General features: G+C 69.6%; 99 protein-coding genes and 1 riboswitch (1 of these 100 only partly in view). Of the genes, 60 read left to right on the top strand and 39 right to left on the bottom strand.

Going from position 1 to position 115,343, the window contains the following annotated elements; translation table 11 throughout:
- Window positions 1-749 carry the 3' portion of a dTDP-glucose 4,6-dehydratase gene (gene rfbB / locus ACFQW8_RS12610; protein ID WP_380087843.1) on the top strand. It extends 259 nt beyond the left edge of the window, so the window shows 749 of its 1,008 coding nt (coding positions 260-1,008); the start codon falls outside the window, past its left edge; it ends in the stop codon at window positions 747-749.
- Window positions 749-1,603, top strand: a complete 855-nt coding sequence (gene rfbD / locus ACFQW8_RS12605) for a dTDP-4-dehydrorhamnose reductase (RefSeq protein WP_380087841.1) — start codon at window positions 749-751, stop codon at window positions 1,601-1,603. The genes rfbB and rfbD overlap by 1 nt, the downstream gene beginning before the upstream one ends.
- A gap of 13 nt (window positions 1,604-1,616) precedes the next feature.
- Here the strand turns inward: rfbD and ACFQW8_RS12600 are convergent, their stop codons facing one another.
- The 5 genes from ACFQW8_RS12600 to trpS all read right to left on the bottom strand — a co-directional run bounded on the left by ACFQW8_RS12600 (window position 1,617) and on the right by trpS (window position 6,182).
- Window positions 1,617-2,423, bottom strand: a complete 807-nt coding sequence (locus ACFQW8_RS12600) for a hypothetical protein (RefSeq protein WP_380087839.1) — start codon at window positions 2,421-2,423, stop codon at window positions 1,617-1,619.
- 110 nt (window positions 2,424-2,533) lie between these two features.
- The gene (locus ACFQW8_RS12595; protein ID WP_380087837.1) at window positions 2,534-3,472 is read right to left on the bottom strand and encodes a D-glucuronyl C5-epimerase family protein; all 939 of its coding nucleotides are present in this window, start codon (window positions 3,470-3,472) and stop codon (window positions 2,534-2,536) included.
- 22 nt (window positions 3,473-3,494) lie between these two features.
- Window positions 3,495-4,625 (bottom strand): YihY/virulence factor BrkB family protein, encoded by a 1,131-nt coding sequence (locus tag ACFQW8_RS12590; protein WP_380087835.1) that lies wholly within the window; start codon window positions 4,623-4,625, stop codon window positions 3,495-3,497.
- 2 nt (window positions 4,626-4,627) lie between these two features.
- Entirely contained in the window at window positions 4,628-5,140 is a 513-nt protein-coding gene (locus ACFQW8_RS12585) for a 2'-5' RNA ligase family protein (protein WP_380087834.1), read from the bottom strand.
- Window positions 5,141-5,150: 10 nt separating this feature from the next.
- Window positions 5,151-6,182 (bottom strand): tryptophan--tRNA ligase, encoded by a 1,032-nt coding sequence (gene trpS / locus ACFQW8_RS12580; protein ID WP_380087832.1) that lies wholly within the window; start codon window positions 6,180-6,182, stop codon window positions 5,151-5,153.
- A 31-nt stretch (window positions 6,183-6,213) separates the two neighbouring features.
- Here trpS and galK point away from each other — a divergent pair, with 31 nt between their 5' ends.
- A complete protein-coding gene (gene galK, locus ACFQW8_RS12575; RefSeq protein WP_380087830.1) occupies window positions 6,214-7,368 on the top strand; it encodes a galactokinase in 1,155 nt (384 codons plus the stop codon).
- Between the two features lie 45 nt (window positions 7,369-7,413).
- Here galK and ACFQW8_RS12570 read toward each other — a convergent pair whose 3' ends face one another.
- The gene (locus tag ACFQW8_RS12570) at window positions 7,414-8,718 is read right to left on the bottom strand and encodes a nucleotide sugar dehydrogenase (RefSeq protein WP_380087828.1); all 1,305 of its coding nucleotides are present in this window, start codon (window positions 8,716-8,718) and stop codon (window positions 7,414-7,416) included.
- Between the two features lie 132 nt (window positions 8,719-8,850).
- Between ACFQW8_RS12570 and wecB the strand changes: the two genes are divergently transcribed.
- Window positions 8,851-9,921 (top strand): non-hydrolyzing UDP-N-acetylglucosamine 2-epimerase, encoded by a 1,071-nt coding sequence (wecB, locus tag ACFQW8_RS12565; RefSeq protein ID WP_380087826.1) that lies wholly within the window; start codon window positions 8,851-8,853, stop codon window positions 9,919-9,921.
- 25 nt (window positions 9,922-9,946) lie between these two features.
- Here wecB and ACFQW8_RS12560 read toward each other — a convergent pair whose 3' ends face one another.
- Genes ACFQW8_RS12560 through ACFQW8_RS12545 form a run of 4 tightly spaced genes read right to left on the bottom strand, consistent with a single transcriptional unit; the run spans window position 9,947 to window position 13,568 of the window.
- On the bottom strand, window positions 9,947-10,933 hold the full coding sequence (locus tag ACFQW8_RS12560) for a Gfo/Idh/MocA family protein (protein WP_380087825.1): 987 nt from the start codon (window positions 10,931-10,933) through the stop codon (window positions 9,947-9,949).
- Window positions 10,933-12,030: a DegT/DnrJ/EryC1/StrS family aminotransferase gene (locus ACFQW8_RS12555; RefSeq protein ID WP_380087824.1), complete on the bottom strand. Its 1,098-nt coding sequence runs from the start codon at window positions 12,028-12,030 to the stop codon at window positions 10,933-10,935. Before ACFQW8_RS12555 ends, ACFQW8_RS12560 begins: the two co-directional genes overlap by 1 nt.
- The gene (locus ACFQW8_RS12550) at window positions 12,027-12,620 is read right to left on the bottom strand and encodes an acyltransferase (RefSeq protein WP_380087822.1); all 594 of its coding nucleotides are present in this window, start codon (window positions 12,618-12,620) and stop codon (window positions 12,027-12,029) included. Before ACFQW8_RS12550 ends, ACFQW8_RS12555 begins: the two co-directional genes overlap by 4 nt.
- 60 nt (window positions 12,621-12,680) lie before the next feature.
- Window positions 12,681-13,568: an exodeoxyribonuclease III gene (locus ACFQW8_RS12545; RefSeq protein ID WP_380087821.1), complete on the bottom strand. Its 888-nt coding sequence runs from the start codon at window positions 13,566-13,568 to the stop codon at window positions 12,681-12,683.
- A gap of 38 nt (window positions 13,569-13,606) precedes the next feature.
- Here ACFQW8_RS12545 and ACFQW8_RS12540 point away from each other — a divergent pair, with 38 nt between their 5' ends.
- Entirely contained in the window at window positions 13,607-14,191 is a 585-nt protein-coding gene (locus ACFQW8_RS12540) for an arsenate-mycothiol transferase ArsC (protein ID WP_380087820.1), read from the top strand.
- Window position 14,192: 1 nt separating this feature from the next.
- On the opposite strand, the gene ACFQW8_RS12535 is transcribed toward ACFQW8_RS12540, so the two are convergent.
- Entirely contained in the window at window positions 14,193-15,626 is a 1,434-nt protein-coding gene (locus ACFQW8_RS12535; protein WP_380087819.1) for a polysaccharide biosynthesis tyrosine autokinase, read from the bottom strand.
- A gap of 163 nt (window positions 15,627-15,789) precedes the next feature.
- Here ACFQW8_RS12535 and ACFQW8_RS12530 point away from each other — a divergent pair, with 163 nt between their 5' ends.
- From ACFQW8_RS12530 to ACFQW8_RS12500, 7 genes are all read left to right on the top strand, one after another.
- Window positions 15,790-17,601: a polysaccharide biosynthesis protein gene (locus tag ACFQW8_RS12530; RefSeq protein ID WP_380087818.1), complete on the top strand. Its 1,812-nt coding sequence runs from the start codon at window positions 15,790-15,792 to the stop codon at window positions 17,599-17,601.
- Window positions 17,598-18,740 carry a DegT/DnrJ/EryC1/StrS family aminotransferase gene (locus ACFQW8_RS12525; RefSeq protein WP_380087817.1) on the top strand — a complete coding sequence of 381 codons (1,143 nt, stop codon included), beginning with the start codon at window positions 17,598-17,600 and terminating at the stop codon, window positions 18,738-18,740. Before ACFQW8_RS12530 ends, ACFQW8_RS12525 begins: the two co-directional genes overlap by 4 nt.
- Window positions 18,737-19,357 (top strand): sugar transferase, encoded by a 621-nt coding sequence (locus tag ACFQW8_RS12520; RefSeq protein WP_380087816.1) that lies wholly within the window; start codon window positions 18,737-18,739, stop codon window positions 19,355-19,357. Before ACFQW8_RS12525 ends, ACFQW8_RS12520 begins: the two co-directional genes overlap by 4 nt.
- Window positions 19,354-19,992 carry a NeuD/PglB/VioB family sugar acetyltransferase gene (locus ACFQW8_RS12515; RefSeq protein WP_380087815.1) on the top strand — a complete coding sequence of 213 codons (639 nt, stop codon included), beginning with the start codon at window positions 19,354-19,356 and terminating at the stop codon, window positions 19,990-19,992. Before ACFQW8_RS12520 ends, ACFQW8_RS12515 begins: the two co-directional genes overlap by 4 nt.
- Window positions 19,989-21,170: a glycosyltransferase family 4 protein gene (locus ACFQW8_RS12510; protein ID WP_380087814.1), complete on the top strand. Its 1,182-nt coding sequence runs from the start codon at window positions 19,989-19,991 to the stop codon at window positions 21,168-21,170. The genes ACFQW8_RS12515 and ACFQW8_RS12510 overlap by 4 nt, the downstream gene beginning before the upstream one ends.
- Window positions 21,167-22,279 (top strand): glycosyltransferase family 4 protein, encoded by a 1,113-nt coding sequence (locus ACFQW8_RS12505; protein WP_380087813.1) that lies wholly within the window; start codon window positions 21,167-21,169, stop codon window positions 22,277-22,279. Before ACFQW8_RS12510 ends, ACFQW8_RS12505 begins: the two co-directional genes overlap by 4 nt.
- Before the next feature lie 71 nt (window positions 22,280-22,350).
- Entirely contained in the window at window positions 22,351-23,637 is a 1,287-nt protein-coding gene (locus ACFQW8_RS12500; RefSeq protein ID WP_380087811.1) for a hypothetical protein, read from the top strand.
- Here the strand turns inward: ACFQW8_RS12500 and ACFQW8_RS12495 are convergent.
- Together ACFQW8_RS12495 and ACFQW8_RS12490 are read right to left on the bottom strand one after the other, a co-directional pair.
- Window positions 23,586-24,776 (bottom strand): oligosaccharide flippase family protein, encoded by a 1,191-nt coding sequence (locus tag ACFQW8_RS12495; RefSeq protein WP_380087809.1) that lies wholly within the window; start codon window positions 24,774-24,776, stop codon window positions 23,586-23,588. The two genes, ACFQW8_RS12500 and ACFQW8_RS12495, sit on opposite strands and share 52 nt — an antisense overlap.
- 25 nt (window positions 24,777-24,801) lie before the next feature.
- Window positions 24,802-25,968, bottom strand: coding sequence for a nucleotide sugar dehydrogenase (locus tag ACFQW8_RS12490; protein WP_380087807.1), 1,167 nt, complete (start codon window positions 25,966-25,968; stop codon window positions 24,802-24,804).
- Between the two features lie 61 nt (window positions 25,969-26,029).
- Here ACFQW8_RS12490 and aqpZ point away from each other — a divergent pair, with 61 nt between their 5' ends.
- Genes aqpZ through ACFQW8_RS12470 form a run of 4 tightly spaced genes read left to right on the top strand, consistent with a single transcriptional unit; the run spans window position 26,030 to window position 31,398 of the window.
- Entirely contained in the window at window positions 26,030-26,863 is an 834-nt protein-coding gene (gene aqpZ / locus ACFQW8_RS12485) for an aquaporin Z (protein WP_380087805.1), read from the top strand.
- A gap of 19 nt (window positions 26,864-26,882) precedes the next feature.
- A complete protein-coding gene (locus ACFQW8_RS12480; RefSeq protein WP_380087803.1) occupies window positions 26,883-29,093 on the top strand; it encodes an NADP-dependent isocitrate dehydrogenase in 2,211 nt (736 codons plus the stop codon).
- A gap of 48 nt (window positions 29,094-29,141) precedes the next feature.
- Complete coding sequence (locus ACFQW8_RS12475) at window positions 29,142-30,977, top strand: hypothetical protein (protein ID WP_380087802.1); 1,836 nt, start codon at window positions 29,142-29,144, stop codon at window positions 30,975-30,977.
- A gap of 10 nt (window positions 30,978-30,987) precedes the next feature.
- Complete coding sequence (locus ACFQW8_RS12470) at window positions 30,988-31,398, top strand: nitroreductase family deazaflavin-dependent oxidoreductase (RefSeq protein WP_380087800.1); 411 nt, start codon at window positions 30,988-30,990, stop codon at window positions 31,396-31,398.
- A gap of 19 nt (window positions 31,399-31,417) precedes the next feature.
- Here the strand turns inward: ACFQW8_RS12470 and ACFQW8_RS12465 are convergent, their stop codons facing one another.
- Both ACFQW8_RS12465 and galE read right to left on the bottom strand, forming a co-directional pair.
- A complete protein-coding gene (locus ACFQW8_RS12465; RefSeq protein WP_380087798.1) occupies window positions 31,418-31,897 on the bottom strand; it encodes a GNAT family N-acetyltransferase in 480 nt (159 codons plus the stop codon).
- Window positions 31,858-32,871 (bottom strand): UDP-glucose 4-epimerase GalE, encoded by a 1,014-nt coding sequence (gene galE, locus ACFQW8_RS12460; protein WP_380087797.1) that lies wholly within the window; start codon window positions 32,869-32,871, stop codon window positions 31,858-31,860. The genes ACFQW8_RS12465 and galE overlap by 40 nt, the downstream gene beginning before the upstream one ends.
- An 84-nt stretch (window positions 32,872-32,955) precedes the next feature.
- Between galE and ACFQW8_RS12455 the strand changes: the two genes are divergently transcribed.
- Window positions 32,956-33,945, top strand: a complete 990-nt coding sequence (locus ACFQW8_RS12455; RefSeq protein WP_380087796.1) for a malate dehydrogenase — start codon at window positions 32,956-32,958, stop codon at window positions 33,943-33,945.
- A 135-nt stretch (window positions 33,946-34,080) separates the two neighbouring features.
- On the opposite strand, the gene ACFQW8_RS12450 is transcribed toward ACFQW8_RS12455, so the two are convergent.
- The 5 genes from ACFQW8_RS12450 to ACFQW8_RS12430 form a co-directional block, all read right to left on the bottom strand.
- Window positions 34,081-35,208: a calcium:proton antiporter gene (locus ACFQW8_RS12450; protein ID WP_380087794.1), complete on the bottom strand. Its 1,128-nt coding sequence runs from the start codon at window positions 35,206-35,208 to the stop codon at window positions 34,081-34,083.
- Window positions 35,208-36,098 carry a bifunctional methylenetetrahydrofolate dehydrogenase/methenyltetrahydrofolate cyclohydrolase gene (locus ACFQW8_RS12445; RefSeq protein ID WP_380087792.1) on the bottom strand — a complete coding sequence of 297 codons (891 nt, stop codon included), beginning with the start codon at window positions 36,096-36,098 and terminating at the stop codon, window positions 35,208-35,210. Before ACFQW8_RS12445 ends, ACFQW8_RS12450 begins: the two co-directional genes overlap by 1 nt.
- A gap of 141 nt (window positions 36,099-36,239) precedes the next feature.
- Window positions 36,240-37,652, bottom strand: a complete 1,413-nt coding sequence (locus ACFQW8_RS12440; RefSeq protein ID WP_380087791.1) for a YlbE family protein — start codon at window positions 37,650-37,652, stop codon at window positions 36,240-36,242.
- The gene (locus ACFQW8_RS12435) at window positions 37,649-39,142 is read right to left on the bottom strand and encodes an FdrA family protein (RefSeq protein ID WP_380087789.1); all 1,494 of its coding nucleotides are present in this window, start codon (window positions 39,140-39,142) and stop codon (window positions 37,649-37,651) included. The genes ACFQW8_RS12440 and ACFQW8_RS12435 overlap by 4 nt, the downstream gene beginning before the upstream one ends.
- Window positions 39,139-39,846 (bottom strand): oxamate carbamoyltransferase subunit AllH family protein, encoded by a 708-nt coding sequence (locus ACFQW8_RS12430; protein ID WP_380087787.1) that lies wholly within the window; start codon window positions 39,844-39,846, stop codon window positions 39,139-39,141. Before ACFQW8_RS12430 ends, ACFQW8_RS12435 begins: the two co-directional genes overlap by 4 nt.
- 36 nt (window positions 39,847-39,882) lie before the next feature.
- Here ACFQW8_RS12430 and ACFQW8_RS12425 point away from each other — a divergent pair, with 36 nt between their 5' ends.
- The gene (locus ACFQW8_RS12425; protein WP_380087785.1) at window positions 39,883-41,229 is read left to right on the top strand and encodes a PucR family transcriptional regulator; all 1,347 of its coding nucleotides are present in this window, start codon (window positions 39,883-39,885) and stop codon (window positions 41,227-41,229) included.
- A 152-nt stretch (window positions 41,230-41,381) separates the two neighbouring features.
- Here ACFQW8_RS12425 and ACFQW8_RS12420 read toward each other — a convergent pair whose 3' ends face one another.
- Window positions 41,382-42,674: a DUF1479 domain-containing protein gene (locus ACFQW8_RS12420; RefSeq protein ID WP_380087783.1), complete on the bottom strand. Its 1,293-nt coding sequence runs from the start codon at window positions 42,672-42,674 to the stop codon at window positions 41,382-41,384.
- 101 nt (window positions 42,675-42,775) lie between these two features.
- Here ACFQW8_RS12420 and ACFQW8_RS12415 point away from each other — a divergent pair, with 101 nt between their 5' ends.
- From ACFQW8_RS12415 to ACFQW8_RS12385, 7 genes are all read left to right on the top strand, one after another.
- A complete protein-coding gene (locus ACFQW8_RS12415; RefSeq protein WP_380087781.1) occupies window positions 42,776-43,924 on the top strand; it encodes an ROK family protein in 1,149 nt (382 codons plus the stop codon).
- A gap of 160 nt (window positions 43,925-44,084) precedes the next feature.
- Entirely contained in the window at window positions 44,085-45,560 is a 1,476-nt protein-coding gene (locus ACFQW8_RS12410; protein ID WP_380087779.1) for a uracil-xanthine permease family protein, read from the top strand.
- A gap of 9 nt (window positions 45,561-45,569) precedes the next feature.
- On the top strand, window positions 45,570-46,430 hold the full coding sequence (locus ACFQW8_RS12405; protein WP_380087777.1) for an FAD binding domain-containing protein: 861 nt from the start codon (window positions 45,570-45,572) through the stop codon (window positions 46,428-46,430).
- Complete coding sequence (locus tag ACFQW8_RS12400; RefSeq protein ID WP_380087775.1) at window positions 46,427-46,942, top strand: (2Fe-2S)-binding protein; 516 nt, start codon at window positions 46,427-46,429, stop codon at window positions 46,940-46,942. Before ACFQW8_RS12405 ends, ACFQW8_RS12400 begins: the two co-directional genes overlap by 4 nt.
- The gene (cutA, locus tag ACFQW8_RS12395) at window positions 46,939-49,350 is read left to right on the top strand and encodes an aerobic carbon-monoxide dehydrogenase large subunit (RefSeq protein ID WP_380087774.1); all 2,412 of its coding nucleotides are present in this window, start codon (window positions 46,939-46,941) and stop codon (window positions 49,348-49,350) included. The genes ACFQW8_RS12400 and cutA overlap by 4 nt, the downstream gene beginning before the upstream one ends.
- Window positions 49,347-49,994 carry an SRPBCC family protein gene (locus ACFQW8_RS12390; RefSeq protein ID WP_380087772.1) on the top strand — a complete coding sequence of 216 codons (648 nt, stop codon included), beginning with the start codon at window positions 49,347-49,349 and terminating at the stop codon, window positions 49,992-49,994. The genes cutA and ACFQW8_RS12390 overlap by 4 nt, the downstream gene beginning before the upstream one ends.
- Window positions 49,994-50,926 (top strand): carbon-nitrogen hydrolase family protein, encoded by a 933-nt coding sequence (locus ACFQW8_RS12385; RefSeq protein WP_380087770.1) that lies wholly within the window; start codon window positions 49,994-49,996, stop codon window positions 50,924-50,926. Before ACFQW8_RS12390 ends, ACFQW8_RS12385 begins: the two co-directional genes overlap by 1 nt.
- Window positions 50,927-51,206: 280 nt before the next feature.
- Here the strand turns inward: ACFQW8_RS12385 and ACFQW8_RS12380 are convergent, their stop codons facing one another.
- Window positions 51,207-51,491: a hypothetical protein gene (locus ACFQW8_RS12380; protein WP_380087769.1), complete on the bottom strand. Its 285-nt coding sequence runs from the start codon at window positions 51,489-51,491 to the stop codon at window positions 51,207-51,209.
- A 568-nt stretch (window positions 51,492-52,059) separates the two neighbouring features.
- Between ACFQW8_RS12380 and ACFQW8_RS12375 the strand changes: the two genes are divergently transcribed.
- The 9 genes from ACFQW8_RS12375 to ACFQW8_RS12335 all read left to right on the top strand — a co-directional run bounded on the left by ACFQW8_RS12375 (window position 52,060) and on the right by ACFQW8_RS12335 (window position 64,067).
- Window positions 52,060-54,186 carry a hydantoinase/oxoprolinase family protein gene (locus tag ACFQW8_RS12375; RefSeq protein ID WP_380087767.1) on the top strand — a complete coding sequence of 709 codons (2,127 nt, stop codon included), beginning with the start codon at window positions 52,060-52,062 and terminating at the stop codon, window positions 54,184-54,186.
- Window positions 54,183-56,117, top strand: coding sequence for a hydantoinase B/oxoprolinase family protein (locus ACFQW8_RS12370; protein WP_380087765.1), 1,935 nt, complete (start codon window positions 54,183-54,185; stop codon window positions 56,115-56,117). Before ACFQW8_RS12375 ends, ACFQW8_RS12370 begins: the two co-directional genes overlap by 4 nt.
- Entirely contained in the window at window positions 56,114-56,941 is an 828-nt protein-coding gene (locus tag ACFQW8_RS12365; RefSeq protein WP_380087763.1) for an SDR family oxidoreductase, read from the top strand. The genes ACFQW8_RS12370 and ACFQW8_RS12365 overlap by 4 nt, the downstream gene beginning before the upstream one ends.
- Before the next feature lie 123 nt (window positions 56,942-57,064).
- A complete protein-coding gene (locus tag ACFQW8_RS12360; RefSeq protein ID WP_380087761.1) occupies window positions 57,065-58,240 on the top strand; it encodes a CaiB/BaiF CoA transferase family protein in 1,176 nt (391 codons plus the stop codon).
- Entirely contained in the window at window positions 58,237-59,766 is a 1,530-nt protein-coding gene (locus ACFQW8_RS12355) for a carboxyl transferase domain-containing protein (RefSeq protein ID WP_380087759.1), read from the top strand. Before ACFQW8_RS12360 ends, ACFQW8_RS12355 begins: the two co-directional genes overlap by 4 nt.
- The gene (locus ACFQW8_RS12350; RefSeq protein ID WP_380087757.1) at window positions 59,756-60,835 is read left to right on the top strand and encodes an alpha/beta fold hydrolase; all 1,080 of its coding nucleotides are present in this window, start codon (window positions 59,756-59,758) and stop codon (window positions 60,833-60,835) included. The genes ACFQW8_RS12355 and ACFQW8_RS12350 overlap by 11 nt, the downstream gene beginning before the upstream one ends.
- Window positions 60,836-60,974: 139 nt before the next feature.
- A complete protein-coding gene (locus ACFQW8_RS12345; protein ID WP_380087754.1) occupies window positions 60,975-61,823 on the top strand; it encodes a class I SAM-dependent methyltransferase in 849 nt (282 codons plus the stop codon).
- Between the two features lie 130 nt (window positions 61,824-61,953).
- Entirely contained in the window at window positions 61,954-62,895 is a 942-nt protein-coding gene (locus ACFQW8_RS12340; RefSeq protein ID WP_380087752.1) for a carbamate kinase, read from the top strand.
- Window positions 62,896-62,918: 23 nt separating this feature from the next.
- Complete coding sequence (locus ACFQW8_RS12335; protein WP_380087749.1) at window positions 62,919-64,067, top strand: barbiturase; 1,149 nt, start codon at window positions 62,919-62,921, stop codon at window positions 64,065-64,067.
- A 242-nt stretch (window positions 64,068-64,309) separates the two neighbouring features.
- On the opposite strand, the gene purH is transcribed toward ACFQW8_RS12335, so the two are convergent.
- From purH to sucC, 5 genes are all read right to left on the bottom strand, one after another.
- Window positions 64,310-65,947, bottom strand: coding sequence for a bifunctional phosphoribosylaminoimidazolecarboxamide formyltransferase/IMP cyclohydrolase (gene purH / locus ACFQW8_RS12330; protein ID WP_380087746.1), 1,638 nt, complete (start codon window positions 65,945-65,947; stop codon window positions 64,310-64,312).
- 60 nt (window positions 65,948-66,007) lie between these two features.
- A riboswitch (ZMP/ZTP riboswitch) is annotated at window positions 66,008-66,086 on the bottom strand.
- A gap of 1 nt (window position 66,087) precedes the next feature.
- Window positions 66,088-66,687, bottom strand: a complete 600-nt coding sequence (purN, locus tag ACFQW8_RS12325) for a phosphoribosylglycinamide formyltransferase (RefSeq protein WP_380087743.1) — start codon at window positions 66,685-66,687, stop codon at window positions 66,088-66,090.
- A 48-nt stretch (window positions 66,688-66,735) separates the two neighbouring features.
- A complete protein-coding gene (locus ACFQW8_RS12320) occupies window positions 66,736-68,049 on the bottom strand; it encodes a cell division protein PerM (RefSeq protein WP_380087742.1) in 1,314 nt (437 codons plus the stop codon).
- A 71-nt stretch (window positions 68,050-68,120) separates the two neighbouring features.
- Entirely contained in the window at window positions 68,121-69,002 is an 882-nt protein-coding gene (sucD, locus tag ACFQW8_RS12315; protein ID WP_380087741.1) for a succinate--CoA ligase subunit alpha, read from the bottom strand.
- 20 nt (window positions 69,003-69,022) lie between these two features.
- On the bottom strand, window positions 69,023-70,201 hold the full coding sequence (gene sucC / locus ACFQW8_RS12310) for an ADP-forming succinate--CoA ligase subunit beta (protein ID WP_380087739.1): 1,179 nt from the start codon (window positions 70,199-70,201) through the stop codon (window positions 69,023-69,025).
- A 242-nt stretch (window positions 70,202-70,443) separates the two neighbouring features.
- On the opposite strand from sucC, the gene ACFQW8_RS12305 reads away from it, so the two are divergent.
- Together ACFQW8_RS12305 and ACFQW8_RS12300 are read left to right on the top strand one after the other, a co-directional pair.
- Window positions 70,444-71,400: an esterase/lipase family protein gene (locus tag ACFQW8_RS12305; protein WP_380087737.1), complete on the top strand. Its 957-nt coding sequence runs from the start codon at window positions 70,444-70,446 to the stop codon at window positions 71,398-71,400.
- A 259-nt stretch (window positions 71,401-71,659) separates the two neighbouring features.
- The gene (locus ACFQW8_RS12300; RefSeq protein ID WP_380087735.1) at window positions 71,660-72,391 is read left to right on the top strand and encodes a M23 family metallopeptidase; all 732 of its coding nucleotides are present in this window, start codon (window positions 71,660-71,662) and stop codon (window positions 72,389-72,391) included.
- 157 nt (window positions 72,392-72,548) lie between these two features.
- Here the strand turns inward: ACFQW8_RS12300 and pcrA are convergent, their stop codons facing one another.
- Both pcrA and ACFQW8_RS12290 read right to left on the bottom strand, forming a co-directional pair.
- On the bottom strand, window positions 72,549-75,056 hold the full coding sequence (gene pcrA, locus ACFQW8_RS12295; protein ID WP_380087733.1) for a DNA helicase PcrA: 2,508 nt from the start codon (window positions 75,054-75,056) through the stop codon (window positions 72,549-72,551).
- Between the two features lie 13 nt (window positions 75,057-75,069).
- Window positions 75,070-76,671 (bottom strand): ABC-F family ATP-binding cassette domain-containing protein, encoded by a 1,602-nt coding sequence (locus ACFQW8_RS12290; RefSeq protein ID WP_380087731.1) that lies wholly within the window; start codon window positions 76,669-76,671, stop codon window positions 75,070-75,072.
- Between the two features lie 315 nt (window positions 76,672-76,986).
- Between ACFQW8_RS12290 and ACFQW8_RS12285 the strand changes: the two genes are divergently transcribed.
- From ACFQW8_RS12285 to ACFQW8_RS12245, 9 genes are all read left to right on the top strand, one after another.
- Complete coding sequence (locus ACFQW8_RS12285) at window positions 76,987-77,244, top strand: hypothetical protein (protein ID WP_380087729.1); 258 nt, start codon at window positions 76,987-76,989, stop codon at window positions 77,242-77,244.
- 36 nt (window positions 77,245-77,280) lie between these two features.
- The gene (gene ligD / locus ACFQW8_RS12280; protein ID WP_380087727.1) at window positions 77,281-78,270 is read left to right on the top strand and encodes a non-homologous end-joining DNA ligase; all 990 of its coding nucleotides are present in this window, start codon (window positions 77,281-77,283) and stop codon (window positions 78,268-78,270) included.
- Entirely contained in the window at window positions 78,267-79,124 is an 858-nt protein-coding gene (locus ACFQW8_RS12275) for a uracil-DNA glycosylase (protein ID WP_380087725.1), read from the top strand. The genes ligD and ACFQW8_RS12275 overlap by 4 nt, the downstream gene beginning before the upstream one ends.
- Before the next feature lie 43 nt (window positions 79,125-79,167).
- Window positions 79,168-79,560: a TOBE domain-containing protein gene (locus ACFQW8_RS12270; RefSeq protein WP_380087723.1), complete on the top strand. Its 393-nt coding sequence runs from the start codon at window positions 79,168-79,170 to the stop codon at window positions 79,558-79,560.
- The gene (gene modA / locus ACFQW8_RS12265) at window positions 79,557-80,387 is read left to right on the top strand and encodes a molybdate ABC transporter substrate-binding protein (protein WP_380087721.1); all 831 of its coding nucleotides are present in this window, start codon (window positions 79,557-79,559) and stop codon (window positions 80,385-80,387) included. The genes ACFQW8_RS12270 and modA overlap by 4 nt, the downstream gene beginning before the upstream one ends.
- Window positions 80,384-81,178, top strand: coding sequence for an ABC transporter permease (locus tag ACFQW8_RS12260; protein WP_380087719.1), 795 nt, complete (start codon window positions 80,384-80,386; stop codon window positions 81,176-81,178). The genes modA and ACFQW8_RS12260 overlap by 4 nt, the downstream gene beginning before the upstream one ends.
- Window positions 81,175-82,239, top strand: coding sequence for a sulfate/molybdate ABC transporter ATP-binding protein (locus ACFQW8_RS12255; protein ID WP_380087717.1), 1,065 nt, complete (start codon window positions 81,175-81,177; stop codon window positions 82,237-82,239). The genes ACFQW8_RS12260 and ACFQW8_RS12255 overlap by 4 nt, the downstream gene beginning before the upstream one ends.
- A 32-nt stretch (window positions 82,240-82,271) precedes the next feature.
- Window positions 82,272-83,273 carry a quinone oxidoreductase family protein gene (locus ACFQW8_RS12250; protein ID WP_380087715.1) on the top strand — a complete coding sequence of 334 codons (1,002 nt, stop codon included), beginning with the start codon at window positions 82,272-82,274 and terminating at the stop codon, window positions 83,271-83,273.
- A gap of 90 nt (window positions 83,274-83,363) precedes the next feature.
- A complete protein-coding gene (locus ACFQW8_RS12245; RefSeq protein WP_380087714.1) occupies window positions 83,364-85,481 on the top strand; it encodes a hypothetical protein in 2,118 nt (705 codons plus the stop codon).
- 9 nt (window positions 85,482-85,490) lie between these two features.
- Here the strand turns inward: ACFQW8_RS12245 and ACFQW8_RS12240 are convergent, their stop codons facing one another.
- Window positions 85,491-86,204, bottom strand: coding sequence for a LuxR C-terminal-related transcriptional regulator (locus ACFQW8_RS12240; protein WP_380087712.1), 714 nt, complete (start codon window positions 86,202-86,204; stop codon window positions 85,491-85,493).
- Complete coding sequence (locus ACFQW8_RS12235; protein ID WP_380087710.1) at window positions 86,201-87,454, bottom strand: ATP-binding protein; 1,254 nt, start codon at window positions 87,452-87,454, stop codon at window positions 86,201-86,203. Before ACFQW8_RS12235 ends, ACFQW8_RS12240 begins: the two co-directional genes overlap by 4 nt.
- 126 nt (window positions 87,455-87,580) lie before the next feature.
- Here ACFQW8_RS12235 and ACFQW8_RS12230 point away from each other — a divergent pair, with 126 nt between their 5' ends.
- Window positions 87,581-89,068 carry a PspC domain-containing protein gene (locus ACFQW8_RS12230; protein WP_380087708.1) on the top strand — a complete coding sequence of 496 codons (1,488 nt, stop codon included), beginning with the start codon at window positions 87,581-87,583 and terminating at the stop codon, window positions 89,066-89,068.
- A gap of 3 nt (window positions 89,069-89,071) precedes the next feature.
- A complete protein-coding gene (locus tag ACFQW8_RS12225; RefSeq protein WP_380087707.1) occupies window positions 89,072-89,461 on the top strand; it encodes a hypothetical protein in 390 nt (129 codons plus the stop codon).
- 61 nt (window positions 89,462-89,522) lie between these two features.
- Here ACFQW8_RS12225 and ACFQW8_RS12220 read toward each other — a convergent pair whose 3' ends face one another.
- Together ACFQW8_RS12220 and ACFQW8_RS12215 are read right to left on the bottom strand one after the other, a co-directional pair.
- Window positions 89,523-90,203: an NUDIX hydrolase gene (locus ACFQW8_RS12220; RefSeq protein WP_380087706.1), complete on the bottom strand. Its 681-nt coding sequence runs from the start codon at window positions 90,201-90,203 to the stop codon at window positions 89,523-89,525.
- Complete coding sequence (locus tag ACFQW8_RS12215) at window positions 90,200-91,330, bottom strand: glycosyltransferase family 4 protein (RefSeq protein ID WP_380087705.1); 1,131 nt, start codon at window positions 91,328-91,330, stop codon at window positions 90,200-90,202. Before ACFQW8_RS12215 ends, ACFQW8_RS12220 begins: the two co-directional genes overlap by 4 nt.
- A 26-nt stretch (window positions 91,331-91,356) precedes the next feature.
- Here ACFQW8_RS12215 and ACFQW8_RS12210 point away from each other — a divergent pair, with 26 nt between their 5' ends.
- Both ACFQW8_RS12210 and ACFQW8_RS12205 read left to right on the top strand, forming a co-directional pair.
- Window positions 91,357-92,220, top strand: coding sequence for a PIG-L deacetylase family protein (locus ACFQW8_RS12210; RefSeq protein WP_380087703.1), 864 nt, complete (start codon window positions 91,357-91,359; stop codon window positions 92,218-92,220).
- Window positions 92,217-93,257 (top strand): lysylphosphatidylglycerol synthase domain-containing protein, encoded by a 1,041-nt coding sequence (locus tag ACFQW8_RS12205; protein WP_380087701.1) that lies wholly within the window; start codon window positions 92,217-92,219, stop codon window positions 93,255-93,257. The genes ACFQW8_RS12210 and ACFQW8_RS12205 overlap by 4 nt, the downstream gene beginning before the upstream one ends.
- Here ACFQW8_RS12205 and asnB read toward each other — a convergent pair.
- From asnB to ACFQW8_RS12175, 6 genes are all read right to left on the bottom strand, one after another.
- Entirely contained in the window at window positions 93,254-95,917 is a 2,664-nt protein-coding gene (gene asnB, locus ACFQW8_RS12200; RefSeq protein WP_380087699.1) for an asparagine synthase (glutamine-hydrolyzing), read from the bottom strand. The genes ACFQW8_RS12205 and asnB overlap by 4 nt on opposite strands.
- 98 nt (window positions 95,918-96,015) lie before the next feature.
- On the bottom strand, window positions 96,016-100,320 hold the full coding sequence (locus tag ACFQW8_RS12195; RefSeq protein WP_380087698.1) for a hypothetical protein: 4,305 nt from the start codon (window positions 100,318-100,320) through the stop codon (window positions 96,016-96,018).
- A 145-nt stretch (window positions 100,321-100,465) separates the two neighbouring features.
- Entirely contained in the window at window positions 100,466-102,082 is a 1,617-nt protein-coding gene (guaA, locus tag ACFQW8_RS12190; protein ID WP_380087697.1) for a glutamine-hydrolyzing GMP synthase, read from the bottom strand.
- Between the two features lie 95 nt (window positions 102,083-102,177).
- A complete protein-coding gene (locus ACFQW8_RS12185; RefSeq protein ID WP_380087695.1) occupies window positions 102,178-102,819 on the bottom strand; it encodes a snapalysin family zinc-dependent metalloprotease in 642 nt (213 codons plus the stop codon).
- Between the two features lie 138 nt (window positions 102,820-102,957).
- Window positions 102,958-103,332 (bottom strand): DUF3817 domain-containing protein, encoded by a 375-nt coding sequence (locus ACFQW8_RS12180; protein ID WP_380087693.1) that lies wholly within the window; start codon window positions 103,330-103,332, stop codon window positions 102,958-102,960.
- Window positions 103,304-104,077: an SURF1 family protein gene (locus tag ACFQW8_RS12175; protein WP_380087692.1), complete on the bottom strand. Its 774-nt coding sequence runs from the start codon at window positions 104,075-104,077 to the stop codon at window positions 103,304-103,306. The genes ACFQW8_RS12180 and ACFQW8_RS12175 overlap by 29 nt, the downstream gene beginning before the upstream one ends.
- Window positions 104,078-104,559: 482 nt before the next feature.
- Between ACFQW8_RS12175 and ACFQW8_RS12170 the strand changes: the two genes are divergently transcribed.
- The 11 genes from ACFQW8_RS12170 to ACFQW8_RS12120 all read left to right on the top strand — a co-directional run.
- Window positions 104,560-105,669: a glycosyltransferase family 9 protein gene (locus ACFQW8_RS12170; protein WP_380087689.1), complete on the top strand. Its 1,110-nt coding sequence runs from the start codon at window positions 104,560-104,562 to the stop codon at window positions 105,667-105,669.
- 162 nt (window positions 105,670-105,831) lie between these two features.
- Window positions 105,832-105,966, top strand: coding sequence for a hypothetical protein (locus ACFQW8_RS12165; protein WP_380087687.1), 135 nt, complete (start codon window positions 105,832-105,834; stop codon window positions 105,964-105,966).
- A 331-nt stretch (window positions 105,967-106,297) separates the two neighbouring features.
- On the top strand, window positions 106,298-107,374 hold the full coding sequence (locus ACFQW8_RS12160; protein ID WP_380087685.1) for a YihY/virulence factor BrkB family protein: 1,077 nt from the start codon (window positions 106,298-106,300) through the stop codon (window positions 107,372-107,374).
- A gap of 100 nt (window positions 107,375-107,474) precedes the next feature.
- On the top strand, window positions 107,475-108,305 hold the full coding sequence (locus ACFQW8_RS12155; RefSeq protein WP_380087684.1) for a hypothetical protein: 831 nt from the start codon (window positions 107,475-107,477) through the stop codon (window positions 108,303-108,305).
- Complete coding sequence (locus tag ACFQW8_RS12150) at window positions 108,302-108,721, top strand: phage holin family protein (RefSeq protein WP_380087682.1); 420 nt, start codon at window positions 108,302-108,304, stop codon at window positions 108,719-108,721. The genes ACFQW8_RS12155 and ACFQW8_RS12150 overlap by 4 nt, the downstream gene beginning before the upstream one ends.
- A complete protein-coding gene (locus ACFQW8_RS12145; RefSeq protein WP_380087680.1) occupies window positions 108,718-109,287 on the top strand; it encodes a DUF3618 domain-containing protein in 570 nt (189 codons plus the stop codon). The genes ACFQW8_RS12150 and ACFQW8_RS12145 overlap by 4 nt, the downstream gene beginning before the upstream one ends.
- 309 nt (window positions 109,288-109,596) lie before the next feature.
- Window positions 109,597-110,394, top strand: a complete 798-nt coding sequence (locus ACFQW8_RS12140) for a sigma-70 family RNA polymerase sigma factor (RefSeq protein ID WP_380087678.1) — start codon at window positions 109,597-109,599, stop codon at window positions 110,392-110,394.
- Between the two features lie 236 nt (window positions 110,395-110,630).
- Window positions 110,631-111,251, top strand: a complete 621-nt coding sequence (locus ACFQW8_RS12135) for a flavodoxin family protein (protein ID WP_380087676.1) — start codon at window positions 110,631-110,633, stop codon at window positions 111,249-111,251.
- A gap of 55 nt (window positions 111,252-111,306) precedes the next feature.
- On the top strand, window positions 111,307-113,091 hold the full coding sequence (locus ACFQW8_RS12130) for an ABC transporter ATP-binding protein (RefSeq protein ID WP_380087675.1): 1,785 nt from the start codon (window positions 111,307-111,309) through the stop codon (window positions 113,089-113,091).
- Window positions 113,092-113,094: 3 nt separating this feature from the next.
- Window positions 113,095-114,879, top strand: coding sequence for an ABC transporter ATP-binding protein (locus ACFQW8_RS12125; protein ID WP_380087673.1), 1,785 nt, complete (start codon window positions 113,095-113,097; stop codon window positions 114,877-114,879).
- A gap of 180 nt (window positions 114,880-115,059) precedes the next feature.
- Window positions 115,060-115,343: hypothetical protein (locus tag ACFQW8_RS12120; protein WP_380087671.1), on the top strand; the 284-nt coding region annotated here is incomplete at its 3' end.

Raw genomic sequence — 115,343 nt, 5'->3', positions numbered from 1 at the left:
TGTCGGACCCGTGGCCGTTCGTCCACACCAACGTCATCGGCACCTACACGTTGCTCGAGGCCGTGCGACGCCACGGGGTGCGCTACCACCACGTCTCCACCGACGAGGTCTACGGCGACCTCGACCTCGACGACCCGGCTCGCTTCACGGAGGCCACGCCCTACAACCCGTCGAGCCCGTACTCGTCGACCAAGGGAGCGAGTGACCTGCTCGTGCGGGCCTGGGTGCGCTCCTTCGGTGTGCGGGCAACGATCTCGAACTGCTCCAACAACTACGGCCCGCGCCAGCACGTCGAGAAGTTCATCCCCCGGCAGATCACCAACCTCATCGACGACGTCCGGCCCAAGCTCTACGGCGACGGGCTCAACGTGCGGGACTGGATCCACGTCGACGACCACAACCGCGCCGTGTGGGCGATCATCGACCGTGGCGAGATCGGCGAGACCTACCTCATCGGGGCCGACGGCGAGGTCGACAACAAGACGGTCGTGCGCGACATCCTCGAGCTCATGGGCCGGGCTGCTGACGACTTCGACCACGTCACCGACCGTCCCGGTCACGACCGGCGCTACGCCATCGACTCCACCCGCCTGCGGACGGAGCTCGGGTGGGAGCCCGAGTACCCCAGCTTCCGCGAGGGGCTCGAGGCGACCATCGAGTGGTACCGGGACAACGAGGCGTGGTGGCGACCGATGAAGGACGCCACCGAGGCCCGGTACGCCGCCACGCAGAGCGTCATCCAGCACTGATGGCACGTTGGCTCGTGACCGGCGCGGGTGGGATGCTCGCGCACGACCTCATCCCCACCCTGACCCGTGCCGGTCACGAGGTGACGGCATGCAGTCGCACCGACCTCGATGTCACCGACCCGGTCGCGTGCACCGCCGCGGTCGAGGACCATGACGTCGTCGCGAACCTCGCGGCCTGGACGGCCGTCGACGACGCCGAGACCCAGGAGGCCCAGGCCTTCAGCGTCAACGCGGTCGGTGCTGCCAACCTGGCTCTCGCCTGCTCGGCCAGTGGGGCGCGCCTGGTCCACGTCTCCACGGACTACGTCTTCGCCGGCGACTCCACCTCCCCCTACGCCGTCGATGCACCCGTCGCCCCCCGTTCGGCCTACGGCCGGACCAAGGCGGCCGGCGAGTGGGCCGTCCGGACCCACTGCCCTTCGGCCCTGGTCGTGCGCACTGCCTGGCTCTACGGGGCGGGTGGGCCGAACTTCGCCGCCACCATGGCGCGGCTCGCCGGCGAGCGCGACACCCTCTCGGTCGTCGACGACCAGCGCGGTCAGCCCACCTGGACGGCCGACCTCGCCGCCGCGGTGGTCCGCCTCGTCGAGGCCGAGGCGCCCGGGGGGATCTGGCACGGCACCGGGGCCGGCGAGACGACGTGGTTCGGCTTCGCCCGGGCGATCTTCGAGGAGCTGGGGCTCGACCCCGAGCGGGTCAGCCCCACGACGACCGACGCGTTCCCCCGACCGGCGCCACGGCCGGCATACTCCGTCCTCGCTCACGACCGCTGGGCCACCGCGGGCATCGAGCCCCTGGGGCACTGGCGCGACGCCCTGCGCCGGGCAGCCCCGAGGGTGCTCGGCACGACCTGAGCCCGAACGCCCCTCAGCTGAAGAGCACCAACACCGACGAGTATCTTTGGCCCTCAACCAGGACTGGCCCCTGCGGCTGCAGTCGGAGCCCCACGCTGACCGTGATCTCCGGGCATCTTGATGCGTCGACCGGGTGCTCCGCAGTCCCGTGCCACTTCACGTGGTGCTGCACCGGCGTCGCTGACGCGGACGTCGACCACGACTCCGACTGGGTGCAGGGTGCTGCTGCTCCGGCGATCACGGTAACCACTTCACCACGGGCCGTCGGGGGAGTCCGGGGGTCCCCGTCACCGAAGGTGCTCACCTGCACGCCGCTCAGGACCTCGACGCGGGTACTGCCCGCCGGGACGGCAACCCTGGCGGACGTCAGCGACGTGCCGGTCCCGGGAGCCACCTCACGTTCGGACAGCGGCAGCTCGAGGGCCGAGCGCACCTGCCGTGAACTGAGCTGAGTGGTGGGCCGGCCGACGGTCAGGTTCTGGAGCGCAACGGCGGGAGGCAGGGCGGCGTGACCATAGAGACCACAGTCCAATGGTCTTGAACCTTCGGGAGCGAGCCATCTCACCCACAGGGAGGTGCGGCTCCCCGGGTCGCTGTTCGTCGTGGTGAAGGTCGACGCCAAGTCGTCACCACCCCGTTCGCGGCAGCGGATCTGCGCCCCGACGAGCGCACGCGGCGCTCGGCCCACCTCGAGTCGCCCCGTCAGGACGGTGCGAGAGTCTGCGGTGCGCTGCGCGACGTCGGTGGCGACGAGTCTGCGGACCTCGTCCGTGGGGATGAGGCCAGCAACGTCCCCCGGAGCTCCACTACGTGACGGCACCGGAGAGGGCGACGGTGTGGGCGTGGGCGGACTGCAGGCCGTGACTCCCGTCAACGGCAGAAGGAACGCTGCGACGAGGAACCAGCATGGGATCGACGCCTGGTTCTTCGTCACCAAGTACTGGGGTCCATTGCTGGGTAGGTCCGCCAAAGGTCGGCGTAGAACGTGATGACGGCGTTGGGGGCGACGCTCTGCAGGGCGTCGAGCAGGAGGACATGAATCCGGTGGTAGTGAGCGGCATGGTGAATCTTGCGCGCGGGCTTCGTGAGGTGTCCGAGGTGGTACGCGCTCGTGGTGATCGCGTCGTGGTGGGGCAGGGCGTAGATCATCGTGGCCAAGCACTCCTGGAAGAGCGCGCGGGCTCCCGAGTCACCCGCCGCGGCCAGGTCCCAGAGTCCGATCAGGGTGAATTGGAATCCGTTGAGCGCGAACGTCGGGGCCGTAAGGGTGGGGTACTCCTCCAGATAAGTGAGCCCGTGGAACTTTGCGGAGAGACCGCCTTGGCTCACCGGCTTCAGGAGTGGCTGCAGAGCGAGCCGCGCGCCCGTGACGTAGCCGGGCTTCGTCGGGTATGCCGAACCGATGCGCGTGAGCAGGGACATCGCCTGCCCCTGCGCCATGGCAGAGGCCCAACCGGCTGCCAGGGTCTCTGACATCCCGCCGACCCCGAAGGCGTAGTTGTACCTCCACAGGCCACTGGGCTTCTCCTGGTTAGCCAGGAGCCAGCCTGCCTGGACCACGGCCTTGTGGAGCGCCGCGGCACTCGCGTCCCGCCGGTAGTAGGAGAACTGCTGCAGCCCGTACTGGGAGATCGTCACCGGGTTGTACACCCAGGTGGCACCCCGCTGGACTTGGATGACGCCCTTGGCGTCGATCCGCACGTTGCTCCCCCCTGCGATGTTGCCCCGCGTGAGGTAGTCGAGATAGGGCCCGGTGCTCACATAGTCGGTGCCTGCGAGCTGGGCGGGAGCGGCCGATGCGCTGCTCGCCGCTGCCACGTTCGCCGCTGCTGCGCCTGACAACCCGGTGATCAGATCCCGTCGATTCATGTGTCTTCCTTCCTGGAAGAGCTCAGTGACGCCGCAGGAGTCGTCGCGCCAACCGTACGGCGATGCCGAGGCCCGTGGCGGCAGAGGCGCCGAGGGCGACGCCCAGAGCGAGGTTGACCCGGTCGTCGGCACGCCTTGACGCGGGAGCCGAGACCTTGTCGGTATGCCGTGTGGTCGGGTTCGACTGTGGCGGCACTCCCAGCCACACCGGTTCACGGGCGGTCGGGTCCAGTGCGGCGGAGACGGGAGGCTCTGGTCCCTCGAGCAGCTTGACGCGCTGCCCCTCGGTGAGGTCGTGCTTGTCCAGGTCGAGGGAGTTCGCGCTCCAGGCCGCCGCCAGCAGGATGACGCGGGACATGAGGTTGAGCCAGGCCAGGAGCCCGACCACCACGGCGATCGACGCGAAGAGGGGGTTGCTCGTCGTGCCGGCGATGAGGGTCGCACCCAGCACCTTGAGGAGCGTGAGACCGATGCCGCCCACCACCGCACCACCGATGAGGCCGCGTCGCGGAACGTCGACACCCGAGAGCAGCCGCAGCATGACGAGGACGACGAGCCCGTCGAGCACCGCTCCGACGGCGAACGCGATGAGGGACAGCAGCCACTCCTGCCCCCCGAGACCGACCTGCTCGGCGAGCCAGGAGGTGGTCGCGCCGGCGACACCGGTCACTGCCGCCGAGACGACGATCGCGAACCCGAGGATGACGAGGACGCCGAGGTCGCGCAGCTTGGCGGTGACGACGTTGCCCGGGGCACCCTCGGCGCCGAAGATGGCGCGGATGCCGTCCCGGAGGGCGCCGAGCCAGCCGAGACCAGCGAACAGCAGACCACCCAGACCGACGAGTCCGGTGACGGTCAGGGTGTTGCCGGTCGGAACTTCGAGCGGGATGAGCCCGTCGTTGTCACCCTGCTTGATGAAGCCCGGGAGCGTGCTGTCCAGGTAGCTGCGGATCTGGTCGAGCCACTGCTCGTTGTCCTGCAGCAGGACCCCGAAGATCGTGAAGGCCAGGGCCACCGCCGGGAAGATGGAGAAGAACGCGAAGTAGGTCACGCCACCGGCGAGGAGGTTGCCTCGGACGTCGCCGTAGCGCTTCCAGGCGTGCCAGATCCGAGTCCGTTGCAGGCGCGCCCAGAGCCTCTTGAGCCGATCCATGCTCAGCCGTCCAGGCTGAAGGATGACAGCGGGCGCCACACTCCGTCGTCGGTCTGGTGGAACAGCTCGAACGACGCGACGTCGAACGTGCACCGGAAGTCGACGAGATCGTCGAAGGCGTCGTCGAGCTGGTCCTCACCGAGGTTGTGGGCCACGGTGACGTGCGGGTGGTAGTTGAAGTCGAGGCGGCGCTCGACCGGCCCTTGCCGAACGGCCGTCTCGAGGAGCTCGCACTGCGAGATGCCCGACGACACCTGGACGAAGACGACCGGCGACAGTGGGCGGAACGTCCCTGTGCCCGACAGGGTCATCCGGAAGGCGGCGTGCGACCGCGCCACGACCGCGAGGTGCTCCTCGAAGGCGTCGAGGGACGTCGCGTCGATCTCCGTGGGGGGCAGCAGCGTCACGTGTGGCGGGATGAAGCGCGCCAGCGGATCGCCGAAGCGCTCGCGAGCCTGCTGGAGGACGGACCCGTGGGGTTCGGGCACCGTGATCGACACGCCGTGGGTGGGCATGCGCTCGACCCTATCGGCCGGCAGGGAGCAGGCCGACGCTCTCGCGCACCCGTGCCATCGTCGACTGCGCCACGGTCCGGGCCCGCTCGGCGCCGGACGCCAGGATGCGGTCGAGCTCGGCCGGGTCGTCGAGCAGCTGGCCCATCCGCGCCTGGAACGGCTCGATGGCGGCGACGACGACGTCGGCGACCTCCTTCTTGAGGTCACCGTAGCCACGCCCCGCGAACGACGTCTCGAGATCCTCCACCGAGGTGCCGGACAGGGTCGAGTGGATGACGAGCAGGTTGGACACCCCCGCCTTGTTCTCCACGTCGTAGCGGATCTCGGCCTCGGTGTCGGTGACGGCCGAGCGGATGTTCTTGGCGATCCTGGCTGGGTCCTGCATGAGGTCGATGAGGCCCTTGGGCGACGAGCCGGTCTTGCTCATCTTCGACGTCGGGTCCTGCAGGTCCATGATCTTCGCCGAACCCTTGACGATGTAGGGCTCGGGCACGACAAGAGTCTCACCGAAGCGGGTGTTGAAGCGCTCGGCGAGGTCGCGCGTGATCTCGAGGTGCTGGCGCTGGTCCTCACCGACGGGCACGACAGCGGTGTCGTAGAGCAGGATGTCCGCCGCCATGAGCATTGGGTAGGTGAACAGCCCGACCGTGGCGCTCTGCCCCTTGGCCGTCTTGTCCTTGAACTGGGTCATCCGGTTCGCCTCGCCGAAGGAGGTGAGGCAGTTCATGATCCAGGCCAGCTCCGCGTGCTCAGGCACGTGGCTCTGGCAGAACACCGCAGACCGTTCCGGGTCGACGCCGCCGGCGACGAACTGCGCGGCGGTCAGGCGGGTCCGGTTGCGCAGGACCGCGGGCTCGGTCTGCACGGTGAGCGCGTGCAGGTCGACGACCGGGTAGTACGCGTCGTACTCGTCCTGCAGCTTCACCCAGTTGACCAGTGCCCCGAGGTAGTTGCCGAGGTGGAGGGAGTCACTGGTGGGCTGCATCCCCGAGAGGATCCGGGGAGGCGCCGTAGGCGCGTCTGGTGCGGACATGCGCGTCATTGTGTCAGGTGGCCGCACCTAGACTCGCAGCGTGCCAAGCCTCACGGAGACGTTCAGCGCCCACTTCGGCCACGCCCCTGACGGCGTGTGGTCAGCTCCCGGTCGGGTCAACCTCATCGGCGAGCACACCGACTACAACGGCGGTCTGGCCCTCCCCATCGCCCTGCCCCAACGCACGAGGTGCGCCGCGTCTGCGCGCGAGGACGACGTGCTCAGCATCCACTCGCTCCAGGACGACTCCTCCGTCGAGGTGCGCATCGACGACGTGGCACCGGGGCACCCGGCCGGCTGGACGGCATACGTCGCAGGTGTCCTGTGGGCGCTGCGCGAGGCCGGGTATGCCGTCCGCGGACTGGAGGTCGTCGTCGACGGCCAGGTGCCCCTGGGGGCCGGACTGTCCAGCTCCGCAGCCCTCGAGTGCTCGGTGGCTGCAGCGGCGTCGGACCTCTTCGGGCTGGGGCTTCTCGAGTCGGCGGAAGGACGCTCGACGCTGGCCTCGGCCTGTCAGCGTGCCGAGAACGACATCGCCGGAGCGCCCACCGGTGGCATGGACCAGGCGGCCGCGATGCACTGCACCGAGCGTCATGCGTTGCGGTTGGACTGTCGTGACGGCTCGACGAGCCAGGTGCCGTTCGACCTGTCGGCCCACGACGTCGTCCTGCTGGTGACGGACACACGCGCGAGCCACGCCCTCGCCGATGGCCAGTACGGCGCCCGCCGCGACTCCTGCGAGAGGGCCGCCGACATCCTCGGCGTCGAGTTCCTGCGGGAGATCGACCCTGCGGCACTCGACGAGGCCCTGGCGCAGCTGCCGGACGACGTGCTCCGCCGCCGGACGCGGCACGTCGTCACCGAGATCGCCCGGGTCGACGAGGTCGTCGACGCACTGCGCCGCAACGACCTCGAGGAGGTCGGGCGGCTGTTCGTCGCCTCTCACGAGTCGTTGCGCGACGACTATGAGGTGTCGTGCACCGAGCTCGACCTCGTCGTCGACACCGCCGTCGACGAGGGTGCGCTCGGCGCGCGGATGACGGGCGGAGGGTTCGGCGGCTCGGCCATCGCGCTGGTCCCCGTCGCCGAGGTGGATCGCGTGTCCGCTGCCATCGCGACGGCCTTCGCCGACGCGAAGCTCACGGCGCCCGTGTCGTTCTCCGTCACCGCAGGCGGGCCTGCCAGCAAGGACTGAGGCCCGTACGGCGCCGGGCAGCCTGAGCCCAATACCCAACAAGGGTCAGAAGGCAGCCGTGGACACGCCGATCACTCGGTGAGGTATGCCCTCGAAGCGACCGGCGTCGGTGATCCTGCGGCCGTCGACGATCGCCTTGAGGCCAGGCAGGTCGGACGGTGAGAGGTCGGCATACTCGGCATGGTCGGCCTGGACCACCACAGCCCCGACCGGGTCACCGACGTGGTAGGGCTCCCAACCGAATCCCCGGATCTCGTCGTCGCTGTACATTGGGTCGTGGACCAGGACGTCTGCGCCCTTGGCCCGTAGCGCGTCGACCAGCGGGAACACTCCCGAGAACGCTGTCTCCTTCACCCCACCTCGGTAGGACGCCCCAAGCACGGCGACGCGGGCACCTCGAAGGTCACCGTGGGCGCCCTCGAGGAGGAGGGCCGCGTGCTGTGGCATGGCCATGTTCGCCTCGCGGGCGGCGCGCACGACGGAAGCCGTAGGGTCGTTGAACAGGTAGAGGCGGGGGTAGACGGGGATGCAGTGGCCACCGACGGCGACGCCGGGCCGGTGGATGTGGCTGTACGGCTGGGAGTTGCTGGCGTCGATGACCTGGTGGATGTCGATGCCGTTGCTTTCGGCGAACTTGGCGAACTGGTTGGCCAGGCCGATGTTGACGTCGCGGTAGGTCGTCTCGGCAAGCTTGGCGAGCTCGGATGCCTCGGCCGAGCCGAGATCCCATACTCCGTTGCCGCGTTCGAGATCCGGACGGTCATCGAAGTCCAGAACAGCCTCATAGAACTCGATGGCCCGTGCGGCGCCATCGACGCTGAGCCCGCCCACGAGCTTGGGGTACTTACGCAGGTCCGCGAACACTCGGCCGGTCAGGACGCGCTCAGGAGAGAAGACGAGATGGAAGTCCTTGCCCTCGACGAGGCCAGAGGCCCCCTCAAGCATCGGCTTCCAGCGAGTGCGTGTGGTGCCCACGGGGAGGGTGGTCTCGTAGGACACAAGGGTGCCGGCAGTCAGATGCTTCCCGATCGACGCGGTGGCGGAGTCCATCCAGCCGAAGTCGGGCTGCCATGTCTCGTCGTTGACGAAGAGAGGGACGACCACGACGACCGCATCGGCTTCCGGGATGGCCTGCGAGTAGTCCGTCGTCGCGACGAGCCGGCCCGCGGGGACAAGTCGTGAGAGACGCTCGTCGAGCTCCGCCTCACCGGGGAAGGGCTCACGCCCCTCGTTGATGACAGCCACGAGGGCTTCGTTGACGTCCACCCCGACCACCTCGTGCCCCTTGCTGGCGAACTGCACGGCGAGCGGAAGGCCGATCTTGCCGAGAGCGACGACGGCAATCTTCACGAATGACTCCTTGGATGGTGGATCGAGGTGGCGGGCAGGCGAAAGGCCATCGTACGAGGCTCGACCAGAACCACTGCGTCACCATCGACCCGCCACCGCTGCACAGGACGAGCGCCCTCTACATTGGCCCACGTGAAGGTACTCAGCGTCGTTGGCGCCCGCCCCCAGTTCGTGAAGCTCGCCCCGATCGCTCACGCCCTCAGGGCCCAGGGCCACGAGCACGTCATCGTCCACACCGGCCAGCACTACGACGCCAAGATGTCGGACGTGTTCTTCCAGGACCTCAGAATTCCTGCCCCTGACGTCCACCTCGGCGTGGGTTCGGGTTCGCACGGAGTCCAGACCGGTTCGATGTTGGCTCAGCTCGACGCCGTGCTCGAGGAACACGACCCTGACTGGGTCCTCGTCTACGGTGACACCAACAGCACGATCGCTGGCGCGCTCTCTGCGGTGAAGCTGCACTATCCCCTCGCCCACCTCGAGGCTGGGCTGCGCTCCTTCAACCGGCGCATGCCCGAGGAGCACAATCGCGTCCTGACCGACCATGCCGCTGACCTGTGCCTGGCCCCGACCGATGTCGCGCGCAGCCACCTCGAGTCCGAGGGCTTGGCCGAACGCACCGTCGTCACGGGCGATGTCATGACCGACGTCTGCCTGGCTACTGCCGAGCGGGTGCGCGGCACCCCGCCAACTTTGCCCGTTGGTGTCGAGGCCGGCGGCTATGTCCTGTCGACCATCCACCGTGCCGAGAACACCGACGACCCGGCCCGGCTGGCCGCCATCGTCGGCGGGCTCGCTGGACTGCCCTGCCCCGTCGTCCTCACTGCGCACCCACGTCTCGTGGCCAAGGCAGCCGAGCACCGCATCGACCTCAGCCAGGGCGCGCTGCGTACGATCGAGCCCCTCAACTATCCCGAGATGATCGGTGCCATCGCACATGCGCGCGCAGTGGTGACGGATTCAGGTGGCCTGCAGAAGGAGGCCTTCCTCTTGCGAACACCATGTACGACCGTGCGCACCGAGACTGAGTGGACCGAGACGATCGAACTGGGCTGGAACGTCCTCGCCCTCGACCTGGATGAGCTCAGCACACTCGTTGACCGGCCTGCGCCGGCGCCGACCGAGGCCACTCCCTACGGCGACGGCCACGCGGCGACCGCCACCGTGGAGACCCTCGCCGCCAGGGTCCGATCTCGACCCTGAGCGGCGAGTGTTCGTCCGCGAAACCTCAGAGCGTGACGGTCCGCCCCGTTGTTGCCGACTCGATGCAGGCCTCGGCGACCCGCACCGTCTGCAGACCCTGGGTCATCGTCACGATGTCGGCGTCCTTGCCGAGAACTGCGTCGCGGAACTGCTCATGCTCGACACGCAGCGGCTCCGGCTTGGAGATCGCGTAGCGGACGACGTCACCCTCGGAGACACCACGGAAGTTCGCGATGTCGTCCCAGGTCGTCTGCACCTCGCCGTTGGCGTAGAAGGTGAGGTCGGCGGTGAGCGTGTCGGCGACGAAGGCGCCCTTCTCACCGGTGATGATCGTGACGCGCTCCTTGAGCGGCGACAGCCAGTTGACGAGGTGGTTGGTCACCACTCCGTTGGACAGCTGACCAGTCACCGCGACGAGGTCCTCGAACTCGCGACCGCTCTTGTATGCCGTCCGCGCCGCCACTGAGGCGAACGTCTGCTGCGTGACCCACGCGGTGAGGTCGATGTCATGCGTCCCGAGGTCCTTGACGACGCCGACGTCGGCGATACGCGCCGGGAACGGGCCCTGGCGACGGGTGCTCACCTGGTAGACGTCACCGAGGTCACCGGCCTCGAGACGGCGACGCGCCTCCTGAAGAGCCGGGTTGTAGCGCTCGATGTGTCCAACCGCGCCAACGAGTCCCTTGGCCTCGAACGCCTGGGCGATCTTGGTGGCGGCCGGAGTGTCTTGAGCAAGCGGCTTTTCGATGATCGCGTGCACTCCGGCCTCGGCGAGCGCGAGGCCGACCTGCTCGTGGTAGATGGTCGGAACCGCGACCATGCAGTAGTCGATGCCCTGCTCGATGAGCCGCTCGATGCCGGCAAGCACAGGACGGCCGCCAGCGACGCCGTGGACGTCACCGCCCGGGTCGGCCACGGCGACGAGCTCGACTCCGGGCAGGCTCGCAAGGACCCGGCCGTGGTGACGGCCCATCATGCCGAGGCCGATGAGGCCGGCGCGCAGGTTTGTCATCAGGCACCGGCCCTTGCGAGCGTGTTGACGCCCTCGACGATGCGCTCGAGGTCGCCCTGGCTCAGGCTCGGGTGGACGGGGAGCGAGAGGCACTGGGCGGCTGCCTTCATCGTCTCAGGCAGGTCGGCCTCGTCCGTCGTGCCGGCGAACGGCGTCAGCTGGTGGTTGGGCACGGGGTAGAACATGCCGGAACCGACCTTGAACTGCTCCTTGAGCGCGGCGGCGAATCCGTCCCGGTCCTCAGCCACTCGCACCGTGTACTGGTGGTAGACGTGCACGGCGCCCTCGGCGACGGGCGGCGCGGTGACGCCCTGGAGGTTGGCGCTGAAGTAGGCGGCGTTGTCCTGTCGCGCCTTGGTCCAGGCATTGACCTTCTTGAGCTGCTCGCGCCCGATGGCAGCATGGATGTCCGTCATGCGCGCGTTGAAGCCGATGACCTCGTTGTGGTACTGCCTCTCCATGCCTTGGTTGCGGTAGAGACGCATGAGTCGCTCGATCTCGGGCTCCGCGATGGAGACCATTCCGCCCTCGCCGGATGTCATGTTTTTCGTCGGGTAGAGCGAGAACATCGCGAACGTCCCGAATGCGCCGACCGGCGTTCCGCCGAGGGAGGCGCCGTGGGCCTGCGCCGCGTCCTCGTAGACCTGGAGCCCGTGCTTGTCGGCGATCGCCATGATCTGGTCCATCTTGGCAGGGTGTCCGTAGAGGTGAACCGGCATGATTCCGACGGTCCTGTCGGTGATCTTGGCCTCAATGGCGGTCGGGCTGAGGCAGAAGTCGTCGGCGTCGATGTCGGCGAAGACTGGCGTGGCACCGGTCAGAGCCACGGAGTTGCAGGTCGCGGCAAAGGTGAACGACGGGACGATGACCTCGTCACCTGCTGTGACGCCACTGGAAAGAAGGCCCAGGTGCTGGCCGCTGGTGCCGGAGTTGACCGCAACGCAGGCTCGACCGAGATTGAAGTGGGCGGAGAACTCGTCCTCGAAAGCCTTGACCTCGGGACCCTGCGCCAGCATTCCGCTGCGAAGGACCCGGTCGACGGCGGCGCGCTCCTCATCGCCGATGAGGGGTTTCGCCGGGGGGATGAACTCGTTCACTGCGTGGCCTCCGTCAGGCTTTCGTTGTCTTCGATGTACATCTCCCCAGTCCTGGGGCAGACCCATGTATCCGGCTCAGGGCCGGCCTCGAGCGGAACGCCAGCGCGGCCGACCCACCGTATGCGCCGGGCGGGCACTCCAGCCACGAGCGCGAAATCAGGGACATCCTTGGTGACGACCGAACCAGCTGCGACAAGCGCCCAACGACCGATTGTCACTGGGGCGACACACACGGACCGCGCTCCGATCGAAGAACCCCGTCTGCACGTCACACCCACTGCTTCCCAGTCATCACCACGCTTGAGTGACCCGTCCGGGTCCACGGAGCGAGGGAAATCGTCGTTCGTGAAGACGACCGCGGGGCCCACGAACACGCCGTCCTCCAGGACGGCAGGCTCATAGACGAGCGCGTAGTTCTGAAGCTTGCAGTTGTCCCCCATGACGACGCCGGTGCCGACGTAGGCGCCTCGCCCCACGATGCAATCCTGCCCGACGACGGCCATTTCCCTGACCTGAGCTAAGTGCCAGATCGACGTACCGGAGCCGATGACCGCCTCGGGCGACACGTCCGCGCTCTGGCTGATCCGCACGCCTCGCCGAGACGACGACATCGACGGATCAGATCTGGCAGCGGGAGGGATCACAGTGCCTCACCCTAAAGGACTAGAAGATTCCGCCAGGACACACCACCGACCCGCAGGTTCGCCTGCGACCGGCGCCCCATCGCGACATGCGAGGGTGAGGTCGTAGTCGATCGTCAGCGGTGCGTGATCGCTCCAACGATCCGCGTATGCCGCCGCGCGGCCGACCTCCGCACGCGTCGCCATGTTGGCGAGCGGCGCGCTAGCGAAGTGGTAGTCGATCCGCCACCCGGCGTCGTTGTCGAAGGCCTTGCCCCGCCACGACCACCACGTGTACGGGCCGGGCCCCGGCCCGTGTAGGGCGCGGTGGACGTCGACGTAGCCGTGGGTGCCCACCCAGTCGTCCAGGTGGGCCTGCTCCGCGGGCAGGAAGCCGGACCTGCCCAGGTTGCCCTTCCAGTTCTTCAGGTCGTCCGCCGAGTGACAGATGTTGAGGTCACCGGTGAGGACGGCACAACCGCCGTCGTCGGCCAGCTGCGCGAGGCGGAAACCAACGGCATCGAGGAAGCGGTGCTTCTCGTCCTGCCTGGGGGTGCCCGCCTCACCGGTGTGGACGTAGGTGGAGATGACGGTGACCGGGCCCCCTGGCCCAAGCACGTCGACCTCGATCCATCGCCCGGAATCCGCGAACTCGACCGGGCCGAGGTGGCTGCTGAGCCGGGCAGGGGCCTGACGGGTGAGCACGGCCACGCCCGCGTGACCCTTCGCGCTTCCGGACGCGCAGCTGACGTGCCAGCGCGCCAACGGGCTGCCGTCCAGGACTTCGCGCAGCTGGTCGTCGGTGGCCCGGACCTCCTGCAGCGCAATGACGTCGGCGTGCTGCGCGGCCAGCCAGTCCAACCCTCCGCGACGTGCGGCCGCGCGAATTCCGTTGACATTCGCGGAAATGAGACGCACCAGACAAGCCTAGCCACACTGCGTATACGCTTTTGGTCATGGACCGGGGGGTGGATGCCAACGCCTCGTCCGGACACGTCCTGATCGTCTGCACGGGCAACATCTGTCGCTCTCCCTACATCGAGCGAGTCCTGGCCCAGGAGCTCGCCGGGACGGGGGTCACCGTCGCTAGCGCAGGCACGGGCGCCCTGGTCGGCGCGCCGATCGACCCTCAGTCCGCCAGCCGCCTGGAGTCCGTGGGTGCCGATGCCAAGGGCTTCGCCGCCCAACCGGTCACCCGCGAGCTCGTGGCCGGTGCCGACCTCGTCATCACGGCGACGCGCGACCACCTGTCTCAGGTCGTCCCGCTCCATCCGCGCGCTCTCCGCTACGGGTTCGCCCTCCATGACCTCGGAGACCTGCTCGCCGCGGTGACCCCAGCCGAGATCGACGCGGCGAAGGGCGACAATCATGTGGCCAGGGTGGCGGCCGCGGCCATCGCGAAGCGTGGCGTCGTCAATCCCCGGCTGCCGAAGGACTCCGGGGTCGTGGACCCCTACCGGCAGCCTCCGCAGGTCTTCGACCAGATGGTCGTCGAGATCTCCACGTCCCTGCCGGCCGTCGTGAAGGCCCTACGCGGCTGACTCAGCTGCCGACGAGGTCCTTGCGCGGACGCGTCGTGTCGTCCGTGGCCTTGCGACGACGGCGTGAGCCGCGCCCCTGGGGGTCGGGAAGCGAGTCCGGCCGGTACTCGTAGCGGTAGTCGTAGGCGCCCCGCGCCTGTCGCGGGATGCGGTTGAGGACAATTCCAAGGACGGTCCCGCTGACGGTCTCGAAGGTCTGCAGAGCGTGGCCGAACTGTTCCCTGCTGACGATGCCGCTGCCCGCCACGACGATGGCGCCGTCGGCAAGCCGGGTGAGCACCGTGGAGTCGGTGACCGGCAGGACCGGTGCCCCGTCGATGAGCACGTAGTCGAACCGGTTGCGCAGGTCGTCCAGGAGCGTGCGCATCGCAGTCGAACCGAGCAGCTCGCTGGGGTTCGGCGGTGTGGCCCCGGCCCCGAGGACGGTGAGCGAGTGAGCACCGAAAGGCTGCAGCACGTCGTCGAGGTCGTAGCGGCCGATAAGGACGTCCGTGAGCCCGACGGAGCCCTCGAGACCGAGGTAGGTAAGCAGACGGGGGCGACGCAGGTCTCCCTCGACGACGCACACGCTCGCGCCCGACTCGGCCATCGCCAGGGCCAGGTTCGCGGTCGTGCTCGACTTGCCCTCCCCCGCGATCGACGAGGTGATGACGATGACGCGCGGGTGGTTCGTGGCGTCGACGAACTGGAGGTTGGTCCGCAGGCTCCGGAACGCCTCGGCCCGACCTGCGAGCGGGTCAGCCTGGATGATCAGGGGGTGCTTTGCCGCGTCGGCGTCGAAGGGAATCCCCCCCAGGACGACCGTGTCAGTGAGGCCTTCGACGTCCTCCTTGGTACGGAGCTTGGTGTCGAGCAGCTGCTTGAGCACAGCTGCACCAAATCCGAGCAGAAGCCCGAGGACGCCGCCGAGTGCGAGGTTGCGCAACGGTCGGGGGCTGACCGGCGCGGTCGCCTCGGTGGGTTCACGCAGCAACGTCACCTTGACCGGGCTGACGGTGTCGGCGTTGACCCGCTCCAAATCGGAGACCACCGTCGGGAAGGTCTCGGCGATGGCCTGCGCGATGTCGCGGGCCTTGATCGGGTTCGCGTCCGTCACCGTGACGTCGATGAGGACCGTGTCGGGCGGGGTGGTCGCGGTGATCTTGCCTGCCAGCGCGCCGGACTTGTCGTCGATACCCGACCGGGCGATCACCGGGTCGAGGAGCTTGGGCGACTTGAGGAGCTCGCTGTAGGACTTCACCCGCTGCTGGGTGAACGTTCCCCCTTGAGCGAGTTGGCTGCTGTCCTGAGAACCGGCCGTCGACACGAAGAACTGAGTGCTCGATGTATAGAGCGGAGTCGCCATGAGGGTCAGCAGCGCGGACAGCCCGACGACGACAAGCGCGACTGCGGTCAGGGTGCGCCAGCGACGTCGCAGGATCTGCACATAGCTCATCAGGTCCAACGGACAATCCTCACGTGGGGTCGGCCCTCTCGGCCTCCGGTGTCGCATTCAACAGTACCGGTGACTGTCGACTAGTCTGGTTGTGCGCCGTCAATAGCAATTTTGCGTCCTGATGGGCACCACCACTTCACGAACCACGGAGCAAGCAGCCACTGTGTCCTCGCGTCTGGAACACCGCGACCTCGCCGTCCGCCTCGGTTGGACCCTCCTCGACGCGCTCATCGTGTCCCTGGCCGTTCTCGCTGCCGCGTGGATCCGGTTCGACATGGACGCACGCCTGGCTACGGACGCCGAAATCCTGGCCTATGCCAGCGCCGCCGGACTGCTGCAGCTCGTTACCGGCGTGACCCTTGGCATGGTGCACCACCCCCACCGACGCGGCTCCTTCGAGGAGACCGCTCAGGTGGCCCGGACCGCCCTCATCGTGGGCGTGGCGCTCATGGCGCTCCGGTTCCTCACCGACTGGTTCACTATCCCCCGCAGCCTGCCCTTCATCGTCCCCGTCATCGCCCTCGTGGGCATGTTCGCCCTCCGCTTCATCATCCGTTCCTATCGCTGGGGACGCCTCGACGTCGGGGACAACGACACGCCGGTCGTCGTCTACGGAGCCGGCGAGGGCGGGCGACAGCTGCTGCGGGCGCTCAGCCGGGACACGTCCACCGGCGGCAGGCTGGTGCCGGTGGCCGTCGTCGACGACGACCCGCGCAAGCGCCGCATGCCCATCGAGGGACACCGCGTCTCCGGCGGCGCCGACCGCCTGTCGGAGGTGATCGAGCGCACGGGGGCCACCACCCTCGCCGTGGCCATGCCATCGATCACCGCCGAACGACTGCGTGAGATCCGCACGCTGGCTAGAAACCATGCACTCGACCTGCTCGTGCTTCCGCCGGTGGGGCGCCTCCTCGGCCCAGCCAGTGGGGCGGACCTGCGTCAGCTCAACCTCGAGGACCTCTTGGGCCGCCAGCAGATCACCATGGACGCCGCGACGATCTCCGACACGATCACGGGCAAGCGCGTTCTCGTCACAGGGGCCGGCGGCTCGATCGGCTCCGAGCTGGTGCGTCAGATCGCCAAGTTCAGCCCGGCCAAGCTCGTCCTCCTCGATCGTGACGAGTCGGCCCTGCACGCGACGCAGATGAGCCTCACCGGTCGCGCACTCCTCGATGACGGGACGCTCGCCCTCTGCGACATCAGGGACCCGGCCGCCCTCCAGCGGGTCTTCGAGAACGAGCGACCCGAGGTCGTCTTCCACGCCGCAGCGCTCAAGCACCTCACCTTGTTGGAGCAGTTCCCCCTCGAGGCCTGGCAGACCAACGTGCTCGGCACCGCCAACGTCCTCACCGCGGCCGAGGCGGTCGACGTCGACACCTTCGTCAACATCTCCACCGACAAGGCCGCGAGCCCCACGTGCGTCCTGGGCTACAGCAAACGGCTGGCGGAGCGTCTCACCGCGGAGTTCGCCGAGCACCACCACGGCACCTACGTCAGTGTCCGCTTCGGCAACGTCCTCGGGTCGCGCGGTTCGGTCATCACGGCCTTCACCGCGCAGATCGAGCTCGGCGGGCCGGTCACCGTGACCCACCCCGAGGTCGAGCGCTACTTCATGCTCATCCCCGAGGCGAGCCAGCTCGTGCTGCAGGCCTCCGCCATCGGCGCCAACGGCGACGTGATGGTCCTCGACATGGGTCAGCCGGTCAAGATCCTCGACGTGGCGCACACGCTCATCGACCTGTCGGAGAAGCCCGGGATCGAGATCGTCTTCACGGGCATGCGCCCCGGCGAGAAGCTCTCGGAGGAGCTCTTCGCCTCCGGCGAGGACATCTCGTCAGCGGGTCACTCGCTCATCAACAAGGTCGCAGTGCCCGCGATCTCGCTCCACGAGATCGCCGGCTCCGGCGTCGACGAACCCGAATCCGCCCGGGAGTGGATGCTCGAGAAGTCGACGACGGGCAGAGTACTCACATGACCGAGCGCATCTTCCTCTCGCGGGCCCACGTCACGGACGTCGAGGAGAAGTACGTCCTCGAGGCCCTCCGCTCCGGCTGGGTCGCCCCGTTGGGGCCCATGGTCGACCGGTTCGAGCGGGAGATCGCTGACCGCTGCGGCGTGGAGGGGGCCCTCGCCCTCTCGTCCGGCACCGCCGCGCTGCACCTCGCGCTGCTCGACTCCGGCGCCGGCCCCGGCACCGTCGTCGTCCTGCCGTCGATGACGTTCGCCGCGTCCGCCAACGCCGTCGCCTACACCGGCGCCGAGCCCGTCTTCGTCGACTCCCTCGATGACGCCAACCTCGATGTCGACCTGCTCATCGACACGGTCGGGACGTTGCAGGCCGAGGGCCGGACCGTCGCTGCCGTGATGACGGTGGACCTCTTCGGACGCTGCTGCGACTACACGAGCCTGGGCGACCGGCTCGTCGCCCTGGGGGTGCCCCTCATCGAGGACGCGGCCGAGGCGCTCGGCGCGACCCATGCGGGACGCCCTGCGGGCTCGTTCGGTCGCGCCGCGGCACTGTCCTTCAACGGCAACAAGATCATGACGACGTCGGGCGGGGGCATGCTGGTCAGCAACGACGGCGACCTGCTCGAGCGGGCCCGCTACCTCTCCACGCAGGCCCGCCAGCCCGCGCCCTGGTACGAACACACAGAGGTCGGCTACAACTACCGCATGTCCAACATCCTGGCGGCGTTGGGGATCGGCCAGCTCGAGCGGCTCGACGAGATGATCGCCCGCCGTCGGGAGATCCGGGACCGGTATGCCGTGGCGCTCGACCACCTGGACGGTGTCACCTTCCTCGGTCGGGACCAGGGCGGCGACGCCGGGGACAACCACTGGCTCACCTGCATCACCCTCGACCCGGAGCGCATCGCTGCCGACCCGAGCACCGTCATGGCGGCGCTCGATGCGGCCGGCATCGAGGCCAGGCACCTGTGGAAGCCGATGCACCTGCAACCGCTCTACGCCACTGCCCGAGCGGTGACCACCGGCACCGCGGAGCGCCTGTTCGAGACCGGGGTGACCCTGCCTTCAGGCTCCGAGCTCACCGACGCGCAGATCGAGCGGGTCCTCTCCACCCTCGTGCCGCTGCTCGAGGGGCGCACCGGGTGACCGACGGCAAGCGGGTCCTCGACCTCGCCGTGTCGCTCCCGGTCTTCGTCCTCTCCCTTCCGGTGCAGGCCGTGGTGGCCGTGGCGGTCCGCAGGAAGCTCGGGTCCCCGGTCCTCTTCAGCCAGGAGCGCCCGGGACTCGGCGGACGGGTGTTCGTCATGCGCAAATTCCGCACGATGCTCGAGCCCGATCCCGCCAAGGGCCTCGTCACGGACGCCGACCGGCTCACCCCCTTCGGCACCTTCCTTCGCTCGACCAGCCTCGACGAGCTGCCGACGTTGTGGAACATCGTGCGCGGCGACATGTCCCTCGTCGGTCCGCGACCGCTGCTGGTGCGCTACCTGGACCGCTACTCCCCCGAGCAGGCGCGGCGCCACGAGGTCCGGCCGGGGCTCACCGGTCTCGCACAGGTGTCGGGGCGCAACACGGTGAGCTGGGAGCAACGGCTGGGACTCGACGTCGAGTACGTCGACAACCACAGCTTCCGAGGCGACCTCTCGATCATCGCGCGCACGGTCGCTGCAGTCCTGCGACGTGACGGAATCTCCGCCGAGGGCGATGTCACCATGCCCGAGTTCATGGGCAGCAACGACTCCGTGTCGGGGAGTGAGAAGTGAGACGTCTCGTCGTGTGTGGCTCCGGAGGCTTCGGGCGCGAGGTTCTGCAGATCGTGGCTGCCGTCAACGCCGTCACGCCAACTTGGGAACTCGTGGGGGTCCTCGATGACGCGCCGGCATCCTCTGCCTCCGCGCATCTCGAGGCACTGGGTGTCGCTCACCTCGGGGTTGTCGCCGATCTGGCCGCGATCACTGCGGGAGGGCCCGACACCGCAGCGGTCATCGCCATCGGCGACCCCGCGGTCAGGCACGCCGTTGCCAGCGCGAACGTCGAGGTGGAATGGGCGGTCCTCGTCCACCCGGACGCCACCGTGGGCCCCGACGTCACCCTCGCCCCCGGAACGATCGTCGCGGCAGGCGCACGGCTCAGCACCAACATCCGGCTGGGCCAGCACGTTCACGTCGACCACAACGTCACGGTCGGCCACGACGGCACCGTCGGCGCGTTCGCCAGACTCAACCCACAGGCCTGCATCTCCGGTGCAGTCACCATCGGAGAGCGGGCCCTCGTCGGCGCCAATGCCACCGTGCTGCAGGGACTCTCGGTCGGCGCAGGCGCCGTGGTCGGAGCCGGTGCAGTCGTCACTCGAGATGTCCAGGCCAACAACACCGTTCGAGGGGTCCCCGCCAGATGAAGCACGTGCTCGTCCTCAACCAGTTTGCGGTCCCGCGCAGCCAGAGCGGCGGAACCCGACACGTCGATCTCTTCTCAAGGGTCGACGGCTGGGCGCCGACGCTCGTCGCGGGGCACCGCAACTACGGGACCCAGGAGGCCTATGTCACCGAGGACCACCGATTTCGGCTCGTCCGCATCCCGGCATACACTTCCGCGGGACTGGTCCGTGTCGCTGGCTGGGCCCTGTTCGCCATCCAAGCCACCTGGGTCGGTGTCCGCCAGCGCCAGCTCGACGCGGTCTATGCCTCCACGCCGCACCTCCTCAGTCCGGTGGCCGGTTGGGCGGTGTCCAGGGTCCGCCGCGTGCCGCTCGTCGTCGAGGTCCGAGACCTGTGGCCCGAGTCGATCGTTGGCGCCGATGCGCTGAGGCGTGACTCCGGCCTCCACCGCGTCCTTGTCCGGCTGGAACGTTGGATCTATCAGAGTGCTGATCACATCGTCGCCGTGACAGAGGGATGGGAGAGCCACTTCGCCAGCCTCGGTGTCCCAGCCGACAAGGTCACGGTCATCTCCAACGGGACCGACATCGACGACTTCAGCGTCGATGACGACCGCACGACCCTGCGTGAGGACTTCGGTTTCCACCGCCTCACGGCTGTGTATGCCGGGACGCACGGCCCCTCGAACGCCCTCCACCTTCTGCTCGACGCAGCCCGTGAGAACCCGGATGTGGATGTGGTCCTCGTTGGCTCGGGTAGCGAGAAGGTCGGCCTGCAGAAGAAGGCCGAGAGCCTTCCCAACGTCTTCTTCCGGGACCCGGTGCCCAAGTCGGAGCTGGCGCGGCTTCTCGTGGCGGCAGATGTCGGCGTGCACTGTATCGAGCCTCTCCCCGTACTCAAGTCGGGCATGAGCCCAAACAAACTGTTCGACTACATGGCCGCGGGACTTCCAACCATCAGCAATGCGGGCGAGGGTCTGCGCGCCGTGGTCTCCGATGGAGAGGCTGGCCACACGGGTGGACCCGACGACCTGGGCGAGAACCTGCAGCGAGTCGCCGCTGCCTCCGAGGAGCGACGCCGCGCGTGGGGCCGGACGGGACGGAGCATCGTGAGCGAGCGCTTCTCGCGCGACGTGGCTGCCGACCGACTCGGACGCATCCTCGACCACGTCGTCACCCACATCAGGAGAGCTCCATGACGCACCTCACCGGACGCGTCGTGCACATCACAACAGTGCACCGGTCGACCGACAACCGGATCTTTCGCAAGGAGTGCCGCGCCCTCCACGAGGCCGGCATAGACGTCCACCTCGTCGCCTCGCACGATGGAGCCGACGTCGTCGACGGCATCCCCATCCACCGACTCCCCCGCCGCTCGAGCCGCCTAGCCCGCATGGCTGGGGGTCCGATCGCGACCTGGGGCCACCTGCGCAGGCTCCGTCCGGCGTTGGTCCACGCGCACGATCCCGAGCTCATCCCTTTGCTTCTGGCGTGGAAGCTTCGGCACCCGTCAACGACGGTCGTCTTCGACGCCCACGAGTCCCTCCCCAGCCAGGTGATGGGCAAGCCCTACATCCCGGTGCGGGCACGCCGCGGCGTCGCGGCTGCTACCCGTGCACTCGAGCGACTTGCCGGGATGGGCGTCGACCGTGTCGTCGTGGCGACACCGTCCATCCGGACCGAGTTCCCGTCCGCGAAGACCGTTCTCGTGCAGAACTATCCCTGGTTGTCCGACTTCCCGGAGGCGACCCCGGCGCCGCGGAGGCGCCGCCTGGTCTACGTCGGGGGCTCCAGCCACGAGCGCGGGCTACAGCAGATGCTCGACCTCGTTCTCGCACTCGACGGCACCGCAGTCCTTGTCCTGGCGGGTCCCGTCACAGCAGCCGGCCAAGGTCTGCTCGACGAGCACCCGGCGACCACGCGGGGCTTGGTCGAGAACCACGGAATGCGGCCGGCCGAGGACGTTCCAGGGCTTATCGCCGGGGGCGATGTCGGCATCGTGCTGTTCCACCCGTTGCCGAACCACTACGAATGCCAACCCACGAAGATGTTTGAGTACATGGCGGCGGGTCGCCCCTTCATCGCTTCGCATTTTCCTGCATGGCAGGAGATGTACGGCGAGGACGACTGCGCGCTGTTCGTTGACCCCCTCGACGATGCCGCCATCCTCGAGGCCGCCCGAACCCTCCTTGATGATCCGAACCGATGCGAACGACTCGGCAAGAACGGCCGAGCAGCCTTGGAGCGGCGCTTTACGTTCGACGGCGAGTCTGATCGTCTCGTCGGGATGGTCCGCGACAGCGTCTGATGGTCACTCGGCGCACGGCGAGCCCGGTCGAGAGGATGGACAACGGGGCAAACCGAACTCAGACGTTGGCCGTGACAGCCGTGGCGTATGCCGGTCTGCTCGCCTTCGTCACGGAGCGGTTCATCGCCGAACCGTTCGCCTACCTGGGGTTCGTCCATCGGCCGGTTGGCGCACTGGAGCTGGTGCTGTGGGTTGTCTCGTCAGGCGCACTCGGGGCGATGGCCTTTCGCCGCTGGGCGCTCCCCTCGCACTCCGCCTTCGCCTTCCTGCTGGCCACCGTGGCCCTCCCCGTCGTGACAGTGCCCACTTTTTGGGGGCAGCTCGAGTCCTGGGGGCTCTTCGTCCTCCAATTGACCACACTCGTCGCGTTCGCCCTCATGCGAGTGATTCTCCGGGGCGACCGGATCCCCTGGCGTGGCGTGGTGGTCCCACCACGACTGTTCTGGCTGGCTCTGGCCTCAGCCACTACCGGGGCCATGGGCTACCTGTTCCTCAGCACGGGCATCTCCCCCACCTTCCTGAATCTCTCAGACGTGTACAGCCAGCGCGAGGAGTTCTCAGGCAGCATCACGAGCGTCGGCGCCTACCTCGTGGGGTGGGTCGGTGCCGGGATCCTCCCCGGTGTCCTCGCCACCGGCCTTTACCGTCGCAACGCCACCATCACCGGCTCGGCGGTCGTCGCCATCGCCCTGCTCTACTCGATGACCGGCTACAAGTCCTATCTCGTGGGTGTAGCACTCACCATCGCTGCCTACGTGCTGACGGCAGTGCATCGCCGCGGAGGCCACTGGTGGATCACGACTTTTGGCGGCATCGTCGCAGTCGCTGCCCTGCTCGACTCTGTGCGAGGCGGTTTCACGTTCACGACGTTGCTCGTCCGTCGTGCGCTTGCGACCGCAGGCCTCAACACTGCGAGCTACGTCGACTTCTTCGACAGCAACGAACGCTACGGCCTGCGCCACAGCGTGCTGTCGTTCACGGGACAGCCACCGTATGATCTCAGTCCCGCCCGACTGATCGGTCTCGAGGCCTACGGCAACGCGACCGTCGCGGCCAACGTCAACTTCATCGGTGACGGCTACGCCAACTTCGGCATCACCGGCGTGCTCGTCATGGCCACGGTGCTGGCGATCTATCTGCGGTGCGTGGACAAGGCGACGATGCACCTTCCGTTGCAGGTGTCAGCCCCGGCCCTCACCCTCTTCCTCATCGCAGCGTCGAACACCGCAGCGCTCACGGTCCTCTCGACCCATGGGGGACTCGTCCTGCTCGCGCTCATGCTGACCATGCCGTCGTTCAAGGACCCTCAGGTCGAGACGCGCAAGGAGCGACGGACGATCACCACGAGGAGAACATAGAGCAGGACCTGTGACGCGGAGTAGGTACCGACGGCTACCGCGACGGACATGCCCATGACCAGCGGAATCCCGACGGCTGAAGCGACGAGCACAAGACGCAGCACGTCCCAACGAAGCAGCCAGTCGCTCCTGCCAGTGACGTTGAGCAGCTGACCCCAAGGGGATCCGACGAACTGAGCCAGCGCACCGGGTGCCAGCAGGGAGAGCAGCGATCCCGTCTGCGCCCACTCCTGACCCAGGACCACGGGAGCCAACAGCGGTCCCAGGACCGCGGCACCCACGCACGGCAGGAGTCCCACGACGAAGAGGTCGCGGATGGCCTTGTCCACGATCGGAAGCGAGGACCGTCGATCGCGGATTAGGCGCCCGACCTCACCGATGGCGGCTGCCGACGACCCCTGCGCGACGATGGCGAGCGGGCTCACCAGGAGCCGGATAGCCATCGCGAGAGCGCCGGCGACCGCGGCGCCCACAAAAAACGCAGGCAGGATGACGATCAGCTGACCAGCTACGGAGTTGATGCCCGCGCTGGTCCCGGCAGTCACGGCATACCGACGGTTCTCTCGCCACGTGACGCGCAGCGGCCGGGTCGCCTTCGACAGACCGAAGAGACCGCGCAACCAGATCAGCCGCGCCGCGAGGAACCCAGCGATGAGTGACCACACCTGTGGGGACACGGCCCCGGCCGCGACCTGCACGATGCCCGTGCCAGCTCCTTGCACGAAGTTGGCGAAGCCGAGGTGACGGTACTGCTGCTTCCGCACCCGAGTAGCGGCTCCGACGATCTGGACGGAGCCCGCCAGGACGATTGCCGGCGCGGCCAGCCACACGAGCGGAGCGCCGGCCACGACTGCGGTCGCGGCAGCCACACCGGACACGAGGGTGCTCGCGAGCGCCGCTGCCAGCGCAAGTCGGAAGAGCGACCACGTGTCACCGTCGTCACTCGTCGACTGTGCCCGAACCTCGAGACGCAGGGTCGAGATCCCCACGAAGGAGGTTGCAACGGCAATGACGGTCGAGAACAGACCGAAGACCTCGGGTGAGTAGAGGCGCGAGAGAACGGGCGTGAGCAGCAGGTTGATGCCGAAGCCGAAGGCGCTGCCCAGAATGACGACGGCACTGGCACGGCGCAGGCTCACGATTGAAGGCTTCGAGTGGACAGGATCAGTCACGCCCGAAGAGGTCACGGGTGTAGACCTTGTCGACCACGTCGTCGAGCAAGTCGCTCACCCTGTTGGCCACGATGACGTCGGACCGGCGCTTGAACTCGTCGAGGTCCCGGATGACCTCGGAGTGATAGAACCGGTCCTCGTCGAGCGCGGGCTCGTAGAGGACGACCTCGATGCCCTTGGCCTTGATCCGCTTCATGATCCCCTGGATGCTCGACACCCGGAAGTTGTCGGACCCGGCCTTCATGATGAGCCGGTACATCCCGACCACTCGGGGCTTACGGCGCAGGATGTCGGTGGCGATGAAGTCCTTGCGCGTCGTGTTGGAGTCGACGATGGCACGGATGAGGTTCTGCGGGACGTCGCTGTAGTTCGCGAGGAGCTGCTTGGTGTCCTTGGGCAGGCAGTAGCCGCCGTAGCCGAAAGACGGGTTGTTGTAGTGCGAGCCGATGCGAGGGTCCAACCCCACCCCGTCGATGATGGAACGGGTGTCGAGACCGTGCGACACGGCATACGTGTCCAGCTCGTTGAAGTAGGCGACGCGCATCGCGAGGAAGGTGTTGGCGAACAGCTTGATCGCCTCGGCCTCGGTCGGGTTCGTGTGCAGCAGGGGCACGTCGTCGTCCAGGGCCCCCTCGACGAGCAGCTCCCCGAAGCGGTGCGCCGCCTCGCTGTGCCCGCCGACGACGACCCGGCTCGGGTGCAGGTTGTCGTGCAGGGCCCGGCCCTCCCGCAGGAACTCCGGTGAGAAGACGACGTCGAGTCCCGGGTGTGCCGTTCGCATACGTTCGGTGAACCCGACCGGCACCGTCGACTTCAGGACGACGGTCGCCTCGGGCGCCAGCGTCGCAACCGACGCGATGACCGACTCGACGGACGAGGTGTCGAAGAAGTCGCGGACGGGGTCGTAGTCGGTGGGGGTCGCGACGATGACGAAGTCCGAGCCCGGCATCGCGGTCGCGGCCTCCGTGGTGGCGGTGAGCGACAGGTCGTGGTGGGCGAGGTAGTCCTCGAGCTCGGGGTCCACGAGCGGCGACTCACGCCGGTTGACCTGTGCGACGCGCTCGGCACTGAGGTCCACGGCGACGACGTCGTGGCGTTGTGCGAGGACGACGGCGTTGGAGAGTCCGACGTATCCGAGGCCGACCACGGAGATCTTCACGTCGGTCACGCTACCCGTCGACGGTGTCGCATCACGCACCACGCCCGGGCGGTGGGCCACAATGGGCGCCATGCAGACCCATGCGATGTCCAAGCGCCTCACTGCGGAGTTCGTCGGCACCTTCTGGCTCGTCTTCGGAGGGTGCGGGTCAGCGATCTTCGCGGCCGGCTTCCTGTCCACGCCGACCCTCGGCGCCGGGGCGCCGGTCCACCTCGGCATCGGGTTCGTCGGTGTCGCCCTTGCCTTCGGGCTCACGGTCGTGACCATGGCGTATGCCGTGGGGCACGTCTCCGGTGCGCACTTCAACCCTGCAGTGACGCTGGGTGTGACCATCGCCAAGCGCTTCGAGTGGAAGGACGTGCCCGGCTACGTCGGGGCGCAGGTCCTGGGTGGGCTCGCAGCGGGTGGCGCCCTGTGGGCCATCGCGCGGGGCCGGGACGTCTTCGACGCCACCGGCAACATGGCCGCCAACGGCTTCGCCGAGCACTCCCCCGGCGGCTACTCGCTCATGGCGGTCCTGTGCGCCGAGATCCTGCTGACGATGTTCTTCGTCTACGTCATCCTCGGCGTGACCCACGAGAGCGCCCCCACGGGCTTCGCGCCACTGGCGATCGGCCTGTGCCTCACGCTCATCCACCTCATCTCCATCCCGATCTCCAACACCTCGGTCAACCCCGCTCGCTCGACCGCCGTCGCGTTCTTCAACGGCGACGGAGCGCCGGGGCAGCTGTGGCTGTTCTGGGTCGCTCCTCTCATCGGCGCCGCCATCGCGGGCGCGACCTTCCACCTCATCACCGGGGTGGACCGCCGTGACCGTGACATCACCGGCGAGGTCGCGCTCGAGGACGTCGTCGTGCCGGACGGGGTCGACCCCGACGCACCGCGCGCTCTCTGACGCCGATAGATTCGGCGCCATGGCCAAGATCATCTACACCCTCACCGACGAGGCTCCCCTCCTCGCGACCTACTCCTTCCTCCCGGTGATCGAGGCCTTCGCCTCCACCGCAGGCGTCGACGTCGAGACCCGCGACATCTCCGTCGCCGCGCGCATCCTCGCGGCCTTCGCTGACCAGCTCCCCGAGGACCAGAAGGTCGCGGACGCCCTCGCCGAGCTCGGTGAGCTCGCGACGACCCCCGAGGCCAACATCATCAAGCTGCCCAACATCAGCGCCTCCGTGCCGCAGCTCAAGGCCGCGATCAAGGAGCTGCAGGGGCAGGGGTTCGACCTGCCGGCATACAGCGACGAGCCGAGCACCGACGCGCAGAAGGACGCGAACGCCCGCTATGCCAAGGTCATGGGCAGCGCGGTCAACCCCGTTCTGCGCGAGGGCAACTCCGACCGCCGCGCGCCCGCATCGGTCAAGAACTACGCCAAGGCGCACCCGCACTCGATGGGCGCCTGGAGCGCCGACAGCAGGACCAACGTCGCGACCATGGGTCACGACGACTTCGCCAGCAACGAGAAGTCGGTCGTCCTCCCCGCTGACGACACCCTGACCATCCAGCTCGTCACCGACGCCGGCACCACCGTCCTCAAGGACGGCCTCAAGGTCCTCGAGGGCGAGGTCGTCGACGCCACCGTCATGCGCGCGGCCGCGCTCGACGCGTTCCTCACCGAGCAGATCGCCCGGGCCAAGGCGGACGGCGTCCTCTTCTCCGTGCATCTCAAGGCCACGATGATGAAGGTGTCCGACCCGATCATCTTCGGCCACGTCGTGCGCGCCTTCCTGCCCGAGGTCTTCGCGAAGCACGGCGCCGCACTCGAGGACGCCGGTCTGTCCCCCAACAACGGGCTGGGCGCGATCCTCGAGGGCCTGTCTGCGCTCCCGAACGGTGACGAGATCAAGGCCGAGATCGAGGCCGGCCTCGCCGCCGGTCCCGAGCTCGCGATGGTCAACTCCGACAAGGGCATCACCAACCTGCACGTCCCGAGCGACGTCATCATCGACGCGTCGATGCCGGCGATGATCCGCACGTCCGGCCACATGTGGGGTCCGAGCGGCGAGGAGGCCGACACCCTCGCCGTGATCCCCGACAGCTCGTATGCCGGGATCTACCAGGTCGTCCTCGATGACTGCCGCGCGAACGGTGCCTTCGACCCGACGACGATGGGCTCGGTTCCCAACGTGGGGCTCATGGCGCAGAAGGCCGAGGAGTACGGCTCGCACGACAAGACCTTCGAGATCTCGCAGGCCGGCACGGTGCAGGTCGTGAGCTCCGCAGGTGAGGTGCTTCTCGAGCACGACGTCCAGCCCGGTGACATCTGGCGCGCGTGCCAGACCAAGGACGCCCCGATCCGCGACTGGGTCAGGCTCGCCGTGACGCGCGCCCGCGCCTCGCAGGCGCCCGCCATCTTCTGGCTCGACGAGAAGCGCGCCCACGACGCCAACCTCATCGCCAAGGTCAGGACCTACCTCGCGGACGAGGACACCGAGGGGCTGGACATCCAGATCCTCAGCCCCGTCGAGGCCACCAAGGTCTCCATCGAGCGCATCCGCCGCGGCGAGGACACCATCTCGGTGACCGGCAACGTCCTGCGTGACTACAACACCGACCTCTTCCCCATCCTCGAGCTCGGCACCAGCGCCAAGATGCTCTCGGTCGTGCCGCTCATGAACGGTGGCGGCCTCTTCGAGACCGGCGCCGGTGGCTCGGCGCCCAAGCACGTCCAGCAGCTCGTCCAGGAGAACTACCTCCGCTGGGACAGCCTCGGTGAGTTCATGGCTCTCGCCGAGTCCTTCCGCCACCTCGCGGACTCGACCGACAACGCCAAGGCGCGCGTCCTCGCCGAGACCCTGGACCGAGCGACCGAGACGCTCCTCCAGGAGAACAAGGGCCCGGCGCGCAAGGTCGGCCAGATCGACAACCGTGGGAGCCACTTCTACCTCGCCCTCTACTGGGCGCAGGAGCTGGCGAGGCAGACCGAGGACGCCGACCTCGCGTCTGCGTTCTCGGGTGTCGCCGAGCGGCTGACCAGCCAGGAGCAGCAGATCAACGACGAGCTGCTCGCCGTGCAGGGCTCGCCCGCGGACATCGGTGGCTACTACCGTCCCGACGAGGCCAAGGTCACCGCCGTGATGCGGCCGTCCGGCACCTTCAACGACACCCTCGCCAGCCTGCTCTGAGTCGTTGAGACTCTGGCTCAGCCGCACCTCCGAGATCCCGACACCCTCGTGAGCCAGGTCACGGAGGTCGAGCGTGCCACTCACAGCTCCCCGACGGTCGCGCCTTTGTTCGGTGCAGTCCTGGCAGGCATGGTGGCCATCGCCAGTGTGGTGTGGTCACTCCCGCGTGGCCTGGACGGCACGGACGAGGGCTACTACCTCAACGAGATCGCACACCCGTCCGACAGCTCTGCCACTGCCCTGCTCTTCGGCTGGTTCTGGCATCCGCTGTATGCCGTGGTGGGCGAGTCCGTGGTCGGTCTGCGGTTCATCGGGATGGCCCTCGTCACTGCAGCCACTGTCGCGCTGACCCTCGGACTGCTGAGCCTGGTGTGGACGCGAGACGTGCCGGGACAGGAGGCACCGTCCCGACCTCACCGGTCGGTTCCCGCAGCTGTCGGTCTGTGCCTCGTCGCCGTGGGCCTCGCGCTGATCCCGCTGTCGGTCCTGCCACTCACACCTTCCTACAACACGCTCGCCTTGCTCGCCCTGCTGTGCACCGCAGTGGGGTGCAGGTACGCATGGGTGGGGGAACGGGTCCTTCTCGGTGGCGCCGTCATCGGGTTGGGCGGGTTCCTGGCCGTGGTGGCCAAGCCGACGACGGCACTGGTCCTCGGCATCGTCGTGCTGCTTCTGACGCCCTGGTCCCGGCGCCTGCTCCCCGGGGTCGCGGCGGCTGCCGGCGTCCTCGTGCTCCTCGGCGCGATCCTGGTGGCGGCGTTCCCGGGCCACCTCCCTGCGCTCGTGACCGTGGTCGAGCGTGGCGTCGAGGCCACTGTCGGTCACCCCCACCTGGTGCGGTTCGACCGGTTCAGGGTGGACCGGGTGATGCTGCTCTCTGCCCTGGCGGCAGGAGCCCTGGGGGCTCTCGCCGGACTCGTCGCGGCGCCCAGCGGAGCCGCACGGTCGGGGAGGAAGCAGCTGACGAAGCAGGCCGTGGCCACCGTGTTGGGACTCGCAGCCGCCCTTCCTGCGGTGGTCGCCCTGGCCCGTGCCTGGCGGGACGGCACGACCCGCAACTTCGACCTCTTCCAGCCACAGGCGACTCTCTATGTCTTCGGACTGACCCTCGCGCTGGCGGCTCTGACGTCACTGGCCGCACTGGTGCGTCGTTCGGCCGATCGACCGAGCTCGGTCGAGCTGCGCCTGGCTGCCCTGCTCGCCTGCCTGCCTCTGGCCTACGCCTTCGGCACCAACACCAACCTGTGGAGGTTCTCCGGGCACGTCGTGGTCTTCTGGTTCCTTGCCGTCCTCATCCTCACGCGTGGGTCGGGGTGGCTGGCCACCTCGGCGTCCGGGGTCGCCACCTACGCCGTCCTGGTCGCCGGGGTCAGCACTCCTCTGGCTCCCTACCGAAGTGCGCCGATCCTCGACACGGCGCCGACCCAGGTCAGCCGTGGAGGCCAGACGATCGCTCTGCCGCCAGCGCAGGCCCGACTCACGGCCGGGGTGCTGGAGGTCGGTCGTGGGCTGAAGGTCTCACGCGAGACGACGGTGCTCGACCTCACCGGGGAGTCGCCCGGCACGATCTGGGCGTGGGGCGCCCGGCCCATGGCCCAGGGCTGGGTCATCGGAGGCTATGCCGACAGCGCCACCTCCGCACGCGTTGCCATCAACCCGGTCGCCTGCCGGCTGAGGACGGCCCTCGTGCTCCGGGCCACGGAGGGTTCACGTCGAGCACTCCCCGATGACGTGCTGGCGCAGTGGGGCGTGCGCGTCCCCGATGACTACCGCGTGGCGGCTGAGTACCTCGTCCCGGAAGACCCGCTCGTTCCCACAGGGTCACTGCGCGCCGTACAGGTCCTGGTGCCCGTCACCGCCCGCCCGACGGGGTGCGGGGCGTAGCGTCCACCGCATGAGCGACTTCAACGCACAGGTCATCAGGGAGTTCCGCGAGAACGAGGGGCGGGTCGGCGGGCCGTTCGAGGGGGCGCCGATGATCCTCATCCACCATCTCGGCGCGAGGACTGGCACCGAACGGGTCACGCCGCTCATGTACTTCCCGCAGGACGACGGCTCGATGGTCATCGTCGCGTCCAAGGCCGGCGCTCCCGACAACCCGGACTGGTTCCACAACGTCCGGGCCAACCGGCGCTTCGACGTGGAGGTCGGCACCGAGACCTTCCCCGTCGAGGCCGAGGTGTTGCCGCGCGAGGAGCGCGACGCCACCTGGCCGAGCATCGTGGAGACGGCTCCCGGCTTCGGGGACTACGAGAAGAAGACCGACCGGATCATCCCGGTCATCCGTCTGCGCCGCGCGGCTTGAGCCGGCTGCCCGGCACGGGTCAGAGCGGCATCTTCATTCCGACGTGGGACGCGACGAACCCCAGCCGCTCATAGAAGCGGCGCGCGCCCTCGCGACTCGTGTCAGTGGTCAGCTGCACCATCACCGCACCGCGACGGCGGGCCTCGTCGATCGCCCACTGGAACAACCCTTCGCCGAGCCCCAGACCCCGTCGGCTCGAGGCGACGCGCACGGCCTCGATCTGGGCGCGCAGGGCACCGCCGCGAGAGAGCCCGGGCAGCAGGGTCAGCTGCAGGGTCCCGACGACCTCCCCGTCGTCCTCGAGCACGACCAGCTGGTGGGCCGGATCGGCGTCGATCGCCTCGAAGGCCGTCAGGTATGCCGAGTGCTCCCCTTCGCTCTCACGCGTCGCTCCCAACGGGTCGTCCATGAGGAGCGCGACGATCGCGGGCACGTCCTCACGCGTCGCCCGTCGAACCCTCACGGGTAGCCGTCGGGGTTGGCGCTCTGCCACCGCCACGTGTCGACGCACATGTCGTCGACGGTCCGGGTGGCCCTCCAGTCCAGGTCGGCCTCGGCCTTCGTCGGGTCGGCGTAGGACTCGGCGATGTCACCGGGGCGGCGGTCGACGAGCTCGTGCGGCAGCTCGCGACCGGCAGCCCGCTCGAACGCACGGAGCATCTCGAGCACGGACGTGCCGTGACCGGTGCCGAGGTTCCAGGTGTTGACGGGAGTGTCGGTGGCGCCGAGGCGATGCAGTGCGGCGACGTGTCCGGCCGCCAGGTCCTCGACGTGGATGTAGTCGCGCACGCCGGTGCCGTCGGGAGTGGGGTAGTCGCCGCCATAGATCAACAGCTTCTCGCGGCGACCGACGGCGACCTGGGCGAGGAAGGGCATGAGGTTGTTGGGGATGCCGCTCGGGTCCTCGCCGATCGTGCCGCTGGGGTGGGCACCCACCGGGTTGAAGTAGCGCAGCAGTGCGATGCGCCAGGTCGGGTCCGCGACGGCCATGTCGCGCAGGACCTGCTCGTTCATGACCTTGGTCCAGCCGTAGGGGTTGGTCGCCGAGGTGGGCGCGTCCTCCTGCATCGGCACGGCGGCCTCAGCGCCGTAGACCGTGGCCGAGCTCGAGAAGACGAGCTTGCGGACCCCGTGCCGGTCCATCGCGCGGAGCAGGGACAGCGTCGTGTCCAGGTTGTTCTCGTAGTAGCTGAGCGGCTCGGCCACGCTCTCCCCGACGGCCTTGAATCCGGCGAAGTGGATGACCGCGTCGATCGGGGTGTCGGCGAAGGTCGCCTCGGTCTTGTCACGGTCGGTGAGATCGAAGGACCGCACGTCCAACGACATACCGGTGAGCGCCTCGACACGACCCACCACCGACGGCTTGGCGTTGGCGAAGGAGTCGACGACGACGACGTCGTGCCCCGCGGCGACGAGCTGGATGACCGTGTGCGAGCCGATGTAGCCCGCACCACCTGAGACGAGAACGCGCATGCTCACACCCTAGAGCCGCCCCGGCGACACGCGCTGATAGCGTCACGACCGACCACATCTGCCCCGTACGAAGAGGTACCCATCGTGAGCCAGACCCCCGTCAAGGTGGCCGTCACCGGCGCCGCCGGTCAGATCGGCTACAGCCTGCTCTTCCGCATCGCGTCCGGTGCCCTCCTCGGACCCGACACCCCCGTCGAGCTGCGCCTGCTCGAGATCACCCCGGCCCTCAAGGCCCTCGAAGGGGTCGTCATGGAGCTCGACGACTGCGCCTTCCCGACGCTGGCCGGCGTCCAGATCGGCGACGACGCCGAGAAGGTCTTCGACGGCGTCAACCACGCCCTCCTCGTCGGTGCCCGCCCCCGCGGCCCGGGCATGGAGCGCGGTGACCTCCTCGAGGCCAACGGCGGCATCTTCGCCCCCCAGGGCAAGGCCCTCAACAAGGTCGCGGCCGACGACGTGCACATCACCGTGACCGGCAACCCGGCCAACACCAACGCCCTCATCGCGATGAGCAACGCGCCCGACATCCCCACATCGCAGTTCTCCGCGCTGACCCGGCTCGACCACAACCGTGCGATCAGCCAGCTCGCGGCCAAGCTCGACGTCCCGGTCACCGAGATCAAGAAGATGACGATCTGGGGCAACCACTCGGCCACCCAGTACCCCGACCTGTTCCACGCCGAGGTCTCCGGCCGCAACGCTGCCGAGACCGTCAACGACCAGCAGTGGCTCGCGGACACCTTCATCCCCACCGTCGCCAAGCGCGGCGCGGCGATCATCGAGGCTCGCGGCGCGTCCTCGGCCGCCTCCGCCGCGTCGGCCACCATCGACCACGCCCGCACCTGGGTCGAGGGCACGGCCGAGGGTGACTGGGTCTCGATGGCCGTGCGCTCGGACGGCTCCTACGGCGTCGAGGAGGGGCTCATCAGCTCCTTCCCGGTCACCGTCAAGGACGGCCAGTGGAGCATCGTCCAGGGTCTCGACATCGACGAGTTCTCGCGCGGCAGGATCGACGCCACGGTCAAGGAGCTCGCCGAGGAGCGCGACGCGGTCAAGGAACTGGGCCTGATCTAGCCTCAGCGCGACAGCGAAACCGTGACCGCCTGACCTGCCAGGCACAAGGCCCGCGCCCCCTCCCAGGGGGTGCGGGCGTTGCCGTTGGTTGCCTACCGGACGACTCCGACACGTGCGGACTCTCCGACTGAAGGCTCAGGGGACGGCGGCGAGGAACAGGTAGGCCGCACAGAGCGTGAGGTGCACGCTCGCCTGGAGGCGGGTGGCCCGTCCCGGCACGACCGTGAGCACGCCCGTGACGATGGTGATGGCCAGCAGGGTGATCTGGGTCGCGTCCAGCCCGAGGTGCAGCGGCGTGTCGATCCAGATGGTGGCAATCGCCAGGACCGGGATGGTGAGGCCGATGCTGGCCATGGCGGAACCGAGGGCCAGGTTGATGCTGGTCTGCACGCGCTCGCGCCGGGCGGCGTTGACGGCCGCGAGGGTCTCGGGCAGCAGCACGAGCAGGGCGATGACGACACCGACGAACGAGTGCGGCAGCCCGGCGGCCGCCACGGCCTCCTCGATGGACTTCGACTCGACCTTGGCCAGCCCGACGACGGCGACGAGGGACAGGACCAGGAAGGCGAGGGAGGTCCATGTCTCGGCGTTGGTGGGCGGGGTCGCGTGCTCGTCCTCGGGGATCGGTTTGCCCTTGGCACCGACGGGCAGGAAGAAGTCGCGGTGGCGGACGGTCTGGGTGAGGACGAACGCGGCATACAGGCTCAGTGACGCGACGGCCGCGAAGGCGAGCTGGCTCGGCGTGAACGACGGACCGTCCTCACCCGTGGTCACGGTGGGCAGCACGAGGCAGACCGCAGCAAGGGTGGCGACGGTGGCGAGCGCGCCGCCGGTGCCTTCGGCGTTGAACCGGACGGTGCCGAAGCGTCGAGTGCCCACGAGGAGCGAGAGCCCCAGGATGCCGTTGACCGTGATCATCACAGCGGCGAAGACGGTGTCGCGGGCCAGGGTCGAGGTGCCTTCGCCGCCGCTGAGCATGAGGGTGACGATCAGCGAGACCTCGATGACCGTGACGGCGACGGCCAGCACGAGTGAGCCGAACGGCTCACCCACCCGGTGGGCGACGACCTCGGCGTGGTGGACGGCGGCCAGGACGGCGCCCCCGAGCAGCACGGCAACGATGGCCACCACGATGCCGCTGATGTCGCGGCCCCAGGTCAGCGCGAGCGCGACCAGCGCCAGGACCGGGGCGATCGTCGTCCAGTGGAACAGGTGCTTGTGGGTCGCGGTGGTGGGCGTGGTGTCGTTCCACGTCTCCGGCATCAGCCCGCTCCGCGCTCTGCCGAGACGAGCTCGGCGGCCTGCTTCTCGGCGATGGCGACGACGTTGTTGAGCAGCATGGCGCGGGTCATCGGGCCCACTCCCCCGGGGTTGGGGCTGACCCAGCCGGCGACCTCGGCGACGTCGGCGGCGACGTCACCGGCAATGACGGAGCGGCCGTCGTCCTCGACGACGCGGCTCACGCCGACGTCGAGGACGGCTGCGCCGGGCTTGACCATGTCACCGGTGATGAGTCCGGGCACCCCGGCCGCCGCGATGACGATGTCGGCGCGACGGACCTCGGCGGCGAGGTCGACGGTCCCGGTGTGGCACTGGACGACGGTCGCGTTCTCGGATCGGCGCGTGAGGATGAGCGACAGCGGGCGGCCCACGGTGATGCCGCGGCCGACGACGACCACACGCGCGCCCGCGATGGGCACGTCGTGGCGGCGGAGCAGCTCGATGCACCCGACGGGCGTGCACGGCAGCGGCGCCTCCTGGCCGAGGACGAGCCAACCGAGGTTCATGGGGTGGAGACCGTCGACGTCCTTGACGGGGTCGACGGCCGCGAGGATCTGGTTCTCGTCGAGGCCGGTCGGCTGCTGCACGAGGAAGCCGGTGCAGGCCGGGTCCTCGTTGAGCTCGCGCACGACTGCGAGGACGTCGTCGAGGCTGGAGTCGGCGGGCAGGTCACGCCGGATGCTCGAGATGCCGATCTCCGCGCAGTCCTTGTGCTTGGCGTTCACGTACCAGCTGCTGCCCGGGTCACTGCCGACGAGGACGGTACCGAGCCCGGGCGTGATCCCGCGTTCGGCGAGCGCGGCGACACGACCACGCAGCTCCTCCTTGATCGTCGAGAGGATGGCCTTGCCGTCGAGTGTCTGAGCAGTCACCCGGCGATTCTCCCAGACGCCATGCGCCCACTCGACCGCCGCTCAGGGTGGGGGCGCTCGAGTGGGTGGTCGTGAAGGTCCTCGATCAGCGCTGTGCACTGCTGCGCTGGGGCGCAGCAGTGCACAGCAGGACGGAAGGGGTCAGGCGCTATCTGTCGCCCGGGCGAGGGCGGCCAGTGCCGCCGGGAAGCACTCTGCCGGCGGTGTCACGAGGCCCGCGCCGACCTGCCCCGTCCCCGCGACCCGACCGGCCATGCCGGTGTTGATCTGCGGCAGGATCCCGGTGCGCACGACCGACACGACGTCGATCCCGGTCGGGGTGCCACGGAAGTCGAGGATCGGCACCTGGAACATCGGGTGCTCCCCCACGGTGATCTCGTACATCGTCTGCGTCGCTCGTAGCGCGAACGCCACGTCGCCGCCGACGAACTTCACGATCGCCGGTGCCGCGGCCATGGCGAACCCGCCGATGCCGCCCGTCTCCGTGATCGCCGAGTCGCCGATGTCGGGGTTGGCGTCGTCGGGTCCGTAGTCCCCGAGGAAGAGGCCCTCGGGAGTGTTGGCGGGCCCGGTGAACCACTCGTCGCCGGTTCCGGACACCCGGATCCCGAAGTCCGTGCCGTTGCGTGCCATGGTCGTCACGACCGACGACCCGGGTATGCCGTGTGCCGCCATCGTGGCCAGCTTGCAGGCCGGCATACCGAGGTTGAGGAAGAAGTGCTCGTTGGCCCCGGAGAAGCGGACGGCCTCGGCGATGTCGGTCGAGCTCGCGTCGGCCGTGATCATGCCGGGCAGGAGCTCGCGCAGCAGCATGAGCGACCCGGCCCGGTTGCGGTTGTGGCCCTCGTCTCCCATCTGGAGCATCTGGGCCAGGATCGCCTTGATGTCGAAGGGGCCGGTGGCGCGCACCGACTGCTGGAGGATTGGGCCGAGGACGTTGGTCATCCAGTGCAGGCGGTCGATGACCTCGGGGCCGTAGGCGCCGTAGCGCAGCACCTTGCCGAGGCCCTCGTTGAGCGAGCACCAGGACCAGGCGTCATGCACCTCGTCGCGCAGGCCATACATCCACATGGACGGCGACACGACGCCCGCCATGGGTCCGACGGCGTCGCGGTGGTGACACGGCTCGAAGGCGAACTGCCCTGTGGCCAGGGCCTTCTCGGCACTCTCGGCGTCGTCGGCGAGACCCTCGAAGAGGACGGCGCCGATCAGCGCACCCTTCATCGGGCCGGACGCACGCTCCCACTCCAACGGTGGCCCCGCGTGGAGGAAGGTGCCGCGCTCGAGGCCGAGGGCGTCCTTGGCCTGCTTGACGTCGCAGAGCTCGGCGGTCGAGGCAGTCATGCGCGCGTATGCCGTCGCGTTGGCTTCCGCTCGTCGCGCGTCGGCCATCACCGCGGCCAGGTCGGCCTCGGTCCCGGGCATCGGTGGCTGCCAGTCGGCCTCGGTGACCGTGACCGCCTGGCCTCGCAGGGCATCGGCGAAGAGCTGGACGCCAGCCGTGGCGACCGACGGCGACTCCACCGAGAGCAGTCCGTGCAGGGGCTGGTTCATCGGGCTCCTCCGAGCAGGGTGAGGGCGTGCCGGGTGGCATCGCGGTTCGACAGGAAGACCGAGGCCCCCGCGGCGGAGAGGGTCTCGCCGGTGCGGGTCAGCCCCTGCGGGTCGGACTCGGTACCGGTGAGCGACACGACGACCGGCAGCTCCCGGCCCCCAGTGGCGGCCGTGTCCTTGGCTGCGCGGATGGCATCGGCCAGCTCCCCGGCCGGGTCCTGGTGCGCACCGAACCCCAGGACGAGGTCGAGCAGGAGGACGCCGCAGCTCGGGTCCGCGGCCTCGGCCGCGATCCGCTCCATCCGCAGGGTCGGGTCGATCATCGGGTGCGCCCGCCCCTGGGTCAGGCCGTCGTCCCCGAAGTCGATGACGAGGTGTCCGTCGTGGCGCATGTCCGACCCGAGCGCGAGGTCGTCGCGCAGCGGGATGTTGGAGCGGATGTCGCCGAGCGTGTCGGCGGCCAACAACATCGCCTCGTCGGCCAGGGTGCCGCCACAAAACAGTCCCCGCAGAGTTCCCCCGACCGAGCCGGGCTCAGGGTCGCTGTCCGACAGCCACTTCGGCCACTCCGGGGCGTCGCTCCCCTCGTCCCGCAGGACCGCCTCGAGAGCCGTGGTGAGGTCGGGTCGTCCGGCACCCAGCGTGGCCCAGTGGACCGGGAGACCCAGCCCGGCGGCATACGCCTCGAGGTCCGCGAGGACCTCCTCGTCCGGTGGCTTGGAGACGACGATGATCGACGTCGTCGCCGGGTCGGCGGCCAGCGCGGCGAGGGCCTGGCGGGTGGAGCGGCCCCCGACGGCGGACTTGAGGTCGCGCCCACCGACGCCGAGGCAGTGCGAGATGCCGACGCCCGCGGCGTCGAGGAGGCACATGACCTGCTGCGCGCCGGTGCCCGATGCTGCGACCATGCCGATCGGTCCCGCCTCGACGACGTTGGCAAAACCCAGCGCGACTCCCCCGACGACGGCCGTGCCGCAGTCCGGGCCCATCACAAGGACGTCGGCAGCGGCTGCTGCGTCCTTGAGCCGGACCTCGTCCTCGACCGGGACGTTGTCGGAGAAGAGCATCACCGAGGCACCGGCGCTGATGGCGTCGAGGGCCTCGGTGGTCGCGAACCGCCCCGGGACCGAGATGAGGGCCAGCTGCGCCTCCCCGACGCGCACGGCTCCACTCGTCGTGCGGGGCGCCGGGGCGTCACCGAACCCACCACTGGGCGCTGACTTCGCGCTGAGCGCGGCGGTGGCTGCTCCGAGCCCCGCGGCGACGGCGTCGTCGTCGACGGCACGGACCGCGACGACGAGGTCGTTGGGCCCTGCGCCGTCGGGGACCTCGAACCCCATCCCGGTGAGCACCTCGACGTTGAGCTCGGTCGCCATGGCCACCTGGGCGGCCTCCACGCCCGTGACGTCGGCGACGGTGCGCGAGACCTGGAGCAGGCTCACGGAGTCGTGGTAGGCGCCTCGGCGCACGTCGACGTGGGTGGTGCTCAAGACGGGATTCCTTCCGGCAGAGGGCATTGGGCGGCTAGCAGGACCTGGTCGATGCCGTCGAGGAGACCGGCACCGGAGGTGTGACCGATGGCGAGCACCTGTGCACGCGTGCGTCGGGCGTCGTCGGACCCGGCCACCGCACCGGTGACGTGGTCGACGACGGCGGACACGGCATACCCGGCCCGCGCAGCGAGCACGAGGGAGGCCGACAGGCTGGTGGTGCGCCCCACGGGGATCTCGTCCGGCAGGTCGAACCCGACGGCACGAGCGGCGAGGAGCGCACCGCAGAGGACGTCGTCGGACCGAGGAGTGAGGCCCTCACCGCGACCCAGGTCAGCGAGAAGCGGGTCCCAGTCGAACGGCGCGACACGGTCTGGTCCGTTCGCGACTCGGCGTGGTCGCCACGAGCGAACGGCGTGTATGCCGTGGTTCGGGAGGGTGACCTCGTCACCACCCACGGTCACGACGTCACCGGGTGCCACGCCCCAGTCGTGGGGGCCGGGCCCGGCCAGACGCAGGGCGGTGGGCAGGATGAGCGCGTCGCTCGTGACCACCGGCAGCACGTCGGTGTGGGCGGCGGCCTCGTCGGAGAGCGCGAGGTAGAGCGCCGTCGGGAAGGCGGCGAGGACCACGGCCGGTCGCCGTGGACCCGCGAGGAGGCCCCGGGTGAGGGGCGAGGTTGCGGCCGCAATTCTGGGGTGCACCCCTGGAACGCTAGTTCTCGCGACTACAGTGGCCGGATGGTAAAAGTTGCCAACGATCTCGCGGCTCAGGCTCAGCAGTTGCCAGCAGAGGAGACCATCGCGTCGCTGCGACGCGTCGTGGACCACCAGGCGGAGCTGTTGCGCCGTGAGGACGAGGTCAACCGCATCCTCGTCCAGACCGTGCTTACCGGGGGGTCGCTCGAGGATCTGGGTGCAGCCCTCGTCGGGCTCTTCCCGGGTGTGACGCTCGTGACGACGACCGACGGGCGCATCGTGGCCACCGCCGGGTCGGACGACGACCGCGCCACCGTCATGGCTCTGGACTGCTTCGACCGGACGGGACGCCTCATCGTCGAGGAGGAGCCGGTCGGGGTGCGCGCGCCCGGTGAGGTGAAGTCCGAGCGCACGATGGTCCGGATCGTCGCGGGGACGTCCGACCACGGGCTGCTCGCGGTGTTCACGCCGGGTCGGGTGCTCACGACGACGGACGTGCACGGCTTGGAGCGCGCGGCCGCGGTCGCCGCACTGGCGATCACCAAGGAGCAGGCGGTCTCGGCGGTCGAGGGCAAGTACCGCGCGGAGTTCCTGCGCGACACCCTCGTCGGGCGGGTGGGCGCGCCCGAGGAGGCGATCGCCCACGCGTCGTCGTTGGGCTGGACCCTCGACCGGCGCATGGTCGTCGTCGTCGCCGAGACCGACGAGGACGACGTCCACACGACTCGCGACAGTGACGAGCTGCGCTCTCTCCAGGACCGATTCGTGCGAGCGTGGGTTCAGGCGGTGCGGACCCGCGAGCCCAAGGCGCCGGTCGCCGGGTTCTCCCAGGAGGTGGTGGCGCTGCTCCCTGCGCCGTGCGGCGGCGAGGGCGAGCAGGAGACTCTGATGCGATCCGTGGGTGAGGTCGTCAAGGTCGTGCGGGGTGACGGCGGCGGCGGTCGGCGGACCTTCTCGACCGGCGTCTCACGACCCGTCGACTCCGTCACGGACATCCCCCGGGCCTACGCCGAGGCGCTACGCGCCGTGGCCGTCGGACGTCAGATGCAGGGTGAGTCGGCGGTCATGCACTTCGACGGGCTCGGCATCTATCGGCTGCTGTCGCTCATCCCCGACACCGCCGACCTGCGGGCCTTCGTCGACGAGGCGCTCGGCGAGCTCGCGACCGACGCGCAGCCGTCGTATGCCGACCTGCGCCAGACGCTGCAGGTGCTGCTCGACACCAACCTCAACGTCGCCGAGACCGCCCGGGTGCTCTTCTTCCACTACAACACCCTGCGCTACCGGATCACCAAGCTCGAGCAGATGCTCGGACCGTTCACGAGCGACCCGCAGCTGCGGCTCACCCTGTCGCTGGCCCTGCGGATCCGCCAGATGCGCGGCGTCTGACGTCGCCCCTCCGGGCCACCGCCCGAGCCGACCAATAGTTGGCGAGACGACCACGTATGAGTGGTCGTCTCACCAAGTTCTGATCGGCTCGGGCTGATGGGCGCGCTGACCTCGTCCGTTGAGACGGTGTGCTTCCGGGACGTCCCAGGCCCTCAGTCGGTCATGCCGAGTCCGCGGCGGCCGATCTCGTTGAGCTGCTCGGGCTGGAATCGGCCCTCCCAGTCGCGCTCGTAGTGCTCCTCCGGGAAGTCGCTCGGGCTGGAACCGGTGAGGAAGGCCTCACGCACGGTCGCGGCATACGCCTCGTTGCGGGGGCACCACGGGGCCGCCGGGATGTACATGACGTTGCCCCACCCGACCTGGTCCTCGACCTCGGCGACCGAGTGGATGAGGTCGCAGTGCCACCAGACGGTGTCCCCGGCCTGCACGTCCGGGATGCCCGAGACCGCCTCCATGAGCAGCGGGTGCCACTTCCACGAGATCGGGAAGGTCTGGTTGTGGGCGACCCCACACAGCTCGTCGTCGGGGACGTCGTCGAGCAGAGGCCGGAGCAGGAGATAGGCCATCGCCTCCGGGATCGGCACCGTGTGCAGCACCCCCTGGTCGTGGCCCATGTCGGAAAGGGCGGTCCAGCCCTGGAAGGTCCGGAACGCGGAGCACATCGTCGACGCCGGGTAGTTCACCGCGTCGGTGCGGTGGGCGGCATCCCACGGGTCGTAGCTCTCGACAGTGCCGTCGAAGAGGTGACGGAACACCTCCTGGTAGCCCTGCGTCAGGTAGAGGTCGATCGACCCGGTGTCGAGGTGGGTCCCGAGCCCGGCGGAGTCGGTGCCCGGCGGGCGACGCCGAATCCTGTCCGGGTAGAGCGAGTCGCGGTCGGGGTCGAACCACGTGCGGCCCTCCGACTGATGCGTCCACTGGCTGTTGAGGAAGCCCTGCACCGCCGCCATCCGTGGGCTCTGACGCGCCTGCATCTGGGGCTGCGACCAGTAGATCGGGTAGATCTCCGGCGTGCTCCCGACGCTCGCGAAGAAGTCGTCGGCCGGCCCCGTGTAGGTCTCGAAGAACCTGTTGCGCTCGACGTAGTCGACGATGTCGCGGTCCCACTGCAGCGCCTGCTCGTGCGGGAAGGTGCCGCGCACGACGGCGCAGCCACGCTCCTTGACCTTGGCCACCAGCTCGGGGGCGACCGTGCCGGCCTCGATGTCGGCGAAGTCGATGACTGGCCACACCTGCTCACCGCGTCCGCGTTCGGCCTTGATCTGCTCGACGCGCGCAGAGATGCGGGCCTCGAGGTCGGCGAAGTGCTCCTCGACCGTGCGGCCGCTCCGGGCGATGCGCGCCCGCAGCGCCGCCTTGATCTCACGGATGGCCCCCGTGACGTCCTCTGGCTTGCTCTCCCAGTGCGGCAGAGCCGGTGTCTGGGCGTTGCTGGTGGTGGTCATCCTCGACCGCTCCTTTGGTTAGGACTCCTGACTGGACTGCTCCGGTCAGGCTAGCGCGCCCCTCTGCTAGTTTGCAAGGACTCCTAACGAAAGGATGGGTGGTGGCTGCCGATCTCCCGTCGCTCGACCTGCTTCGATCGCTCAGCGACCGTCACGTCCTCACCGCGGTCGCCAGGGCGGGCCAGCTCACCAGGGCCGCAGTGGCCGCCACCACGACGCTGTCCAAGCCGACCGTGTCGCAGAGCGTGACCCGCCTGCTCGCCGCCGGTGTCCTCGTCGAAGGCGAACGCACCTCGGGCGGTCGGGGGCGAGCCGGCACCTACCTCACCGTCAACGATGCCGCCGGGTGCGCACTCGCCGTGCAGGCCGGGCCGCAGGGAGTCGTCGGCGAGGTCGTCGCTCTCGACGGGCGCATCCTTGCCGCCCGTCAGCGGTCCCTGGCCGTGCCCGTCACCTCGGGCGCGTTGGGGCGTGCGCTCGCCTCCGTATGCCGTGCGCTCACCTCTGACTCCCCCGGCCCGATCCGGGCCCTCACCCTGTCGGTGGCCGACCCCGTGGACCGCCGCACAGGACGGGTGGTCGAGCTGCCGGCCAGCCCGTTCCTCGTCGGCGAGCTCGACCCTGTGCGGCTGCTGACCGACGTCGTCCCGGTGCGCCCCGTCGTCGACAACGACGTCAGCTGGGCCCTGCTCGCCGAACGTGAGCAGGGCGTCGCCACGGGGGTCGACGACGTCCTCCACCTCTATCTCGACGAGGGGATGGGCGCCGCCATGAGCAGCGGTGGTCGGCCGATGCACGGTGCGCGCGGCCTTGCGGGCGAGATCGCCTACTCCCGCACCCTCGTCCCACGATCGGGTCGGCGCGCAGCGGTGAGCGGCACCCTCATGGAGTGCGTCGAGGCCCTGGGCTACCTGCGCGAGGGCAGCAAGGCGGTCGAGGTCGAGGCGTTGATCGACGACCTCGACCGGGGCGTCGGCCAGGCCACGGCCCTCGCCGACGCCGTCGGCGAGCTTGCCCGGGCACACGCCTACCTCCTCGACCCGGAGCTGGTGGTGCTCAGCGGACGGTGGGGGCGGCATACCCGGATCGTCGACGCGGTGACCACGGCGATCGGTGACTCGGCAGGCCTTCAGGCCAGGGTTGCCGTCGCGCAGGTCGCCGACGACGCCCCCCTCGTGGGCGCTCGGATCGCCGCCCTCGGCGAGTTGCTCCGGACCTGGGCCCCGGAGCCGCACACCGTGCCACGATGACCCGTGACGAGCCGGTGGGAGTGGTCCCGTCGACTTGCCAAGGACCCCCGGGGTCCGCTGTCACAGATTGACGAATGCCCCTGAGGTCGCCGCGGTTAGCGTCCTCGTATCCACGACGACGTGGCTCTGGCACGTGGTCCTGTCGAGGAAGGCAACACACATGGCTCTCGGTCTTGGTTGGAAGGTGAAGGAGGGCGCGCTCGGCCCCGACGAGGTCGTCGCCCCCGACGAGCGGCTGGACTGGGGGCGCACCGTCGGACTCGGCGCCCAGCACGTCGTCGCCATGTTCGGTGCCACCTTCGTCTTCCCTCTCATCATGGGTCTCAACCCCCAGCTCGCGATCATGATGAGCGGCATCGCGACGATCGCGTTCCTCCTCATCGTCCAGGGCAGGGTGCCGAGCTATCTCGGCACGTCCGCCGCGTTCGTCGGCGGCGTCGCGGCGATCCGCGCGCAGGGTGGTGACTCGTCCGAGGTGACCGGCGCGATCCTCGTCGCCGGTGTCGTGCTCGCCCTCGTCGGCGTGGCGATCCACTTCCTCGGCTCGGGCATCCTGCACAGGGTGCTGCCGCCGGTCGTCACCGGCGCCGTCGTCATGCTCATCGGCTTCAACCTCGCACCGGTCGTCGCCAACATCTACTGGCCGCAGGACCAGTGGGTGGCCCTGCTCGTCATGCTCTTCACCATCGTGTGCGCGGTCGCCTTCAAGGGCTTCATCAGCCGCATCGCGATCTTCCTCGCGCTCATCTTCGGCACGGTGCTGTCGTGGATCCTCGACAACACCGTCGGCCCGATCACGTCCGTCCTCGGCGGCGCCACCGAGGCGACCGAGCACCTGCGCTGGAACACCTCCGGCATCGGCGACGCGGCCTGGCTCGGCTTCCCCGCCAAGACCATGGTCGGCGCCGACGGCACTGAGGTGGCCGGGTGGCACACGCCCACCTTCGCGACGGGCGCGATCCTCCTCGTCATCCCGGCCGTCATCGCCCTCATCGCCGAGAACACCGGTCACGTCAAGGCCGTCGCCGAGATGACCGGCCACAACCTCGACAAGGACATGGGGCGCGCCATCGGCGCCGACGGCGTCGGCACGATCCTCGCCTCGTCCGTCGGTGGCTCGCCCACGACGACGTATGCCGAGAACATCGGGGTCATGGCCGCCACCCGGGTCTACTCCACCGCGGCCTACTACGTCGCCGCGATCGTCGCGATCCTCTTCGGCCTCTCCCCCAAGTTCGGCGCCCTCGTCGCCTCCGTTCCGGGCGGCGTCCTCGGCGGCATCACCGTCGTCCTCTACGGGATGATCGGCCTGCTCGGCGCCAAGATCTGGAAGGAGAACGGGGTCGACTTCGCCAACCCGATCAACCTCGTCCCCGTCGCGGCCGGCATCGTCATCGGCATCGGCGACGTCAAGCTCAAGTTCAGCGAGGACTTCACCCTCAGCGGCATCGCCCTCGGCACCATCGTCGCCATCGGCGCCTACCACCTGGCCCGCTCCATCGCCCCCGCCGACCTTCGCAACCGTGCCGACGGCGCAGGCGGCACGGGAGGCACCGCCATCGCCACGGGCGACCGCGTCTACGGTGACGAGGACGGCATCGACGACCTCTACCAGGACAAGCGCGACAGGAGCTGACCCCCCGACGTGAAGCCAGCCCCGTTCACGCACCACGCCCCAGGCACCCTCGACGAGGCCGTCTCGGTCCTCGCCGAGGTCGGGCACGACGGCAAGATCCTCGCCGGGGGTCAGAGCCTCATCCCCGTGCTCAACATGCGTCTCGCCCAACCGGCGCACCTCGTCGACATCAACCGCGTCGTCGGGCTCGACACCGTGACCGTGACCGACAGCCACGTCCGGGTCGGCGCGACCGTGCGGCACGCGGCGCTGCAGGGACATGACGACGCGTATGCCGTCCTGCCGATCCTGCGTCAGGCGCTGTCGAACGTGGCCCACCCGGCGATCCGCAACCGCGGCACGACGGTGGGCTCCATCGCCCATGCCGACGCCGCCGGCGAGATGCCGTCCGTCGCGGTCCTCACCGACGCCGTCATCGAGGTCGTCGGGCCGAGCGGTCGGCGCGAGGTCGCAGCCGGCGACTTCTTCGAGGGACCCCTGCAGACCGTGCTCAAGGAGGACGAGCTCGTCGAGGCCGTGCGCTTCGGCCGCTTCGCCCCCGGCACACGCACGGCGTTCCTCGAGTCGGCCCGGCGGCACGGCGACTACGCGCTGGCCGGGGTCGGCGTCGCGGTGGAGCTGGACGGCCACGGACTGGACGCGGTCGTGCGAGGTGCACGGGCGGCATACGTCTCCGTCACCGACGTGCCCGTCGTCATCGACCTCACCGAAGCCGTTGCGGGACAACCGGTCTCGTCGGCGTGGCCGGGCGTCGAGGAGCTCGTCCAGGCGGGGATCGCGCCCGAGGCGGACATCCACGCCACCCGCGAGTACCGCCGGATGCTCGCCGCCGAGCTCACCCGACGAGCCCTGACAGGAGCAGTGTCATGACCATGGGGTCAGCAGTCACCGTCGAGGTGACCCTGAGCGTCAACGGCGTCAGCCACACCCGCACGGTGGAGCCGCGACGGCTCCTGTCGGACTTCCTGCGGCACGACCTGCGGCTCACCGGGACGCACGTCGGCTGCGAGCACGGGGTGTGCGGTGCCTGCACGGTGCTCGTCGACGGGCAGCCGATGCGGTCGTGCCTGATGTTCGCCGTGTCCGCGCAGGAGCACCTCATCACGACCGTCGAGGGTCTCGGGACGCAGGACGCGATGGGTCCGGTGCAGCAGGCCTTCGTCGAGTGCCACGGCCTGCAGTGCGGCTTCTGCACACCGGGATTCGTCACGACGATCACGGCGTTCATCGAGGAGAACCCCGACCCGACGCTCGATGAGGCGCGTGAGGCGATCTCGGGCAACCTCTGTCGCTGCACCGGCTACCAGAACATCTGCAAGGCCGTCGTGCGCGCCGCCGAGATCAAGCGCGATCTCAAGGCCCAGCGGGGTGATGACACGTGAGCACGCGCCAGTTCGGCCAGCCCGTGCTCCGCAAGGAGGACCCCAGGCTCGTCACCGGCAACGGGCGCTACCTCGACGACCTCGGTCATGGCGCCCATGAGGTCGCGTTCGTCCGCAGCCCGCACGCGCACGCGCGCATCACCGGCATCGACGTCGACGGGGCGGTCGAGATCGACGGCGTCGTGGCCGTCTTCACGCACGAGGACCTCGACGGCCCCGCTGCCGACCGCCTGCCGCTGCTCATCCCGCACCCGAGCATCGAGGCCGGACGCACGGGCTATGCCCTGGCCAAGGACGAGGTCAACCACGTCGGCGAGGCCATCGTCATGGTGGTCGCGACCGACCGCTACCTCGCCGAGGACGCCGCGCAGCGCATCGTCGTCACCTATGAGTTCCTCCCGCCGGTCGTGGGGGTCGCGACCTCCCGCGACGGTGTCGACCTCGTCCACGACGACGCCCCCGGCAACGTGGCCGCCCACCTGCTCCAGGAGGTCGGCAACGTCGAGCCGGCCATGGCGGCCGCGCCGCACACACTGACCCTCGACCTCGAGATCGAGCGCAGCGCCTGCATGCCGATGGAGGGCAAGGGCGTTCTCGCGCACTGGGACAGCGACGAGCAGCGCATGCGGATCCACTCCTCCACCCAGACGACCACGGGCGTGCGGGCTGCGGTGGCCGCCAAGCTCCAGCTGCCGCTGGCTCAGGTCGAGTGCATCGCCCCCGACGTCGGCGGCGGCTTCGGCGTCAAGATCATGCACCCGTGGCCCGAGGAGGTGCTCATCCCCTGGGCGGCACGCCGGCTCGACCACGACGTCAAGTGGACCGAGGACCGCCGCGAGCACTTCACGTCGAGTGCCCACGAGCGCGGCCAGCTCCAGCAGGTCACCGTCGGCTTTGACGACGAGGGCCGCCTGCTCGCCCTCGACGTCAAGTTCTGGCACGACAACGGCGCCTACCTCCCCTACGGCGTCATCGTCCCGATCATCACCGCCACGCAGTTGCTCGGCCCCTACAAGCCGCAGAACTACCGGGTCGAGTTCTGGTCGCTCTACACCAACACCGTTCTTGTGACGCCCTATCGCGGAGCGGGTCGACCCCAGGGCTGCTACGCCATGGAGCGGACGATGGACGCGATCGCCGCCGAGCTGGGGCTGGACCGTGCCGAGGTGCGCTCGCGCAACTTCATCCAGCCCGAGGAGATGCCCTACGACCAGGGGCTCCTCTTCCAGGACGGGCGCCCGCTCAAGTACGACTCGGGCGACTTCCCCGCGTCCCTCGCCAAGCTCAAGGCGCTCGTGGGCTGGGACGACTTCGCGGCATACAAGGCGCAGGCAGCCTCCGAGGGGCGCACCGTCGGTCTCGGCATCGGTTGCTACGTCGAGGGCACCGGCGTCGGTCCCTACGAGGGCGGGCACGTCCACGTCGAGACGAGCGGACGGGTCAACGTCGCCACCGGCCTCACCACCCAGGGGCAGGGCCACCAGACGATCCTCGCCCAGATCGTCGCCGACGAGCTCGGCGTCTCCATCGACGACGTCTTCGTCACGACCGGTGACACGCGGCGCATGCCGTATGCCGTGGGGACCTTCGCCTCGCGTGGTGCCGTCATGAGCGGCAACGCCGTCGCCCTCGCCGCCAGGGCGGTGCGCGCCAAGGCGTTGCGGATCGCCGCTGACGCCCTCGAGGTGTCCGAGGAGGACCTGCAGATCGAGGACGGCACGATCAGCGTCAAGGGCGCTCCCCACGCGTCGATCGCCCTCTCCACGGTGGCGGTCATGTCCAACCCGCTGCGCTACGCGTTCGACGAGTCCGCCAAGGCCGCGACCCAGTTCGCCGGCGCCTTCGACCCGGACAAGCCGCCGGTCGCCGACGACGACGAGCCCGGTCTCGAGGGCAAGGACTTCTACTCGCCCACCCAGGCGACCTTCGCCAACGGCATGCACGCCGCCATCGTCGAGACCGACCCCGTGACGGCCGAGATCACGATCCTGCGCTACTGCGTCGTCCACGACTGCGGCACCGTCGTCAACCCCATGATCGTCGAGGGCCAGGTGCACGGTGGGGTCGCGCAGGGCGTGGGTGGGGCGCTCTACGAGCGGATGGTCTATGACGAGAGCGGGCAGCTGCTCAACGCGTCGTTCATGGACTTCCTCATGCCCTACGCCTCCGAGGTGCCGCACATCGAGACCGACCACCTCGAGACCCCGTCACCCCTCAACCCGCTGGGGATCAAGGGCGCTGGTGAGGCGGGCACGATCCCCGTGACCGCCGTCATCGCGTCGGCGATCGAGGACGCCGAGGGCTTCATGATCCGCTCGATGCCCATCAGCCCCACCGAGCTGTGGGACCTGCGCAACCACCACCGCCAGACCAGCACGACGAGCACCACGACCGAGGAGCAGGCATGAAGATCTCCGGAACCGCGACGATGGCGGCCTCCCCCGAGCAGGTGTGGCAGGCGGTCCATGATCCCGGCGTGCTCGCTCGCAGCATCCCCGGCTGCCGGTCGCTGACCGAGCTCTCCCCCGGTCGCTACGCGATGACCGTCATGGCCGGGGTCGCGGCGATCAAGGGCTCCTACGACGGCGAGGTGGCCATCACCGACGTCACCGAGCCCGACCGCTTCACGATGAAGGCGGACGGAGCGGGGGCCCCCGGCACGATCTCGACGACGGTCGACGTCACCCTCGCCGGCGCCGAGGGCGGTGGCACGGCCATCTCCTATGAGGCGGACGCCCTGGTCGGGGGCCCCATCGGAGGGGTCGGGCAGCGCATGCTGGCCGGTGTCGCGCGCAAGATGGCCGGCCAGATGTTCACGGCGCTCGACTCCGACATCGCCGGCGAGCGCCCGGCGGAGAAATCACCCGAGCCGGGCACGGCAGGTGCCGCGGTCGCGGAGGCGGGCGGACGGCATACGACGACGTATGCCGGCTCCACGGGCTCGCCGGGGGTGGGAGGATCGAGCAGGGACTTCGGCTCCGGAGTCCTCGTCGGCGGGGCCGTCGCCCTCGTCGGTGTGGTGCTCGGCTGGGCGATCGGAGGACGACGCTGATGCGTGCCTTCACTGCTGCTGCGGTCCAGGTGGCCCCCGTCCGAGGGTCCCTGACGCCACAGGTCATCGAGGCCAACATCGCGCGCTGCGTCGACTTCGTGCGCCGCTGCGTGGCCGAGACCGGCGCCGAGCTGGTCGTGCTGCCCGAGTCGGCGACCACCGGCTTCACCCCCGACTGTTCCGTCGAGATGCTGTGGGACCTCGTGAGCGAGCTGCCGGGCGCCATGACCGAGCCCTTCCAGGCCGTGGCCCGCGAGCTCGGGATCGTCCTGTGCGTCGGCACCTACGAGCGCGGACCGCAGCGAGGCGTCATCTACAACGCGTCCGTCCTCATCGACACCGACGGCGCTCTGCTCGGGGTCTATCGCAAGACGCACCCGTTCTGCACCGAGGCGGTCTCGGGTGGCGGCTGGGTCACCCCCGGCGACACGGTCACGGTGTGCGACACCGCACTTGGGCGCATCGGCATGATCATCTGCTTCGACGGTGACTACCCCGAGCTTTCCCGGATCCAGGCCGTGCAGGGGGCCGAGGTCATCTGCCGCCCGTCGGCGCTGCTGCGCTCGGCCGACATCTGGGAGCTCACGTCCCGGGCGCGCGCCTATGACAACCACGTCTTCCTCATCGGCGCCAACGCGACCGGCATCGACCCGGCCGGCGTCATCTACTTCGGCAACAGCCACATCGTCACGCCCAACGCGACCATCGTCGCCAAGGCGGCCTCGCACGAGGGCTGGGTCTCGGCGCACCTCGACCCCGAGACGGCGCTCGCCTCGCTCACGCCCGGGTCCAACATCCACCAGGGGTTCGACCACCTGCGTGACCGCAACCTCGACCTCATCAGGGGCCACCGCGAGGAGCTCGAGTCACCGGCCAAGACCTCGTTCCCCCACGGCGGACCGCGGCCGGACCACAAGCCCGAGGGCGACTGACGGCGTCTAGCGTGCGCGCCTGCGGCCCAGTGCGGCCACGGCCCAGGGGACCGCTACGGCGACAACGGTGGTGAGGCAGCCCAGTGGGATGGGGAGGCAACAGCCGCCACAGGACACCCGGGTGCCGTTCTTCGTCGTGGTGGAGTAGTGAGGCACGGGACCGAGGCGGAATCCGCCCCGTGGTGACTGCGACATGACTTGCCCTTTCTAGGCGGGTCCGGCAACAGAGCCACAGAGGCCCCCTCGTCGAGCGAGGGGGCCTCTGGGCGTCAGGCAGGACTCAGGCGTCGTGGTCCGCGCGGGATCCACGCGAGCCGGACTTGGCAAGGCCGCGAGCGACCATGTAGCCGATGGTGAGGAACGTGATGTAGCGCAGCGCCTGCTCGGCGCTGAACGGGTCGGCGGTGTTGTCACCGTCGTCGTTGACGACGAGCGCGGTGACCAGGACGGCGAGCACGGTCACGACGTAGGCGATCAGCTCGGTGGTCTTGCGTGCCGGGCGCGTCTCGGTGACGTGGTCGCGGTGGACGTTGGTGTTTGCATCGTTGCGGGTGTTCGTAGCCATGAGGACTCCTCTGGCCTCCGAACGCGTCGGAGGCTCGTGATTTGGGGGGTTCCGCGCGATGGCCTTCTTTTAGACACTCAGCACCCTCGTATTGAGGGGAGGAACGGCCCGATCAAGGGGGGCCGCGTCGCGGGGTTGGTCCTACTGTCGCGGATTTCGGTGGGACATGTCAATTCGAGAAGAGATGCGCACGCAATTTCAGCTGACATTCCCTGATGGCCTGGAAGCCTGGGTTCTGCCCCGTGACCAGCAGTGATGGCACTTCTCGGCCCTGGGGGCCCCGGACTTTCCGGGCCAGCCTCTGGACATGCGGCGCGGATTCCGAGGACTGAATTACCTCCACACATGGATTGTGTCAAATACGGCCAAAACGAAGAGCACTTACCCATTTCCGGGTGGCGCAAACACACACCGTGCTGCGAGCCCCTCTCGGGGCCACCGCTCGAAGCCGGGGCGGCACCCCGCAGCGCGGCACGTGCCCCGTTGGCGGGTTGTGAGACGGTTCCCGCGATCCGTTGGCAGAGATTGACAACGAGACCGGACGGCATACCCCGATTGAATCTCTGACATGGCTCAGCGACGCATCAGGATCGGGATCGACACCGGCGGAACGTTCACGGATGTCGTGGCGTTCGACGAGGACTCGGGCGAGCTCGTCACGACGAAGACGCCGAGCACCCCGAGCAACCCGGCGGACGGCTTCATCAACGGCATCGAGAAGGTCCTGGCCCTCATGGCGGCGAGCGGTGACGACATCACCGCCGTCTGCCACGGGACGACCGTCGCGACCAACAAGCTCCTCGAGGGCAAGGTCGAGCAGCTCGGCTTCATCACGACCGAGGGCTACGAGTTCATGCTCGAGATCGCCCGCCAGGCCGTGCCCGACGGCTACGGCAACTCCTACTTCTGGGTGAAGCCGCCGCGCATCGTCGCCGCCGACCACGTGAGGACGGTCGGCGGGCGAATGGACTTCGAGGGCAACGAGATCCGCCCCTTCGACGAGGAGGGCGCGACCGCCGCTGCCCACTGGTTCAAGGAGCGCGGGATCACGACGATCGGGGTCTGCTTCCTTCATTCGTATGCCGCCGACGACCACGAGCTGCGTATGCGCGAGATCCTGCGCACCGAGCACCCGGAGGCGATCGTCTCGATCTCGAGCGAGGTGCTGCGTGAGTACCGCGAGTACGAGCGGTCCATGACGACGCTCGTCGACGCCGCGGTCAAGCCCAACGTCAGCCGCTACGTCACCAACATCCACAGCCGCCTCGAGGGCTTCACCGGTGGCTCGGGACGCGAGATCCCGTTCTACATCATGAAGTCCAACGGCGGCGTGCTCTCTGCCGACGAGGTCGTGCACCAGCCGATCACGACGACGATGTCCGGCCCGGCGGCCGGCGCCCTCGGTGCCGCCCTCATCGCCCAGAAGGCCGGCTTCGACAAGATCCTCACGTGTGACGGGGGCGGCACCTCGACCGATGTCTCCGTCGTGCTCGACGGTGAGCCCACGCTGACGACCGAGGGGACTGTCGGCGCCTACCCGAGCAAGATCCCGATGATCGACGTCGTGACCGTCGGCGCCGGCGGCGGCTCCATCGCGTGGGTCTCCCCCGAAGGCGCCCTCAAGGTGGGGCCGCACTCGGCCGGCGCCGACCCGGGCCCCCTGTGCTACGGCAAGGGTGGGACCAGCCCCACGATCACCGACGCCCACGTCACCCTCGGACGCATCCCCCCGCACCTGCTCGGTGGTGAGATCCCGCTCGACGTGGAGGCCGCCCGGACGGGCATCGAGGCCCTGGCCGAGCAGCTCGGGCTCGACTACGAGCGCTGTGCCACAGGCATTCTCGAGATCTCGGCCTGGAACCAGGCCAACGCCCTGCGACAGGTCTCGGTCAAGCGTGGCCTCGACGTCCGCGACTTCATGCTCACGACCTTCGGTGGGTCCGGGTCGCTGCTGGCCTGCCTCCTCGTCGACATCCTCGACCTCGCCGGCGTCGTCGTCCCGCCCAACCCGGGCAACGTCAGCGCCTTCGGGCTGCTGACCGTCGACGTCAAGAACGACTACGTGCAGACGCAGGTCGCCAAGCAGGCCGCGCTCGACCACACGGCGATCGACAAGACGTTCGTGTCGCTCACCGAGCGTGCCGCTGCAGCCCTCGCCAAGGAGGGTTTCGCAGCGTCGGAGCACCAGTTCACCCGCACCGTCGACCTGCGCTACTTCGGCCAGGCCTACGAGGTGCGGGTCCTCGCGCCCACGGACTCCACCGTCGACGACGCGTATGCCGCGACGGTCGCCGAGGCGTTCCACGACGAGCACCGCCAGCTCTACGGCTACGACTTCCGCGGCGACCTGAGCCAGCAGGTCGAGTGGGTCAACCTCCGCGTCACCGGCGTCGGACCCATCACCCGACCCGAGCTGCGCGAGATCGCCTCTGTCGAGGACGGACCCGGCGGCTCGGTCGAGGAGAGGGCGCGCCGTTCGACGCGGCAGGTGTGCTTCGACGCCGACGACGGATATGTCGAGACGGGCATCTGGTGGCGTCCCGACCTGCTGGCGGGTGACTCGGTCGCTGGCCCGGCGATCATCGAGGAGTTCGGCTCGACCGTTCCGGTCCACCCCGGCTTCGTCGTCAAGGTCGACTCCTTCGGCAACCTCGTCATCACCAGGACGACCGCATCAACGGAGGACGTGCGATGAACACGGCTGGACTGCCCACGGCATACGAGCACGGCAAGCGCCTCACCGCGCCCGGGAGCACTATCGACCCGATCCTCGTCGAGATCGTCCAGGGCACCTTGGCGAGCGTCGAGATGGAGGTCGAGACCGCGATCGCGCGGACCAGCCGCAGCCCCATGATCCGCGACGCGCACGACTTCCGGGCGGGCATCCACGACCGCCAGCTGCGCAAGCTCACCGGCCGGTCCTACTCGGCGCTCGTCCACCCGATCGTCCGCGACTTCCCGCTCGAGGGGATGGCCGAGGGCGACGTCTTCTTCCACAACGACGTCTACGAGTCCGAGGGCGGCATCGGGCACCTTCCCGACCTCTGCGTCACCGTCCCGGTCTTCCATGACGGGGCCGTGGTCGCGTTCGTCCAGGCCTTCGGTCACCACGACGACATCGGCGGCGCGGTGCCCGGCTCGATGCCGAGCAACGCGACGAGCGTCCACGAGGAGGGTCTCTCGGTCCCCCCGATCAAGCTGTGGGACAGGGGCGTTCCCAACAAGGCGGCCCTGCGCATCATGACCCGCAACTCGCGCATGCCCGACAGCCTTGCTGCCGACCTCGACGCGGAGTGCTCGGCCTGCCTCATGGGAGCCCGGCGCCTCTCCGACCTCTTCGCGCGCTACGGCCGGGACGACATCGAGACGGCCTTCGACGCCATCCTCGACAGCACGACCGAGACCTACCGTCGCGAGATCCTCAGCAAGATCCCCGAGGGGACCTACGTCTGGGAGGACTACGCCGAGCACGACGGCGTCGACGAGCCGCGGCTGCACACCCAGCGGATCACACTCACCAAGGTCGACGACGCACCAGCCGATCCCGAGACCAACTTCAAGGGCGGCGCGCGCCTCATCGTCGACTTCACCGGCACGGCCCCGCAGGCCAAGGGTCCGATCAACCACTGCGGCGACTATGTGGGCGGCAACTTCCTCAAGAAGTGGCTCGCTCCGATCCTGCGCAACCTCGCTGACACCCCCGAGCGGATGGCCGAGCTCGACGTCAACGAGGGCATCGTGCCGCTCATCGAGATGCGCTTCCCCGAGAAGGGCACGCTCCTCACCCCCATCTACCCGGCGCCGACCAACGCCCGCACCTTCGTCATCCTCCGTCTCCTCGGCGTCCTTGCCGGTGTCGTCGCCAAGGCCGTCGACGGCCAGATGCCGGCCGACCAGGAGACGATCCGCTACACCGGTGTCTACGGCAAGGATCGCGACGGCAACGACTACCTCATGCGCGAGGTCCTCGGCGGCGGCTCGGGCGGGCGCTACTACGCGGACGGTGAGGACACCATCCACGTCGTCCCCGACTCCCGGAACCTGCCCACCGAGTTCACCGAGTCGCGCTTCCCGTTCATCGTCGAGCGACTCGGGCTCGCGGTGGACTCCGGTGGCGCGGGCCGCTATCGGGGCGGCCTGGGCTACGAGAAGCACATCCGGATGCTCCGGGACGGGCACTTCATGTCGATCGCCGACCGTTCGATCCTCGCCTGCTGGGGAGTCAAGGGCGGCAAGGCGGGTATGCCGTTCAGTGTCGTCATCGATCCGGGCGGGCCCGACGAGCGCGAGGTCGACGCCCTCGCCGACGCCGAGCCGGTCAAGGCCGGTCAGGTGGTCCGCATCCGCACCACCGGTGGTGGCGGCTGGGGCGACCCGCTCGACCGTCCCCTCGACGAGGTCGAGCGCGACCTGGTCTGGGGCAAGGTGTCCCTCGAGGGTGCGCGGACGGCATACGGCGTCGTGGCCTCCGGCGGCAAGGACGACGTGAGCGTCGACGTGGAGGCGAGCGAGGCGCTGCGCGCCCGGCTGCGTGAGGAGAGGGGCGACGAGCCGTTCTTCGACCGGGGTCCCGGCTATGCCCGGCTCGCCGCGGGTGCCACCGCCAGCGAGTACGACTGGATGTGAGCAAGGTCCTCGTCCTCGGTGCGGCCGGCAAGACCGGCCGCGCGGTCACGCGGGCCCTCGTCGACCGCGGCATCGCCGTGCGGGCAGCCGTCCGTCCAGGGTCCTTCTCCTCGCCGTATGCCGGTGCGGACGTCAGGGCGGTCCCGCTCGACCTCGAGACCGGTGAGGGTCTGGCCGCGGCCATGGCGGGGGTGTCCGCCGTCTACCACCTCGCTCCCAACGTGCATCCCGACGAGGTGGGGATCGCCCGCCGGGTGGCTGATGCGGCTGTGGCAGAGGGGGTTTCGCGGTTCGTCTTCCACTCCGTCCTCCACCCCCACGACCCGTCGATGCCGCACCACCTCCGCAAGGCCGAGGCCGAGCGGGTGGTCCGGACGCGAGTGGGGTCGGCCACGATCCTGCGCCCGGCGGCCTACCTGCAGAACCTCGGACAGGCGGCGCTCGCAGGACGCATCGAGGTGCCCCACTCGCTGGATGCACCCTTCACCAACGTCGACCTCGGTGACGTCGCCGAGGTCGCGGCCCGGGTGCTGACCGAGGACGGCCACTCCGGCGCGACCTACGACCTCGTCGGCCCCGAGCAACTGTCCGTGCGAGAGATGGCGACGGTCGCCGGCGAGGTCCTTGGGCACCCCGTCGAGGCCGCTGCCATACCGCTGGTCGACTGGCTGGCCGGCCCCGGCGCGAGGCTGTCGGCATACGCTCGCGCCGATCTCGCCGCGATGTTCCGCAGCTACGACCGAGGTGGGCTCGTCGGCGACCCGAGCACCCTGCGCGAGCTCCTCGGGCGCGAACCCCGGACGTGGCGAGACGTCCTGAGCTGAGGACCGACGGGCCAGGCGTGCCATGCGCTCCTGAGCCTTTGGCAGAAGGTGACACCGTGTGACCTCCGTCTTGCCATCACCTCACCGATCCTCTGACCCGTCCGGCTCCCTAGGCTCGATCCCATGACCGGACCCCTGCAGGACATCACCGTCGTCGACCTCTCGCGCGCCCTCGCCGGGCCGCACGCCGCGATGATGTTGGGGGACATGGGGGCCCGCGTCATCAAGGTGGAGAGCCCTGGCACCGGCGACGACACCCGCGGTTGGGGGCCGCCCTTCGTGGGCCCCGAGGACGACCCGATCTCGACCTACTTCCTCGCAGCCAACCGCAACAAGGAGTCGATCACCCTCGACCTCAAGTCCGACGACGGCCGCGACGTGCTCACCAGGCTCGTCCAGCGCTCGGACGTCCTCATCGAGAACTTCCGCCCCGGCGTCCTCGACCGCCTCGGCTTCACCGTCGAGCGACTGCACGAGCTCAACCCCCGCCTCGTCATCCTGGCGATCAGCGGGTTCGGCCACGACGGGCCACAAGGTGGGCGCGCCGGCTACGACCAGATCGCCCAGGGGGAGGCCGGGCTCATGTCGGTCACGGGCCCCAGCGCCGATGAACCGACCCGCATCGGCGTCCCCATCGGTGACCTCCTCGCCGGCATGTACGGCGCCTATGGCGTCGTCTCCGCCCTCCACGAACGCAACACGACCGGCACGGGTCGCGTCGTCCGCACCAGCCTGCTCGCGGCGGTCGTCGGCGCGCACGCCTTCCAGGGCACGGCGTACACCGTGGCCGGGCAGGTCGGGCACGCCCAGGGCAACCACCACCCGGCACTCTCGCCCTATGGCTTGTTCCACTGCCAGGACGGTGACGTGCAGGTCGCGTGCGGCTCCGAGTCCCTCTGGGTGAAGCTCGCCGAAGGGTTCGACATCGATCCACGGACGCCCGGACTCGGCACGAACCGCGAGCGCGTCGCACACCCCGACCTCGTCCGCTCGACCCTCAACACCGCCTTTGCGACCTGGCAGCTCGACGACCTCCTCCCTCGCCTCGCCGAGCTCGGCATCCCCTCCGGGGAGGTGCGCACGATCGACCGTGTCTACGACTGGGACCAGACCCGCTCCCAGGGGCTCGTCCTCGACGTCGACCACCCGGTGCTCGGCTCCATCGAGATCCCCGGGCCGCCCATCCGCTTCGACGACAACGCTTTCGCCGGTGGCCGCGAGTCCCACCTCGCTCCGCCCACCCTCGGCCAGCACAACGACAGCGTGCGAGCCTGGCTCGCTGAGGAGGACACGGCGTGAGCGCCAGGCCCTCACGTCCCACCTCGAGTGAGCTCATCGCCGCCGTCCTCGACGACGGGGCCTGGCAGTCCTGGGACGAGGCACCCATCGCCGTGGCCGAACCTGACAGCCCGTATGCCGCCGAGCTCGCCGCCGCTGCCGAGAAGGCCGGCACCGACGAGTCGATCGTCACCGGCGAGGGGCGCATCGGCGGGCACCGGGTCGCGGTCATTGCCGGGGAGTTCAGGTTCCTCGCGGGCAGCATCGGCGTCGCCGCCGCCGAGCGCATCGTCCTCGCGTTCGAGCGGGCCACGCGCGAGCGCCTCCCCCTTTTCGCCGCGCCGGCCTCGGGTGGCACCCGCATGCAGGAGGGCACGCCCGCGTTCGTGACGATGGTCAAGATCTCGGCTGCTGTCGCGGCATACAAGCGTGAGCACCTGCCCTACATCACCTATCTCCGCCATCCCACGACCGGCGGTGTCTTCGCGTCGTGGGGATCGCTCGGTCACGTCACCGTGGGTGAGCCCGGCGCGACGATCGGTTTCCTCGGCGCCCGCGTCTACGAGGCCCTCTACGGTCAGCCGTTCCCTGATGACGTCCAGACCGCCGAGAACCTCTTCGCCCACGGCCTCCTCGATGCCGTCCTCCCCGTCGAGCTGCTGACCGCCACGGCAGCCCGCTTCCTCGACCTCGTCCTCGCGCCCCACGACACGACACCGGCGCCCGAGGTCCCGCGCGAGCCGCTCCCGGACATCCCGGCCTGGGACTCCATCCTGTTGTCCCGCAAGCCTTCTCGTCCTGGAGTGCGCGCACTGCTCAAGCTCGGAGCCACCGACGTCCTGCCACTCTTCGGCACCGGCGCCGGCGAGTGGGACCGGTCGCTCTTCCTCGCGCTCGCTCGCTTCAAGGGCACCCCCTGCGTCGTTCTGGGACAGGACCGTCGGGGTGAGCAGACCGAGGCACCGCTCGGGCCGTCCGGGCTGCGCGTGGCCCGCCGTGGGATGAAGCTCGCCACCGAACTCGACCTCCCACTCGTGAGCATCATCGACACGGCCGGCGCCGCGCTCTCCAAGGAGGCCGAGGAGGGCGGCATGGCCGGTGAGATCGCCCGGTGCCTCGCCGAGCTCGTCGTCCTCGAGGTCCCCACGGTCTGCGTGCTGCTCGGTCAGGGCACCGGCGGCGGGGCGCTCGCGCTCATGCCCGCCGACCGCGTCATCAGCGCCCAGCACTCGTGGCTGTCCCCCCTGCCACCAGAAGGTGCCTCGGCGATCCTGCACCGCACACCCGACCGCGCGCCCGAGCTCGCGGGGACGCAGCGCGTGCGCTCCCTCGACCTCCTCGAGGACGGGATCATCGACCGCATCGTGGCCGAGCATCCAGACGCCTCCCAGGAGCCCGAGGCCTTCTGTCAGCGGATGGGACTGGCCATCCGGCACGAGCTGGCCGAGCTGTCGGAGGTCGAACCCGCCCAGCGCCTCGTCGACCGGCACACGCGATACCGCCGACTCGGGCGCGGCAGCGGTCCTACGATGGAACGTGGCCTCTGACCCGCCGATCCCCCGGCAGGAAGTCCGCTTCTGTCGCTCCAGCGACGGGGTGCAGATCGCCTATGCCATCCACGGCTCCGGCCCGCCCCTCGTCGTCGACTCGTGCTGGTTGAGCCACCTCCAGTACGACTGGGTCTCGCCCGTGTGGCGCCACTACCTCGTGGAGTGGGGTCGCTCCCACACCGTCATCCGCTTCGACGAGCGCGGCCACGGACTCTCCGACCGCGGGGTCGAGGACCACAGTCCGGCGGTGCGCCTTGCCGACCTCGAAGCCGTCGTCGACGACGTCGGCCTCACCCGCTTCGACCTCCTGGCCATGGCGCAGGGTGGTCCGATCGCCATCGCGTATGCCGCCCGTCACCCGGAGCGGGTCTCGCGCCTTGCCTTCTACGGCAGCTACTCGGGTCAGCAGTCGAAGGACCCGGACGAGCAGGAGATGGACGACACCCTTGACGCCCTCATCAAGGTCGGGTGGGCCCGTCCGGACTCGGCCTTCCGACGGGTCTTCACCTCGATGATGATCCCCGGGGCGACCGAGGAGCAGCACGTGTGGCTCGACGAGCTGCAGCGCAACGCGACCTCTGCCGACACGGCCCGGACCTCCCGCCGCCAGCGACGGGCCACCGACGCCTCACACCTGCTCGACCAGCTCACGGTGCCGACCCTCGTCCTGCACTCGCGTGGCGACCGGCTCAACGACTTCTCCGAGGCCCGCTACCTCGCGAGCCACATCGTCGGAGCCCGTCTGGTCGCTCTCGAGAGCGAGAACCACATCGTCCTCGAGGACGAACCTGCCTGGGAGACGTTCACCCGCGAGCTGCGTGCCTTCCTCGACGAGCCGGTCCCCGAGCAGCGCGGACCTGCACCCGACCTCGTTGCCCTGTCCTTCCGCGAGCGAGAGATCCTCGGACTCGCCGCCCGTGGCCTCGACAACGACGAGATCGCGGCCGACCTCGTGCTGAGCGTCCGCACCGTCGAGCGTCACCTCAGCAACGTCTACGCCAAGCTCGGCCTGCACGGGAAGTCAGCCCGCACGGCCGCGGTCGCGCGCCTGCTCACCCCACGCTGACCGGCTCGATCGGCTACGCGTGTGCCGCCAGCTCCCCTCTCGCGGCCCGTCACCGTTGCGTGCACGCACTGATGCGCCGCGCGCCGGCGCGTTCCTAGGTTGAGGGCAACCAACCACCACCCGACGGAAAGGCCCCGCCATGAGCACCACCACTCCACCCGCACCCACACCGGCCACCGACGACGCCGCTCTCAAGGCGAAGCACCGCGCCATGTGGGCGCTCGGCAACTACCCGGCCGTCGCCTCCGAGATCATCGCGCCCCTCGGCCCGGTCCTCGTCGAGGCGGCGGGAGTTGGCGCAGGACAGCACATCCATGACGTCGCGGCCGGCTCCGGCAACGTCGCCATCCCCGCTGCGCGCACCGGCGCCGACGTCGTCGCGACCGACCTCACTCCCGAGCTCCTCGACCAGGGTCGGCGACTGGCCGAGTCGGAGGGACTGCACATCAAGTGGGTCGTCGCCGACGCAGAGAACCTGCCCTGCGACGACGGCGAGTTCGACGCCGTCCTCTCCTGCGTCGGCGTGATGTTCGCGCCGCACCACCAACCGGTGGCCGACCAGCTCGTCCGGGTCTGCCGTCCCGGTGGCACGATCGCCCTCCTCAGCTGGACGCCCGAGGGCTTCATCGGGCAGATGTTCGCGACGATGAAGCCCTACGCGCCGCCGCCCCCTCCCGGCGCCCAGCCGCCGCCGCTCTGGGGGCACGTCGACCACCTCCTAGAGCTGTTCGGCGACCGCGTCACGATCACGAAGGCAGTCCAGCAGGACCTCGTCGTCGACCAGTTCCCCACGGCGCAACACTTCGTCGACTTCTTCAAGACCAACTACGGGCCGACGATCGCGGTCTACCGGTTCATCGCCGACGACCCCGAGCGCGTCGCAGCCCTCGACGCCGACCTGCTCGCGCTGGCGCAGCGCTTCGACCGCGGCACCGACGGCACCGTCCTCGACTGGGAGTACCTCCTGCTCACCGCAACCCGCACCTGACGCACACCTGACAAACGGGGCGCCCCCGCCTGTCAGGTGATGCCAACGCCGGAGGCGGGCCCCCTCCCTAGGCTCGCCGCAACGGCATACCGACGGGGTATGCCGTCCGGTCCCGGAAGGTGAGGCGCGCGTGCGAGTTCTCGTGGCACTCGGCGGCAACGCCATGACCTCGCCAGAGGGATCTGCGGCGCCGGCCGACCAGGTGCGCGCCATCACCGAGGCGATGGAGCACGTCGCCGAGCTCGTCGCTGCCGGCCACGACGTCGTCCTCACCCACGGCAACGGCCCCCAGGTGGGCAACCTCCTCGTCAAGAACGAGGTCGCCGCGGCTGTCGTGCCGCCTGTCCCCCTGGACTGGTGCGGTGCGCAGACCCAGGGGACGATCGGGTTCACGATGCTCGACGCGCTCGAGCCGGCGCTGGCCCGTCTCGGGGTGGCCCGACCGGTCGCGGCCCTGGTGACCCGGACCCTCGTCGACGCCGACGACCCACACTTCCGTGAGCCCACCAAGCCGATCGGTCGCTACCTGCCGGCAGACGAGGCGCGACAGATGATCGACCACGGCCAGCATTGGGAGGACCGCGGCGACAAGGGTTGGCGCCGGGTCGTCGCCTCCCCCGAGCCACGCGAGGTCCTCGACCTGCCCGCGATCCGCGCCCTCGTCGACGCCGGCCAGGTCGTCATCGCGGCTGGTGGCGGCGGCATCCCCGTCGTGCGCGAGGTCGACGGTTCCCTCCGGGGTGTCGAGGCGGTCATCGACAAGGACCTCACCGCGGCCCTGCTCGCCCACGCCCTCGCCTGCGACATCCTCATCATCGCCACCGACGTCGACCACGCGATGGTCGACTACGGCACCCCCGACGAGCGCCCGCTCGAGTTCACCTCGCTCGCCCAGATGCAGGCGTATGCCGCAGCCGGCCAGTTCACCTCCGGCTCGATGGGACCCAAGGTGGACGCCGCGATGCGGTTCGCCGAGTCCGGCGGCCGCAGCATCATCACCTCTCTTGCCCACATCACCGATGCCGTCGAGCGTGAGTTCGGCACCATCATCGACACCAGCCCCGAAGAGTGACTCCTCCACAGAAAGGTCCAGTCGTGCCAGAAGCCATCGAGGTCCGCAAGGTCCCCCTCCACAGCGTCTCCGACGCCTCCGAGCTCGCGAAGCTCATCGACGACGGGGTGATGGAGGCCAGCCGGGTCATCGCCATCATCGGCAAGACCGAGGGCAACGGCGGCGTCAACGACTACACCCGGATCATCGCCGACCGCGCGTTCCGTGAGGTGCTCGTCGAGAAGGGGGCACCCGCCGACCAGGTCAAGCAGGTCCCCATCGTCTGGTCGGGCGGGACCGACGGCATCATCAGCCCGCACGCCACGATCTTCGCCACCGTTCCTGCCGACAAGGCGGAACAGTCCGACGAACCGCGCCTCACCGTGGGCTTCGCCATGAGCGAGGCGATCCTGCCCGAGGAGATCGGCTACGTCGGCATGGTGACCAAGGTCGCCGACGCCGTGAAGGTGGCCATGGAGCGCGCCGGCATCACCGACCCCGCCGATGTGCACTACGTGCAGACCAAGACGCCGCTGCTCACGATCCACACCATCCGCGACGCGAAGTCGCGCGGCCAGAAGGTGTGGACCGAGCACACCCACGAGTCGATGGACCTCTCCAACGGCACCACCGGACTCGGCATCGCCGTCGCCCTCGGTGAGATCGAGATGCCGACCGACGAGGACGTCATGCACAACCGCTCGCTCTTCTCCGCGGTGGCGTCCTGCTCCTCCGGGGTCGAGCTCGACCAGGCCCAGGTCGTCGTCGTCGGCAACACCCGCGGGGTCGGCGGACGCTATCGCATCGGCCACTCGGTCATGCGTGACGCCCTCGACGCCGACGGCATCTGGGAGGCCATCAAGGACGCCGGCCTCGAGCTCCCCGACCGCCCGCACACGAGCGACATCAAGGGTCGGCTCGTCAACGTCTTCCTCAAGTGCGAGGTGAGCCAGGACGGCCAGGTCCGCGGTCGCCGCAACGCGATGCTCGACGACTCCGACGTCCACTGGCACCGCCAGATCAAGGCGACCGTCGGTGGCGTCACCGCGTCCGTGACCGGTGACCCGGCCGTCTTCGTGTCGGTCTCCGCAGCCCACCAGGGCCCCGACGGTGGCGGCCCCGTGGCCGCGATCGTCGACCTCGGCGAGGGCGACCCGACGGGCTACGCCGCGCCCGGAGCCCCCGCCAGCTGACCCGACCGGCAGTCTGCCCCGCTTGTTGCGCGGGAGCGACATCTGGCGACCCGATCCAGGGCTCCAGGTGTCGCTCCTGCGCAAGACGCCGGGTGTCAGAATCCACCGCCTCCCGCACCGAGGTTCCGGTCCGTGTTGGAGGCGTCGGCGTGGGCCTGGTCGTGAAGCGTCGGGATCGGGTGACACGCGCGGGATCCGCACGTGTCCCCCGCGCGTCGCCCGACCTCGACACCAGCGCTGGCTCAGTGGGCGAAGTGCCGCGTTCCGGTGAAGTACATCGTCACGCCGGCAGCCTGGGCCGCCTCGACGACCTCGGCGTCGCGCATCGACCCGCCCGGGGCCACGACGGCCCGCACGCCGGCGTCGAGCAGGACCTGGAGCCCGTCGGCGAACGGGAAGAACGCGTCCGAGGCCGCCACTGCACCGCGCGCCCGGTCCTGGGCGTCGGAGTTGGCGCGGGCGGCGGCGAGGTGGCACGAGTCGACGCGGTTGACCTGACCCATGCCGATGCCGACCGAGGCACCGCCGGAGGCGAGCAGGATGGCGTTGGACTTCACGGCGCGCACCGAGCGCCACGCGAACTGCAGGTCGGCCAGGGTCGCCTCGTCGGCAGGGTCGCCGGACACGAGGCGCCAGTTCGCGGCGTCGTCCCCACCGGTCACGGCGCCGTCGTCTCCCGTGACCACGGCCTGCACGGTGTCCCGGTGCTGCATGAGCAGCCCACCACTGATCGGACGGATCTCGGCACCACCGCGCGACGGCGCCGCCGCCTCGAGCAGCCGGATGTTCTTCTTCGCGGTCAGCACCTCGAGCGCATCCGCGTCGAACGCAGGCGCCACGACGACCTCGGTGAAGATGTCGGCCACGGTGCGGGCCATCTCGACGGTCACCGGACGGTTGGTCGCGATGATCCCCCCGAACGCGGACACGGGGTCGCACGCGTGGGCCTTGGTGTGCGCCTCCGCGACGTCCGAGCCCACCGCGATGCCGCACGGGTTCGCATGCTTGATGATCGCGACGGTCGGCTGGTCGCCGTGGTCGTAGGCCGCGCGGACGGCAGCATCCGCATCCACGTAGTTGTTGTAGGACATCTCCTTGCCGTGCATCTGCTTCGCCTGCGCCAGCCCGGGCTCGGGAACGAACCCACTGGCATACAGCGCAGCGCTCTGGTGCGGGTTCTCGCCATAACGCAGCACCGCAGAACGGTTCCAGGTCGCCCCGACCCACGCGGGGAAGCCGGTCCCGTCGCTGGAGTCCGTGTAGGCGTTGCCCATCCACGACGCCACGTGCACGTCGTAGGTCGCCGTGTGCACGAAGGCGGTCGCGGCGAGCTTGCGGCGCTGCTCGATCGTGAAGCCTTGGCCCCGCACTGCCTCCAGAACAGCTGGGTATGCCGTCGGGTCGACGACCACGGCGACGCTGGGGTGGTTCTTGGCTGCGGCGCGGACCATCGACGGGCCGCCGATGTCGATGTTCTCGACCACGTCGTCGGCGGGTGCGCCGGAGGCGACGGTGTCGGCGAACGGGTAGAGGTTGACGACGACGAGGTCGAACGCCTCGACCCCGAGCTCAGCCAGCTGCGAGACGTGGTCGGGCTTGCGGGTGTCGGCGAGGATGCCGGCGTGCACCAGCGGGTGCAGCGTCTTGACGCGGCCCTCGAGGCACTCGGGGAACCCGGTGAGGTCGGCGACCTCGGTCACCGGGATGCCCAGACCCTCGATGAGCTTCGCTGAGCCGCCGGTCGACACGATGGCCACGTCGGCCTCATGCAGACCGCGGGCGAGGTCCTCGAGCCCGGTCTTGTCGAAGACGGAGATGAGGGCCCGACGGATCGGACGCAGGTCCTGCGTGGGTCCGGGCGGGGTGACGGAGACGGCCATGGGAATGGCTCCAATCGCAGTGCGAGGGCGTGCGGGGGCAAGGGGTGTGCACTTCAGAAGCGGGAGCACCCAGGCGGGCGATGCTTGTCCCTCGTGACTCCCCGGTGGTGGTCCACCTGCGCCAGTCGTCGCCGACGATTCTAGCGGCCCGGCAGACCCAGCTCGCCACGCCCCAGACGACCGACGAGGTCGACGAGCAGCTCGCGCTCCTCCACCTTGATCCGCTCGTGCAGCGTCTCCTCCGTGTCGTCGTCGCGCACCGCGACCGCACGCTGGGCGAGGATCGGCCCGGTGTCGATGCCGGCGTCGACCAGGTGTGCGGTCGTCCCGGTCACCTTGACCCCGTGGGCCAGCGCATCACGCACGGCGTGCGCCCCGGGGAAGCTCGGCAGCAGGGCCGGGTGGGTGTTGAGGATCGTCCGGACACTCAACGTGGCCAGACCGAGGATCTTCATGAACCCGGCGGTGACGACGAAGTCCGGTGTGCGAGAGGCGATCTCGGCAGCCAGGGCCACGTCCCAGGCAACGCGGTCCGGGAAGTCGCGCACGCGGCATACAAAGGTGTCGATCCCGGCTCGCTCCGCGCGCCGCAGACCTTCGATGTCATCCCGGTCCGCTCCCACGGCGAGGATCCGGACCCCGTATGCCGGGTCGAGACTGGCGTCGATGAGCGCCTGGAGCAGGGTGCCGGACCCAGAGACGAGGACGACGATGCCTGCGGGTGCGTTCACGCGAAGCACCCTACCGACTCGTGGATCCCCGGCTCGTGGACCGAGAGGGGGCACAGCTCAGCGGCGCAGGCGCCAGGCATCCCAGGCCACGACGGCGAGCGCACCCAGCGCGAGCTCGAGCCCGAGGACGAGCGCCAGCCACGGCGCCGACGTCCCCATGTCGGAGAGGCGGTAGGCACCGAGCGAGCCGCCACCGAGCCCGTCGAGGAGGCCCACGGCGGCAGCGACCATGCCGCAGGCGGTGACGGCCACCCACGCCTTGGTCCGCAGTGACGACAGGCGTGCGACGCCTTGGAGCGCTCGGCGCCCGACGTGGCCGCCGACGAGCACGGGCACGATCACGAGCAGACGCAGCACCCAGGGGTAGGAGCCCGGCTCGGGGACGGCTCCGAAGACCGGCACCAGAGGCATCAGTCCGCTCGTCGATCCGGCGAGGGAGGTGTGGGCGCCGTCGACGACGGAGAAACCAGGTCCGGCGAGAAAGGACACGACCCACAGGGCGAGGTTGGGCAGGGACGCCAGCTGGGCCCCGCCCAGCAGCACGCCTCCGAGGAAGCCGGCGCCGGCCTGCTCCTGGAGGCTGCTCACCGAGCCCCAGCCGACGACGACGGCGCCCACGACGACGAGCGCCCCGAGGCCCAGCAACAGGCCGAGGCCGCGCACGGCAGGACCCCACGCCCGTCGGACCGCGTCGGGAGCGACCAACGCGTCGAACCTCGGGCCGAGGATGTCGGCATCCCGGGCCAGACGTCGCAGCGCCATCGCGAGCGCCAGGACGGGCACACCGCAGAGCGGCACGACCAGACTCAGCCACCGCAGCGGCAACGTCCCCGCCAACGTGAGGGCGGAGGCGAGGCCCACGGTGACGGCATACCCCAGCCACCAGCGAGCGGCGACGAAGACGACCGAGCGAGGAAGCAGGTCGGCGACGAGCGCGTCGTCGACAGCCGCGGTGTCGAGGGCGCGAGCTGCGCCCCGTGACGCCCCCCACACGGCCAGGGCGCCCAGCACCAGAGGGACGAAGGCGATGGTGGCGCTCGACCCGAGGTGCGCCCCCTGCACGAGGAGCCAGAGGGACGCGGCCGCGCCGAGAGGTTCGCCGAACGTGGCTCCGGGTCGCGGGTCGAGCATCCAGCCGAGGACGGTCGGTACGAGGACCACGAGCAGTGAGAGCAGGCCGGTGCCGACACCGAGGAGCACGTCACGCGCGGAGTCGGGAAGCCACGGCGCGGACGGCGACCCTTCGCCGTCCACGTCGTCGGAGGGGCGCGCGCCCCGCAGCAGCTCCATGACCGTCATCGCGCCCCAGTCTCCCCCGAGCAGGACCGCAGTCGTCGGCGCACACGCCGAGGCGACCGGCGACCCGGACACGAAAGCGAGCGGGCGGCATACCGAAGACTTCTCGGTATGCCGCCCGCTCGCCTTGCGCGCGGAAGCGCGGGTCAGAGGCCGCGCATGATCTCGCGCATGAGCTCGGCCGTCTCGGACGGCGTCTTGCCGACCTTGACGCCGGCGGCCTCGAGGGCCTCCTTCTTGGCCTGGGCGGTGCCCGACGAGCCGGAGACGATGGCGCCGGCGTGGCCCATGGTCTTGCCCTCGGGAGCCGTGAAGCCCGCGACGTATCCCACGACGGGCTTGGTGACGTGCTCCTGGATGTAGGCCGCTGCCCGCTCCTCGGCGTCGCCACCGATCTCGCCGATCATGACGATCGCATCGGTCTCGTCGTCGGCCTGGAACGCCTCGAGCGCGTCGATGTGCGTGGTGCCGATGATGGGGTCACCACCGATGCCGATCGCGGTGGAGAAGCCGAACTCACGCAGCTCGTACATCATCTGGTAGGTCAGGGTGCCGGACTTCGACACGAGGCCGATGCGACCGGGGCCCGCGATGTCACCGGGGATGATGCCGACGTTGGACTTGCCGGGACTGATGAGGCCGGGGCAGTTCGGGCCGATGATCCTGGTCTGCTTGCCCAACGAGTAGTTGAAGAACTCGGCGGAGTCCTTGACCGGGATGCCCTCGGTGATGACGACCACGAGCGGGATCTCGGCGTCGACGGCCTCGACCACGGCGGACTTGGTGAAGGCCGGCGGCACGAAGACGACGGAGACGTTGGCGCCGGTGGCCTCCATGGCCTCCTTGACCGACCCGAAGACGGGGATGTCCTTGCCGTCGACGTCGACCGAGGTGCCGGCCTTCTTGGGGTTGACGCCACCGACGACGGCGGTGCCGTCAGCCAGCATGAGCCTGGTGTGCTTCATGCCGACGGCGCCGGTCATGCCCTGGACGATGACCTTGCTGTCTGCGTTCAAGAAGATTGCCATGTGCTGTTCCTGTCCTGAAGTCAGTTGGCCTGGGCGGCGAGCTCGGCGGCCTTGGCCGCGGCGCCGTCCATGGTCTCTTCGATGGTCACGAGCGGGTGGTCGCGCTCCGCGAGGATGCGGCGACCCTCCTCGACGTTGTTGCCGTCGAGGCGCACGACGAGCGGCTTGGTCGCGGCGTCGCCGAGCGTGTCGAGCGCGCCGACGATGCCACGGGCGACCTCGTCGCAGGCGGTGATGCCGCCGAAGACGTTGACGAAGACGGCCTTGACCTGCTCGTCGCCCAGGATGATGCCGAGCCCGTTGGCCATGACCTCGGCGCTCGCACCGCCCCCGATGTCGAGGAAGTTGGCCGGCTTGGATCCGACCGACTCGCCGGCGTAGGCCACGACGTCGAGCGTGCTCATGACGAGCCCCGCACCATTGCCGATGATGCCGACGTTGCCGTCGAGCTTGACGTAGTTGAGGTCCTTCTCCTTGGCGGCGGCCTCGAGCGGGTCGGCCGCGGCCTTGTCCTCGAGCGCGAGGTGGTCGGGGTGGCGGAAGTCGGCGTTCTCGTCGAGCGTGACCTTGCCGTCCAGCGCCACGATGTCGCCGTCGTCGGTCTTGACGAGAGGGTTGACCTCGACCAGCGTCGCGTCCTCGTCGCGGTAGACGACCCACAGCTTCTCGAGGACGGGCACGATCTTGGCGCCGGTCTCGGCGTCGAAGCCGGCCGCGTCGACGATCTCCTGGGCCTTGGCCGTGTCGATGCCGACGTTGGGGTCGACCGCGACCTTGGCGAGGGCCTCGGGGCGCTCGACGGCCAGCTGCTCGATGTCCATGCCGCCCTCGACGCTGCACATCGCGAGGTAGGTGCGGTTGGTCCGGTCGAGCAGGACGGAGAAGTAGTACTCCTCGGCGATCTGCGCGCCCTGGGCGATCATCACCTGGTGGACCGTGTGGCCCTTGATGTCCATACCAAGGATGGCTTCAGCGTGCTGCTGCGCCTCGTCGGCCGTCTTGGCGACCTTGACTCCGCCGGCCTTGCCTCGGCCACCGGTCTTGACCTGGGCCTTGACGACCGTGACGCCGCCGCTCCTGGCCCCGATCGTCTCGGCGGCCGCTCGGGCCTGCTCAGGGGTGGTGGCGACTGCTCCTGCCAGCACGGGTACACCGTGCTTCTCGAACACATCGCGTGCCTGGTACTCGAAAAGGTCCACGGATTCGTTCCCGTCCTCACGTCGTCGTCTGCTGACCGCTGGTTGGTTCGGGCCGAGCCTAGACCCGCCGCGCCGGGTCCAGAGCCCACGGGTATCGATCCGGGTGATGCCCGACACGTGATCCTCACTACATCAAAGACCCTGATGGCGGGGTACTACGGTGAAACCACCATGGATGCATCAGCGAGGACGCGCCCGGTCGGACAGGCCCGCGCACGACCACACGCCGGTCGCGGACCCCGATGATGGGCCACGCTCGTCGTGCCGCCACGGCCGGCGCGGCGCTCGCCCGTGGTGTCGGGAGCCTCCTCACCCCGAGAGCCATCGTCGGGATGGCGATCGAGGGCGCCTGGGTCAGCACCCACCTCGTGACCTACCCGCTCGGGATCTTCCAGGTGCGGGCCGATGGTCTGCGGGGCTACCGGATCGAGCACCTGGCACCCGTCCAGCGCGGCCTGATCATCTCGCACCTTGAAGCCTCCGGGACCCCGATCCTGCTGGTCCACGGCTTCGTCGACAACCGGTCGATCTTCACCCTGCTGCGCCGCGGCCTCACCCGTCGCGGGTTCGGGTCGGTCTACGCGATGAACTACTCGTCACTGACCGCCGACGTCCGCACCGCTGCGGCCCAGCTCGGCGAGGAGATCGAGGCGATCGTCGCGGAGACCGGCTACGAGAAGATCCACGTCGTCGGGCACAGCCTCGGCGGCCTCATCGCCCGCTACTACATCACCAGGCTCGGCGGTGACGAGCACGTCCACACGCTCGTCACCCTCGGCACGCCCCACCAGGGCACCTACAGCGCGTATGCGCTCCCGAGCCGCCTCGGCGCCCAGATGCGTCCCGGCAGCGGCCTCATGCGTGAGTTCGAGGAGCCGGCACCCGGTTGCACGACCCGCTTCATCTGCTACTGGTCGGACACCGACGTCATCATCGTCCCGCAGGCCAACGGCGCCCTGCGCCACCGGGACCTCTCCGTCCGCAACATCCGCCTCCACGGGGTCGGCCACATCTCGCTGCCCATCGTCGGCGACGTCGTCCACGGCATCTCGACGGCGCTCGCCGAGCTCGACCAGGACGGTGGCACGGTCACTGCCGGTGTCACCCCTCTGGCCACTAGGGGACGCCACGACGACGGCGCCGCCCTCCGCGGTCGGCGCGACGGGGGCGGACGGCATACGGCGCAGGCTCGTCCCTGACCTGGCTGGGAGGTGACTCCGGGGGCCGATCTGGTGGCGTCCGCATCCACCCGCCAACGCCGAGCCGGCATCCTTGCAGGTCAGCGCCCTTTGTGGACAACGAGTTTGTATAACGGTCAGGTCACGGTACGGTGGTGCCTCCCGTGTCCCCTGCACGTGAGGTATCCCTGTTTTGACTTCCCCTTACCAGGGGCGCCACCGAGGCCGTCACCGCAAACCTGCGACGACCCGCGTCTCCCGCGCCCTTCACCCCGGCTTCGTGTTGCCCACGGCCGCTGCTGTGGCGCTGGTCGTCACGGCCACGGGCGCGACCGTTGCCGAGTCCGCTCCGCTGACGCTCGACCTCACTGCCGCGCAGGCGCAGACCGCGCGTGACCAGGCCGCCACCGAGGTCGCCCAGCAAGCCGACCTCTCCACGCGCCGCCAGCAGGTCGCCATCCAGACCGCCGCCCTCCAGGGCCGCGTCACGGAGCAGAAGCGAGTGGCCCGCGACAAGGCCCGCGTCGCCGCCGCGGTCAGGGCCAAGGCCGCCGCCGAAGCCGCTGCCGAGGCTGCTGAAGCCGCCGCGGAGGCTGCCGCACAGGCCAAGATGCAGCGCGAGGGCAAGCGTTGGGTCATGCCCATCGAGGGTGCGTCCTTCACGTCCGGCTACGGGATGCGTTGGGGACGCATGCACTGGGGCAACGACTTCGGCACCGCGATCGGCACGCCGCTGCGGGCGATGTCACGTGGCACCGTCACCTTCACCGGCAACAACGGCAACATGGGCAAGCTGGTGCGCATCACCTACTGGGACGGCACCGAGTCCTTCTACGCGCACATGAGCCGCTACTCGTCCGCACCGGGCGACGAGGTCATGCCGGGCGAGATCGTCGGCTACACGGGCAACACGGGGCGCTCCACCGGCCCGCACCTGCACCTCGAGATCCACCCCGAAGGCGCCGGCGCGGTCAACCCAGCACCGTGGCTGGCCGAGAAGGGCCTTCAGTGAGCTGAAGGCTCCTGACGACGTCGCAAGGGCGGCACCCATCGAGGGTGCCGCCCTTCGTCGTTGCCGGAGCAGCGCTGGGTGTCGGCGATCTGGGGTCTCACGCGCACGTGACGGCCCCGATCCCCGACACCGGGCAGGGGCGCCAAAGCGGGTTCGGTCAGAGCTTCTCGAGCGGGGCGAAGCGCAGCAGGAAGCGCTTGACACCCGTCTCACCGCCGAAGTCGACCTCGGCCTGGGTCTTGTCGCCCTCACCCATGGTGCGGACGACGCTGCCCATGCCGAACGAGTCGTGGGTGACCTTGTCGCCGGGCGAGAGCGGGATGATCGGCCGGTTGCCGGGCGATCGCACACCTGGACGGGCGGCCAAGGAGGCGACGGCGGGGCGTTGGCCTCGCTGGCCGATGGCCGCGAGACCGCTGAGCTCGCGCTCCCACGAGAGGAGCTCGGCCGGGATCTCGTCAAGGAAGCGGCTGGGCGGGTTGTACTGCGGCGCTCCCCACGCGGAGCGGACGGCCGCCCGGGACAGGTGGAGGCGCTCACGGGCGCGGGTGATGCCGACATAGGCCAGCCGCCGCTCCTCCTCGAGCTCCTTGGGGTCGCCGAGCGAGCGCAGGTGCGGGAAGGTGCCGTCCTCCATCCCGGTGAGGAAGACGACGGGGAACTCCAGCCCTTTGGCCGTGTGCAGGGTCATGAGGGTGACCACACCCTGCTGCTCCGCCTCGACCGAGTCGGGGATCTCGTCGGCGTCGGCGACGAGCGAGACCTGCTCGAGGAAGTCCTCGAGCAGGTTGACCTCACCGGTCTCGGCCCGGGCCTCGTCGAACTCACGGGCCACGGCGACCAGCTCGGCGAGGTTCTCGACGCGGGTCTCGTCCTGCGGGTCGTGGCTGGCGCGGAGCTCGGCGAGGTAGCCCGACTTCTCGACGATCGCCTCCAGCAGGTCGGCCACTCCGGCGTCGTCGTCGTCACGGACCTTGCCGAGGTCCTCGAGCAGCGCCGTGAATCCCTTGATGCAGGCGATGGATCGCGTGGCGATGCCGGGCGCGTCCTCCGGGCGGCCCAGGGCCTCGACGAAGGTGATGCGCTCCCGCTCCGCGAGGGCTGCGACGACAGCCTCGGCGCGGTCACCGATGCCCCGTTTGGGCACGTTGAGGATGCGGCGCAGGTTGACCGTGTCGGCCGGGTTCGACAGCACGCGCAGGTAGGCGAGCGCGTCCTTGACCTCTCGACGCTCGTAGAAGCGAGTCCCGCCGACGACCTTGTAGGGCAGGCCCACGCGGACGAAGACCTCCTCGAGGGCACGCGACTGGGCGTTGGTGCGATAGAAGACGGCGACGTCGCCGGGCCTGACACCGTGCTCGTCGCCGAGCTTGTCGATGGAGCGCGCGACGAACGACGCCTCGTCGTGCTCGTTGTCGCCGACGTAGCCGATGACCGGCGCCCCCGAGCCCGAGTCGGTCCAGAGGTTCTTCTTGCGCCGCGACTCGTTGCGCGAGATCACCGCGTTGGCGGCGGTGAGGATCGTCTGGGTCGAGCGGTAGTTGCGCTCGAGCAGGATCGTCCGTGCGTTCGGGTAGTCCTCCTCGAACTCGACGATGTTGCGGATCGTCGCCCCGCGGAACGCATAGATCGACTGGTCCGCGTCACCCACGACGACGAGCTCGCTCGGTTCCACCGCGTGCTCACCCCGCTTGCCGTCCGACCCGACGAGCTCGCGGATCAGCTGGTACTGCGCGTGGTTGGTGTCCTGGTACTCGTCCACCATGACGTGGCGGAACCGGCGACGGTAGTGCTCAGCAACGTCAGGGAAGGCCTGCAGCATGTGGACCGTGAGCATGATGATGTCGTCGAAGTCGAGCGCGTTGGCCTGACGCAGACGGCGTTGGTATGCCGTGTAGGCGTCCGCGAGCAGCCGTTCCGTGTGGGTGCCACCCGGGTTCTCGGCGCTGGGCTCGGAACCCACGCGGGCGGCATACGTCTCCTCGTCGACCAGCTCGTTCTTGAGGTTGCTCACCTGGTGGGTGAAGGTGCGCGGGTTGTAGCGCTTGGGGTCGAGGTCCATGTCGCGGATGACCATCGACATCAGCCGCTGGCTGTCGGCGGCGTCGTAGATGGAGAACGTCGACTTCATCCCGATCTTGTCGGCCTCACGGCGCAGGATCCGCACGCAGGCGCTGTGGAACGTCATGACCCACATGGCTCTGGCGCGCGGGCCGACCAGGTCCTGGACGCGCTCACGCATCTCGGCGGCGGCCTTGTTGGTGAAGGTGATGGCGAGGATCTGGCCGGGCTGGACCCCCCGGGCGGCCAGCAGGTAGCCGATGCGGTGGGTCAGGACGCGGGTCTTGCCCGAGCCGGCGCCAGCGATGATGAGGAGCGGTCCGCCCGCGTGGACGACGGCTTCGCGCTGCTCCTCGTTGAGGCCCTCGAGCAGCGCCTCCGGGTCGGCTGCGGACCGGGCACCCCAAGCCGGCTCTCGTGGAACGGAGTCGTCCGCCGCGCCATCCACTGCCCACGAGGGGACACCAGCAGCGTTGACGAGCGCTGCGTGGGCGCTCACGTGCGTGTCGTGGTCCGTCGTGGGCGCGTTGTCGGGGTCCGTCGCGGGATCGGGGTCGCCGAGGCCCGAACCGTTGAAGTCCATGCCATCAAAAAGGGTGCTCATCTCATGACCAACCCTACGTCGTGGCACCGTCACTCAGGAGCACGCGCGGGCCTGTCCAGCGTTCTCGGAGCCAGCGGTCGTGACTGGCGACGATGACGGTCACGGACGTGCGGGCGAGGGCGGACTCGAGCTCCTCGACGAGCAACAGCGACAGGTGGTTGGTCGGCTCGTCGAGCAGGAGGAGCTCGGGCTGGCGACCGATGACGACGGCCAGGGCGAGGCGCCGTTTCTGCCCCTCGCTGAGGAGGGCGACGGGACGGTCCACGTCGCGCGGATGGATGAGGCCGAGCTCGCCGAGGAGGACCTCCGAGTCCGTCGCGCGATAGGTCTGGCGGACGGTTGCCGACGGGTCGGCGAACTCGGTGTCCTGGGTGAGGAGGCCGATCCGTCGCGCGCTGACCTGCATGTCGGCTGCGTTTGGGGAGATGCGACCCGCAAGAGCCTGGAGCAGGGTCGACTTGCCGGAGCCGTTGGCTCCCTCGACGAGCAGGTGCTCCCCCGCCGCCACGTCGAGGCGCGGCACCCGGACGCGTCCGTCGACGACGAGGTCGCGCACGCGGACGGACCCGGCGCCGGCACCTGCTGCCGTGACGTCGCCGGCGAACCTCAGTGGTGCTCGCGGCTTGGGCACCCGGTCACGTTCGAGCACCTCGATGCGCTGCTGTGCGTCCCTGCTCCGACGGCTCGCGGACTTCTGCACCCGGGCCCCCTTGAACGCGTGGATGAACTTGTCGTTGTCGCGCGCCGCCCGGTCGTGCGCGACGTCGGTCGTCGTCGTGCGTGCAGCGGCACGCAGGTCGGCGAGCTTGGTCTGCTGGGCGGCATACGCCACCTCCCAGCGACGCTGGGAGTCGTGACGAGACCTCAGGTATGCCGTGTAGTTGCCGGTGAATCGTCGTCCGCCTTCGCCGTCGGTCCCGAAGTGGCTGGGGTCCAGGTCGACGACAGCGGTGCAGACCGTGTCGAGGAAGGTGCGGTCGTGGCTGGCGACGAGCAGCGCGCCGGGCAGGGTGACGAGCTCGGACTCGAGGTGGTCGAGTGCCTGGTCGTCGAGGTGGTTGGTGGGCTCGTCGAGGACGAGGCACTCGGGGAGTCTGGTCAGGAGGGCGGCGAGGGCGAGGCGGCTGCGTTGACCGCCGCTGAGCTCGGCGACCGTGCGACTGCGGTCGATGGAGTCGAGTCCGAGGTGATGGGCGGAGACCTCGGCGCGCCGGTCGGCATCCCAGGCGTCGTGGAACGTTGCCCAACCGAGCAGCTCGTCATAGGCCTGTGCTGCAACGGGGTCGGTCAGGTCGTGGCTGAGCCGCTCGAGGTTCGCGACGGCGTCATGGAGCGGCGCAAGTGCTTGGGTGAGGACTTCGCCGTCGGTGTCGTCGGGGTCGAGGCCGCTGTCCTGGGCCAGGTAGCCCCGGTCGTCGGACGTGCTGATCGTGCCGTGGTCCGGCTGCTCGATCCCGGCGACGAGGCGGATGAGGGTGGACTTGCCAGAACCGTTCTCGCCGATGAGACCGACACGCTGGCCGGGGGCCACGGTGAGGTCGATGGCGTCGAGGACGGTGCGGCCTTCGTAGCCGTGCGAGACGTCGCGGACGGTGAGCGGGACGGGGTGGGTCATGGAGCTCCAGCGGGGTGGTTCGGGTGCTCGCGCGGGCCTATGGCCTCGAGCGCGTGCAGGTCGCTGGTTCAGCTCTTCATGATGCGCACGAGGTTAGCGGTTGATGAAGGCCCGTCGCACCCGGGTTTCGGGGACACAGGACCGGGGGGCTCCATTGGATGCTCGTGCTGTCCGATCGAATGTAGGGCGTTTCTGGGAGCCAAGGCGATCCCCTCGCGCGGGGGAGCCCGAGCCGACGGGGGCAGGGCGGATTGAGTTGCACCTGCGCGGCGCAGCACCCTCACCTGGATCGGTTGGGGAGCTGGCATTGGGACGATGCTCACGCTCTGGTGGAGCTTCACGTCATCCGGTGAGGGCGGCACGGTGCCCAACACCCAGGTGCTGGTCTACATGGGTGTCGTCCTTGTACCGCTGGGTGTCACCCTCGGCGGCCTGGCGGCGGCAGCCCTGCCCTCGCGTGCCCGTGTGGCTCCCCTTCCTCACCGACTGCTCACCCTCGCCGGAGCCGCCCTCGCCCTCTTGGCGCTCTGGCAGCTCTTCTCGCACATCACCGGACTGCCCAGCCTGCTCTGACCACGTGAGGTGGGCGGACGGCATACGGTGTCGTGCATGGCTTCTCGCAAGGGTGAGTTCGGCGACCCGGTGATCCTCGACGTCGCCGGTCACGAGGTGAAGCTGTCGAGTCCCGAGCGGGTCTACTTCTCCGACCGCGGCGAGACCAAGCTCGACCTCGCGAACTACTACATCGCGGTCGGCGACGGCATCCTCAACGCCCTCCGGGAGCGGCCGACGATGCTCCATCGCTTCCCCGACGGAGTGGACGGCAAGAAGGTGCACCAGAAGCGCGTTCCCCGAGGGGCTCCGCCATGGCTCGAGACGGTGCGGCTGCACTTCCCGAGATACGGGCTGCACGCCGACGAGCTGTGCCCGACCGACCTCGCCCACATCATCTGGGCCGTGCAGATGAGCACCGTCGAGTTCCACCCGTGGAACAGCCGCCGCGCCGACACCGAGCAACCCGACGAGTGGCGCATCGACCTCGACCCGATGCCCGACGCACCGTTCGACCGGGTGCGCCGCGTCGCCCACGTCGCCCACGAGGTGCTCGACGAGCTGGGCGCCACCGGCTTCCCCAAGACCAGCGGCGGCCACGGACTGCATGTCTACGTCCGCATCAAGCCCGACCACGGCTTCCAGGAGGTCCGTCGCGCCGCCCTCGCCTTCGCCCGCGAGGTCGAACGCCGGGCCCCGGAAGATGTGACGACGACCTGGTGGCGCAAGGACCGCGACCCCGAGGCCGTCTTCGTCGACTACAACCAGAACGCCCGCGACCACACCATCGCGAGCGCCTACTCGGTGCGCGGCACGACGAGCGGCACCGTCTCCACGCCGATCCGATGGGACGAGGTCGACGACGTCGAACCCCAGGAGTGCACCATCGCGACCGTGCCGAAGCGGTTCGCCGAGCTCGGGGACCTCCACGCCGACATCGACAAGCACGTCTTCGACATCGCACCGCTGCTCGAGTGGGCCGACCGCGACGAGCGCGAGGGCGCCGAGACCCCGCCGGAGCCCGAGGACGACGAAGCGAAGCCGTGACAGCCGACGACGACGTGGTCCGCGTCGGCCCCGACCCCCACCCGATCACCGGCGATCCCCATCTCTCTCCCGTCCTGCCCGGCTCTGGCTGGCCCACAGACCCCGCAACCGCACGGACCCCTGTCGCCCACGGCCCCGGCGACGTGCAGCACCTCGCAGCCAGCGCCGACACCCTCGCCGAGCTCGACGCCCGCGTCAGCGTCTGCCGTGCCTGCCCGCGACTCGTCGACTGGCGCGAAACCGTTGCGAGAGAGGGCCGCCGGGCATCGTTCGCCGACCAGCCCTACTGGGGACGGCCCGGTCCGTCGTTCGGCGATCCCACCGCTGACACCCTCATCGTCGGCCTCGCCCCCGCCGCCAACGGCACCAACCGCACCGGCCGGATGTTCACCGGCGACGCCTCCGGCGACTTCCTGTATGCCGCCCTCCACCGCACCGGGTACGCGAACCAGCCGACCTCGGTCGGTGCCGGCGACGGCCTTCGGCTGACCGGCATACGGATCGTCGCCGCTGTGCGCTGCGCCCCTCCCGCCAACGCACCCACACCGACCGAGCGGGCCACGTGCGCAACCTGGCTCGGCCGCGACCTCGAGCTCCTCGGTGACCGCCTCCGCGTCGTCATGACGCTCGGCGCCATCGGGTGGAACGGCGTCCTCGCCGCGACGACCACGCTGGGCTGGACCGTCCCGAAGCCCAGACCGAAGTTCGGCCACGGCGCCCGGGCGGAGCTCCTCACTCCCAGCGGCCACCCGGTGCGTCTCGTCGGCTGCTTCCACGTGAGTCCGCACAACACCTACACGGGCCGTCTCACCCCGCCGATGCTCGACGACGTCCTCCTGAGCCTGCGGAACTGATGACCGCGACATGGTCCGCATCTGCGGGTCTAGAATCGCAACCATGCCGCTCATGAGGATCAGTGAGGCCGCCGGCTTCCTCGGCGTCAGCGACGACACCGTCCGTCGCTGGGTCGACAGCGGCGCTCTCGACGCGCAGTCCGACGAGGCCGGCCGCAAGGTCGTCGACGGACACGCGGTGGCGCTCCTCGCCCGTGACCAGGCCCGCGCGGTCGCCGACCCGTCGCGTGTCGGTCGCTCGGCCCGCAACCGGTTCGTCGGCCTCGTCACCGACATCACCATGGACACGGTGATGGCCCAGGTCGAGCTTCAGTGCGGCCCGTTCCGGGTCGTCTCGCTCATGTCGAGCGAGGCCGTCCGCGAGCTCGGTCTCGAGATGGGTTCCGTCGCCGTCGCCGTCGTGAAGTCGACGACCGTCATCGTGGAGACCCCATGAACATCTCGTATGCCGTCCGCTCGTCCATCGCTGTCGCCGGCCTGCTGCTCATGGCCGGGTGCGGAGGCGACGACGGGCGCACCGGTGCCAACGGCACGGGTTCGGCTGCAGCACAGCCAAGTTCGGCACCGGCAGGCTCCCGCACGCTCACTGTCTTTGCCGCGGCGTCCCTGCAGAAGTCGTTCGAGCAGATAGGCGAGGACTTCGAGGTGAGCCATCCCGGGGTCACCGTGCGGTTCAGCTTCGGCGGCTCCTCGGGCCTGGTCGCTCAGCTCTCCGACGGCGCTCCCGCCGACGTGCTCGCCACGGCCAACGAGCCGACGATGGACAAGGCGGTCGCCGAGGACCTCGTCGCCGGCGAGCCCACACCGTTCGTGTCCAACACCCTCCAGATCGTCGTGCCCAGGGACAACCCTGCCCGCATCCGCTCCTTCGCCGACCTCGCCGAGTCCGGCGCCAAGGTCGTCCTGTGCGCCCCCGCCGTTCCTTGCGGCGCCGCAGCCGTCGCCGTCGAGAAGGCGGGCGGCATCGACATCAAGCCGGTGAGCGAGGAGCAGGCCGTCACCGACGTCCTGGGCAAGGTTCGCTCGGGTGAGGCCGACGCCGGCCTCGTCTATGTCACCGACGTGCGTGCCGCCAACAGCTCCGGCGCGAGCGCCGAGGTGACCGGCCTCGACTTCCCCGAGGCCGAGTCGGCCGTCAACGTCTACCCCATCGCCGCGCTCAGGGGAGCCACCGACGCCAGGCTCGCCGGCGAGTTCGTCGCCGCGACCACGAGCGTCGAGGGCCAGAAGGTCCTGCGGGCAGCGGGATTCGCCGCACCGTGACCCACCTGACGATCCCGCGCTGGCTCGTCGTCCCGGCAGCCCTCGGCGCGTTGCTCGTGGCCGTGCCGGTCGTGGCGATGGCCCTCACCGTCGACTGGGCCAACTTCTGGCCGCTCGTGACGTCCGAGGCATCCAGGGCCGCGCTCTGGCTCAGCCTGCGGACCGCCTCCATGAGCACCGTCCTGTGCCTCCTCTTCGGCATCCCGCTCGCTGTCGTCCTCGCCCGCACCCACGGCACCGCCGCCACCCTGCTGCGCTCCCTCGTCCTCCTGCCCCTCGTGCTCCCGCCCGTCGTCGGCGGCATCGCCCTGCTCCAGGCGTTCGGCAGACGCGGCCTGCTCGGCCACACGCTCGAGGTCCTCGGCCTCGAGATCGCCTTCTCGACCACGGCCGTCGTCATCGCCCAGACCTTCGTCGCGATGCCCTTCCTCGTCCTGAGCCTCGAGGGCGCCCTCCGCGCCGCCGGCACGCGATACGAGGAGGTCGCATCCACCCTCGGTGCCGATCCCTCGACCGTCTTCCGCCGGGTCACCATCCCCCTGGCCCTGCCCGGCCTCCTCTCCGGGACGATCCTCGCGTTCGCGCGCTGCCTCGGGGAGTTCGGCGCCACGATCACCTTCGCTGGATCCCTCCAGGGCACCACGAGAACCCTCCCCCTGGAGATCTACCTGCAGCGCGAGGGCGACCCGAGAGCCGCCGTCGCCCTCTCACTCGTGCTCGTCGCCGTCGCCGTGCTCGTCATCGCACTCACCCGCGCCCGGCGCGACTCCCTCGCAGCAGGCACCTCATGAGTCCGACCTTCTCGCTCGACATCACCGTGCGCCGCCGCGACGTCGACGCCCACGTCACCGTCGACGACGGTGAGACCCTGGCCCTCCTCGGCCCAAATGGTGCAGGCAAGTCGACGATCCTCGCCGCCGCCGCCGGCCTCCTCCGACCCGACACCGGCACCGTCCGGCTCGGCGACCGTCTCCTCTCCGACGCCGGCGACGCGGTCGGCAGCACTCGCACCTGGGTCCCGCCCCATGCAAGAGGCATAGCCCTCCTCGCCCAGGACGCTCGCCTCTTCCCCCATCTCAGCGCCCTCGACAACGTCGCCTTCGGCCTGCGCGCGGGAGGCGCGTCCCGACGCGACGCCGCGCAGAGGGCAGGGCGATGGCTCAAGGAGGTGGGCATGGCGGCATACGCCGGCCGTCGTCCTCGCGAGCTGTCCGGCGGACAGGCCCAGAAGGTCGCCATCGGGCGTGCACTCGCCGTCGAACCTGCCGTGCTCCTCATCGACGAGCCCCTCTCGGCGCTCGACGTCGAGGTGGCGCCCGACGTCCGCGACCTGCTGCGCCGCGTCACCCACGAGCGCACGACCATCCTCGTCACCCATGACGTCCTCGATGCTGCGCTCCTGGCCGACCGGGTCGCGGTGATCCACGGTGGTCGGGTCGTCGAGGAGGGCGAGACCAGCCTCGTGCTCAGCCGCCCGACGAGTGACTTCGGCGCCCGCTTTGCCGGGCTCAACCTCATCCGCGGCGTGGCCGCCGAGGGAGCCCTACGTATGCCGGACGGTCGCCTCCTCCACGGTGTCGCGGACTCCGCTGTGGACGAGGGTGATGCGGTCGCCGCCGTCGTGGCCCCCTCGGCCGTGAGCGTCCACCTCGACGCGCCGCACGGCAGCCCCCGCAACAGCCTGGCCGCAACCGTCGTCGACCTCGAGCCCCACGGCCACCTGGTGCGGGTGCGCACCGACCTCCTCAGCGCCGACATCACCCCGGCCGCCGTCGCCGACCTCCGGCTGGCACGCGGCGACCGCGTCGTCCTCGCCGTCAAGGCCACCGAGGTCCACCTGCACCGCGCCTGAAGGTCCCGGTGGATCACGGCTAGCCTGAACCGATGACGTCCGGTTCCGCGCTGCCCGAGTCCGCACCCGCCCTCGTCGTGACCGCCCACGGAGGCGGCGAGGTCCTCGAGGTCCGGGACCAGGCGCTGCCAGCACCGACCAGCGACCAGGTGCTCGTGCGGGTCGCCGCGGCCGGCGTGAACTTCATCGACACCTACCAACGCGAGGGCATCTACCCGGTCCCCACGCCGTTCGTGTGCGGCAACGAGGGGGCGGGCGAGGTGGTCGCCGTCGGCGACGACGTCAGCAGCTTCGTGGTCGGCGACCGCGTCGCGTGGGGCCAGGGTGCCGGCTCGGCCCGGACCTACGCCGCCGTCGACACCAAGAACCTCGTCCACGTCCCGCCCGGGGTCGACCTCGAGACCGCAGCTGCGGCGATGCTCCAGGGCCTCACGGCCCACTACCTCTCGACGAGCACGTATGCCGTCCAGCAGGGCACGACCGCCCTCGTCCACGCCGCCGCCGGCGGCGTCGGCCAGCTCCTCACCCAGATGACCAAGAAGCGCGGCGGACGGGTCATCGCCACCGCCGGCTCGGCCGAGAAGCTCCAGACCGCCCGCGAGCGCGGCGCCGACGAGCTCATCAACTACAGCGAGGTGGACGACCTCGCCGCGGCCGTCCGGGAGCTCACCGACGGCAAAGGCGTCGACGTCGTCTACGACGGCGTCGGCAAGGACACGTTCGAGGCATCGCTGGCGTCCCTCCGTCCGCGCGGGCTGCTGGTCCTCTATGGCGGCGCCAGCGGTCAGGTCCCGCCGTTCGACCTCCAGCGGCTCAACAAGCTGGGCTCGCTCTTCGTCACCCGCCCGAGCCTCGGCGCCTACGTCGCCACGCCCGACGAGCTGCGCGCGCGCACGACCGACCTGTTCGAGTGGATCGAGTCCGGTGAGGTCCAGGTCAGCATCGGTGGGCGCTACCCCCTCAGTGACGCACGCACGGCATACGCCGATCTCGAAGGGCGCCGCACGCAGGGCAAGCTGATCCTCATCCCCTGAACGAGTGACAGGCGGGCCCGCGCCGGGATACTGTCCGCCCAGTGCCGACGCGCGATCGCGCGAGGCGGTCTGTTCACCAAGGGGAACCTCATGAAGCGCTCGTCCCGCGCGTCGTCTCTCGGCGCGCTCCTCCTCGTCGCCGCGCTGTCCGCGACCGCGTCCCCCCTCACCGCCTCGGCATCCGGACCCTCCGTGGCCGTCCCGCCACGCAACGAGCTCGCGGTCGTGGCGCCCGCAGGCGCGTCCGTGGCCTCTCTCGCGTCCCCGTCGCCGACCATCACCGGCACCGGCTCGAGCCGGACCTTCACCGTCGGCACGACCTCCGTGCGGCTGAGCGCCTTCACGGGCGAGAGGTTCAAGGTCGGCACCTTCCAGACCGGCACCGCTGCCGGCCGGCTCGCGGTCCGCATCACGAGCAACGGGGCCACCTGCACCGACGGCGCCAGCTCTCGGGTCACCGTCCATGACTTCGCCTACGAAGGTGATGAGCTCACCTCCCTCGCCGCGACCCTCCAGGCCAACTGCTCCGGGACCGGACAGACCGTGGCCGAGCTCCGCCTCAACAGCACCGTCGGCGCCCAGCGGGCCGGGAGCCTGCCGCTCGGCAAGAGCGCCGCCTCGCGCCGCCTCACCTTCACCACGCCCGAGGCCACGACCGTCCGGGACCTCGCCTGGGCCGGCGACCTCTCGAGCGAGATCAGGAACAACACCTGCACCAACGCGACCCTGCCGGCCGGCGGGACGTGCACCGTGGACCTCGTGGTCCAGCCGCTGGAGACCGGCGCCGAGTACCTCGCTCTCGCCATCCGCGACGCCGACTTCACGCGCCTCGACACCGTCTCCGTCGCCGCGATCGGCACCGCGACCCCCGACGGCTCCTACACACCACTGGCCAAGCCGCGACGGTTCGCGGACACGCGCGCGACCAAGGCGCCGCTGCGCGGCGGGGTCCCCCGGGACTTCCAGATCGTGGGCGCCAACGGCCTGCCGTCGACCGGCATCTCCTCCGTCGTCCTCAACATCACCGTCGTGGCACCCACGGTCGGCGGCTACCTCACCGCCTACCCGGCAGGCCAGGCCCCACCCAACGCCTCGTCCATGAACTACCCCAAGGGCTGGACCGGGGCCAACCTCGTCACCGTCCGCACGGGGACCGGCACCCTCAACGGCAAGGTCCGCCTTCTCACGAGCGCCGGTCTCACCAACGTGCTCGTGGACGTCGTCGGCTACTACCGCAACCCCGCCGGCACCTCGGGCACCCGCGGCATCTACGGGTCCTTCCATGCCTTCGAGCCGTTCCGCCTCTATGACAGCCGCAACGACAGCAAGGTGGCCGGTCAGGAGATCTTCGACCTCACCGCCGACTTCGGCGCCGACAACCCGAAGGTCAAGGCCCTCGCGCTCAACGTGACAGCGGTCGCTCCGGAGGGTTCCGGCTTCCTCACCCTGTGGAACGGCATCAACTCGCTGGACGTGCCCACGGTGTCCACGCTGAACTTCACGGCCGGACGCACCGTCCCCAACATGGCGATCGTCCCCGTCGGGCGCCTCAACAACCTTCCCGCCTTCACGGTGGCCAACGGCTCGAAGCAGAGGGTCCACGTCATCTTCGACGTCGTCGGCATCTTCGACGACGACACCATCCCCGAGGGGTCCCGCCTCACCGCACTCAACAACCCGAAGCGCATCCTGGACACCCGCAGCAACCAGGGGTTCGGCAAGCTCGGGCCGAACGTCACCGGCACCGGCGACGCCAACGCCGTGGCCGGCAGCTGGACCACGTCGCTGTCGGGCAACCTCACGGCCGTCGCACCCACCAGGGCCGCCATCCTGACGATCTGGGCCGCAGGCGATGCTCGACCACTCGTCAGCGCCATGAACCCGGCCGCCGGGCAGGTGGTGGCCAGCATGGTCATGCCATCGCTCTCGGAGACCAACCGCTACTCGATCTACAACGGCAGCGCCGGGACGACCAACGTCCTCCTCGACGTCGTCGGGACCTTCGAGCGATATCGGGCCAGCGAGTACGCCCCGGGCACGGGGGTCATCACCGCCTCGGCGGTTGCGACCGGCGTCGTGGGCAACGGGAGCACCGGCGAGGGCACGAAGACCGGCGCCCTGGGCGCCGACGCCGACGCGGACACCGACATCAAGGACGCGACAGCGAGGACGCCCGGAGCCGCGTCGCCGAAGCTCAACGTGCGCTGAGGGCGCGCCTCACACCAACCGACGACCCATGGCCCACGCGGTGAGCTCATGGCGTGACGACAGCTGCAGCTTGCGGAGCACCGAGGAGACGTGCGTCTCGACGGTCTTCACCGAGATGAAGAGCTCCTTGGCGACCTCCTTGTACTGGTATCCGCGAGCGATGAGCCGCATGACCTCGCGCTCACGCGCCGACAGGCGGTCGAGCTCCTCGTCGACCTCGGCGATCTCGCCGGCCGCGGCCCCGAAGGCGTCGAGCACGAACCCGGCGAGCCTCGGCGAGAACACTGCGTCACCGTCGGCGACCCGCCGCACCGCCGTGCCGAGGTCCCGCGCCGTGATGGTCTTGGTGACGTAGCCGCGAGCGCCCGCACGGATGACCGCGATGACGTCCTCCGCAGCGTCGGACACCGACAGGGCGAGGAAGCGCACCGGGGCTCCGGCCGCGCTCTCGACCCCGAAGCAGCCGTTGATGACGTCCGCACCGCCCTTGCCCGTCCCACCGGGCAGGTGGACGTCGAGGAGCACGACGTCCGGCCGGGTCTCGCGGATGACCTTGACGGCGGCCTCGACGTCCGGCGCCTCACCGACGATCTCGATCGCGGCGCCGGCCTCCTCGGCGAGCTCGCTGCGCACCCCCGTGCGGAACATGCGGTGGTCGTCGACGAGGACGACGCGGACCGGACCGGTCCGGGGCGCTGCAGGCTTCTTGGGCTCAGTGCTCATGACTGCTCTCCTTCGAGAGGTGGGAGCGTGAGCTCCACCTCGGTTCCGTCCTCACGGCGGCGGACCTTGGCGGTGCCCCCGTGTCGTTCCATCCTGCCGAGGATCGAGGCGCGCACGCCCAGCCGGTCCTCGGGAATGTCGCCGAGGTCGAACCCTTCGCCGCGGTCACGGACGAACGCCTCGACCCCGCTGGGCCCGATCTCCGCGTATGCCGTCACCGGCGGCTCCCCGTGCCGGGTCGCGTTGAGCATCGCCTCGCGCATCGCGCGGACGAGGGCGGTGCCGTGCTCCTCGAGCGGGCGGTCACCTGTGACGACGAGGTCGATGACGACCCCGTTCTGGTCCTCGACGTCGTGCGCAGCGGCCGTGACCGCGGAGGCGAGGGTCTCGTCGGAACCAGCGGGACCGGCATACAGCCATGAGCGGAGCTCACGCTCCTGGGCACGGGCCAGCTGCGTGACCGACGCGGGGTCGTGGGAGCGACGTTGGATGAGGGCGAGCGTCTGGAGGACCGAGTCGTGGAGGTGGGCGGCGATGTCGGCGCGCTCGTTGGCCCGGGCCGCGACCTCCTGCTCCTGCCGGTAGTCGCGCCAGAGACGCACCACCCACGGAGCGGCGATGAGCGTGGCTCCGACGAGGACCGCGACCGTCGCGAGGAGGGCGTCACCGATCGCGGCGAACGAGTTGCCGCGGACCGTGAGCACGAGGATGCCGATGACCGCGACGGTGATGCCGAGTCCCAGGCGCAGGACGAGCATGCCGCGGTCCTGCTGCTGGGTGCCGAGCCACTTGGTGCGCTCGGCGTCGTCGAGGTGCGACCAGGCGACGGCGACACCGGCGGCGATGAGCAGCAGTGGCAGGAGCACCCCGGCACGCACGTCCACGCCGGCGAACTGCAGACCCACGACCGTCCCGACGAGGACGAGCAGCCCGCCGGCCGCGACGAAGGTGCCCCACTTGGACTCGCTCAGGCCGGACACCGCACGCAGGGCGCCGGGCTCGCGCTGCTCACCGCCGAGGTCGCTCGACGGCGTCACGACCCAGAGGAAGAGGTAGACCGGCAGACCCGGGCCCGAGATCGTCAGGACGATGAAGGCCAGGTACACCCAGCGGCGGCGCACCTCGAGGTGGTCGGCGATGCCGGCACACACCCCGCCGAGCCGCCGCCCGTGGAGGGGTCGGGTCAGCGCCGGTCGTCCCGGCGGGAGGACGACCGCCGGGTCCTTGACGCGTTCGTAGGGTGTGGCCACACCCCCATCCTGACGCACGAACGCAGGGATGTCGGTGGGTGCAGGGGTCTCGTGGGGGTCACCTCAGGGCGCCGTCAGGGTCGACCCTCATGGCAGCACGGCCCTGCGTCGGCCACTGTTGGTGACATGACGCAGACACCAGGGCCGGCTCAGACCGCCCACGACCAGGGTCAGTCGCAGGGCCAGCCCCAGAGCCAGTCGCAGAGCAGCAAGTTCTGGGACGACATCCTCTCGATCGGCATCCGCCGTGACCGTTCCCGCCAGTGGTTCGGTGGGGTCTGCTCCGGCGTCGCCCGCCGGATCGACGTCGACCCGGTCCTCGTCCGGGCGGCCGTGATCGCCCTGACCCTCTTGGGTGGCTTCGGCGTCGTCGTCTACCTCGTCGCGTGGCTCCTGCTGCCCGACGAGTCCGGCCGCATCATGGCCCGCGACGCCCTCGACCGTGACGGCAGCAGTGACGCCGGTGGTGCCATCGCCCTGTCGATCATCGCGCTCATCGTCATCGCGGCGATCATCTTCGGGGACGACGGGTTCCTCATCGGCTGGGGCATCGTCCCGCTCGCCGTGATCGGCTGGTTCGTGTGGCGCCACCAGCAGCGCAAGGGGGGCGTCGCCGCATCCCCGTGGGTGGCCGCCCCCACGGCGGCGGGTGCCACTGGTCCCACCGGACCCGACATGTATGCCGCCAGCTCGGCTTCCGCGTCCTACGCCCCCACCCACCCGGGCACCCGGGGCGCCACGGGTGAGGCGTCCGACGACTGGCAACCGCCCCCTGCTCCCCCGGTGCCTCCACGCGCCCACCAGCCGCTCGCTCCGCCGCCCCCGCGACGTCCGCGCCGCCGAGGCGCAGGGTTCGCCGGCTTCGCTCTCGTCCTCGGGGTCGCGATCGTCGGCTACGGCGCCGGCCTCATGCTCGACGAACCCCTCGACTTCTCTGGCTCCCGCGAGCTGTTCGGGGGCATCATCGCCCTCGGCGCGGCCTCGCTGGCCACGATGGTCATCGGCCTGACCGGCCGCCGGAGCCTGATGTCGGTCGCCCTCGTGACGATCCTCGGGCTCGGCACCGTCGGCGCTGCGATCGGCGACGAGGCGTGGAGCGGAGGGCAGGGCACCCGCACCTGGACGCCGGCCGTGTCGACGACCATGACCCGCTACGAGCTCGGCGCAGGCGAGACGACGCTCGACCTGAGGCCCCTCGTCGCCCAGCTCGCCGACCCTGCTCAGCAGCCGACCCCGGCGCCCACTCCCACCCCTGCTCCGACGGCTCCCACCGCTCCCGCACCAAGCGCCTCGGCCACTCCGGGTCCGTCCGTGTCACCGCCGGCCCCACCAACCACTGCCGTGCCGTCCGTCCCTCAGCAGATCGAGGTCCAGCAGGGCGCCGGCGAGATGACGATCATCGTGCCTGCAGGGGCCAGCGCCCAGATCCGCGCACACTCGGCCTTCGGTGACGTCCAGGTGCGCGGCAACCTGCCGGGAGGCGTCTCCGCACGTGACCGGGGCGATGCCGACGGGCCCAGCGAGACGCTGACCGTCGACCTCGGCACCGGTGCCCCCACCGTCATCGTCCGCGCCGACGTGACGTTCGGCCAGATCACCATCCAGGAGGGCTGACCCATGAGCCAGCACGACGAAGTCACAAGCGAACACCCGAAGCACGACGACACCACCACGATCGAGACCCTCCTCGACGACCGGGACCGTGCCACGGACCCCGACCCAATGCCTGCAGCTCCATCGGCACCGACGGCACCGACGGCACCGACGACGCAGGGTTGGGCGCAGGGGCAGCAGTTCGGGGTGCCCGAGTTCAAGTCCGGTCCGGCTCCGACCACCTCGGTCTTCGGCCTCCTCGGCCTGCTGGGCGCCATCGCCGTGCTCGTCTCACAGGCCACCGATCTCGACATCCCCTGGGGTGTCGTGGGACCTGTCGCCGTCGTCGGCGCCGGAGTCCTGCTCGTCGTCCTCGGACTCGCGGGCCTGCGTGGTCAGCGGTTCAGGGCCTGAGCGAGCTGACCGCCACGTGGGCCACGTCCGTCCGGAGCGAGTGCCACTGAAGGCAGAGATGTCACGGCACGGTCACCCCGGCGACGGCGAGTGCCTCGGGCACAGAGCTCGCGAGCGGCAGGCCCGCGAGGTCCGCCTCGGACACCCACCGGGCGGCGGACGTCGACCCGCCAACGTCGAGCACCACCGGGTCGGTCGGCTGGGGGCAGTGAGCGGTGTGGAACAGGCGCACGGCATGGAAGTCCTCGACCCTCCCGCTCGGCGCCCGCCCCACCCAGTGCCGGGTCAGGACGGTGAGCAGCTCGACGCCGACCACGTGCTGCCCGGTCTCCTCGTGGACCTCGCGCACCACCGCGTCCGCGGGTTCCTCACCGGGGTCGAGGCCACCGCCGGGCAGGTTCCACAGGCCGGCCGCGTTCGTCCTTGTCGACAGCTCGGTGACGAGGACGCCGTGGGAGCTGCGGACGACGGCATACGCCGCAATGCGTTGGTACGCAACCAGGTTCGCCAGGTCCTCGGTCTCGAGGTCTGCGTCCAGGGGCACGTCCCTCGGGTCGGCGGACGCAACAGTCGTGGGCTCCACGGCGTACCGGATCGTCAGGTCGTCCGGTGAGCGGCGCGTTGCCGACACCGCCGTGCCCGCCCACCCCCGGCGCACGAGCTCGACCGCCGGGTCGGCCCCGTGGGCCAGGTCGAAGCGCGCCACCTCACGCTCACCGTGCAGCGCAACGATGTCGATCACGACGCGCCCCGCTGCGCTCGGGCGTACTCGGCCAGGGTCGCCTCGACGATGCTCCCCCACGACTGTGCGGGCGGCGTACCGAGGTTGTGGGCACGCATCTGCGCCAGTCGCGAGGGATCGGCGGCGAGCTGTGCGAGTCCGGTCGCGAGGTCGCCATCAGAACGGTGGAGTATGCCGCCGAGACCGTCCGCGACGAAGTCGTCCATTCCGGTGCCGCGCAGGCCGGCGACGGCCAGGCCTGCCGTGCGGGCCTCGAGCGCCGCGATGCCGAAGGCCTCAAGACGTGCCGTCGTGAGATAGATGTCGCCGCGCCAGTGCAGGTCGCGGAGCTCGTCGCGAGTCACGCGCCCGGACAGGTGGACCCAGTCGAGGCCGTGCCGCCGGACCTGCGCAGCGACAAGGCGACGCTGCGGGCCGTCGCCGACGAGGTGTGCCTCAAGACGCCGGTCCGGCGCGACCCGGTCGAGCTCCTCGCGCGCGCGCCGCAGGACGTCGAGAAGCGCGCCCGGGCGCTTGCGCCGCACGAACCGCAGGGCACTCACGACCCGCACCACACCGTCGTCGGGCCTCACCCGACCGTCCGCGGGACGCCACTGGTCGACGTCGATGCCGTTGCCGAGGACACGCACGTCCGCGCCGCCGGCGATGGCGCTCACCCGGTGAGCCGCCATCGCCGACACTGCCGACAGGGCCACGCCGGCCTCGCTCCACCGGCGAGCGTGCCCCAGCGCTCTGAAGACCGGGGCACTGCGGTCGATGACGCAGTGCCAGGTCGCGGCGGTCGGCAGCCCGATGTCCACCGCCACACCGATGAGGTCCGTGGCGAACGGGCTGACGACGCCCATGTGGCCGTGCACCACGTCGAACGAGCCCGAGGCGAGCAGCTCACGCACCTGGTCCCGGACGAACGGGTTGACAGGTGGGGCGCCGGGCACCGGCAGGGGCAGGCGGTGCACGGTGACGCCTTCGGCGACGACGGTCGTGGTCGCTCGGGTGTCGCCCGCGGTGGCCGTCACGACCTCGACCTCGTGCCCGGCCGCGCTCAGCCGGTGCGCGAGATCGTGCACCTGGACCTCGATCCCGCCGAGGCGAGGCAGATAGCAGTCCGACAACAGGGCGACCTTCACGAGCGTCAACCTTGCCATGCGTCAGGATGGGCCCGATGACGCGCACGCTCGTGGCCTTCCACGCCCACCCCGATGACGAGGCTCTGCTCACCTCCGGCACGATGGCCAAGGCCGCCGCCGAGGGGCACCGCGTCGTGCTCGTGGTCGCCACCGACGGAGCCCTCGGGCTCGCTGCGGACGAGTTCAGGAGTGGCACCGGCGGCAGCAACGACGTCACCCGGAGGACCGCCCTCGCCGACGTCCGGCTGGAGGAGGCTCGCGCCTCCGCCGATGCCCTCGGGGTGGCCCGGGTCGAGTGGCTGGGCTACGCGGACTCGGGCCACGAGGGTCCCATCCCGGCGGACCCGCCCGGTCAGGTCCGGTTCTGCCGCGCGCCGCTCGAGGAGGCCGCCGAGCGTCTCGCCGCGATCCTGCGGACCGAGCGCGCGGACGTCCTCCTCACCTACGACGCGCAGGGCGGCTACGGCCACCGCGACCACGTCAGGGTCCACGAGGTGGGAGCCCGGGCCGCCGAGATCGCCGCCACCCCACGGGTCCTCGAGGCGACTGTCCCCCGCGACACGATCGCCCGGGCGGTGCGATGGGTCGGCAGGTTCTACCACTACCCCGACGAGTTCGACCCCAGCGTCTTCGAGCGCAGCTACACCGCACGCGCCGACATCACCCATCGGGTCAACGTGCGTCGCCAGGCCGGCGCGAAGCGTGCCTCGATGCAGGCACACGCGTCGCAGGCCTCGAGCGACGGCGGTGACCGCACCCTGGCGGCATTCCTGAGGATCCCCCGCCCCCTCTACGACATCGTCTTCGGGCGCGAGTGGTTCCGAGACCCGACCATGAGCGGGGCTGGCCGAGCCGGCATACACCGCGACATCTTCGAGGGACTGCCGTGAGCACGCGGACCAAGCAGGTCATCCGCGCCGTCGTGGGGCTCGCGCTTGCGGTCGCGCTGCTCGGCTGGGGCTTCCCGCGGTTCGCCGGGGCGAGCTGGAGCGAGATCTGGGGTCGGGTGGCGGCCGTGTCAGCCTGGCAGGCGCTCGGGTTCCTCGGGCTCGTTCTCGTGGGACTGGGTTGCTACACGTTCACCTTCACCGGGTCCCTGCCCGGTCTGAGCAACTGGCGGGCGTTCATCGTCAACATCTGCGGATCGTCGGTGAGCAACCTGCTGCCCGGCGGGGGCGCGGTCGGCCTGGCCGCGACCTACACGATCCTGCGGTCGTGGGGCTTCCAGAACCGCGACGTCTCGACCTCGGCGATCGTCACCGGCGTGTGGAACACGCTCGCGCGGATCGCGCTGCCCATCGTCGCCATCATCATGCTGTGGGTCGGCAACGACGGGTTGCCCGGGTCGCTGACGAGTGCCGCCTTCGTCGCGACGGCATCCGGGCTCGCGATCTTCGGCGTGTTCGTCGCCGTCCTCGCGAGCGAGCGGGCGGCCCAGACCATCGGCCGCGGCCTCGACAAGCTCCTCGCGCCGCTGTTCCGCCGCCGCAAGCGGACGATGAGCATCGACGCCCTCGTCCACGACATGCGGGGACGCATCAACGAGGTCGTGCGCACGGGGTGGATGCAGATGACCTTCGGGATGATCGGGTTCTTCGGCTTCTACTACCTGCTGTTCGTCCTGATCATGCACTCGGTCGGTGTCTACGAGCCGCTCGGGATCCTGTTCGCAGCGTTCGCGATCGGGCGCCTCGTCACCGCTGTGGGCGTCACTCCCGGTGGGGTCGGCGTGACCGAGATCGCGTCGGTGGGCGCCCTGGTCGGCTGGGGCGCCGACATGGCCTCAGCCGGCGCAGGAGTCTTCCTCTTCTCGATCTTCACCCACCTCATGGAGGTGCCACTCGGTGCGCTGGGATGGCTCGCCTGGTCCCTCAGCCCCAGGGTCAAGAACGCCACCGGCGAGGAGGCCACCGTCGGCGCGAGCTAACCCTGGATGAAGACGAGGGCCATCGGCGTCTGCTCGCTGCCCTGGCCGAGAGGGTTGTCGGCGAACATCTCCTCGAAGCGCGCCTTGTCGCCCGGCACGTCGCTGCCGAGGACGTTGCGGCCGATGTCGTTGGCGTCCATGACGATCGTCCCGGCGAACGAGTCCCGGTATGCCGCCGGCACCCGTTTGCGGATCCCCGCCGACAGTCGTGCGGCCACCTCGTCGGGGTCCTTGGGCGCGAGCTTGGCGGAGACGTTGGACGGGTACGCGCTGTACTCGGTCGGGCCGTCGATGGCGGCGATGTCGTTGCCGACGAGCTCGTAGAACAGGCCCTTGCGACCGATCGCCTTGCCCACGGCCCCGCCGGCCGCGGCATAGAGGACACGGGGCAGTCCGGCCTCCTCGATGGCGAGCTGCATCGTGAACGGTGACCCGAGGCCGATGCCCGCGGGGGTGCGGGTGACGTACTTGGAGAGGACGCGGGCGGGCTTGCCGACCTTGATGTCCCAGATGAAGTACGACCGGCCCTGGGTGATGGCGATGATCTTCTCGGAGATGAAGAGGAACCACCGGCCCCGGGTCGCGGCGTCGTGCTCGGGACCGGCCGTGGGCAGTGTCTCGAAGAACTCGTCGATGCGCGGCAGCACCTTGGCGTCGAGGTCGTCGCCCTCGGCGAAGAGCTCGGTCCGAAGCGGGTAGCGGCGCACGGTCTCGCCCCGCTCGGTGGTGATGTCGAGGTTCTTGCCGGCGTTGGGCTGGGTGTCGTCCTTGGGCGCGGCCTGCACGACGGCCTTGTCGACCTGGGGCGCCTCGTCGAAGAACTCCTGGAGCCACAGCTCGAGGTTGAGGAAGCGCCAGAACATCATCGTGTCGGCGTTGTTGCTGCCCTTGATCCACCCCTCGAACGCGTGGAGCACCTCGGTCTGCCTGAAGTACGGGCGGTTCGCGAACGACTCGCTGAGGAAGATCGAGTAGAAGTGGTTCTTGAGCCGCATGAACCACTCGGACTGCGGTGTCGTGAAGCCGATCTTGTTGCGGCGACGGTTGATCGACTCGGGCAGCACGCCGCGGGTCGCGTCCCGCAGGATGCGCTTGTTCCAGCCGTCCTTGATGATCGCCTCGTCGGTGAGGCCGAAGATGAACTTCACGACCTCTTTGTCGAGGAACGGCACGCGCCCCTCGAGGCTGAAGCGCATCGTGTTCTTGTCCTCGTAGCGCAGCAGGCTCGGCAGGCTGTTGTGGAACAGGTCCTCGATGAGGCGCTTCTTGAGGTTGCCCTGCTCGACGGGGAAGCGCTCGTCGCTGAAGCGAGACACGAACTCGGCGTTCATGAGCGAGGTGACCGGCACGTCCTTGCGCCCCTGGAGCTTGGCCTTGACCTTGAACCGACCCAGCCGATAGAGCACGTCGAGGGACTTGCTCAGCTCGGCCGCCGCGACCTTGGCGCCCTGGGCCCGCAGCTGGCGGAGGTAGACGGCGTAGTAGGGGATGTAGCCGGCCATCATCTCGTCGGCGCCCTGACCGTCGAGGAGCACGGTGACGTGCTTGGTCGCCTCGCGCATCACCTGGAACTGCGCATAGGGCCCACTCGAGATGAGCGGCTCCTCCTGCGTGCGGATGAAGTCGCGCAGGTCGGCCTTGAACTCGTCGGGCTTGGGGAGGATCTTGTGCCCGTCGACGTGTCCCTCGCAGATCTCCAGGACCTCGTCGACGTACTTCTCCTCGTCGTTGATCGAGTTCGGGAAGACGGCACTGAAGGTGTTCTGCTGCACCCCGACCGACTGCGTGAGCTGGTCGCCCTCGTTGATGAGCTGGTTGATGATGACGGCGACGGCCGAGCTGTCAAGCCCACCGGAGAGCGAGGTGCCGACGGGGACCTCGGACTGCAGGCGCAATCGGATCGCCTCGACGAGGCGCTCCTTGTACTCGGCCGCGGCAGCGTCGTCGTAGGGGCGCTGCTCGAGAGCCAGCTCGGCCAGCTCCTCACGCAGCCGCGTGAACATGCTGCGGCGTATGCCGTCCGCATCGGCTTCCAGCATCTCTCCCGGCTGCAGCCGCTCGATGCCGTCGAAGAAGGTCTCGGTCCCGTCCTCGTGGGCGCGGAACTTCAGGTAGCGGTAGATCGAGCGCTCGTTGGGCTTCTTCTCGTAGAGGCCGCTGGCGAGGATCGGACGGATCTCGCTCGAGAACAACAGCGCGTCGCCCTGGTCGCCGGCCACCCGGCATACGTAGAGCGGTTTGATCCCGAAGTGGTCGCGAGCCAGGGTGAGCCGCTGCTTTTCCCGATCCCAGATGGCCAGGCCGAACATGCCGTTGAAGCGGTCGAACGCCTCGCCGCCCCACTGCGCGAACGCCTCGAGGACGACCTCGGTGTCGCTGTCGGTGACGAACGTGCGACCGAGGCCCTCGAGCTCTGCGCGCAGGTCGAGGTAGTTGTAGACCTCACCGTTGTAGGCGATCGTGTAGCGCCCGTCGGCGGTGGCCATCGGCTGCTGGCCGTGGGCCCGGTCGATGATCGACAGGCGACGGTGAGCCATGCCGCAGGGGCCCTCGACGAAGATGCCCTCCCCGTCGGGTCCGCGGTGCTCCTGGCAGTCGTTCATCGTCTGCAGGAGCGCGTCGTTGGCGCTCAGTCCGTGGTAGCCGGCGATTCCACACATGAGCCCAACCCTAATGGCCGTATGCCGTCCGCCCACCACCCGCTCGCAGGCGCCACACCCGCTCGTGGGAGCAGGCGTGACGCCGTGGGCGAGCTCGGTCAGCCGGTGTAGTAGCCGGCGAGGTCGGCGATGACGTCGACGCTGCCCGCCGCGTTGGAGAACGTCACCTTGCCGCCCGGGGCGACCTTGACCACGACCATGTTGGCGACGGTCTGCCCGGCCACGAAGTTGAGGTTCGAGGCCGCCGGACGGCCCACGTTGCCCGGGTAGACGGTGAGCCATCCCGACTTCGTCGGCCCGGTCGCGGTGACGTTGAGCGCCACGGCGGTGGCGTCAGCTGGCAGCCCGGGCACCGTGAGGGTCAGGGTGGCCGGCGCCGGACCGAGCTTGGCCTTGGGGGCGCCCGTCCCGAGGCGGGTGTCGAGCACGCGCTGCGGGTTGACCGAGGAGTAGGTCCCGCCCGTGTCCCCGGAGAACCAGCCCGCCAGGTCGGCGAAGAGGTGCGTGCTCCCGCTGGCGTTCCACAGCCGGACCCGCCCGTCGGCGCTCACCGCCACCGTCACGAGGTTCGGGACGGTCTGCCCCGCCTTGAAGTTGAGGCTGGAGGCGTTGGGACGCGTCCCGTCCGCGGGCCAGACCGTCACGTAGCTGCTCGCCGTCGGCTGGTTGGCGGTGACGTTGAGCGTGACCGCCTTGGCGTCCGCGGGCAGGTCGGTGACGTCGAGGACGATCTCGCGGCCGGCCCCGACCTTGCTCGTCGACGGGGTGCCGAGCGCGCTCCGGGTGTCGAGGACGCGCTTGGGTGCCACTGCGGTGAAGGCGGCCCCGAGGTCTGGCGCGTAGTAGCCGGCCAGGTCCGCGAGGACGTCGACGCTGCCGGTGGCGTTGTAGATGTTGACCTGGTTGTTCGTCCCCACCTTGACGATGACCTGGTTCGGCACGGTCGCGCCCTTGGCGAAGTTGACGTTGGACGCCGTGGGCCTGGTCTGGCCGAAGGGCCACACCGTGAGGTAGCTGCCCGCCGAGGGGTTGACGGCGGTGACGTTGAGCACGACGGCCGTGGTGCCGGGAGCAAGGTCGGGCACCCTGAACGTGAGGTTCTGCCCGGGGCCGAGCTTGCGCGGGAAATTGATGCCGAGACCACTGCGGGTGTCGAGGACACGAGCCGGCGAGACGGCTGTGAACCGCCCCTTCTCGTTGTCGACCGTGAAGGGCTGCCACGGACTCTCACCCAGGGGTGCCCCCGTGACGTCGAGCGCGATGACCCTCCACTCCGAGACACCGCTGGCGATGGTCTGCAACGAGGCCCACGACGTGGCACTTGTGGTGATGTTCTCGGCGAGGGTCGAGGAGCCCTTGGCGCGTCGCTCGAACCGGTACGTCACCGCACCGACCACTGGGCTCCACGCGAAGAACGGGCTCTGACCACTCATCAGGGCGCCTGCCGAGGGAGTGGTGAGCCCGGGCGCTGCGCCCGTGGAGTAGAAGCGGCCCGTGGTGGACCATTGGCCCGGACGGTTGTCAGCGTCGAGCCGTGCCACCCGCCACACGTAAGGGAGGGCGTTGGCAGGCAGCGGTGTGGAGTTCGCGTAGGCCACCTGCTTGCCCGTGAAGCTCACGACCCGGTTGGTGGGAGACCAGTTGGTGTCGTTGTTCTTGTAGACCTCGAGCATGTAGCTGCCCGCGAAGTTTGTCGGCAGCCACTTGAAGGCCGACTGCCCCGGGATCCTGCTGTCGTTGATGGGAGCACTGAGCACCGGGGCCGGACTCTGCTTGACGAACGGGATGGGTGTGGACCACGTCAGGCCGTTGTTCTGGGCGTCAACGGCCTGCACCCGCCACCAGTAGCTGCCCTCGGGGTAGGTCCTGTCCCAGGCTGTGTAGGTCGCCTGGTCGACGAGCTGGTTGTCGACGAGCGTCGCGAAGCTGGTCGAGGTGGCCACTTGGATGCGGTAGTGCTTCGCTGTCTGCCAGCTCTTCTCTCCCGTGGGGGTGTAGGGCTTGGCCAGGTTGCTGACGATGTAGTCATCCCAGGTGAAGACCGCCTGGTTCTCGACCTTGGTAGCCGAGGGGGTCACGGTGAGACCGCCCACCGCTGGGGAGGCCTTGCCGAACGCGTGACCTGCCGCACCTGCGGTGGAGACGGGGTCGGGAGCGCAGACGGTCTCGGACTTGCAGGGTCGGATGTACCAGAAGTAGGCCTGACCCGCCTGCGTGTCCGGCAGTGCGCTCGGTCGGACGGTCACGTCGTCCCGCAGCGTCCAGCGAGTGTTTCCGGTGGCTGGGATCTTGTCGTCGAAGATCCGGTTGGTCAGCTCACGGTCCTGCGCCAGATAGACCTTGTAGAACGCCGCACCGGGCACGGGGCTCCAGTCGAGCACCGGGGTCGCCGGCACATCCGGGCACTTGCCCGAGTTCAGCGGAGCGTCGAGCGAACGGTCACAGACCGTGCCGGCATCGAGGCCGCTCCCGGTCAAGGCGATCCGCTGTCCGCCGACGCCTTGGAGACCCGTGATGGTGAAGGTGCCTGAGTCGTCGGAGCTCAGCAATGCGTTCGCCTTGGAGAACGCCCTGACTCGCCACTCGTAGTTCCCGGGGACGAGGAACCGTGCGCTCGGGTCCGTGGCAACGGGGTAGGGATGGGCCACGTTCAGGATCGGCGCCTCTGCAGACCCAAGATAGAAACCGCTGCCGGCGATGCCGATGTCCACCCGGTAGTAGGCCGCATTCGTGACGGGCGACCAGCGCAGTGTCGGGGCCCTCAGCCCAGCAGGTGGGTTCTGCACGACGGGTGTCGACCCCGTTCCGGCGACGGGCCCGAGGACGAAGCTCCACTCCGCGTAGCGAGGGGACAGGCGCCCGTCGCCATCCATGCCCTGCACGCTCCACCAATATGTGCCGCTCGCCAAGGGCACCATGCCGGTCGGGGACCAGTTCAGCGAGTACGTGTCATAGGTTCGCGTGAAGCCGGAGGGGTCGCGAAGCGTGACCCGGTAGCGTTCCACGTCAGCCATCGCGTCCCACGTCAACAGGGGACTCGTCACGGTGGCCCCGTTCGCCGGGGCGATCTGCCGCGCTGCACCGGAGGAGTAGACGAACTTCCGGATGGGCGAGTAGATCCCCTCGACACCCTTGGGGTCGTCCAGTGCGCGCACCCTCCAGTAGGTGACCGCGCCCTGACTGGCCATGCACTTGTCGCCGCTGATCCCTGGCTGCGACAGGTCTCCGGGCGTGTAGGTGGTCGAGGCCGTGAAGCAGGTCTGGTACGTGCCCAAAGGTCCGGGCTTGGAGAAGTTGGGGTCAGTGCCGAGGTCGAGCTGGTAGCGGGTGGCTCGTCGCACGGGCTTCCACTCGAGGTACAGATCGTCCCCGATCGTGCTCAGGGAGTCTGCCGGATGTACGGGCACGGGCTGTTCGGGCCAGTTGCGCTGGAAGTTGTAGATCTCGATCTTGGGGTGCGACCAGTCGAACGTCTCTCCGAGGTTGTTCCTGGCGCGAACCCGCCAGTAGTACTGGTCGTTGTCGTAGGTGACGGCCGGCGAGTACCGAGTGCTCTTGATCCCGATCTTGCTGTCGATGATCGTGTTGAACTGATCGTCCGCGCTGACCTGCAGGTCATAGGTCCTGGCACCCGGCACCGCGTCCCACTCGAGATAGACGTCCTGAATCGCGCCAGCGTCGTTGTTCTCGGGATAGGCGTTGTCCACCGCAAGGAGCTGTCCGATCTTGTAGCGCCACGGGGCTGAGAAGGCGGTGTAGAGACCGTTGCTCAGCTGGGCGCGCACCCGCCAGAAGTAGGTGCCGTCGGCCTTGGGGTCGGGGACGACGAAGGACGTGCTCTTGGTGCTGTAGCTGGACGCATCGACGAAGTCGGCACTGGTGGCACCCTCAGCAGTGGCGTCCACCTCGACCTGGTAGCCCGTGGCGCCCGACACCCCTTTCCAGGAGAGGAGCGGCGGGTCCGATGGTTGCCCGAGAACCGTGGCGACGGTGTTGCTTGGAGTCTGTGGCAGGGGTGCGTTCGGCGCGGTCACAGTGTGGGTGGCCGATGCCCAGGCGCTCGTGCCGCTGACGTCGACTGCGCGCACCCGCCAGTGGACTGTCCCCTCGGGGAGGACAACGGTCGGCACGATCATCCGGTTCGTCGTCGACCTCGTGAAGAGCGTCGGCGTGAAGGATGACGATGCCGAGACCTCGACGTCGTAGCGCGTCGCCGATGCCACCCGCTGCCACTGCAGGGTCGGCGTCGCCGACCCGCCTCCACTCGTGGACAGACCCGAGGGCGTGCCCACGGCCGCGTGCGCGGCGGAGCCCAGGGCCGGCAGCAGGCTCAGGACGAGGGCGAGGGCCACCAGGAGCCGGGTTGGCAGCACGAGACGACTGCGGACGGCACCTGCGGCCATGGGATCCCCCGGGAGATTGCTTGACGTGGCAGGCGTCAGGCTAGGCGAGAACCCACTGCCCTACCACGAGAACCGAGAAATCGGCCGGATGCGCATGATCATCTTGCCGACCCAACCGTTCAGCGAGGTCGGTGCGGCGCTGAGGTCACTCCCACTCGATGGTGCCCGGCGGCTTCGAGGTGACGTCGAGCACGACGCGGTTGACCTCGGGCACCTCGTTGGTGATGCGGGTCGAGATCTTGGCCAGGACGTCGTAGGGCACGCGCGTCCAGTCGGCCGTCATGGCGTCCTCGGACGAGACCGGTCGCAGCACGACCGGGTGGCCGTAGGTGCGACCGTCACCCTGGACGCCGACCGAGCGGACGTCGGCGAGCAGCACGACGGGGCACTGCCAGATGTCGCGGTCGAGACCGGCGGAGGACAGCTCGGCGCGGGCGATCTGGTCGGCAGCACGCAGGATCTCGAGACGCTCGGCGGTGACCTCACCGACGATGCGGATACCGAGCCCGGGACCGGGGAACGGTTGACGCCAGACGATCTCGTCGGGCACCCCGAGCTCGAGGCCGACCTGACGCACCTCGTCCTTGAAGAGCAGGCGCAGCGGCTCGACCAGCTTGAACTGGAGGTCGTCGGGAAGGCCGCCGACGTTGTGGTGCGACTTGATGTTGGCGGTGCCGGTGCCTCCTCCGGACTCGACGACGTCCGGGTAGAGCGTGCCCTGCACGAGGAACTCGACCGGGTGACCGTCGCTCTCGGCCGAGCCGACGACGTCGCGCGCGGCCTGCTCGAAGACACGGATGAACTCACGACCGATGATCTTGCGTTTCGCCTCGGGGTCCGAGACACCCGCGAGGGCGGAGAGGAACTGCTCCCTGGCGTCGACGGTGACGAGGTCGACACCGGTCGCGTCCACGAAGTCCTTCTGCACCTGCTCGGCCTCACCCGAACGCAGCAGGCCGTGGTCGACGAAGACACACGTCAGCTGGTCACCCACGGCTCGCTGCACGAGGGCAGCGGCCACGGACGAGTCGACGCCACCGGAGAGGGCGCACAGCACGCGCTTGTCGCCGACGGTCTCGCGAACCTGCTCGACAAGGGCCTCGACGACGTTGTGCGCCGTCCACTCGCCCGACAACCCCGCTCCTCGCAGCAGGAAGTTCTCGAGGACCCGCTGACCGAAGGTGGAGTGCATGACCTCGGGGTGCCACTGCACGCCGTAGAGACGGCGCTCGTCGTCCTCGAAGGCCGCGACGGGCGCGCCCGAGGTCGAGGCCGTGACGCGCATGCCGTCCGGAGCAGCCGTTGCCGCGTCGCCGTGGCTCATCCACACCGACTGCTCCGACGGCTGGCCGTTGAAGAGCGTGGAGCTGGTGTCCGAGAGCTGGGCGGGCGTCGAGCCGTACTCCCCCAGGCCCGTGCGCTCGACGGTGCCGCCGAGCGCCTGGACCATCGCCTGGAAGCCGTAGCACATGCCGAACACCGGCACCCCGGCCTCGAGCACGGCGGGGTCGAGCGTCGGCGCGCCCTCGGCATAGACCGAGCTCGGTCCACCGGACAGGATGATCGCGGCCGGTTGCTTCGCCAGCAGCTCGTCGGCCGGCATCGTCGAGGGGACGACCTCGCTGAAGACGTTGGCCTCCCGGACCCGCCGCGCGATGAGCTGCGCGTACTGGGCGCCGAAGTCGACGACGACGACGGGGCGGTCGGACAGGGTGTCCGGCAGGGCTTCGGCAGGGTCGGAGGTCAGGGGGGTCTCGCTCACACGCACAGGCTACCGGCGGGCTGCGGTGACGCAGATCCGGCGTCAGGGCGCGGAACGTTCCGGGCCCTGACGCCGGATCCGCATCGCTCGAACCGTCAGCGCCAGAGGGTGTTGACCTCACTGGCCTCGATCGAGTCCGGGTAGGGGTTGGTGCACGAGGGGCCGGGGCCGCCACCGGACATGAGCTTGCTACAGGGCTGCGTGTAGCGGTCGGGCAGGCCGAGCGCGTGGCCGGTCTCGTGGGCCACGATGCGCAGCGGGGCATACACGTCGGACTGGGCGAAGTCCATGAAGATGTAGCCGTCGCCGTTGCCCCTGCCGTAGTAGTACGAGCCACGCGTGTCGTTGCCCTCGTAGTACTTCAGGGCACCCGCCGCACCGTCGCGCTCGACGAGCTGGACGTTGGTCACCCGGGCGTTCCAGATGGCCGCGCTCTGGTCGATGAGCGAGTCGAAGCTCGGCGCCTGCGAGTCGTCGTAGTAGACGACGGAGGCCGCGACCGCGGGCCTCTTGGCGCCGGACGCGTCCTCACGTGCCGCCTGCTTCTTGGCCTCGGCCAGCTGCTTCGCGAGCGCGGCCTGGATCTGCGGGTCGAGGGATCCGGGCGTGTATGCCGCGACTCCCCGGTCAGGCCCGGTCTCAGGTGCTGCGGTGGCGCCGGCTGGTGCGCTGGTCAGCGCGGCTGCGCTCGCAAGGGTGACGAGTGCGGCGGAGAGGGTTCGGCGGACGTGTGCCATGAAGGGTTGCCTCATTCCTGGTCTGGATCGGTGCCCGTCAAGATCGGGGCACCTTTCCTGTCTAGGCGTCGCCGGACCAGCAGTCCCCCTGTGACGGGTCAAGAGTCCGTCAGCGAGGTCTGCGGTTGGTCAAGTCGGTCAAGCCGACCCCAAGCGCCCCTCGACCTCGGCGGCGACCTTGCGCTCCACCCAGAAGGACAGGAACGGCACGCACCCGGCGAGCATCACGCCGGTCATCTTCGACAGGGACCACCCCACCTTGAAGCCGAGGTTGGCCGTGGCGACGAGGTAGACCATGTAGATGAAGCCGTGCGGCTGCGGCCACCAGTGCAGCGGGTTCTGCTCACCCTTCATCGACGTGCCGTACTCGAGAACCAGCTCGACGACGAGCACGAGCAGCCCGATCCCCACGATCAACGCCATCACCTTGAAGAAGGTCAGGGCCTTGCGGGCACCCGTCTCGTCGCGGATGACGGCGCGGGGCTCACGCTGGGCGTTCGTCTGCTGGTTCATCTCGGTCACGCTGCCCATTGTCCCCTGCCTCCTCCACGTCGTGGCGCACGGTCCTCCACCACAGGTAGAGCGCGAACAGCGCAAAGACCCACCACTGCAGCGCGTATGCCGCGTTGCGCCACTTGAATCCCGTGTCTCCCGACGGGGTGGGCACCCTCACCATCGACCCGGTCGCGGCTGCCGTGGGCGCCGGCGTCTCCCCCTGTTGGAAGACGAACGCGTTGTAGAGCTCACCGGGCCAACGGCTCACGAGGACGGAGGTGTCGATCGAGCCGAGCTGACCCTCAGGAGGCGGCGGGCCGGCATACGGGGACTCCGGCGGAGCCAGCCCACCCGTGACGGTGACGGTGCCGCTCGGAACGGGTGGTGCCTCGTCCGGCGAGGAGACGTATCCGCGCAGGACGGGAAGCGTCGCCCCTGACACGGCGACCCTCAGCGGTGCCACGACCCAGAATCCCGCGCGCCCGTCGAGGCGGCGTCCGGCGACGATGACCTGGTCGGAGCCGAACGTGCCCGTCGCCGAGACCGGGCGGGTGCTCAGGTCGTTGGGGAAGTCGATGTGCGGCCGCAGCACCGACTCGATGGCGACCGGCTGCTGGGTGCGAGCCTTCTCGAGCGACTCGCGCAGAGCCTCGTCCTCGGCGACGCCCAGCTGCCACCGGCCGAGCTGCACGAAGGCGAGGACGATGAGCAGTGCGACCGCGAGCAACCCGAGATGGCGGGGCTTGAGGGCGGAGCGGAGCACCTGTCGAGCGTAATCTGCGCTCTCACAAGGCCGGGGGCCGCTCCCGTGGACGGCCTCGACGAGGGTGAGTTCGTCGAGGAGCTCCGCCATACCCCCGCCCCGAACGCCGGCCCGGTAAATGCGCCGGACACGCTCGATTGGAGCCCGGTCAGCATGGGTACACATCGGCCATGGCCGCCGCGCGAACGCACTGTCCGGCCGACCTCTTCGGCCGAGACGGAACCACGGTGGACGACGTCCCTACAACGCTGACCGGGTCGCCGTGAGTCCCGGGCTGCTGGCTGCGGGCTCGGTGAACCGGTCGCGGTCGGCGGGCATCCACGTGGGCGTCGTCGCGAACCAGCCAGGACTCGCTCGAGGACTCATGGTCCAGGAGTCGTGTCTGGTCCCTACGGCAACGCACGATCTCGACGTCGCCTCGCAACGGTGCGTCGTCATCAGGGACATGGGGTCCGCCGTCGACCTCGTCCTGGACTCGCACAGTGCTTAAATCACGACCCAAGGTTCTCGGTGTCCGACTGGGCAGTGCGGGGGGCGTGCTGTTGACCGGGCCCGCCCTGAGGGCGCTCGCCGCAGGCAGCAGTCGGGTCGACCTCCTCGTCTCCCCCTCGGGGCTCGCCGCGGGCCGACAGCTTCCGGGCGTCGACGAGGTCCTTGTCTTCGAGACTTCGTGGACGGGCCACCCCGCCCCGCGCGTCTCCCCCGACCGGCTGCAGTCCCTGCTCGAGCTGCTGCGTGACCGGGCCTACGATCACGCGGTCATCTTCAGCTCCTCCCACCAGAGCGCTCTACCGATGGCTCTGCTCGCTCGTTGGGCGCAGATCCATCGTGTGAGCGCCATGAGCGAGGGCTACCCGGGGTCGTCGGTGGATGATCGAGTGCGGCGATGGGAGGGCGGAGCCGCGGACGTCGGCGTCGGGGGCGAGCACGAGGTGGAGGCGGCTCTTCGGCTCGCCGAGGCAGCAGGGTTCCCGCTTCCTGCCGGTGACGACCGGAGACTCCGGCTCAAGGGGGTACCTCCCGTGACGCGATCCCTCGCGCGGATGCTTCAGGAGCCCTACGTCGTCGTGCACCCTCGCGCATCCGTGCCCAGCCGTTCGTTCGCTGTCGGGCAGGCCGAGTCGGTGGTGCAGCGGCTGGTCGCACAAGGATGGTTCGTCATCCTCACCGGCCGCTCGGACACGAGACCGGCGCCCGAACTGAATCGTGACCCGCGGGTGGCGAACCTGACGGGCACCACGTCCTGGGCCGATCTCACCCGGATCCTGGCCGGGGCCGCGTGTGTCGTGGTCGGCAACACCGGAGCCGCGCACCTTGCCGCTGCGGTGAACACCCCTGTCGTGAGCCTCTTCTCGCCGGTCGTGCCGGCCCAACGCTGGCGTCCGTGGGGGGTACCGCACGTCATCCTGGGTGACCAGCATGCGGCGTGCCGTGGTTCGCGGGCACTGGACTGCCCGACTTCGGGCCACCCGTGCATCGGCGCTGTGACACCCGAAGAGGTGGCGAGTGCCGTCCTCGAGCTGACCGGTGAGCCCCCGTCGAGGCTCGGGTCAGCGCGCGTGCTCGCTGGGCGAACTGAGGTGGACGGATGAGGATCAGGCCGCTCGCCCACCAGGATCAGCTCCGCGTCGCTCGGTCCGGCTCCGAAGTGGTGAGCAACGTCTGCGCTCAGCGGTTCGCGTCTGCCGTCACACCCCTTCATGCTGCACACCACCCATCCCCAGGGCCCGCTCGACGATGGGAAGGGGGCCAGGATGGCGCTGTCCCTGAGCACCGAGCGACAGCATTTCTACGACGAGTTCGTGACCGAGCTGTTGTCCACCACCGGCGAGCTCAAGGTCACCCAGTCCCGGAGGCAGAGGCGTTCGCGCTGTGCCTGGGCGCCATGAGGGACGCCGCCATCCAGTGCACGGCCCCGTACGAGCCACCGACTTCCGTAAGGACCTTCAGTGGGTGTCGGTCCCTGCCCTGGTGGTGCACGGCGACGCTGATGCGACCGTCCCCGCGAGGGCTCGGGACAACGTACCCACGAGGCGATCCCGAGCAGTGAGCCCGTCGTGGTCGCCGGTGGCCTCAGGGCATCAACGTCAGCCATGCGACCCAGCGCACGAGTCCCTGCTGGCGTTCCTGTCTCGGAGAGCTGGCGCGACTTCACGAGGGCGCAGAGGTTGAAGGTCGCTCTTCGGGGAAAGCAACATGAGCCAACCTGAGGAGCTGAGCATGACAACGAGACGCACTTCCACCCCTGACGTCGACCGTTCACGCACACCGGAAGCCGACGGCGGGGACCCCTCACCGGAATCCCCCACGGACCTGTCGAAACCTTCATGGCGATATGTCCTGCGCAAGACCATGCGTGAGTTCAGCAAGGACCAGTGCACGGACCTGGCGGCGGCACTGACCTACTACGCCGTGCTGGCGCTCTTCCCCGCGTTGCTCGCCCTGCTCTCCCTCGTGGGGCTGTTCGGCCAGGGCCAGCAGACCGTGGACACGCTGCTCGGCATCCTGCGCGACGTCGGCGCGGGGTCTGCGGCCGAGACGCTGGAGCCGACGGTCCAGACCCTGGTCGCAGGCAGCGGCGCGGCGGGGTTCGCCTTCGTCGCAGGCCTCGCGACAGCGCTGTGGTCCGCCTCCGGCTACGTCGGGTCGTTCGGACGGGCGCTGAACCGGATGTACGAGGTTCGCGAGGGCCGTCCGTTCTGGAAGCTGCGGCCCGTCCAGCTCCTCGTCACCGCCGTCGCGCTCATCCTCGTCGCGCTGGTGTCCCTGGCGCTCGTGGCCACCGGACCGGTCGCCCAGGCCGTCGGCGACGCGATCGGTGTCGGGTCGACCGCTCTCACGGTGTGGAACATCGTCAAGTGGCCCGTGATCCTGGCGGCCGTCGTGCTCATCGTGGCGATGCTCTACTGGGCCACGCCCAACGTCCAACAGCCGCGGTTCCGCTGGATCAGCGTGGGTGCCGTGGTCGCCATCGTCGTGTGGATCCTCGCATCGCTGGCCTTCGGCTTCTACGTGGCGAACTTCGCAAGCTACAACAAGACGTATGGCGCCCTCGCCGGCGTGGTCGTCTTCCTCCTGTGGCTGTGGATCACCAACCTCGCCCTGCTCTTCGGTGCCGAGCTCGACAGCGAGCTGGAACGAGGACGAGAGCTGCAGTCGGGACTGCCCGCCGAGCGCGAGCTGCAGCTCCCTCCGCGCGACACCCGGGCGAGCGACAAGGCGCAGGCCAAGGAGCAGGAGGACGTCGAACGCGGACGTCGGGTGCGCGCCACCCACGGCCGCAACAGTGACGCCTGAAGCCCGTCCTCAGCGCCGACGGGTTTGCGCTGAGACAGCGCGGGTAGGGGCATAACAGTCGCGCGACGTGTGCGCGACCTGACGGGAAGGACGCACTTCCATGAGTGACTACACCACGCGGCCCGGCGTCGCGGACACCGATCCAGGCGCCGGGCTCACACCCGACACCGGCGGCATCCCACCTACGGGCGGATCGGCCGGCGCAAGTCAGGGTTCCAGCGGGACCCAGGGCTCCGAAGGGACCAAGGACAAGGCCATGGGCGCGGCCAAGGACGTGGCCGGCACCGCCAAGGACGAGGCCAGCAGCGTCGCCGACACCACGAAGCAACAGGCCGGCCAGGTTGCCGGCGAGGCCAAGGACCAGGCACGCCAGCTGTGGCAGCAGTCCCGGCAGGAGCTGATGGACCAGACCGGCCAGCAGCAGCAGCGCGTTGCCGGCTCGCTGCGCACCCTGGCCGACGACCTGTCGTCGATGTCCCGGAGCAGTGAGAGCTCCGGCGTCGCCGACAGCGTGGTCCGCGAGGTCTCGGACCGTGCCTCGACGGTGGCCAACTGGCTGGAGAACCGCGACCCCGGCTCGCTCCTCGACGAGACGCGCCGGTTCGCCAGGCAGCGACCAGGGGCGTTCCTCGCGATCGCCGCCGGCGTCGGCCTGCTCGGTGGACGCCTCAGTCGTGCCATGGTGGACGAGAGCCGTGATGACGGTTCCGCCGACCAAAGCACCTACCCGACGGCAGACGTGCAGACGGCGGGCATGGACCCCTACGCCACCCCGGCAGGCTCGGTCGCCGGAGTCGCCCCGGCCGTGCCCAGCGTCGGAGGCGACCCGCTCCTGCCCCCGGAGACAGGTGGCGGCATCAGCGCCCCCGGGTCTGTCGGCGGGATGGGTGGTCCCGGTGTCGCCGGGACCGGCCTGCAGGAACCGCGATGACCGACAGCTCTGGGAGCCACCGCTACGAGGAGGGCTCTTCTCGCTCCGTGGGTGACCTGCTCTCCGACATCAGCGCGGACCTCTCCACGTTGATGCGACAGGAGATCGAGCTCGCGAAGGCTGAGGCGAAGGAGAGCGCGGGCGCCGCCGGCAAGGGTGCCGGGATGTTGGGTGGTGCCGCGGTCGCCGGACACCTCGTCCTGGTCTTCCTCTCCGTCGCCCTCTGGTGGTCGTTGGGAGAGGCGATAGGCCGCGGCTGGTCCGCGCTCGTCGTCGCCTTGATCTGGGCGGTCATCGCGGCCGTCCTCGGCGTCATAGGCCGCAACCGACTGCGGCGTGTGGGCAACCCGATGGAGCGCACGACGGAGACCACCAAGGAAATTCCGGAAGCACTGAAAGGACACGAGCACCGATGAGTGACCCAGACATCATCCGCCAGGACATCGAGAGGACTCGGAGTCGACTCAGCAACGACGTCAACGACCTGACGACGACCGCCGATCCGCGCAACATCGCCCGCCGACAGGTCAACAAGGTGGGTAGCAAGGCTGGTTCGATGCGCGAGCGAGTCATGGGCACGGCCGATGACGCCTCGTCCAAGGGTGCCGACATGGCACATCAAGCCGCGGACGTCGCGTCCTCGGCGCCGCAGCAGCTGCGGTCCCAGACCCGTGGCAACCCGTTGGCCGCCGGAGCCGTCGCCCTGGCTGCTGGATGGTTGCTGGGCTCGCTCCTGCCCGCCTCGCAGAAGGAGCGGGAAGGTGCACAGGCCGTGCGCGAGCAGGCGCAGCCACTCGTGGACGAGGCCACGAGCATGGCGAAGGAGGCAGCCGCCCACCTCAAGGAGCCCGCCCAGGAGGCCGCTGCCTCGGTGAAGGAGACGGCACAGGCCGGCGCCCAGGAGGTCAAGGCCGAGGGGGCCAGCGCTGCCCAGACGGTCACCGAAGAGGGCCGGGCCAAGGCTCAGGAGGCCAGTCCCTGAGCCAGGTCACCACCAGCGAGCGGGCGTGCACCGGAGCCATCCGGTGCACGCCCGCCGTCGTCACCCGGGGGTGCTCGGAGCACGGGGCGTCCACCCGTCACCGCAGCGCGGGCCGTTGACACGAAGCTTGCCTCGTCCGAGCCCGGCAGGACGCAGACCGGCGCCAGCTCCACAGGCTGTCCGGGCCCTGCTGTCCTGACCAAACTGCCCCGCGACCAGCGGCATACACAGCATGGTTGGCAGGTACGGTAGAAGCCTGCGACCGGTCCAACAGCGGTGCCGTCGCCCCCGACTCATCCTGAGGAAGACATGGCACCGCTGCGCACCACCACACCCCTCCACTCGACCCCTCCTGACTGTCAGCCGGGCATCGAGACCCTGCTCGAGGCTGCCCTGTCCACGACGGACGACCGACGCGCCGCGCGACTTCGCAAGGAGGCGACCGTCCTCAGCCTCGACCTGGCGGACGGTCTGGCCCGGCGCTACCGAGGCCGGGGAGTGGAGGTCGAGGACCTCGTGCAAGTGGCCCGGATGGCCCTGGTCAAGGCCACCTTGGGCTATCGCCCGGGACTGGGCCACGGTTTCGCCCCGTACGCCACCACGACGATCACGGGCGAGCTCAAGCGCTACTTCCGCGATCACGGGTGGGCTGTGCGGCCACCTCGCCGGTTGCAGGAGCTGCGGGCTGAGGTGGCCGCGAAGGAAGAGCTCCTCCAGCAGGATCTGCGACACGCTCCCACGATCACCGAGGTCGCCGAGGCGATGGATCTCGAGCGCGACCAGGTGCGCGAGGCGGTCGCCTGCTCCGCGGGGTACCGCGCCGAGTCACTCAACGCTCTCACCCCGTGGGGCACGTCGTTGGCCGATCACCTCGCATGCGAGCGGGACGACTTCGCCACGCTGGAGACCAGTGCTGCGCTCGGCAGCCTCATCGCGCAGCTCGATGAGCGCGACCGAAGGATCCTGACCCTGCGCTTCGTGGACGAGATGACACAGGCGGACATCGGGGAGCGCCTCGGCGTGAGCCAGATGCAGATCTCACGACTGCTGTCCGCCATCCTTCAGCGACTGCGTGAGGGCCTGGTGGAGGACCGGGCATCCGCTTGACGACCCACCGCGAGGCTCGGGCCCCTTCCGGGTGGACGACCCTGAGCTAGCCAACCTCCTCACCCCCCACGGGTGGGGTGACGGTTCGTCGAAGCCGCCGTGTGGCGACGGCACTCCTGGTCATGGGCCTGGACGTCGTGGCACGACGACGCTCGATCACAGGAGAGATCCATGTCCCCCAACAGTCCGACATGTGCAACGCTCGATCGTGACCGCAACCTAGAGACGGGGACTGCATGAGCACCACGAACGACTCACTGACCGCCCTGGCGCTGACCTGCAGCCTCAAGCAGTCGCCCGAGCCCTCGAGCACCGACCTGCTCGCCCAGCAGCTTCTCGACGGACTGGCCCAGCACGGCGTCACGGGCGAGCTCGTGAGGGTCGTCGACCATGACGTGAGGCCGGGCGTCGAGCTGGACATGGGCGACGGAGACGCATGGCCGGCCCTGCGTGAGAAGGTCATGGCCGCCGACATCCTCATCCTCGCCACGCCCACGTGGATGGGTCAGCAGTCGAGCATCTGTCAGCGAGTCCTCGAGCGGCTCGACGCCGAGCTCTCCGAGACCAACGATGCCGGTCAGCCGCAGGTCTACGGCAAGGTCGGCTGCGCCGTCGTGGTCGGCAACGAGGACGGGGCTCACCACATCAGCTCCGTCATCTTCCAGGGGCTCGACGACGTCGGCTTCACCATTCCGGCCCAGGGCGTGACCTACTGGAACGGCGAGGCGATGCACACGACGGACTACAAGGACCTCGGTTCGACTCCGGAGAAGACGGGTCAGACCACCAGGACCCTCGCTGCCAACACCGCTCATCTGGCACGAGTGCTCAAGGCCCAGCCCTACCCCTCAGCCTGAGACCGAGGAAACTCGGTCGCCCGAAGCCGCACCGCGCTCGTACGGTTGAGGTGCGATGCCGACCCCAACCACACTCCCCTGGCCCTACGCCGTCGAGGCCGATGCCACTCCCCCGCTTGACGCCGACCGCCTGATCCTCTGGCTCGCTCGGCGCCAGTGGCGAACCCTGGTGGCGGGCGCGGCGTTCGGCATCCCGTGGATGCTGTCGATCGCACTGGTCCCGGCCGCCATCGGCCGGGCCATCGACGACGGGCTCGTCGCTCGCGACGGCCGGGCGCTGGTGCTGTGGGCCGCGGTCATCCTCGGCATGGGCATCGTCAGTGCGCTGACGACGAACCTGCGTCACTGGTTTGCGGTGAGCAGCTGGCTCTTCGCGGCCTTCCACTCGGCGATCGTCACCGAGCGCGCGGTGCGTCGCGCCGGCCCGGCACTGACGCGCGACAAGCCGGCGGGTGAGGTCCTCACGGCCTTCGCCAACGACTTCTGGAAGCTCGGGGGGGTCTTCGACGTCACGGCGCGGTTCACCGGAGCCATCGTGAGCTTCGTCGTCGTCTCGGTCATCCTCCTGCGCGGCTCGCTGACGCTGGGGCTGGTCATGCTCATCGGAGGCCCCCTGCTCCTGGGGTCCCTCTCGTTCATCATGCGTCCGCTGCAGAAGAGGCAGCAGGCGCAGCGTGAGGAGTCCGGCCAGCTCACCGCGCTCGGTGCCGACACCGTGTCCGGGCTGCGCGTCCTGCGTGGCGTGGGCGGCGAGGAGAACTTCCTGGACCGGTATGCCTGTCAGTCGAGTCGCGTGCGCGAGGCCGGTGTGCGGTTGTCCGGGGTCCAGGCCATGCTCGACGCGTCGCAGGTGCTGCTGCCCGCCCTCTTCGTCGTGGTCGTGACCGGGCTGGGTGCTCACCTCGCCGTGGCGCGTGAGATCAGCCCGGGCCAGCTCGTGGCGTTCTACGGCTACACGGCCTTCCTCACGATGCCGCTGCGGACGGCGACCGAGTTCGTCAACAAGCTCATCACGGCACGGGTCATGGCCGGTCGGCTCGTCTCGATCCTCGACGGTCAACCCGACCACTCGCCCTCCCCCACGCCCGCGTTCCGAACCCACCCCATGGGACGGTTGGGGACGGACACGCCGGTCGTACGGGCTCCTCGCGAGCTCGTCGACCCGCTGTCCGGGGTGCGGATCGCGCCGGGCCGGCTCACCGCCATCGTCTCGGCGCGTCCAGAGGATGCAGCCGAGATCGCAGCGCGGCTGGGTCGGACCGTGCCCGGGCGCCAAGGCGTCACCTGGGGCGAGGACGTGCTCGACGAGCTGCCCATCGAGGACGTTCGCCGCACCATCCTGGTCTCCCAGTCCGACCCGCACCTCTTCAGCGGCCCGGTCCGGCGCGAGCTCGGCGGCAGGACAGCCACGGGCGAGGCACAAGGAGATGACGAGGCCCTGCTCGCGGCCCTCCACACCGCGGACGCCGCCGATGCCATCGACTCCCTCGAGGGGGGCCTCGACGGTGAGCTCGAGGAGCGCGGACGGTCGCTCTCGGGCGGCCAGCGTCAGCGTCTCGCCCTGGCTCGGGTGCTGCTTCGTGACCCTGAGGTCCTCGTCCTCGTCGAGCCCACCAGTGCGGTCGACGCCCACACCGAGGCACGCATCGCCGAGCGGATCAGCAAGCACCGCAACGGATCCACCACCGTCATCGTCACGGCCAGCCCGCTCCTGCTCGACCGGGCCGACACCGTCCTCGTCGTGGAGGACGGTGCCGTGACCACCCACGGGACGCACCGCGACCTCGTCCGCAGCAACCCGGCATACCGGCGCATCGTCCTGCGCGGAGAGGAGGACTGAGCGATGACCCCGATCCTCCAGCAGCTCGGCGACACCGACCACGCGAGGCGTTCGCTGCCCATCGCGAGCCGTCAGACGGTCATGGCGCACACCCGGGTCCTGCTCCGCGACCACCGCCGTCCGCTCCTCTGGGTCCTTGGCCTCCACGGGCTCGCCGCACTCGTCGGCCTCGTCGGCCCGTGGGTCCTCGGCCAGATCGTCCAGGAGGTGACGCAGGGTGACGCGAGCCTGCGACGGATCGACGTCCTCATCGGCGTGCTCGTGGTTGCGATCCTCGCCCAGACGGTGCTCACCTGGGTGGCCCGGCGGGCCGCCTTCATCCTCTCGGAGCACGTGTTCGCCCGGCTGCGCGAGGACTTCGTGCGCGACGCCGTCCGCCTGCCCCTCTCCACCCTCGAGCGCGCCGGCACCGGCGACCTCGTGGCGCGCACGACCAACGACATCGAGGCGATGACCCACGTCATCCGCTTCGGCATCCCCGCCATCGTCGTGTCCGTCATGACGGTCACGGCCACCGTCGTCGCCGCCGTCATCACCTCACCGCTGGCGGCCCTCGCCCTGCTCACCCCCCTTGTCCTCCACATCCCCTCGAGCGTCTGGTACCTCAGGCGCGCCGGCCGCGTCTACCTCTGGGAGCACGCCGCCTACGCCCGGCTGAACTCGGTCGGCGCCGAGACGATCGAGGGCCTGCGGACCATGGACAACCTCAGCCTCGGCGCACAGCGGGGTGAGCGCTTCGACGAGGTGCTCGCCGAGGCCGCGCGGGCCGAGCGGGTCGGCGTCAGCCTCCGCATGCGCTGGTTCCCGTGGCTCGAGATCGGCTTCTTCCTCCCCATCGCGGTCTCGGTCCTCTGGGGCGGGTGGCTCACGTGGAACGGCCACATCTCCATCGGCGCGGCGACCGCGGTCACGCTCTACATCCAGCAGATGCTCGACCCGCTCGGCGACCTCATCAGCTGGCTCGACGAGATCCAGTTCGCGGCGACGTCCCTCTCCCGCGTGCTCGGGGTGGGTGAGGTCCCGCCCGACCGGGTCGCCACCGGCGAGCAGCCGCGCGGCGAGACGATCGAGGTCGAGGACGTCCGCTACTCCTACCGCGAGGGACGCGACGTCCTCCACGGGGTCACGCTGACCCTGCGGCCGGGTGAGCGGCTCGCGATCGTCGGCCCGTCGGGCGCCGGCAAGTCGACTCTGGGCCGCCTCATGGCCGGAATCGACGGGCCGCGCACCGGGCGCGTCACCGTCGGTGGCGTGCCGCTCGTCGACCTCACGCTGTCCACGCTGCGTGGCGAGGTCGCGCTCGTCACGCAGGAGCACCACGTCTTCGTGGGCACGGTCGGCGAGAACCTGCGCCTCCCGCGACCGACCGCCACCGAGGACGAGGTGTATGCCGCGCTGTCGGCCGTCGATGCCGACGCCTGGGTCCGCGCGCTGCCGGACGGTCTGGAGACGACGGTCGGCTCCGGTGGGCACCCGCTGACCGAGGCCCAGGCCCAGCAGCTCGCGCTGGCACGGCTCGTCCTCGCCGACCCGCACACCCTCGTGCTCGACGAGGCGACCTCGCTCCTCGACCCGCGCGCGGCCCGCCACCTCGAGAGGTCGCTCGCCGCCGTCACGCAGGGACGCACGGTGGTCGCGATCGCGCACCGGCTGCACACGGCATACGACGCAGACCGGGTCTGTGTCGTCGAGGACGGACGGATCAGCGAGCTCGGCACGCACGACGAGCTCATCGCCCGCGACGGCGCCTATGCTGCGCTGTGGCGAGCCTGGCGGGACGAGGACTGACGCGGGGCAGGGACCCCGGGCTCTCCGTGGAGCCCTCGGCGCGGGACTATGCGGCCTGACCCATTGTGACTATTTTGGCTTTTTCGCAGGTCAGAGCATGTCAATCGCCTCCGCGACTCCCTTCCTGACCGCAAGACTGCGCTCGGCATTCATCGCCGTCACGGTCTCAGGGGGAACACCTTGCGCACTCGTCAGGACCTCGCTCGCATCATCACTGTCGTCGTGGTCTTGGTGGTGACTGCCGTGGGTGTCGCGCCCAACGCTTGGGCGGAGCCCGAACCCAATGACACCTTGGCGGCGGCCACGCCGACCTCGGTGGGCGTCAGCGGCATCCCGGACGCGACCATCCACGCCTCCGGGGACGTCGACTTCTACCGGTTCGAGGCATCACAGGCCGGGACCTACACCATCGACGTGTACGACGTCGCCGCCGCTATGGGAGCGATGTGCGTCATCCCCTACCG

It is taken from the genome of Knoellia altitudinis, assembly GCF_042666355.1.
GTDB classification, from domain to species: Bacteria; Actinomycetota; Actinomycetes; order Actinomycetales; family Dermatophilaceae; genus Knoellia; species Knoellia altitudinis.
This window is presented reverse-complemented; position numbering and strand designations above follow the sequence as displayed.

What these genes read in the sequence shown, in the direction of transcription:
- rfbD (WP_380087841.1), top strand. Translation starts at nt 749, where the DNA reads ATGGCACGTTGGCTCGTGACCGGCGCGGGTGGGATGCTCGCGCACGAC.
- ACFQW8_RS12595 (WP_380087837.1), bottom strand. Translation starts at nt 3,472, where the DNA reads ATGAATCGACGGGATCTGATCACCGGGTTGTCAGGCGCAGCAGCGGCG.
- ACFQW8_RS12590 (WP_380087835.1), bottom strand. Translation starts at nt 4,625, where the DNA reads ATGGATCGGCTCAAGAGGCTCTGGGCGCGCCTGCAACGGACTCGGATC.
- ACFQW8_RS12585 (WP_380087834.1), bottom strand. Translation starts at nt 5,140, where the DNA reads ATGCCCACCCACGGCGTGTCGATCACGGTGCCCGAACCCCACGGGTCC.
- trpS (WP_380087832.1), bottom strand. Translation starts at nt 6,182, where the DNA reads ATGACGCGCATGTCCGCACCAGACGCGCCTACGGCGCCTCCCCGGATC.
- ACFQW8_RS12560 (WP_380087825.1), bottom strand. Translation starts at nt 10,933, where the DNA reads ATGACAAACCTGCGCGCCGGCCTCATCGGCCTCGGCATGATGGGCCGT.
- ACFQW8_RS12540 (WP_380087820.1), top strand. Translation starts at nt 13,607, where the DNA reads ATGGACCGGGGGGTGGATGCCAACGCCTCGTCCGGACACGTCCTGATC.
- ACFQW8_RS12535 (WP_380087819.1), bottom strand. Translation starts at nt 15,626, where the DNA reads ATGAGCTATGTGCAGATCCTGCGACGTCGCTGGCGCACCCTGACCGCA.
- ACFQW8_RS12525 (WP_380087817.1), top strand. Translation starts at nt 17,598, where the DNA reads ATGACCGAGCGCATCTTCCTCTCGCGGGCCCACGTCACGGACGTCGAG.
- ACFQW8_RS12510 (WP_380087814.1), top strand. Translation starts at nt 19,989, where the DNA reads ATGAAGCACGTGCTCGTCCTCAACCAGTTTGCGGTCCCGCGCAGCCAG.
- ACFQW8_RS12505 (WP_380087813.1), top strand. Translation starts at nt 21,167, where the DNA reads ATGACGCACCTCACCGGACGCGTCGTGCACATCACAACAGTGCACCGG.
- aqpZ (WP_380087805.1), top strand. Translation starts at nt 26,030, where the DNA reads ATGGGCGCCATGCAGACCCATGCGATGTCCAAGCGCCTCACTGCGGAG.
- ACFQW8_RS12480 (WP_380087803.1), top strand. Translation starts at nt 26,883, where the DNA reads ATGGCCAAGATCATCTACACCCTCACCGACGAGGCTCCCCTCCTCGCG.
- ACFQW8_RS12470 (WP_380087800.1), top strand. Translation starts at nt 30,988, where the DNA reads ATGAGCGACTTCAACGCACAGGTCATCAGGGAGTTCCGCGAGAACGAG.
- galE (WP_380087797.1), bottom strand. Translation starts at nt 32,871, where the DNA reads ATGCGCGTTCTCGTCTCAGGTGGTGCGGGCTACATCGGCTCGCACACG.
- ACFQW8_RS12450 (WP_380087794.1), bottom strand. Translation starts at nt 35,208, where the DNA reads ATGCCGGAGACGTGGAACGACACCACGCCCACCACCGCGACCCACAAG.
- ACFQW8_RS12440 (WP_380087791.1), bottom strand. Translation starts at nt 37,652, where the DNA reads ATGAACCAGCCCCTGCACGGACTGCTCTCGGTGGAGTCGCCGTCGGTC.
- ACFQW8_RS12425 (WP_380087785.1), top strand. Translation starts at nt 39,883, where the DNA reads ATGGTAAAAGTTGCCAACGATCTCGCGGCTCAGGCTCAGCAGTTGCCA.
- ACFQW8_RS12420 (WP_380087783.1), bottom strand. Translation starts at nt 42,674, where the DNA reads ATGACCACCACCAGCAACGCCCAGACACCGGCTCTGCCGCACTGGGAG.
- ACFQW8_RS12410 (WP_380087779.1), top strand. Translation starts at nt 44,085, where the DNA reads ATGGCTCTCGGTCTTGGTTGGAAGGTGAAGGAGGGCGCGCTCGGCCCC.
- ACFQW8_RS12400 (WP_380087775.1), top strand. Translation starts at nt 46,427, where the DNA reads ATGACCATGGGGTCAGCAGTCACCGTCGAGGTGACCCTGAGCGTCAAC.
- ACFQW8_RS12390 (WP_380087772.1), top strand. Translation starts at nt 49,347, where the DNA reads ATGAAGATCTCCGGAACCGCGACGATGGCGGCCTCCCCCGAGCAGGTG.
- ACFQW8_RS12385 (WP_380087770.1), top strand. Translation starts at nt 49,994, where the DNA reads ATGCGTGCCTTCACTGCTGCTGCGGTCCAGGTGGCCCCCGTCCGAGGG.
- ACFQW8_RS12380 (WP_380087769.1), bottom strand. Translation starts at nt 51,491, where the DNA reads ATGGCTACGAACACCCGCAACGATGCAAACACCAACGTCCACCGCGAC.
- ACFQW8_RS12375 (WP_380087767.1), top strand. Translation starts at nt 52,060, where the DNA reads ATGGCTCAGCGACGCATCAGGATCGGGATCGACACCGGCGGAACGTTC.
- ACFQW8_RS12370 (WP_380087765.1), top strand. Translation starts at nt 54,183, where the DNA reads ATGAACACGGCTGGACTGCCCACGGCATACGAGCACGGCAAGCGCCTC.
- ACFQW8_RS12360 (WP_380087761.1), top strand. Translation starts at nt 57,065, where the DNA reads ATGACCGGACCCCTGCAGGACATCACCGTCGTCGACCTCTCGCGCGCC.
- ACFQW8_RS12345 (WP_380087754.1), top strand. Translation starts at nt 60,975, where the DNA reads ATGAGCACCACCACTCCACCCGCACCCACACCGGCCACCGACGACGCC.
- purH (WP_380087746.1), bottom strand. Translation starts at nt 65,947, where the DNA reads ATGGCCGTCTCCGTCACCCCGCCCGGACCCACGCAGGACCTGCGTCCG.
- sucD (WP_380087741.1), bottom strand. Translation starts at nt 69,002, where the DNA reads ATGGCAATCTTCTTGAACGCAGACAGCAAGGTCATCGTCCAGGGCATG.
- ACFQW8_RS12305 (WP_380087737.1), top strand. Translation starts at nt 70,444, where the DNA reads ATGATGGGCCACGCTCGTCGTGCCGCCACGGCCGGCGCGGCGCTCGCC.
- pcrA (WP_380087733.1), bottom strand. Translation starts at nt 75,056, where the DNA reads ATGAGCACCCTTTTTGATGGCATGGACTTCAACGGTTCGGGCCTCGGC.
- ACFQW8_RS12290 (WP_380087731.1), bottom strand. Translation starts at nt 76,671, where the DNA reads ATGACCCACCCCGTCCCGCTCACCGTCCGCGACGTCTCGCACGGCTAC.
- ACFQW8_RS12285 (WP_380087729.1), top strand. Translation starts at nt 76,987, where the DNA reads ATGCTCACGCTCTGGTGGAGCTTCACGTCATCCGGTGAGGGCGGCACG.
- ligD (WP_380087727.1), top strand. Translation starts at nt 77,281, where the DNA reads ATGGCTTCTCGCAAGGGTGAGTTCGGCGACCCGGTGATCCTCGACGTC.
- ACFQW8_RS12270 (WP_380087723.1), top strand. Translation starts at nt 79,168, where the DNA reads ATGCCGCTCATGAGGATCAGTGAGGCCGCCGGCTTCCTCGGCGTCAGC.
- modA (WP_380087721.1), top strand. Translation starts at nt 79,557, where the DNA reads ATGAACATCTCGTATGCCGTCCGCTCGTCCATCGCTGTCGCCGGCCTG.
- ACFQW8_RS12255 (WP_380087717.1), top strand. Translation starts at nt 81,175, where the DNA reads ATGAGTCCGACCTTCTCGCTCGACATCACCGTGCGCCGCCGCGACGTC.
- ACFQW8_RS12250 (WP_380087715.1), top strand. Translation starts at nt 82,272, where the DNA reads ATGACGTCCGGTTCCGCGCTGCCCGAGTCCGCACCCGCCCTCGTCGTG.
- ACFQW8_RS12245 (WP_380087714.1), top strand. Translation starts at nt 83,364, where the DNA reads ATGAAGCGCTCGTCCCGCGCGTCGTCTCTCGGCGCGCTCCTCCTCGTC.
- ACFQW8_RS12240 (WP_380087712.1), bottom strand. Translation starts at nt 86,204, where the DNA reads ATGAGCACTGAGCCCAAGAAGCCTGCAGCGCCCCGGACCGGTCCGGTC.
- ACFQW8_RS12230 (WP_380087708.1), top strand. Translation starts at nt 87,581, where the DNA reads ATGACGCAGACACCAGGGCCGGCTCAGACCGCCCACGACCAGGGTCAG.
- ACFQW8_RS12225 (WP_380087707.1), top strand. Translation starts at nt 89,072, where the DNA reads ATGAGCCAGCACGACGAAGTCACAAGCGAACACCCGAAGCACGACGAC.
- ACFQW8_RS12210 (WP_380087703.1), top strand. Translation starts at nt 91,357, where the DNA reads ATGGGCCCGATGACGCGCACGCTCGTGGCCTTCCACGCCCACCCCGAT.
- asnB (WP_380087699.1), bottom strand. Translation starts at nt 95,917, where the DNA reads ATGTGTGGAATCGCCGGCTACCACGGACTGAGCGCCAACGACGCGCTC.
- ACFQW8_RS12195 (WP_380087698.1), bottom strand. Translation starts at nt 100,320, where the DNA reads ATGGCCGCAGGTGCCGTCCGCAGTCGTCTCGTGCTGCCAACCCGGCTC.
- ACFQW8_RS12185 (WP_380087695.1), bottom strand. Translation starts at nt 102,819, where the DNA reads ATGGCACACGTCCGCCGAACCCTCTCCGCCGCACTCGTCACCCTTGCG.
- ACFQW8_RS12180 (WP_380087693.1), bottom strand. Translation starts at nt 103,332, where the DNA reads ATGAACCAGCAGACGAACGCCCAGCGTGAGCCCCGCGCCGTCATCCGC.
- ACFQW8_RS12165 (WP_380087687.1), top strand. Translation starts at nt 105,832, where the DNA reads ATGGCGCTGTCCCTGAGCACCGAGCGACAGCATTTCTACGACGAGTTC.
- ACFQW8_RS12160 (WP_380087685.1), top strand. Translation starts at nt 106,298, where the DNA reads ATGACAACGAGACGCACTTCCACCCCTGACGTCGACCGTTCACGCACA.
- ACFQW8_RS12155 (WP_380087684.1), top strand. Translation starts at nt 107,475, where the DNA reads ATGAGTGACTACACCACGCGGCCCGGCGTCGCGGACACCGATCCAGGC.
- ACFQW8_RS12150 (WP_380087682.1), top strand. Translation starts at nt 108,302, where the DNA reads ATGACCGACAGCTCTGGGAGCCACCGCTACGAGGAGGGCTCTTCTCGC.
- ACFQW8_RS12145 (WP_380087680.1), top strand. Translation starts at nt 108,718, where the DNA reads ATGAGTGACCCAGACATCATCCGCCAGGACATCGAGAGGACTCGGAGT.
- ACFQW8_RS12140 (WP_380087678.1), top strand. Translation starts at nt 109,597, where the DNA reads ATGGCACCGCTGCGCACCACCACACCCCTCCACTCGACCCCTCCTGAC.
- ACFQW8_RS12135 (WP_380087676.1), top strand. Translation starts at nt 110,631, where the DNA reads ATGAGCACCACGAACGACTCACTGACCGCCCTGGCGCTGACCTGCAGC.
- ACFQW8_RS12130 (WP_380087675.1), top strand. Translation starts at nt 111,307, where the DNA reads ATGCCGACCCCAACCACACTCCCCTGGCCCTACGCCGTCGAGGCCGAT.
- ACFQW8_RS12125 (WP_380087673.1), top strand. Translation starts at nt 113,095, where the DNA reads ATGACCCCGATCCTCCAGCAGCTCGGCGACACCGACCACGCGAGGCGT.